This is a genomic window from Streptomyces spirodelae, from assembly GCF_017676385.1.
Classification (GTDB): domain Bacteria; phylum Actinomycetota; class Actinomycetes; order Streptomycetales; family Streptomycetaceae; genus Streptomyces; species Streptomyces spirodelae.
The window spans coordinates 1-97,393 of the sequence record NZ_JAFFZN010000032.1 but is presented as its reverse complement, the minus strand read 5'-3'; the positions used below and the strand labels follow the sequence as shown (position 1 = coordinate 97,393).

96 protein-coding genes and 3 pseudogenes are annotated in these 97,393 nt (G+C 68.6%); 46 read left to right on the top strand and 53 right to left on the bottom strand.

The genetic code is table 11. From position 1 onward, the window contains the following. Positions 1 to 696: 696 nt before the first annotated feature. The 3 genes from JW592_RS28010 (at position 697) to JW592_RS28000 (ending at position 2,776) form a co-directional block, all read left to right on the top strand. Positions 697 to 1,254, top strand: coding sequence for a helix-turn-helix domain-containing protein (locus JW592_RS28010; RefSeq protein ID WP_209268034.1), 558 nt, complete (start codon positions 697 to 699; stop codon positions 1,252 to 1,254). Continuing rightward, a complete protein-coding gene (locus tag JW592_RS28005; RefSeq protein ID WP_209268033.1) occupies positions 1,251 to 1,727 on the top strand; it encodes a helix-turn-helix transcriptional regulator in 477 nt (158 codons plus the stop codon). The genes JW592_RS28010 and JW592_RS28005 overlap by 4 nt, the downstream gene beginning before the upstream one ends. A gap of 212 nt (positions 1,728 to 1,939) precedes the next feature. Then, positions 1,940 to 2,776 carry a hypothetical protein gene (locus tag JW592_RS28000; RefSeq protein WP_209268032.1) on the top strand — a complete coding sequence of 279 codons (837 nt, stop codon included), beginning with the start codon at positions 1,940 to 1,942 and terminating at the stop codon, positions 2,774 to 2,776. A 94-nt stretch (positions 2,777 to 2,870) separates the two neighbouring features. Here JW592_RS28000 and JW592_RS27995 read toward each other — a convergent pair whose 3' ends face one another. After that, positions 2,871 to 3,035: a hypothetical protein gene (locus JW592_RS27995; protein WP_209268031.1), complete on the bottom strand. Its 165-nt coding sequence runs from the start codon at positions 3,033 to 3,035 to the stop codon at positions 2,871 to 2,873. Between the two features lie 258 nt (positions 3,036 to 3,293). Here JW592_RS27995 and JW592_RS27990 point away from each other — a divergent pair, with 258 nt between their 5' ends. Beyond that, the gene (locus tag JW592_RS27990; protein WP_209268030.1) at positions 3,294 to 3,803 is read left to right on the top strand and encodes a hypothetical protein; all 510 of its coding nucleotides are present in this window, start codon (positions 3,294 to 3,296) and stop codon (positions 3,801 to 3,803) included. Positions 3,804 to 3,897: 94 nt separating this feature from the next. Here the strand turns inward: JW592_RS27990 and JW592_RS27985 are convergent, their stop codons facing one another. Further along, on the bottom strand, positions 3,898 to 4,374 hold the full coding sequence (locus tag JW592_RS27985; RefSeq protein ID WP_209268029.1) for a GNAT family N-acetyltransferase: 477 nt from the start codon (positions 4,372 to 4,374) through the stop codon (positions 3,898 to 3,900). 722 nt (positions 4,375 to 5,096) lie between these two features. On the opposite strand from JW592_RS27985, the gene JW592_RS27980 reads away from it, so the two are divergent. After that, on the top strand, positions 5,097 to 5,543 hold the full coding sequence (locus JW592_RS27980; RefSeq protein ID WP_209268028.1) for a hypothetical protein: 447 nt from the start codon (positions 5,097 to 5,099) through the stop codon (positions 5,541 to 5,543). A gap of 421 nt (positions 5,544 to 5,964) precedes the next feature. On the opposite strand, the pseudogene JW592_RS27975 reads toward JW592_RS27980, so the two are convergent. Both JW592_RS27975 and JW592_RS27970 read right to left on the bottom strand, forming a co-directional pair. Next, positions 5,965 to 7,248 (bottom strand): annotated as a pseudogene (locus JW592_RS27975) (serine/threonine-protein kinase); the annotation flags it as partial. A 533-nt stretch (positions 7,249 to 7,781) separates the two neighbouring features. Then, positions 7,782 to 8,354 (bottom strand): putative phosphothreonine lyase domain-containing protein, encoded by a 573-nt coding sequence (locus JW592_RS27970; protein WP_209268027.1) that lies wholly within the window; start codon positions 8,352 to 8,354, stop codon positions 7,782 to 7,784. A gap of 50 nt (positions 8,355 to 8,404) precedes the next feature. Between JW592_RS27970 and JW592_RS27965 the strand changes: the two genes are divergently transcribed. The 5 genes from JW592_RS27965 (at position 8,405) to JW592_RS27945 (ending at position 19,058) form a co-directional block, all read left to right on the top strand. Further along, entirely contained in the window at positions 8,405 to 9,583 is a 1,179-nt protein-coding gene (locus JW592_RS27965; RefSeq protein WP_209268026.1) for a restriction endonuclease-related protein, read from the top strand. Then, complete coding sequence (locus tag JW592_RS27960; protein WP_209268025.1) at positions 9,565 to 12,873, top strand: hypothetical protein; 3,309 nt, start codon at positions 9,565 to 9,567, stop codon at positions 12,871 to 12,873. Before JW592_RS27965 ends, JW592_RS27960 begins: the two co-directional genes overlap by 19 nt. Continuing rightward, on the top strand, positions 12,873 to 15,644 hold the full coding sequence (locus JW592_RS27955) for an RNaseH domain-containing protein (protein ID WP_209268024.1): 2,772 nt from the start codon (positions 12,873 to 12,875) through the stop codon (positions 15,642 to 15,644). Before JW592_RS27960 ends, JW592_RS27955 begins: the two co-directional genes overlap by 1 nt. A gap of 499 nt (positions 15,645 to 16,143) precedes the next feature. Beyond that, entirely contained in the window at positions 16,144 to 18,069 is a 1,926-nt protein-coding gene (locus JW592_RS27950) for a DNA/RNA helicase domain-containing protein (protein WP_209268023.1), read from the top strand. Positions 18,070 to 18,323: 254 nt separating this feature from the next. Then, positions 18,324 to 19,058, top strand: a complete 735-nt coding sequence (locus tag JW592_RS27945) for a hypothetical protein (RefSeq protein ID WP_209268022.1) — start codon at positions 18,324 to 18,326, stop codon at positions 19,056 to 19,058. 161 nt (positions 19,059 to 19,219) lie between these two features. On the opposite strand, the gene JW592_RS27940 is transcribed toward JW592_RS27945, so the two are convergent. After that, the gene (locus JW592_RS27940) at positions 19,220 to 19,990 is read right to left on the bottom strand and encodes a transposase (protein WP_209268021.1); all 771 of its coding nucleotides are present in this window, start codon (positions 19,988 to 19,990) and stop codon (positions 19,220 to 19,222) included. Positions 19,991 to 20,297: 307 nt separating this feature from the next. On the opposite strand from JW592_RS27940, the gene JW592_RS27935 reads away from it, so the two are divergent. Together JW592_RS27935 and JW592_RS27930 are read left to right on the top strand one after the other, a co-directional pair. After that, positions 20,298 to 20,885 (top strand): hypothetical protein, encoded by a 588-nt coding sequence (locus tag JW592_RS27935; protein ID WP_209268020.1) that lies wholly within the window; start codon positions 20,298 to 20,300, stop codon positions 20,883 to 20,885. A 77-nt stretch (positions 20,886 to 20,962) separates the two neighbouring features. Further along, positions 20,963 to 21,367, top strand: coding sequence for a hypothetical protein (locus tag JW592_RS27930; protein ID WP_229376981.1), 405 nt, complete (start codon positions 20,963 to 20,965; stop codon positions 21,365 to 21,367). A 564-nt stretch (positions 21,368 to 21,931) separates the two neighbouring features. Here the strand turns inward: JW592_RS27930 and JW592_RS27925 are convergent. From JW592_RS27925 to JW592_RS33475, 6 genes and pseudogenes are all read right to left on the bottom strand, one after another. Next, positions 21,932 to 22,816: a nucleotidyl transferase AbiEii/AbiGii toxin family protein gene (locus tag JW592_RS27925; RefSeq protein WP_229376980.1), complete on the bottom strand. Its 885-nt coding sequence runs from the start codon at positions 22,814 to 22,816 to the stop codon at positions 21,932 to 21,934. Between the two features lie 146 nt (positions 22,817 to 22,962). Beyond that, the gene (locus tag JW592_RS27920; protein WP_209268017.1) at positions 22,963 to 24,186 is read right to left on the bottom strand and encodes a type IV toxin-antitoxin system AbiEi family antitoxin domain-containing protein; all 1,224 of its coding nucleotides are present in this window, start codon (positions 24,184 to 24,186) and stop codon (positions 22,963 to 22,965) included. 489 nt (positions 24,187 to 24,675) lie between these two features. Continuing rightward, positions 24,676 to 25,899 (bottom strand): helix-turn-helix domain-containing protein, encoded by a 1,224-nt coding sequence (locus tag JW592_RS33260; protein ID WP_209268016.1) that lies wholly within the window; start codon positions 25,897 to 25,899, stop codon positions 24,676 to 24,678. Between the two features lie 163 nt (positions 25,900 to 26,062). Beyond that, the gene (locus tag JW592_RS27910; protein ID WP_209268015.1) at positions 26,063 to 26,212 is read right to left on the bottom strand and encodes a hypothetical protein; all 150 of its coding nucleotides are present in this window, start codon (positions 26,210 to 26,212) and stop codon (positions 26,063 to 26,065) included. Between the two features lie 744 nt (positions 26,213 to 26,956). Beyond that, positions 26,957 to 27,619 carry an HNH endonuclease family protein gene (locus JW592_RS27905; RefSeq protein WP_209268038.1) on the bottom strand — a complete coding sequence of 221 codons (663 nt, stop codon included), beginning with the start codon at positions 27,617 to 27,619 and terminating at the stop codon, positions 26,957 to 26,959. A gap of 296 nt (positions 27,620 to 27,915) precedes the next feature. Beyond that, positions 27,916 to 28,137 (bottom strand): annotated as a pseudogene (locus JW592_RS33475) (peptidase inhibitor family I36 protein); the annotation flags it as partial. A 205-nt stretch (positions 28,138 to 28,342) separates the two neighbouring features. On the opposite strand from JW592_RS33475, the gene JW592_RS27895 reads away from it, so the two are divergent. Further along, entirely contained in the window at positions 28,343 to 28,711 is a 369-nt protein-coding gene (locus JW592_RS27895; protein ID WP_209268014.1) for a hypothetical protein, read from the top strand. A 1,503-nt stretch (positions 28,712 to 30,214) separates the two neighbouring features. On the opposite strand, the gene JW592_RS27890 is transcribed toward JW592_RS27895, so the two are convergent. Further along, positions 30,215 to 30,514: a hypothetical protein gene (locus JW592_RS27890; protein ID WP_209268013.1), complete on the bottom strand. Its 300-nt coding sequence runs from the start codon at positions 30,512 to 30,514 to the stop codon at positions 30,215 to 30,217. 907 nt (positions 30,515 to 31,421) lie between these two features. On the opposite strand from JW592_RS27890, the gene JW592_RS27885 reads away from it, so the two are divergent. Next, positions 31,422 to 32,183: a hypothetical protein gene (locus JW592_RS27885; RefSeq protein WP_209268012.1), complete on the top strand. Its 762-nt coding sequence runs from the start codon at positions 31,422 to 31,424 to the stop codon at positions 32,181 to 32,183. Next, on the top strand, positions 32,180 to 32,644 hold the full coding sequence (locus tag JW592_RS27880) for a hypothetical protein (protein WP_229376978.1): 465 nt from the start codon (positions 32,180 to 32,182) through the stop codon (positions 32,642 to 32,644). The genes JW592_RS27885 and JW592_RS27880 overlap by 4 nt, the downstream gene beginning before the upstream one ends. On the opposite strand, the gene JW592_RS27875 is transcribed toward JW592_RS27880, so the two are convergent. From JW592_RS27875 to JW592_RS27865, 3 genes are all read right to left on the bottom strand, one after another. After that, complete coding sequence (locus JW592_RS27875; protein ID WP_307805575.1) at positions 32,637 to 34,019, bottom strand: hypothetical protein; 1,383 nt, start codon at positions 34,017 to 34,019, stop codon at positions 32,637 to 32,639. The two genes, JW592_RS27880 and JW592_RS27875, sit on opposite strands and share 8 nt — an antisense overlap. Positions 34,020 to 35,524: 1,505 nt before the next feature. Next, a complete protein-coding gene (locus JW592_RS27870) occupies positions 35,525 to 36,274 on the bottom strand; it encodes a hypothetical protein (RefSeq protein ID WP_209268010.1) in 750 nt (249 codons plus the stop codon). Continuing rightward, on the bottom strand, positions 36,271 to 36,903 hold the full coding sequence (locus JW592_RS27865; RefSeq protein WP_209268009.1) for a 2'-5' RNA ligase family protein: 633 nt from the start codon (positions 36,901 to 36,903) through the stop codon (positions 36,271 to 36,273). The genes JW592_RS27870 and JW592_RS27865 overlap by 4 nt, the downstream gene beginning before the upstream one ends. Before the next feature lie 237 nt (positions 36,904 to 37,140). Between JW592_RS27865 and JW592_RS27860 the strand changes: the two genes are divergently transcribed. Together JW592_RS27860 and JW592_RS27855 are read left to right on the top strand one after the other, a co-directional pair. Further along, positions 37,141 to 38,427 carry a ParA family protein gene (locus JW592_RS27860; protein ID WP_209268008.1) on the top strand — a complete coding sequence of 429 codons (1,287 nt, stop codon included), beginning with the start codon at positions 37,141 to 37,143 and terminating at the stop codon, positions 38,425 to 38,427. Further along, on the top strand, positions 38,420 to 39,448 hold the full coding sequence (locus tag JW592_RS27855) for a ParB/RepB/Spo0J family partition protein (RefSeq protein ID WP_209268007.1): 1,029 nt from the start codon (positions 38,420 to 38,422) through the stop codon (positions 39,446 to 39,448). Before JW592_RS27860 ends, JW592_RS27855 begins: the two co-directional genes overlap by 8 nt. Before the next feature lie 11 nt (positions 39,449 to 39,459). Here the strand turns inward: JW592_RS27855 and JW592_RS33000 are convergent, their stop codons facing one another. The 3 genes from JW592_RS33000 to JW592_RS27845 all read right to left on the bottom strand — a co-directional run bounded on the left by JW592_RS33000 (position 39,460) and on the right by JW592_RS27845 (position 41,349). Next, positions 39,460 to 39,975, bottom strand: a complete 516-nt coding sequence (locus JW592_RS33000) for a WhiB family transcriptional regulator (RefSeq protein WP_307805574.1) — start codon at positions 39,973 to 39,975, stop codon at positions 39,460 to 39,462. A 372-nt stretch (positions 39,976 to 40,347) separates the two neighbouring features. Then, positions 40,348 to 40,485 carry a hypothetical protein gene (locus tag JW592_RS33705; protein WP_443742766.1) on the bottom strand — a complete coding sequence of 46 codons (138 nt, stop codon included), beginning with the start codon at positions 40,483 to 40,485 and terminating at the stop codon, positions 40,348 to 40,350. A gap of 186 nt (positions 40,486 to 40,671) precedes the next feature. Beyond that, positions 40,672 to 41,349, bottom strand: a complete 678-nt coding sequence (locus JW592_RS27845) for a GGDEF domain-containing protein (RefSeq protein ID WP_209268006.1) — start codon at positions 41,347 to 41,349, stop codon at positions 40,672 to 40,674. Between the two features lie 446 nt (positions 41,350 to 41,795). Here JW592_RS27845 and JW592_RS27840 point away from each other — a divergent pair, with 446 nt between their 5' ends. The 4 genes from JW592_RS27840 to JW592_RS27825 are packed head-to-tail and all read left to right on the top strand — an operon-like array spanning position 41,796 to position 44,688. After that, entirely contained in the window at positions 41,796 to 42,275 is a 480-nt protein-coding gene (locus JW592_RS27840; protein WP_209268005.1) for a cupredoxin domain-containing protein, read from the top strand. 15 nt (positions 42,276 to 42,290) lie between these two features. Then, positions 42,291 to 43,601: a hypothetical protein gene (locus tag JW592_RS27835; RefSeq protein WP_209268004.1), complete on the top strand. Its 1,311-nt coding sequence runs from the start codon at positions 42,291 to 42,293 to the stop codon at positions 43,599 to 43,601. A gap of 44 nt (positions 43,602 to 43,645) precedes the next feature. After that, entirely contained in the window at positions 43,646 to 44,125 is a 480-nt protein-coding gene (locus JW592_RS27830; RefSeq protein ID WP_307805573.1) for a hypothetical protein, read from the top strand. A 59-nt stretch (positions 44,126 to 44,184) separates the two neighbouring features. After that, complete coding sequence (locus JW592_RS27825) at positions 44,185 to 44,688, top strand: hypothetical protein (RefSeq protein WP_209268002.1); 504 nt, start codon at positions 44,185 to 44,187, stop codon at positions 44,686 to 44,688. A 1,482-nt stretch (positions 44,689 to 46,170) separates the two neighbouring features. Here JW592_RS27825 and JW592_RS27820 read toward each other — a convergent pair. From JW592_RS27820 to JW592_RS27765, 12 genes and pseudogenes are all read right to left on the bottom strand, one after another. Further along, entirely contained in the window at positions 46,171 to 46,761 is a 591-nt protein-coding gene (locus tag JW592_RS27820) for a hypothetical protein (RefSeq protein ID WP_229376977.1), read from the bottom strand. Then, positions 46,758 to 47,273, bottom strand: a complete 516-nt coding sequence (gene kilB / locus JW592_RS27815) for a plasmid transfer protein KilB (RefSeq protein WP_209268001.1) — start codon at positions 47,271 to 47,273, stop codon at positions 46,758 to 46,760. Before kilB ends, JW592_RS27820 begins: the two co-directional genes overlap by 4 nt. A 105-nt stretch (positions 47,274 to 47,378) precedes the next feature. Next, positions 47,379 to 47,792, bottom strand: coding sequence for an NUDIX domain-containing protein (locus JW592_RS27810; protein ID WP_209268000.1), 414 nt, complete (start codon positions 47,790 to 47,792; stop codon positions 47,379 to 47,381). A gap of 22 nt (positions 47,793 to 47,814) precedes the next feature. Next, positions 47,815 to 47,910 (bottom strand): annotated as a pseudogene (locus JW592_RS33725) (DUF8839 family protein); the annotation flags it as partial. Between the two features lie 80 nt (positions 47,911 to 47,990). Continuing rightward, complete coding sequence (locus JW592_RS27805; RefSeq protein WP_209267999.1) at positions 47,991 to 48,470, bottom strand: hypothetical protein; 480 nt, start codon at positions 48,468 to 48,470, stop codon at positions 47,991 to 47,993. After that, the gene (locus JW592_RS27800; protein WP_229376976.1) at positions 48,470 to 49,072 is read right to left on the bottom strand and encodes a hypothetical protein; all 603 of its coding nucleotides are present in this window, start codon (positions 49,070 to 49,072) and stop codon (positions 48,470 to 48,472) included. Before JW592_RS27800 ends, JW592_RS27805 begins: the two co-directional genes overlap by 1 nt. 442 nt (positions 49,073 to 49,514) lie before the next feature. Next, complete coding sequence (locus tag JW592_RS27795; protein ID WP_229376975.1) at positions 49,515 to 49,748, bottom strand: hypothetical protein; 234 nt, start codon at positions 49,746 to 49,748, stop codon at positions 49,515 to 49,517. A gap of 107 nt (positions 49,749 to 49,855) precedes the next feature. Next, positions 49,856 to 50,161 (bottom strand): hypothetical protein, encoded by a 306-nt coding sequence (locus JW592_RS27790; RefSeq protein WP_209267998.1) that lies wholly within the window; start codon positions 50,159 to 50,161, stop codon positions 49,856 to 49,858. Positions 50,162 to 50,175: 14 nt separating this feature from the next. Next, positions 50,176 to 51,339 carry an ATP-binding protein gene (locus JW592_RS27780; RefSeq protein ID WP_229376974.1) on the bottom strand — a complete coding sequence of 388 codons (1,164 nt, stop codon included), beginning with the start codon at positions 51,337 to 51,339 and terminating at the stop codon, positions 50,176 to 50,178. Positions 51,340 to 51,536: 197 nt separating this feature from the next. Next, entirely contained in the window at positions 51,537 to 52,298 is a 762-nt protein-coding gene (locus JW592_RS27775; RefSeq protein ID WP_209267996.1) for a HEPN domain-containing protein, read from the bottom strand. Positions 52,299 to 52,506: 208 nt separating this feature from the next. Continuing rightward, a complete protein-coding gene (locus JW592_RS27770; RefSeq protein WP_209267995.1) occupies positions 52,507 to 52,695 on the bottom strand; it encodes a hypothetical protein in 189 nt (62 codons plus the stop codon). Further along, positions 52,692 to 53,081: a hypothetical protein gene (locus JW592_RS27765; RefSeq protein ID WP_209267994.1), complete on the bottom strand. Its 390-nt coding sequence runs from the start codon at positions 53,079 to 53,081 to the stop codon at positions 52,692 to 52,694. Before JW592_RS27765 ends, JW592_RS27770 begins: the two co-directional genes overlap by 4 nt. A gap of 496 nt (positions 53,082 to 53,577) precedes the next feature. Here JW592_RS27765 and JW592_RS27760 point away from each other — a divergent pair, with 496 nt between their 5' ends. Continuing rightward, the gene (locus JW592_RS27760) at positions 53,578 to 54,441 is read left to right on the top strand and encodes an SGNH/GDSL hydrolase family protein (RefSeq protein ID WP_209267993.1); all 864 of its coding nucleotides are present in this window, start codon (positions 53,578 to 53,580) and stop codon (positions 54,439 to 54,441) included. A gap of 95 nt (positions 54,442 to 54,536) precedes the next feature. On the opposite strand, the gene JW592_RS27755 is transcribed toward JW592_RS27760, so the two are convergent. From JW592_RS27755 to JW592_RS27675, 17 genes are all read right to left on the bottom strand, one after another. Next, positions 54,537 to 55,244, bottom strand: a complete 708-nt coding sequence (locus JW592_RS27755) for a hypothetical protein (protein ID WP_209267992.1) — start codon at positions 55,242 to 55,244, stop codon at positions 54,537 to 54,539. 40 nt (positions 55,245 to 55,284) lie between these two features. Beyond that, the gene (locus JW592_RS27750) at positions 55,285 to 55,887 is read right to left on the bottom strand and encodes a hypothetical protein (protein WP_209267991.1); all 603 of its coding nucleotides are present in this window, start codon (positions 55,885 to 55,887) and stop codon (positions 55,285 to 55,287) included. An 85-nt stretch (positions 55,888 to 55,972) separates the two neighbouring features. Then, a complete protein-coding gene (locus JW592_RS27745) occupies positions 55,973 to 56,332 on the bottom strand; it encodes a hypothetical protein (protein WP_209267990.1) in 360 nt (119 codons plus the stop codon). A 130-nt stretch (positions 56,333 to 56,462) separates the two neighbouring features. Next, positions 56,463 to 56,891, bottom strand: coding sequence for an NUDIX domain-containing protein (locus JW592_RS32995; RefSeq protein ID WP_267878095.1), 429 nt, complete (start codon positions 56,889 to 56,891; stop codon positions 56,463 to 56,465). A gap of 246 nt (positions 56,892 to 57,137) precedes the next feature. Continuing rightward, on the bottom strand, positions 57,138 to 59,201 hold the full coding sequence (locus tag JW592_RS27735; protein ID WP_209267989.1) for a P-loop NTPase family protein: 2,064 nt from the start codon (positions 59,199 to 59,201) through the stop codon (positions 57,138 to 57,140). A gap of 169 nt (positions 59,202 to 59,370) precedes the next feature. Then, the gene (locus tag JW592_RS27730) at positions 59,371 to 60,219 is read right to left on the bottom strand and encodes a hypothetical protein (protein ID WP_209267988.1); all 849 of its coding nucleotides are present in this window, start codon (positions 60,217 to 60,219) and stop codon (positions 59,371 to 59,373) included. After that, entirely contained in the window at positions 60,216 to 61,490 is a 1,275-nt protein-coding gene (locus JW592_RS27725) for a hypothetical protein (protein ID WP_209267987.1), read from the bottom strand. The genes JW592_RS27730 and JW592_RS27725 overlap by 4 nt, the downstream gene beginning before the upstream one ends. Positions 61,491 to 61,507: 17 nt before the next feature. Next, positions 61,508 to 61,975 (bottom strand): hypothetical protein, encoded by a 468-nt coding sequence (locus JW592_RS27720; protein WP_209267986.1) that lies wholly within the window; start codon positions 61,973 to 61,975, stop codon positions 61,508 to 61,510. A gap of 169 nt (positions 61,976 to 62,144) precedes the next feature. Then, positions 62,145 to 62,414, bottom strand: coding sequence for a hypothetical protein (locus JW592_RS27715; RefSeq protein WP_209267985.1), 270 nt, complete (start codon positions 62,412 to 62,414; stop codon positions 62,145 to 62,147). A gap of 212 nt (positions 62,415 to 62,626) precedes the next feature. Further along, positions 62,627 to 63,904, bottom strand: coding sequence for a hypothetical protein (locus JW592_RS27710; RefSeq protein WP_209267984.1), 1,278 nt, complete (start codon positions 63,902 to 63,904; stop codon positions 62,627 to 62,629). 74 nt (positions 63,905 to 63,978) lie between these two features. Beyond that, entirely contained in the window at positions 63,979 to 64,278 is a 300-nt protein-coding gene (locus tag JW592_RS27705; protein WP_209267983.1) for a hypothetical protein, read from the bottom strand. A 241-nt stretch (positions 64,279 to 64,519) separates the two neighbouring features. Beyond that, positions 64,520 to 65,086 (bottom strand): DUF6197 family protein, encoded by a 567-nt coding sequence (locus JW592_RS27700; protein WP_209267982.1) that lies wholly within the window; start codon positions 65,084 to 65,086, stop codon positions 64,520 to 64,522. A gap of 110 nt (positions 65,087 to 65,196) precedes the next feature. Further along, a complete protein-coding gene (locus JW592_RS27695; protein ID WP_209267981.1) occupies positions 65,197 to 65,397 on the bottom strand; it encodes a hypothetical protein in 201 nt (66 codons plus the stop codon). Next, entirely contained in the window at positions 65,394 to 65,708 is a 315-nt protein-coding gene (locus JW592_RS27690; protein WP_209267980.1) for a hypothetical protein, read from the bottom strand. The genes JW592_RS27695 and JW592_RS27690 overlap by 4 nt, the downstream gene beginning before the upstream one ends. A gap of 376 nt (positions 65,709 to 66,084) precedes the next feature. After that, positions 66,085 to 66,375 (bottom strand): hypothetical protein, encoded by a 291-nt coding sequence (locus JW592_RS27685; RefSeq protein ID WP_209267979.1) that lies wholly within the window; start codon positions 66,373 to 66,375, stop codon positions 66,085 to 66,087. A 196-nt stretch (positions 66,376 to 66,571) separates the two neighbouring features. After that, positions 66,572 to 67,324 carry a hypothetical protein gene (locus JW592_RS27680; protein WP_209267978.1) on the bottom strand — a complete coding sequence of 251 codons (753 nt, stop codon included), beginning with the start codon at positions 67,322 to 67,324 and terminating at the stop codon, positions 66,572 to 66,574. A 182-nt stretch (positions 67,325 to 67,506) separates the two neighbouring features. Beyond that, on the bottom strand, positions 67,507 to 68,085 hold the full coding sequence (locus JW592_RS27675; protein WP_209267977.1) for a hypothetical protein: 579 nt from the start codon (positions 68,083 to 68,085) through the stop codon (positions 67,507 to 67,509). A gap of 324 nt (positions 68,086 to 68,409) precedes the next feature. Here JW592_RS27675 and JW592_RS27670 point away from each other — a divergent pair, with 324 nt between their 5' ends. The 4 genes from JW592_RS27670 (at position 68,410) to JW592_RS27655 (ending at position 72,751) form a co-directional block, all read left to right on the top strand. After that, positions 68,410 to 69,168 (top strand): GntR family transcriptional regulator, encoded by a 759-nt coding sequence (locus JW592_RS27670; protein WP_209267976.1) that lies wholly within the window; start codon positions 68,410 to 68,412, stop codon positions 69,166 to 69,168. Further along, a complete protein-coding gene (locus JW592_RS27665; protein ID WP_209267975.1) occupies positions 69,165 to 69,800 on the top strand; it encodes an ATP-binding protein in 636 nt (211 codons plus the stop codon). The genes JW592_RS27670 and JW592_RS27665 overlap by 4 nt, the downstream gene beginning before the upstream one ends. Before the next feature lie 818 nt (positions 69,801 to 70,618). Next, positions 70,619 to 72,130 carry a helix-turn-helix domain-containing protein gene (locus JW592_RS27660; protein WP_209267974.1) on the top strand — a complete coding sequence of 504 codons (1,512 nt, stop codon included), beginning with the start codon at positions 70,619 to 70,621 and terminating at the stop codon, positions 72,128 to 72,130. A 432-nt stretch (positions 72,131 to 72,562) separates the two neighbouring features. After that, the gene (locus JW592_RS27655; RefSeq protein ID WP_209267973.1) at positions 72,563 to 72,751 is read left to right on the top strand and encodes a hypothetical protein; all 189 of its coding nucleotides are present in this window, start codon (positions 72,563 to 72,565) and stop codon (positions 72,749 to 72,751) included. 158 nt (positions 72,752 to 72,909) lie between these two features. Here JW592_RS27655 and JW592_RS27650 read toward each other — a convergent pair whose 3' ends face one another. From JW592_RS27650 to JW592_RS33255, 3 genes are all read right to left on the bottom strand, one after another. Then, entirely contained in the window at positions 72,910 to 73,605 is a 696-nt protein-coding gene (locus tag JW592_RS27650) for a helix-turn-helix domain-containing protein (RefSeq protein ID WP_209267972.1), read from the bottom strand. A gap of 69 nt (positions 73,606 to 73,674) precedes the next feature. After that, positions 73,675 to 73,893 carry a hypothetical protein gene (locus JW592_RS27645; protein ID WP_209267971.1) on the bottom strand — a complete coding sequence of 73 codons (219 nt, stop codon included), beginning with the start codon at positions 73,891 to 73,893 and terminating at the stop codon, positions 73,675 to 73,677. 1,130 nt (positions 73,894 to 75,023) lie between these two features. Further along, positions 75,024 to 75,155, bottom strand: coding sequence for a hypothetical protein (locus tag JW592_RS33255; protein ID WP_267878094.1), 132 nt, complete (start codon positions 75,153 to 75,155; stop codon positions 75,024 to 75,026). A gap of 35 nt (positions 75,156 to 75,190) precedes the next feature. Here JW592_RS33255 and JW592_RS27640 point away from each other — a divergent pair, with 35 nt between their 5' ends. The 5 genes from JW592_RS27640 to JW592_RS27620 all read left to right on the top strand — a co-directional run bounded on the left by JW592_RS27640 (position 75,191) and on the right by JW592_RS27620 (position 78,007). Beyond that, the gene (locus JW592_RS27640) at positions 75,191 to 75,748 is read left to right on the top strand and encodes an RNA polymerase sigma factor (RefSeq protein WP_307805572.1); all 558 of its coding nucleotides are present in this window, start codon (positions 75,191 to 75,193) and stop codon (positions 75,746 to 75,748) included. Then, the gene (locus JW592_RS27635; RefSeq protein WP_209267970.1) at positions 75,745 to 76,461 is read left to right on the top strand and encodes a hypothetical protein; all 717 of its coding nucleotides are present in this window, start codon (positions 75,745 to 75,747) and stop codon (positions 76,459 to 76,461) included. Before JW592_RS27640 ends, JW592_RS27635 begins: the two co-directional genes overlap by 4 nt. A gap of 165 nt (positions 76,462 to 76,626) precedes the next feature. Then, positions 76,627 to 76,794: a hypothetical protein gene (locus JW592_RS27630; RefSeq protein ID WP_209267969.1), complete on the top strand. Its 168-nt coding sequence runs from the start codon at positions 76,627 to 76,629 to the stop codon at positions 76,792 to 76,794. 283 nt (positions 76,795 to 77,077) lie between these two features. Then, positions 77,078 to 77,230 carry a hypothetical protein gene (locus tag JW592_RS27625; protein WP_209267968.1) on the top strand — a complete coding sequence of 51 codons (153 nt, stop codon included), beginning with the start codon at positions 77,078 to 77,080 and terminating at the stop codon, positions 77,228 to 77,230. A 378-nt stretch (positions 77,231 to 77,608) separates the two neighbouring features. Continuing rightward, positions 77,609 to 78,007 (top strand): hypothetical protein, encoded by a 399-nt coding sequence (locus JW592_RS27620; RefSeq protein WP_209267967.1) that lies wholly within the window; start codon positions 77,609 to 77,611, stop codon positions 78,005 to 78,007. A gap of 35 nt (positions 78,008 to 78,042) precedes the next feature. Here JW592_RS27620 and JW592_RS27615 read toward each other — a convergent pair whose 3' ends face one another. Beyond that, positions 78,043 to 79,452 carry a pentapeptide repeat-containing protein gene (locus JW592_RS27615; RefSeq protein WP_209267966.1) on the bottom strand — a complete coding sequence of 470 codons (1,410 nt, stop codon included), beginning with the start codon at positions 79,450 to 79,452 and terminating at the stop codon, positions 78,043 to 78,045. Between the two features lie 682 nt (positions 79,453 to 80,134). Here JW592_RS27615 and JW592_RS27610 point away from each other — a divergent pair. From JW592_RS27610 to JW592_RS33655, 10 genes are all read left to right on the top strand, one after another. Beyond that, the gene (locus JW592_RS27610) at positions 80,135 to 80,356 is read left to right on the top strand and encodes a hypothetical protein (protein WP_209267965.1); all 222 of its coding nucleotides are present in this window, start codon (positions 80,135 to 80,137) and stop codon (positions 80,354 to 80,356) included. Between the two features lie 9 nt (positions 80,357 to 80,365). Next, positions 80,366 to 81,169: a helix-turn-helix domain-containing protein gene (locus JW592_RS27605; protein WP_209267964.1), complete on the top strand. Its 804-nt coding sequence runs from the start codon at positions 80,366 to 80,368 to the stop codon at positions 81,167 to 81,169. Between the two features lie 157 nt (positions 81,170 to 81,326). After that, positions 81,327 to 82,136, top strand: a complete 810-nt coding sequence (locus tag JW592_RS27600; protein WP_209267963.1) for a hypothetical protein — start codon at positions 81,327 to 81,329, stop codon at positions 82,134 to 82,136. A gap of 3 nt (positions 82,137 to 82,139) precedes the next feature. Next, positions 82,140 to 82,640 carry a hypothetical protein gene (locus JW592_RS27595; RefSeq protein WP_209267962.1) on the top strand — a complete coding sequence of 167 codons (501 nt, stop codon included), beginning with the start codon at positions 82,140 to 82,142 and terminating at the stop codon, positions 82,638 to 82,640. An 11-nt stretch (positions 82,641 to 82,651) separates the two neighbouring features. Beyond that, a complete protein-coding gene (locus JW592_RS27590) occupies positions 82,652 to 84,724 on the top strand; it encodes an ATP-binding protein (RefSeq protein ID WP_209267961.1) in 2,073 nt (690 codons plus the stop codon). A gap of 175 nt (positions 84,725 to 84,899) precedes the next feature. Further along, positions 84,900 to 85,214: a hypothetical protein gene (locus JW592_RS27585; protein ID WP_209267960.1), complete on the top strand. Its 315-nt coding sequence runs from the start codon at positions 84,900 to 84,902 to the stop codon at positions 85,212 to 85,214. A gap of 112 nt (positions 85,215 to 85,326) precedes the next feature. Further along, on the top strand, positions 85,327 to 86,487 hold the full coding sequence (locus JW592_RS27580; protein WP_209267959.1) for a hypothetical protein: 1,161 nt from the start codon (positions 85,327 to 85,329) through the stop codon (positions 86,485 to 86,487). Positions 86,488 to 87,112: 625 nt separating this feature from the next. Beyond that, the gene (locus tag JW592_RS27575) at positions 87,113 to 89,719 is read left to right on the top strand and encodes a hypothetical protein (RefSeq protein WP_209267958.1); all 2,607 of its coding nucleotides are present in this window, start codon (positions 87,113 to 87,115) and stop codon (positions 89,717 to 89,719) included. Then, positions 89,682 to 89,939, top strand: a complete 258-nt coding sequence (locus JW592_RS27570; RefSeq protein ID WP_209267957.1) for a hypothetical protein — start codon at positions 89,682 to 89,684, stop codon at positions 89,937 to 89,939. The genes JW592_RS27575 and JW592_RS27570 overlap by 38 nt, the downstream gene beginning before the upstream one ends. Before the next feature lie 654 nt (positions 89,940 to 90,593). Next, on the top strand, positions 90,594 to 91,190 hold the full coding sequence (locus JW592_RS33655; protein WP_209267956.1) for a helix-turn-helix domain-containing protein: 597 nt from the start codon (positions 90,594 to 90,596) through the stop codon (positions 91,188 to 91,190). On the opposite strand, the gene JW592_RS27560 is transcribed toward JW592_RS33655, so the two are convergent. Beyond that, positions 91,187 to 93,310 carry a type IV secretory system conjugative DNA transfer family protein gene (locus tag JW592_RS27560; RefSeq protein ID WP_209267955.1) on the bottom strand — a complete coding sequence of 708 codons (2,124 nt, stop codon included), beginning with the start codon at positions 93,308 to 93,310 and terminating at the stop codon, positions 91,187 to 91,189. The two genes, JW592_RS33655 and JW592_RS27560, sit on opposite strands and share 4 nt — an antisense overlap. A gap of 124 nt (positions 93,311 to 93,434) precedes the next feature. Here JW592_RS27560 and JW592_RS27555 point away from each other — a divergent pair, with 124 nt between their 5' ends. The 5 genes from JW592_RS27555 (at position 93,435) to JW592_RS27535 (ending at position 95,862) form a co-directional block, all read left to right on the top strand. Next, a complete protein-coding gene (locus JW592_RS27555) occupies positions 93,435 to 93,920 on the top strand; it encodes a DUF6233 domain-containing protein (RefSeq protein ID WP_229376973.1) in 486 nt (161 codons plus the stop codon). A gap of 38 nt (positions 93,921 to 93,958) precedes the next feature. Further along, entirely contained in the window at positions 93,959 to 94,141 is a 183-nt protein-coding gene (locus JW592_RS27550; RefSeq protein ID WP_209267954.1) for a hypothetical protein, read from the top strand. A 71-nt stretch (positions 94,142 to 94,212) separates the two neighbouring features. After that, positions 94,213 to 94,476 (top strand): hypothetical protein, encoded by a 264-nt coding sequence (locus JW592_RS27545; protein ID WP_209267953.1) that lies wholly within the window; start codon positions 94,213 to 94,215, stop codon positions 94,474 to 94,476. A 121-nt stretch (positions 94,477 to 94,597) separates the two neighbouring features. Then, the gene (locus JW592_RS27540; protein ID WP_209267952.1) at positions 94,598 to 95,290 is read left to right on the top strand and encodes a hypothetical protein; all 693 of its coding nucleotides are present in this window, start codon (positions 94,598 to 94,600) and stop codon (positions 95,288 to 95,290) included. 14 nt (positions 95,291 to 95,304) lie between these two features. Beyond that, positions 95,305 to 95,862: a class I SAM-dependent methyltransferase gene (locus JW592_RS27535; protein ID WP_209267951.1), complete on the top strand. Its 558-nt coding sequence runs from the start codon at positions 95,305 to 95,307 to the stop codon at positions 95,860 to 95,862. A 628-nt stretch (positions 95,863 to 96,490) separates the two neighbouring features. On the opposite strand, the gene JW592_RS27530 is transcribed toward JW592_RS27535, so the two are convergent. Continuing rightward, positions 96,491 to 96,925 carry a glycine-rich domain-containing protein gene (locus tag JW592_RS27530; protein WP_209267950.1) on the bottom strand — a complete coding sequence of 145 codons (435 nt, stop codon included), beginning with the start codon at positions 96,923 to 96,925 and terminating at the stop codon, positions 96,491 to 96,493. Between the last annotated feature and the right edge of the window lie 468 nt (positions 96,926 to 97,393).

Below are 97,393 nucleotides of genomic sequence, written 5' to 3'. Positions count from 1 at the left end.
CGGCAGGGCCCGGAGGGCCCTGCCGCACCGGCCGGAGGCCGGTGCCAATCGGCCCTGTGCCTTGCGGCTTTGCCTGTTTCCGGTCTGCGGCCCGTCCTGGGGCTGGTGTGGTGCGTGCCCCCTCCGGGGTCACGCACCGGCGGGCTACGAAGGGAGGGGGTGCGTGCTCGGATGACTCTCCCAGTATGCACCAGAGGGGCGGTTTTGGATTTCCCAACCACTACCTCGCACCCTTAGGCGACATTCCCTGACACCAGCTCAAGTATGCACGGCAGGGACGGAATTGGGACCACGGTCCACCGCCCTTGCGTGCCCGGAAATCATTGCTTCGGAGTCGGGGAAACCGCTGGGCGGGTGTTCTGATTTCCGCTGAGGAAATGCACTGTCAGTATCAGGGGTGTGGCGCCGAGTCCAGTGCCGACTCGGGAGGTTGGCCGGGCGGGGCCTGCAGGGGCGCGGTACTGGAACTTGGCGCGCGCCTCTAAAGAACAGATAGCAGCGGCGCGCTGACCTGCAAGAACGCGGAGGATGCATGCACTTCGGGTGCATAGATCGTGGTTGTGGGCGCTGGGATGTATGCACGTAGGTGACTAGATCGTTCCTGTCCAGGGACACGCCCGCTGTGTGCATAGATCGCCTGCATAACATTGCAGCTCTGCTATGTTACGGCTCCGAGCGATCATGAAGGAGAAGCCCGTGGCCCAGCCCTTGAGGCGCAGCGCGGAGGCGCCGGCGGAGGCGTCGCGGCTGGTTCCTGCGCCCCCGCCCTCGGATGCCGTCAATGGCATGGAATCCGCGCGGGACCTGCTGAAGCGGTTCGAGAAGCTTGCCAAACGGGGCGGTACCTTCAGCACGAATCGTGAGGTCAAGCCGTATGTCTTCTACGGCACTCAGCACTTGAGCATGGCTCAGGTGATCGAGGACAACCTGTGGAAGTTCGGCTTCACCACGATGTCGCGCAATGTCCTGGACCACATGAAGACGCATCACGATGACCAGGCGCTGGTGAAGATGACCCAGACCAGCCTGGCCAGGAAGTTCGGCTGCTCGCAGTCGAAGGTGTCGCGCGCGATCGGGCAGCTCAGCCGTCACAACTTCGCCTGGAAGGAGCGGCGCGGGGTGTACCGGGTGCACCCGCTCTACGCTTACCGGTGGGGCAGCGTGAAGCAGCGGCGGCTGGTGAAGTCGCTGGAGAAGACGCTGCTGGAGCACGAGATCGTCATCCCGACTGTGAGGAACGAGGCCACGCGATGAGCACCGCTCCTGTCCCTGGTTTCCACAACCCGGAGATCTTCGAGGTTCTGCCGAACGCGTGCCTGTCGCCGACGGCCCGCGACGTGTTCGACGTCCTGACCGCCCGCCAGGAGGCCGGCGGGCTGGTCCGCATCCGGCAGCAGGACATCGCCGAGCGCCTCGGGTTGACGCAGTCCGTGGTCTCCCGCGCGATCGGGCAGCTGCGGGACAAGGGCATCATCAGCGAGCGGCAGCGCAAGGGCACCGTGCTCATCCACCCGCTGCTGGCCGGCTACGAGTCGCTGGCCCACATGGCCAACCACCTGAAGGACCCGAGCACCTTCCTGTGGCCGCTGAACTTCCCCACCGGCGACATCCGGCCCCCGCGGGTCCGGGACGCCCGCACCGGCACCGACTTCGACCCCGACCCGGACGGCGGCGAGGACGCCCCCGCCCCTGATGAGGTCCGGCCCACGCTCCGGCTGGCCGGCTGAACCACCGCTGCCCCCTGCGTCGCCTGGAGCGCGGGCCTCCACCGTGATACCGCCCGTGGTGGCGGCCTGCCGCTGCCGGCTCTTGCGGCCCTGCGGCTGCCAGCGGCCCGTACCGTGTCGTCGGTCTTCGCGGGGGCGTGCCCTGGTACGAAACGTCACGCAGACCGACAAACGACCATGCGGCAGGCCGTCAGCGTTGGCATGCTGGGCGGATGGTTCGACGTGTGAGGTCCGGCGCGCTGGTCGCCTACCGGTACTGGTCGCAGCGCAGAGTCGAGGAGTTCGCCGGGGAGAACGGGATCGACCTCAGCCGGAAGAAGCGCGCCTACACCAGCCCCAAGGTCCCCTTCTTGGGGCAGTGGCAGATCACCACCGAGCGCACGGAGCGCACCCGGTACGAAGTCGCCCGGCGGATCACCGCGACGGTGGGGCACCTCGCGGACAAGGCGCTGGCCGAACCGCCGCCGGCGCGCGTCGCCTCGGGCAGGGGATGCGTGGAGTTCGCCCTCTACTCCGGCGCGGCACCCCGCCCAGAAGTGCTCCTCCACACCCGCGACCGCGACTCTGCCGGACGGCGTGTCGACGTCATCCTGTTCGGGAGCCTCGACAACACCGGCTACCGCCCGGGCGACGCGGAAGGCCCAGGCCGCACCCCGTCGTCGTGGTGGGCCGTGCGGGACCTTTTGGCCTCACGCGGGCGCGAGCACGGGTGGGGTGACGACGAGGAGATGGCCATGGAGGCCCTGCGGATCGCGCTCGATCCCGGGGAGTCAGGCCCCCGCCCCGCAAGAGAGCCACGGGAGTCCACCCTCGCCAGGATCGCCGACTGCCACTGGTGCGCGGAGGTCTACCTGGACATCGAGCTGGATCACGGCCGGTGGCACCTGGCCGGTGAACCTGGCATGGAGGATGCGCACCGCATCGTTGTCGGAGCGCCGTTGTGGGCCCGTGTCGGTGGCCAGGTGCCCCTCCGGTGGCCGCACCGATGGTGGACACGACGTCCCCGGCCCGCGGCCCGGGGAAATGGATTGGCCGGCGGGGTGCGGTGACCTGTCGTACCGGACCTCGGCGGCCGAGGGCGGGACCGCCGACCTGATCGGGCTGCGCAGCCGCAGCGGCCTACCTCAGGTGGGAGAGTCTGCCTCATACGGGTTCGGGGCCGGTGTCGATGCTGGCGGGGGTCACGGCCCGGGTGAAGTGCCGGGCCGCGGCGAGGCAGTGTTTGGCCACCTGGCTGGGGTCCGGGGTCTGGCTGGCTTCTTTCAGCGTTGAGGCAGGCGCCAGCCAGAACAGTCGCAAGGGCGTCATCGAGGACTTCCCCGCGGGCGAGCCCGTCCTGGCGCACCCGCTCCAGCGCCTCGAAGAGCCACTCGGGATCGTCCAGAGCTTCCAGGAGCTCCAGCCCGGCGTCGGCTGAGGCCCGCGGCCGCCATCAGCAGGGGGGAGGGCACCTGGACCGGGCTGCCGGGCGTCGTGTTGTCTGAGCCCAGGGCGGCATCCGGGACGACGGTCGTTGCAGCTGCCGCCCTCTTGCTGACCCTGACTCTGCAGATGGGATGCTTGATCATGTTCAATACTGGCCGCGGGCGGGTTGCCAAGCCGTCGAAGGTGCGCCGGAGGCTCGGCTACACGCCCGAGGTGCGCGCGGTGCGCCAGGCGGAGGACGAGGTCAACCGGATGTCGTCCAGGCTGGTGGATGCCATGGGCATCCCCGGCACCCCAAGTCACATCCCTGCCGCCGCCGTGCCTTGTTCCGGCATCGACCCGGACTTCACCACCTACTACAGAGTGGACCACCCCTGGGCGCTGTGGGAAGCGGACGCGGACGGCTTCGACACCGCCATGGACAACCTGCGCACCCGACTCCCCGAAATGGGGTGGCGTATCACCAAGGACGGGCCCATGAACAGCAGGGCCCGCAACCCGGAGATCACGGCAGTCCACACCACCTCCCGGCACCACATGGTGATTGAGGCGCTGAAGACACGCTCAGGCAACCTCAAGCCGCAGATCGACGTCACCCTCGTCTCGCCCTGCTACAGGGCCCCGGAAGGCACCGATCTCTCCCGCGCCTGACAAAAGCCGCCACGCCCATGACAGGCGCGTTGACGTCCCCCATCGACACCCACGACCTCGCCACAGTCCGCCGCAGGCCGGGCAGGCTTCGAAGTCAAAGCCGCTGATCCAGGCGCACGTTCATTGGGCTGAGGCCTGCAGCTTGGTAGAACGCACGAGCACCCTCGTTGAAGTACCAGACGTCCGTGACGAGGCGCCGGCAGCCTGCCGCGCGTCCCGCTTCACGTACGGCTTCGAGCAGTGCCGCGCCGACACCACTGCGGGCAGCATCGGGGACTACGGCGATTTGATCCAGAGACACGATGATGTCTGAGTGCTCCAGAGCAGTGCCGGGCCGGTTTCTGACACGGGCAAGGGCGTATCCGAGGGCTTCACCTTCCGCCCCCTCGGCGAGGAGCACGGTAACTGATGGATCGGCTATGTGAGTGCGGAAGAAGCCTTCGACGGCATCTAGCTCCGGGGAATCAAGGAACAGGTCGGGACGGTGCCGATTGTGCAGGTCATGGACGATTTGGTTGAGGGATGCCAGCAAGGCAACATCATCTGAAGAAGCGGTACGAATCTGGATCACATCGCCATGCTGGCCGGTTGGCCCTGCCCCTGTCACACGTTTTGAGGTCTGCTCCAGCGCACGTCATGCCGACTGAGAGGGGGCGCACGGAGGTGATCGACTACCGAAACTGAGCAGACCCCGTTCTCACCGACGAAGCCAGAGGGCCGGCCGGAGAGAATCGGCACCTCGCTCCCTTCGGGCGGGGCCTGGCTGATCGGGTCGTAGACGGCTGCGTCGGCCTGGGCACACTCGCCCACCAGCTGGTCGCGGTGGCGATCAGGTGGGCGTGGCGGCGGCGCAGGGCCGGGGCCGGGGCCTGCGGGGTACGGGTCACGTAGTTTCTCCCGGAAGGAAGAAGGCGGCGAGGAGAGTGGAATAGAGGCCGCCGGGAGGGACGAGAATTGCTGGTTAACAGTCAGCGACTCCTGCTGTGATGCAGCTTGAGATTTCTGCACTCGGTGGGGTCGGATTCGCTCCGTAATTGCGATTGAAATCTGCGTGGGCGTCGGTTCGCCCTCTCCGAGCACACAGCAGAGGTCTGTTGCGCCCTGCCGGGAGCGAGGCAACTCGATGAGCAACAGCACGAGTTGGTGGCTTCCTCTCCCCCGGTGAGGGCGCACGTCATCGCCCGCGGTGCAGGGCGGCGTACGGGTGCTGGTCAGGCATGCCCGGCCCCTCCGGCGCGGTGCGGCTGTGCAGGGGTCTGGACGCCGGCTCGCCGGGCCCAGCACGCTGAGAGGATGAGCGGCGAGAGCGAGGACGACGACGGGCTGGACCGGGTCGAGGCCGTGTCCCTGTACATGGAGGCGCTCAAGGCACGCATGGACCCAGGGCAGTATGAGCGGCTGGCGCGGCTCGTGCACGAGTCGGCGCACCTGCTGGCCGAGGGCCGGGAAGGCATCTTCGGTGACGAGGACGAACAGGCGGAACTCACACCCGAGATGCAGCGCGAGCTGGCGACCATCTTGGCCATGATGATCACCGGGGGCGCGGACCACCGGGTGGTGGAGATGCCCGGCCCGGACGGCAGCACCGGCTTCGCCATCGTCGAGGCATCCGCTGCCGACGATCCCGAAAAGCTGCGAGAGATCCGCGAGAGCCTCCACCGCTGGGCTGCCGAACGGGAAGCCATCGACGCCGAGCTGGACGGTATCGCCCGCGCCAGCGAACCGGACGAAACCGACTGAAGCCGCGCCCGTGCGCGTCAGGCACCCGGCGGCAAGCAGCGCCACGGAGCGCCGGGGCTCGGCTGGGCCGCGTATGCAGACGGCTTCGCTCGCTGGAATATCCGCCAGGCCGGAAGTCCCAGGAGGGGAGTCCCCTTTGGGGGTTCCGTGGCGTTGTATGGCGGGCTGCTGCTACGTCTGGCTCCCGGGTCATGTGGGCCGGTGACCCGGGTGCCACGACGGCACGGGAAGCCGTCCCAGCGCACGCGCGGACAATGGCCGCCAGGCCCGGGACACACTCGCCCGTGTCGAGAAGGCCAACGGCCGGCTCCGCCAGGTAGGACGCCGAGCTGGAACTCACCGCCGTCGTTCATGCCTTCAGACTCGGGGATCAGGGGAAGACTCCCGCGAGCAGCGGCAGGAGAACGAGCCAGAACCCAATCACGGCCACGACGACGGCCGCGATCGTCTTGCCGCGGTCCCACCTGCGGGGCGGCGGCAGTCGGCGCGGGTAGACCGGTCGGTATGGGCCGGTCGGGCCCGGCGGGTAGGGCTGGAAGTGCCCGGCCGGAGGGTACGCGCCTCCGGGCGGCGGCGTGGGGTGCTGCGGGCCCGCCGGCTGGGCCGCCATGGTGGGCGCTGCGGGGAACGGCGGTGGCGCCGGAGGCGGGGTCTGCGGTCCGGCCGGCCAGGGCGGCGGCGCCTGGGCCGCTGGCGGGGCCGATCCGCCGTCGACGTGCCCCGGGGGCCGGGCCGCGGTCTGGGTGTGACTCTGTGCGATGTCAGCCCTGGTCGGCGGCGGAGCCTGGGAGGGTGGGGGTGCGGCCGCGCGGTGGGCGATGTCCGCGTCGACGGCGGCCGGGAGCCAGTCGCCGGGCCGCCGCAGCTGGGTGTCCCCGGAGGCCGTCTGGCACATCCGCAGGATCTCATCGAGGCCGAGCCGGTCCTCCGGCTTCTTGGCCAGCGCGTGGCTGACCAGTTCCCGCAGCTCGTCCGGGAGACCGTCCAGGGCGGGCTCCGCGTGCACGATGCGGTAGAGCACACCGTGCGAGGTGCCCTCGCCGAAGGCCGGGCTGCCCAGCGCCGCGTACGCCGCGATCTGCCCCAGCGCGAACACATCGGTGGCCCCCGTGATGCGCTGCCCCTCGGCCTGCTCGGGAGCCATGAACGACGGCGTGCCCACGGTGACTCCGCTGCTGGTGAGCGAGGTGGCGTCGGCCGCGCGGGCGATACCGAAGTCGATGACACGCGGCCCGTCGTCGGCGAGCAGCACATTGGAGGGCTTCAGATCCCGGTGGACGATCCCCGCCTTGTGAATGACCTGGAGCGCTTCGGCGATGCCGGCAACCAGGAAGAGCACCGTGTCCACCGGCAGCCGCCCGTGCGCGGCGACCGCCTCGGCGACCGAGGGGCCGGGCACGTAGGCGGTGGCCAGCCAGGGCTGCGGGCCCTCGGTGTCGCTGTCGATCACCGGCGCGGTGTAGAGGCCCTGGACGCGCTCGGCGGCCCGTACCTCCTGCTGGAAGCGGCGCCGGAAGACCGGGTCCCCGGCGAAGTCGGGGCGGATCACCTTGATGGCGATCGGGCGGCCGCCCGGGGTGTAGGAGAGGTAGACCTTGCCCATACCGCCCGAGCCGAGCCGGGCTGCCAGCCGGTACCCGGCGACCGAGGTGGGATCATCCTCCGTGAGTGCGGTGAAGACCTCCGCTGACCCTCCGTCAGTCATGAAAGCCCCCGCCCCCCTGCCTTCCTCGTTCGCCACCTGACCTCCTGACAGTACCGGGCGCCTGATTGACCGGAGAGACCAGGGAGTGACCTCTCGATCACGCTTTCGCGGTCATACTGACGAACCCCGGCGACACCGGTGCGGGGGCTTTCTTCAAGGACCACTGTTTTGCGACACGCTGGGGCCATGAGCAGGAAGGGAATCGGGTACGCCGCCGCACGCCCGTACGCCGTCGTTGACTCACTCGCCGAGCTGCACGGCCCGACGAGCGGCGAAGTGTGCCTTCCCCACCGGCTGGACTGAGGGCCGCCCTACACCTACGACCTGGCGGACGCCGGCGAGGTGGCCGTGATGTACGAGACGGTGATCCGCGAAGCCCTCAGCCCCGCGGGCCTGGCCGCTTTCCTGGACGCCGATACTCTGCGGGCCCTGTGGCCGTCTCTCTTTCTGCCGACGCCCGCGCGGGCCCTGTGGGAAGCCCGGTTCCCCAGCTGCGACAGGCAGCCGCTGCGTAGTGAACGAGCGCGCTGTCTTCAGACGTGCTTCAGCGCTGGAGCCTTCCTGCGGACCGCTGCAGCCCTTCGAGCCTGGGCTCGCGCAGCATGATGGTGTTCGAGTGCTTCACGCGTGCGCTTGGGGATGACCAGTGTTGTCTTGGTGGCCGGTGCGATGTAGGTGCTGGCGCCGGCACCGTAGTGGCCCCGCAGGGTATCGCTGTCAGTCTTGTAGAGCAGGACGTCGACGATGCCGAGGGCCCGCAGGTTGGTCAGAACGCGTTGGACATCGTCGATGTCGTGCCAGTCCCGGGTGTAGACGCAGATGGGACGGCGGGTGTCGTCGCTCTTGGTGCGGGTGTTGATGAGCGTGCCTGCCTTGCTGCGGTAGCCGAGAAGGCCGTCTTCGGTTGCGGTGCGGATGGCGGCCCAGGAGCGGTCGAGGAGGCTGAGCGGGGTGAACCAGAGCCACTTGCCGCTCCATGGGTGAGCGTCTTCGGCCAGGGGGGTGTCCGGGGCGTCCGCCCACAGCCAGGGCTCGGCGGTCTCGCGTGAGGGGACGGTGCTGGTGGCGGACTCGTACTGAGCCGATAGGGCGGTTTTGGTTTCCATGATCGGCACCGTACGCGACATTCATCACCTCTTTCGTTTATCCACCCGTCATGGGTCTTGTGGAACGGAACACCCACCGATGGCGCCGCGACCTGGCGGTGACCGCGTGCTGCGCAGCCGCCGTGGCGGAGGCGGACCGCACAGGTGATCCGGGCCAGCGAGCAGCCCGGCTCATCGACTGCTTGGGAGTTCTCCGCTCGACACACGGCGCCGGGTCAGCGGCTGCCCTGGATATGCGCGCGCTGCGGCGCGGCTTGCGCCAGGGGCTCACGCCCCTCCTGCCCATCGAGGGAGAAGGCGAGGACCCGCTGGGCGAGGTGAGACTGGTGGACTCAGACGGCCTGCTGTGCGATGCCGTGGAGGACCTGGGCCGTGAGCACTTCGTGTCGCAGCAGGCGCTGATGGAGTACTGGCCCTGGGCGCGCTTGCGCGCCGAACAGGAGGAGCAGCAGCTGTACTCGGAGATCCGGCGCCTTCCCCCGGAGGACTACGCGAAGGTGCGTGAGCTGCTGGCGAGCCATCCGGTGGCGGAGCAGGGTGTCCTGTGGGAGAAGTGGGGCGGCCTGTGGGGCCGGTTCGGGTTCTTCGAGCCGGTCGCGTCCTGGCCGTGGTGCAACGCAGCGGGCTGGTGCTTCCCGTGCCCTGTGTGCGCCTGGCCGATGCGCGCGCAGCCTGCCGGGGGCGGGGTCTTCGCCGTCTCCTGCGACGCCCACCTGCTGGAAGGGGCGCAGTACACCTGCCGCCAGGATCGTGGCGGCAGCGGGCCTCCGGTCCTGGAGGGCGGAGGCTGCTCAGCCGGTCGAGTAGAAGGTTTCCCGGCCGCCGGCGACTACTTGGCGGTCTCCCGGACGGTGTGGCGGTATCTGACGCTGCCGGGACGCATGGAGTTCGCGATCCGGGACGCGCTGACAGACATCGCCGGCCTTGAGGTCTTCATGTACCCAGAGGGTGACCGCTACGACCTGCGCATCACGGCCACCGAGCCGCTGGTGGCCAGGGAGTGGCGGGTGGATGCGAAGGCGTGGCGGTCCTTCGACGCTCTGGCCGATGCGCTACTCGAGCGTCCCGTGCTGGGCGCAGCGGTTCCGCTGATCATCGTGGTCCCCCACCGGCGCCGGTCCGACCTTCCGCGGCTGCGGGAGCGCCTTGCCGGGCGGCCGGACCTTGAGGTGATGACCGACAAGGACTTCGTCACCACGGTGCTTCGCTGGTGCCGGGCAGAGCTGTGAGGGCCGGTGATGTCCGCGAGGCGTTGCAACGCTGCGCCATCGCAGCGTGTCTCGCCCTGTCCGAGCGCTACTTCGCCTTCGGCACCGTCGAGGGGCGGCGCGGCGTGCCGCTGGACTTCGCCCAGATGTTCGCTGCCCGGCGCACCGATGTGTGGGGCAAGTGGAGGTCACTGCCGCGCCCTGAATATGAGCTGGTGGGCCGGTTGTGGCAGGCGCTCAAGCAGGAGGGCGACCTGGCGCAGCCGGAGACGTTCCGCGAGGCGGCCCTGGAGTACGCCGTGGCCCCCGCGGCACTGTTCAAGATCCCAGAGACCTCGAACGCGGATGAGGCCCACTGGCTGGTGGCCTGCCATGCGCAAGAGCCCCTCACCTTGGCCGAGCACCTCGTTCAGGAGGCCGAGGGCTACCGGGCCAGTCTGGAGGCGCCGCTGCCGACGGCCGGCGAGGGCCTGTGGTCCTTCGGCCGCGATCGGCTGTACACGGTGGAGATCCCTGCCAGCGAGAAGAACGCCTTCGTGTCCCCGGTCCGGCTGCACACAGAGCCGTTCCTTAAGGAGGCCCATCTGCCCCGGAGAGCGGTAATGGAGCGCGTGGTGGGTCAGGCCGCGGCCTGGCCGGAGACGTTCGGATGGAAACCTGGTCTGCTTCAGGGGTTCTTCGACCGGCTCACCGATGCCTACGGCCGCACAGCGGCGGAGCTGAGGTTGCCAGCCGGGGCCATGACGCTGCTGAATGCGCCCACCGGTGTGGGCAAGAGCGTGCTGATGCGGGATGCGGCACACCTGCTGGCGGCCAGTGGCCAGGGCCCGGTTCTGATCGTGGTGGGCCGCATCCGTGAGGGGCTGAATACGGCCGAACAGCTGGCTGCTGACAATGGGATGGTCGAGGAGACGGCCTGCGCTGTGCAGGACGCTGCCGAGCGGGCCGGAAAGCCGCTGCGGGTGGTGCCGTGGGTGGCGTCCTCAAGCATCGACGACCAGGCCACGCTCGCGTTCGCCCAGGGCCGTGAGGGCAGGTTCGAGCGGTTCGCCAGCGGATGTGAGATGACCGGCTGGCAGGTGGACGGCCCACGGCTGGATCGCACGACGCTGCCCTGCACCCGGCTGGAGTGGGTCGATGGTCCCGTCGAGCCGGAGGGCGGTGGCAAGCACCTGTGTCCACGTATGGGCATCTGCCAGCGCTTCGAGCACATCCGGCAGGCTGCCGAGGCCGACATCATCGTCACCAACCACCTCAACCTGATCCGCGGTCGCTGCAAGGTGCCCGTCGAGGTGGACGGTGAGCGGGTCGTCAGCAACATGAGCGTTCTGGAGTTCGTGCTGCGCCGCTGCCGCGTCGTAATCATCGATGAGGTCGACGCCTTCCAGTCCACCTGGTGCACCTACGGCGCGCAGGAGTTCACCCTCATCAGCCGCGGCCGGGGACATGCGGGACGGCTCGAAGAGGTCGACCGGCACCGAGGCGGCCTGTCGGCGCTGGAGAACCTGCTGGTGACCGGCCCGCTGATGGAAGCGCGCCGGCTGAGCGAAACCTTCCTGGACAACATCCTGACCGGGCATCTGTATCTGGAGTCCGAACAAGAACGCCAGAACCGGCCCGGGTCCGGCTGGTACATGGTGGGCAAGAAGGACGCTGAATTGTGCCGCACCCTGACCGGCGCCAGTGCGGATGCTGAGGTCACCGAAGATGTCCACCAGGCATACCTGGCCCTCTTCCCCGGCGAGAGGACCAGCGCCGAGCTGCCGGAGGGCTGGCAGCCGCTCGCCGACCAGATCGGCCAGGCCCTGGCCGGCAAGATTCCAGGAACCCACCGCAGCAGAAAGCTGGCGGTCTTCAAGGACTCCATCGCGCACATCCTGGCCGAGGCTCCCTTCAACGTGCCCGCCTCCCAACGGGCCGCACTGGTCAACGACCTTCTCGTGCGAGCCTGGCTCGGAGCGCTCCACAACGAGCTCCACACCCTGAAGTGGTCGGTCCTCCCCCTGCTCGGGCAGCTGAATGCGGCCACCGACCTGGTCTCCACGATGGGGCTGATCACCCGCGACGAGCCCATCCCTTACGGACCGCTCGGGCAGAACCTGTACGGATTCAAACTCGACAAGAACGCCAGCGGCACCGGACGCCTGTCACTGCAGTCCCTGAGCGGCGACCCGCACACCTCCACCGTCCGCCTCGGCGACACCGTCGCACTGGCGACCGCCGGGGTACGGCGCAGCGTGCTCGGCCTTTCCGCCACCGCGTTCTTCCCCCGGGCTGCTCTCCAGCACGTGCACACCCTCCCCGCCTACGTGATGACGGATGCCACTGACGGGGCGGTCACCGCCCACGCCGGGAGTGTGTCGGCTACCGATGCCGGCTGGCAGCCCATCGCGATCGGCGGCGTTGAGGAGAGGCGCAAACCCTCCGAGCTGCGCACTCTCGCCGAGCGGCTCTGGCACACCCGCATGTCGTCACACCTGGAAAAGGTCGCCCGCCACGACCCGCGCCGGGAGCTGGCGCTGCTGGCCGGGAACTCCTACTTCCACGCAGAGGTCATGGCCGCCGGGATCGCTGCTGCGTGCGGCCGTCCCGAATGGGTCGCGGTCCTCGTCAGCAACAACCAGGGCTCCTCCACGCGGGCTGTGACTCTGCCCGAGGGCGTGGTGCGGGTGACCATCGACCAGCTCGAAGACCTCCCCGCCACACACCCGAGGGTGAAGGTGATCTGTGCACCGATCTCGGTGGTCTCCCGGGGCCTGAACATCCTCATCCCCCACACCGACCGCTCGGCGCTCGCCTCGGTGTGGGTCGGCGTTAGGCCCATCACGCACCTGCACGAGCCCGCGGTCATGTACGCGAGCATCAACGCCTGCGGCATCGCCGCGGGCACCCTCAGCCCAGACCCCGCCGCCATGCTCGCCTCCCAGCGCATCGCCGCCATCCGCCACCGGGAGCGGCTGCTGCGCACCGACCCGCGGTTCTCCCTCATGCCGAAGTTCCTCAAGACCGAGATCCTGGCCGGCATCCTCGTCGAACTCATCCAGCTGGCCGGGCGCGCGCGCCGCGGCGGCACCCCCGTCGAGCTCTACCTGGTCGACCACGCCTTCTTCAACCAGCAGCTGGGCTGCGACTTCCCCCGGCTGCTTCGCGCCTACTACGGACAACTCGACACCAGCGAGCAGGACCTCCTGCGCCGCGTCTACGGCTCCACGCTCACCGCCTGGCTCGACCTCGCCCACAGCGAGGACCTGCTGCCCAACCCCGTCACCCTCATCCCCGCCCCGAACGGGGACGACCAAGGACCTGAGTGATGCCCCAGAACACCACCCGCATGTCCCTGCTAGCCAGCCCTCTGACCCGCGAACTGATGGGCACAGCGTGGCTGTACCGCTTCCCGGACAAGATCGAACACGAGTGGAACAAACTGCGTGCCATCTACCGGGGAAAAACCGGTTCAAAGGCCAATCTGCCCTATGCCGCACTGTTGACGGTGCTCCGCGCCAGCGGCTCCACCAGCGCTTCCCTGTCCCCGACCAGCAAGAAGAACCCTCCCCAGTTCCTCGCCCTGTCCACAAGACTGCCGGCAGCGCACCTGCGCGCCGTGGTGGCCTTGTGGGAGCAGGCCCTGCTCCAGACTCCGGCGGACGAGATCTCCCTCGCCTACAGCAGCAGCCTGGCCGACCTGTTCGCCTCCGTGGAGCCCGAACAGGTAGCCATCTGGGACCACGTCAGCATCGGACAGCGCGCCGTGGACGCAGACGGCTGGGTGTGGGACGCGGCCAGCTGGAACCTCGCCTCCCTGGTCACCAAGACCGACCTGATGGTCGATGGCCGCACCATCCCGCTGCGCCCGGACACCGAGAACAACGTCATGGTCTGGGACACCGAGCACCTGTGGTCGAACAACTGGCTCGACGCCCGCCCCGCCAAGGAGAAGACCAACGACAGCGCCAAGAACGCGGCCGAAGAGATCTTGCAGCCGGAGGGGTGGAAGATCAGGCGGCACTATGCCGCCCTGCGGGTGGAGGTAGCGATGAAATCGCTGCACTCGCTGCCAAAGCCGCTGGTGGTCCTGACACCCCGCGTGTCCCGGCTGAGCAACACAATCAACGGTGCCCGCACCGCCTGGTGGGCGCCGCGCTCCCCCAGCCGCCCCCTGCTCTGCCTGAACCTGGGCGGCAAGGGCCAGTACACGCACCTGGAGCACACCAGCCGTCTGGCTCTGGACGCCTGGGTGCGGCTGATGGACGAGCCCGTCTTCCCCCGCAGCCCCCAGGACACCGAGTTCCTGCCCACAGGCGCCATGGATCTGTCCGGCGAGCCCGGCAACTTCCGCGCGCTCATCCCCTTCTCGACATCGTTCCCCATCGGCAAGGGCGTCGGCCTGCACACCGTCACCGCCCTGGCCGACCACCTGGCCACCGTCACCGGCCAGAACCTCGTCCACGGCACGCAGGTCGCCAAGGTCCTCTCGGTGGCCGCCCGGAAGACCGAGTACGGCCGGGATACCACGCTGCTCGACGACTCCGACCTCAAAGACATCATGGCCGCCGCAGGCTGCTCGAAGCTGCGCGTCCTGGCCCTGTACGAGCACCAGGAAATGCGCACCCGCATGCAGCGTCTGCTGGCTTACCACTTCAACCGGCCCGACCTCGCCGACGGCATGCCCGACGACGACATCGTTCCCCTGGGCTGCCATACCGAGGTGCTGCTGCACCGGGCCCCGGAACTGCTGGCCCACGGCCGCCACCATGACCGGCGCGGCGCACTCACCGACGCCCTGCCCGGCCTCGCAGCAGAGGGCACCGGAATCCTGGCCCTGGTCGAAACCGAATACGACGCCAAAGAATGGGGCCGCCAGCGCCGAGCGGCCCGCCGAGGGGAGGAAGGCGCCATCGACCCCTATGAACTGGACGCCAAGCCGGAGGTCTCCCGGCATCTCGCACGCCACGGCGTCATCGCTCAGTTCCTCACCCCCGAAACCAAGAAACGGCGCTCGAAGAAGAAAGCCCGCGAGGCTACCTCTCCGCTGGAGGCCCTCGGCATGGAGCTCGCTGCGGACTACCCCGGACACCACGCCATCGGCGACATGCTGCGCTCCGCCGGCCTGGTCCATCCCCGCCTGACCCGCACCATCTCCGTCAAAGGCGCCCTCCAAGACCGTGTCGCCCACCTCGGCCTCCACATGCGCGCCCAGCTCGGCGACAAGCACGTCAACCGCACCGAAGAACCCAAGCTCATGTGGACCCTCACCGCGTTCGTACCCGTCGGCGAACACTGGAAGGCCCTCGCATACCTGCCCGCCAGCCGAGACAGCAGCGGCGGCTGGTTCAACTACGCCCGCGCCCAGTCGCTGTCCCGCAGCCGCCCCATCCCCGAAGGCAGCCGCAGCGACGAAACTCTTCCCCGACGCATCGACCAGGCCCTGTACGAGCTGAGCCGACACCTTGAGAACGGCTACGTCCTCTACGTCTCCGGTGACTCCACCCGGCCCGTCTGGCCACTGCTGGCCAACAAGAACGCCGACCTGCACCCCGACGACGACGGCTGCGCCAACGGCAGGCCCGCACTCCCAGGCGCCACACTCGCACCCGAACACCGGCCACGCGCCGTCATCCGCACCACCTCCAGCGCCGACCCGAGCATCCCCCTGCCCGCGGTCTTCCACGAGATCGACGAAGAAGGCGAGGCCAGCGACGGCGACAAGACCAGCAACGCTCTCTTCCAGCTCAACAACACCGGCACCACATTCATCATGAGTCGCCGCCCCCCACAGATGGACGGCAAAACTCCCTCTGCCAAGTCAGGGCGCACACAGAGCCGTTGGACATGCGACGACAAAGAGCAGCAGGCCGAGACCTGGTACAACCTCACCGCCACGGAGATCGCCGTCATCCAGCACCCCGACGGGGAAGCAGCGCTCCCCTACGCCCTGACCGCAGCCCGGCTGTGCAACCACGCCTTGGCCTGGGAACACCGCACCCGCCACCCCCTGCCTGTCCACGCGGGTATCCAGATGGACAAAAACCATCCCGAATACCGCCGCACCATCGACTGGGACACCGACGAAACCACAGGCTGACTCACCGGAAGACGCCAGGCACCCTCGGACACATCGGCCAGTGGCCGGGCCGTAGGCAGGCACAGCCAGGCCCGGCTACCTGACCTACCAGGGGAGGCCCAGCCCCGGCGCGACGGCGGCTGCCGATAGTGCAGCGCCGCCAGCAGCGGCGCTCCGTACGGCGACTCGCCCGCCGCTACGACTGTCGGGTGAACGGTGTGTCGGGAGCTGGTCGGAGGCCAACGCCACTGGCAGGATTCGGGCGCTCGGGACCCTGCGGGCTGTTTGCAGTGCGGGGCGGGAAGCGAGTCGGTGAGTCGTGTTGGCTCGGTCGCGTGTCCCGCCCCGGACCGTGTTGACAACGTACCTGTGCGAGGCGGTGGGCTGCGGCGGATTGGTGATCGTTTGTCGCCGGTGTGAGACCGCTGGGATACTCATTCACTCATCGGCACGTACCTGAGATGTTGAGCATCTTGGCGTGCCTGCGTTCAGGCCGGCGGCGTTGGGGAGCGGGGAGTAGATGGCTGGCGGGGCATGGTCGGATCTGGAGGCGTTTTGGCCTGCCGAGGAGATAGTGCGGGACCGTGAACGCCTGATCCCCAAGATCGAGGCGTGTTATGAGGCCGCTCACCCCGCGGGGAAGAAGCCCTCCGATGGTGACAAGGATTCGTGGCGCGAGAGCGTCTACGAGGTGGCCACAGCGCTGAGCGACCGCGGGCTCGGACAGGTCTACGTCTTCGTGGAGTACCTGGTCCACCCGACGATGAGTCCGATCGATGTGGTCCTCGCCGGCCGCCACCGGGACGGTGGGTTGAGCTTTGCGGCCATCGAGTTGAAGCAGTGGTCCTCGGTCGAGCGTCCCGACCCTGCGAACGGAACAGCGGGACTGTGCGCGCAGTGCAAGGGGTCTGCCACCGGCGCTCTGTGCGATCAGTGTGCCCTGGAACGCGTCTACGCCCCCTTCTACGAGCGGCACAAGAAGCATCCCGCCATACAGGTGAGCGACAACCTGGAGGCGCTCAGGCGCCACCACAGTATGTTCGACGATCGCTATGTCCACCTCGTGGGTGCTGCGTACCTGCACAACCTCAAGGACCCGCAGGCTCAGTGGATCAGCCAGGTCATGCCGTGCCCCGGCGTGCGCACCTTCACCGCCCGCCAGCCCGCGAAGCTGCGGGACTTCCTCGAGGCCAGCTTCAGCCCGGCCGACGGTGCAGACGCCGCAGAGGCGCTGCTGGAGCGCCGGCGGTCGACGTCGCTTCTGACCTCGGAGACCGGGGCGATCGTGAACGGCTACACGCACTTCAGCCTGGTGGAGAACCAGCTCCAGGCGGTGAACGACATCATGGATTCGGTTCGCAAGCCGTCAATCGGCCTCAAGAAGGTCTACGTGGTCAAAGGCCGGGCGGGCACGGGAAAGTCCCTGGTCGCTCTCACACTGCTGGGTGAAGCCGTCAGGGGTGGCTACGAGGCCCGTTTCGTATCCGGTGGCGTGGCGTCGCGCGAGAACTTCAGGCGCGGCGCGAGGGGGCACGGCAAGAGGTTCATGACGCTGAACAAGGTCGCGGACGACTGGGGGCCTGATGACCTCGACCTCCTGCTGTGTGACGAGGCGCATCGGCTCACGGAACGCCCGCAGAAGGGCTCCTTCTGCATGCGGGACGGTGAGTCGTCCGTCGAGGTGGTCGTGTCGCGGGCCAAGGTGCCGGTGTTCTTCATCGACGGCGATCAGCGTCTGTTTGACGAGGAGGTCTGGTCTGAGGAGCTGCTCATCGAGGCGATTCAGAAGCTGCGCGCGGAGGTCGTGCCGATCAACTTCGACCGGTCTCTGCGTGCGGTTGGCAGCCCCACATTCGACACCTGGGTACATCGTCTGCTGCTCGGTGATCCCCTGCCGTGGCGGGCTGGCGGTACGGACTCGGAGCCGTTCGAGTTGTACTACACCGACAGGGCCGCGCGGATGGAGGACTTCTTGCGGTCCAAGCAGAAGGCGGGAGCCAGCGCTCGTATGACCGCGGGCCTGTGCTGGGAGTGGAGCGACACCTCCGGGACACAGCCGGATGTGGCCCCCGAGCCGGAATGGGCGCGGCCCTGGAACGCAGAGGACTCGCCCCAGGAACCGGGGGTGCCCAAGCGCCACTTCTGGGCGACCGATCCGGGCGGCTTCCACCAGATCGGCTGCGTACACACAGCTCAGGGCCTTGAGTACGAATGGGGAGGGGTGATCATGGGAGCCGACCTCACCTGGAGCGGGACCTCCTGGGCCTTGGACCGGAAGCATGTCCTCAGCAAGGCCAAGAGGATCCGGTCCGACGATGCGCTGCTGGAACGGATTCGGAACGCCTACAGAGTCCTCATGACACGTTCCATCCGCGGGACCGTGCTCTACTCCGTTGACCCCGCCACCCGGCAGCTCTTCGCTGATCTGGGCGTGCCGAAGATCTAACCGGAACGGAAGAGGCGGGCCGTAGAGCCACGCCTTGCAGGGGCCGTCGTGCTCTGGGCTGAGCCTGCCGCCGCGGATGGCGAACTCGGAGAGGAGACGCTCAGCGAATACCTCGCCCACGTCGTACCCAGCGGTGAGCACGTCCCCTGACGAAGTGCAGTTTCCTGTCTCTCAACTGTTCATTTCGTATGAAGGGGTCTGTGTTGTCCCTGGTTCCCGATCAGATGTCGCAGAGGCGTGTACGGCTGCTGGTCATGGCCCTGGTAGGGGTCATCCTTCTGCTCGTTGGCGTCTTGGTTGGTGTCCTGACCGGTGGCGGAAGCGACTCCGGTGCCAGGAAGGAGGACGACGCGGGCCCCTCCCATGGCCCCGCGGAGCCATCGGAGCCGGCGGGCAGCTCGGAGGGGGACCACACCCCTGAGTCCTGGGTGAATCTTCCCGAGGGCATGGCGGAGATGAACGGCCTGCCCGTCAAGTTCCCGCGCACTGACACCGGCGCTGTCGCTGCGGCAGTGGCCAGCAACCGGGCTGGCTGGAGCATGGATGAGGATGAGATCCGGCGGGGGATGGAGACCTACGGGGACCCCAGCGCCGAAAAGGAGGGCGATTCCCAGGAGACCAAAGCCGCGGCGGTTGCCTACCTCGCACAAAAGGCGCGCCAGATGGCGGGTGTGCCAGCCAAAGGCCCTGTGCCGGACGGCGTCAGCCTGAGCGGCGTACCCATCGGAGTGCAGTGGAAGACTCTCAGCGCTGACCGCGTCCGCGTGTTCGTCCTGACACGGGTCACCTCGAAGGCAGGTGAAGGAGAGAAGACCAGAACCCGGCTGATGGCGGTGCCGTCCGAGGCGATCTGGACAGCGGGAGACTGGAAGCTGACGAAACCGCAAGAAGAGATCGACCGCTCGGAGGTCCCAGACCCTGCAGACCTCGGAACCAAGAAGTTCTCGAGGGAGGGCTGGAAGGCACTCCAGGAAGCCAGCAGCCGATAAGGAACACCCACTTTGCCGTCTCAGGTGAAAGCCGCTCCTTGCACTGCGCCTGGCCCTCGGCGTCGTGTTGTTGGCAGGCTGGCTCGGCGCGTTGCCCGGGATCGCTAAGGGCTGTCCCGTAAATGATCTCTGTTGCGCCTGTTGGCCTGCTGGTTTCTGCCTCACCCGGCAAGGATGAGGTTGTGCAGGCGGGCGATGCCGAGCATGGCGTGGCGGACGCCGTCGCCCTTCAGTCGGCAGTCGCGAAGGATCTTCCAACTCTTCATCCGGGCGAAGACGTGCTCCACGCGGGCGCGGACTTTGCGGTGGGAGGCGTTGTGCTCCTCCTTCCAGTCCGGCAGTTCGCGCTGGCCTTTCTCGCGGCGGTGCGGGATGACCAGGCCGGTGCCGCGGTAGCCGCCGTCGGCGATGACCGTGGTCTTGCCGACGGCGGCTTTCGCGCCGGACAGCTCCCACGCCTTGCAGTCGTTGCGGTTGCCTGTGACTGGCCGGCCGACCGCGACGACGAGCCGGGTGTCGGCGTCGATGACGACCTGGTGGTTGGTGGAGTACCGGTAGTTCTTCGACTGCTCGGCGATGGTGTGATCGCGGGTGGGAACGAGGGTGCCGTCCACGATCAGCACGGTGTCCTTGCGGAACCGCTTGCGCTGCTGGAGCGCGAGGGCGGGCCCGAGGTGGTCGATGATGCGGTCGGCAGCCGACTTGGACACCCCGAACAGCGGGGCCAGCTGTCGCAGGGTCAGGTTCGTGCGCCAGTACGCGGCGACCAGGAGCACGCGGTCCTCCAGCGACAGGCTCCAGGGCCGGCCCTTGCGCACCGGATCCACACCCTCACGCCGGAGCGCGGTGATCAGCTTGCCGAACTGGCGCGGGCTCAGCCCGGTGAATGGGGCTATCCAGGAGGGCTCCGACGCCGTGATCACACCAGACACAGCAAGATCATCTCACCCGTGACCTGCAGTTACGGGACAGCCCTTAGAGGTAAGAGGTGAGGCCGAATTGGTTCATCAGGTCGGTGAAGACCTCCTGCGCTGTCTCCCGCAAGGCATCGTCAGTGTCGGCAGGAGCCGGTTCCGGCAAAGAATCCTGCCCGGACCCCTGTGACCCTGATCACACTGAGGACCATGCCAGGGAGGGGGCGCCCCGATGGCACGATCCCGCCGAGCGTTCCGATGCGAACGCCCGGTTCGACCACTACCGTTGACGGTCGGGTGCAGAGATCCGGAACTCGGGGAGGGGATGCACGTCATGGTCTTTGCGTGGCTCCGCGATGCCTTCTCCTCTCGGTTCCGCCGCAAGGCGTCCTCCAGCCTCGATACGTACGAGGCGGATACCTTCAGTCCAGGCGATGTGGCAAACGGCCCGACGATCGCTGACTGGCACGATGTCCCCTCAGTGCGGTTGGTCCGCCTCAAGCACGTTCATGACTGGATCGCCTCTCAGCCGCGATCGGCGGCTGTACGCGAATTCACCATTGATACGTCGGCCATCTGGAAGCACTTGTCGGCACGTGAGCCCTCATTGAGCAGCGACAACGAGCAGCGCTTGCGGCTCCTGTGGCTGATGTCGGCCTTCCTGGAACACTCCGACTCACAGGCCATCTTCAAGGCCGCACACACGTGGAACGAGGCACTCCTCGTCGCAGACGACGAGGAGGACCCCCTTCCTCAGATCAGCGAAAAGGAAGCTGCTGCTGTGGGCAGCGAGGCTGGGAAGTCACTTGAGTACGCACTCGCACGTCTGTTCCTGCGACTGGGGCCGCCTCCTGAGCCCACGGCTGTCGAGTATGCCCCTGCTTCCAGTGGTGGGGGAGGGACGCAGCAGTGACGGCAGAGGATGGGAGCTCGTCGCCTTCTTCTCTACCTGAAGAGGAACCCGTTCTGGCGGCTGGGCTGGAGGTTGCCATGAAGTGGGGCGCGGCGCTGGGTGGGCCTGACAAGCTCGATGTGGCGCTCAAGGCCCTTGAGCCGCAGATGAAGCGGGAGCATCAGCTGAAGCTGAGGCAGCTGGAGTTCCAGCGGGAGGTTGCTGAGCGCGCGGCTCGACTGGAGCAGGAGCGGCGCAGTCACACCCGGCACCTGGCGGGCCTGGCAGTCGGGGCGCTTTTGGCTGTCGCGATGCTCGGTGCAGGGGTCTACGTCGCCAAAGACGCCTGGTGGCTGTCGGCCCTGCTGTGCGGCCCCAGCCTCCTCGCGCTGGCCAAGATTTTCGTCTTGCGGCGCAGCGACCCCGAGGACATGCGGTTCGTGTCCAAGACAGCCCGCAACGCGACGAACGCGGCCTCGCAGGCCCAGCCTCCGGTCGTGTAGCCGTCGACTTCGCGTATCTGAGTGCCCTGCTTGGCTGTTCTGAACAACGCTGGCGGTCTCACCGGTCCGTCTGATGGCGGGAAGGTGGCCCTGGCTGCTTGGGAGCGGCGTAGCGTGGAGACACGTTGATCGTTTTGCCGGGGGTGGATTGTGGCGGGTGGGGATCTGCGGGCGCTGTTCCGCACGAACGATGCAGATTTGAGGGCGGCCGAGGCGTTCACGAACCGGCGGGGCCAGTGGGAGGCCGTTGCCGTTGCTCTGGAGGCTCACCTGCGGCAGATCGAAAGCCCCGGCTTCGATGTGGAAGACCTCGAGGCTCCCCGTGCGAATGTTCTGGTCTTCCACGGGATCGGGGGCATCGGCAAGACGACGCTCTCGCGCCGGCTCGAAGCCGCACTGGCTGATGACGGGCACCGGCCCGCGCAAGTGGGAGCGGCCCGTGCGCGGCGACGCGCGTCTGCTTCCCGTGCGGGACTCCGAACTGGGCTCGACCTGAGGGCACTGGAGCTTGCCCAGCGACCGCTGGCCCAACAACCGACGGCGGTGAGGGCTTCTTGGATCAGCTCAGATACTCGCCGAGTTGGTTGAGCGTGATGTCGGAGTGGGCCCAGACGTCGGCAGCCGCCAGGCTGCGTTTTCGGAATCCCAGTTTCCTGCGACGGTGCCGTCTAGGAGTGGATTGAGGAATGTCTCTGCCGCTCGGGTAGCTTCGGAGAAGGTGCGGCAGCCTTGCAGGCCGAGAACCAGGGCTGCCGCGTTGGGGTATTTATCGTGCCAGTCCGTCCCAGGTGCTTGGAAGGAGTCGGGCAGGGTGAGCTCAATGCCGCGTTGGCGGCGTTGTGCCGCTTCCTGGTGAAGGGCCTGGTATGCGGCCGCACCGTTGACGTCCTCCTGCTGGCTGATCAGCAGGATGTCGGCCAGATCGCGATACCGGCTGGATGTCCCCTCACCGTGGCGTTCATAGAGGGCACAGACCTTGTCAGCGACGTGATCGATTAGGGGGTAGAGGCGAACCGTGGGCCAGTCGACGGGCCAGGGAAGGTCGACAGCGGAGACCAAGGGAGTGGTCTCGGGGGCTCCGGAGAGGGTGCGGCGAACAGCAATGTCCACCTTGACGCCGTCAACACGAGTAAGGCCGAGGTAGACGTCGAAGTATTGGGAGCCGCCACGGTCAGGGTCAGAGGACGCGGTGTACTTACCAGGGGCAAAACGAAGGAAGTCGTTGAGATCGTAGGCCGCAGCCTTCAGGACCCGTGCGCGTGCTTCGTCCTGAGTCAGTCCGGGCTGGGCACTCTGCAAATCGATGTCGCCGCTAAGGCGGGCGGCGCCCCGGTAGCGAACGAGGAGGGCTTGGCCTCCCTTGATGAGCCATCCGTCCGGATCAAGGGTGAACACCCGGGCTGCGAGCCGATTGAAGTAGAAGATCCGCATCAGGTCAGAGACGTTCATACCCGTCTTCTTTGACATGCTTCTGGCAGAGCGGTTCAGAGCGGCCCTGAAGTCTGTTGGGGTTCGGTAGGTCTTGCCCATGAGTGCCCCCCTAGCATACTGGTGTGAATAAGCAGATTTTACGCACCAGTTGATCGCCGCACAGCCTATTCGGGCGGATCCGCAGGCTTTCCCGTTTCGTGGTTGCTGCCGTCAGCCGACTCTTGGGGATCTGCGTCAGCGGCAGCATCCTTGAAGCTTCGGAGAGCGGCAGACTCGATCAGCCCCGCCTGCTTGAGGGCAGCAGTGAGCCCCGTTGTGTTCTTGAATGCCTTCACAGTGGACGCAGCGGCGGCTTGCTGAATGGCGCGCATCAGGGCGGGGTCAGGCTGCGTCAACTTCCGGAGAGCCGCTGTCACGTCAGGATTGGGTCCTGCCAGGTTCTGCACTGCCCGTCTTAGCGAGACGTTGGGCTGGACCAGTTGCTGAATATCTCGCAATGTCTTTTGCAGGCCAGTGAGAGCCACAGGGTTCGGATAGTTGGTCAGAGTGCCTGGCAGCCTGGTGGACTGAGCTGCGAGGCGCTGCGCGGCGGTCGCACCCATTCCCTCGTGGATCATTCGGTGACGCCGTGCTGAACTGCGCAGAAGGAGATCGACAAGCTCTGGCCGCTCGGCCATGAGATGGACAGCCGCATCGAATCCTTCCCGGCTTGCCCGGTCGACTTCCTGGCTGCGCAGGCTTTCGTCGGCCTGCGCGACGAGGTGGTCGATCAGAGCGCGCCCAGTGGCATCGGCTGGCAGGCCATACTTTCGTGCGTAGGGCTGCACGCGGGCAGCCAGGCCGTCCAGACTGACCAGGTCGCGGCGGTCGGCTTCGGCGATGACACCCCCGATATGCCCGCCGTCGGCTTTTGCCTGGAGCAGGTCGACGATGGTGCGGTCGGCGGTGGTAACAGGCAGTCCGTCGATCACCGTGATCTCCGAGGTCTCCACTGGTGCGGTACGCAGGCGCACGAAGGGCTCGGTCGTCGTTCGGCGGCGCGGCACGCTGATCTCTACCTGGGGGGCGGGGAGGTCGCCCAGTTCGTGCAACTGACAGGCAGAAGCGTGAGAGACAACACCGGAGTCCGAGTGGCCGGCCGGGCGCTCCCAAGCGAACTGTGTGGGTTGCAGACGCAGCCAGGCCACCTTTACATCCAAGTGTTGGGGCATGCCGCTTGCGGCCAGCAAATAGACGCCACGCCCGACGCTCTCCAACAAGCCAGCCTCGGTCAACCGCAGCAGTTGCACGGCGTTGAGGCCCAGCACTTTGGCCTGCGCGGCCGTGACCAGGCCCCACTGATCCGCAGCGGCACCCGAGAGGGTAGCTAGCTGCTCAGCACGGTTCATGCAGAGATTATTACACAGCTTCGCAGATTTAGTTACACCTGAATGTAACTATCTCTGCACGCAGGTGCGCCAGGAGTGTAATTTTCTCTGCTTTCCTACCGGTATACCGTCAGCTACTCGCACACCTGTTCGCTGGAGAGCGCCAACCGTCATCAATCTCATGCAGGCTCCAGCCGATGACACCCAGCAGCGAGTCGGGGCCGCCGAATAGCTTGCTGTGGGCGTGATCGGGGTGGGCGTCGGGATGATCTCCGTGGTCGCTGTCGCAGGCCCGTCGACGCGGATCGCCCATGCACGTCAGCCTCACCCACCCGTCCCTTGTACGACACACGGTGCCGCTGCTGATCGGGCACGCGGGAATGACAGGCCGCACAGGTGGTAAGCGCAGCGAGCAAATGCAGGTCGGTGGTACGTGCTCCGGGCGCGGAGACGTGTCCGTGCCCGGAACAGGCGTTACCGGGCCTGGCCTGCGGGCAGGCTCGCTGCTGCTTACATGTGGCCGAAGGCGGGGGCTGGTGTGCTGAGGGTGGGGCCGAAGGCCGCGAAGAGGCTTTCGAGGCGGTTGTGGGGCGTGGCGCTGCAGGGGTGGTGGGGGGCGGGGGGTGGGGGTGGTAAGTAGGCGGCATCGGCTGCGGCGTGCTGCCACAGGGGGCGGAAGCTGTCGGGGTCGCCTTGGAGTGCGCGGACGAGGCGTTCGGTGCGGGGCCAGTCGGGCACGAAGGTGCCGGCGAGGGTGGCGGCGAGTTGGGCGGGGGTGAGGGTGTGGCCGATGACGGTGGCGATGGAGGTGAGGGTGGGGGATCCGCAGCGCTGGATCAGGGCGCGGAGGGCGGTGGTCAGGTCGGTGTGGGGGGTGGGGTGTCCGGAGCTGGGGCTGGTGCTGGCGGTGCGGCGGAGTTTGTGGGTGGTCATGCGTCGGTGTTCGGCGTCCCAGATTTGGCGCAGGGTGCACAGGTCGACGCCGAGGGTGCGGCCGAGGCGTTCGGTCAGTTCCCAGGAGGGGAAGCGTTCGCCGGCGAGGATGCGGCTGAGGTAGGAGGCGGAGACGCGGGTTCGTTCGCCCAGTTGCCGCAGGGGGATGCGGGCGTCCCGCTGGAGGCGGGAGAGGATGGGCGCGAGCTGGCTGCGGGCCGGGGAGTAGACGGCTTGGTCGTCTGGGGGTGAGTCCTCGGTCGGCGGTGGTGGGGTGTGCTTGTCGGTCATGGTGTGGCCCAGGGCGGCGAAGCGTCGGCGGACGGCCTGGTCGCGGTAGGTGCGGCGGGCTGTTTCGGGGCTGGTACCCAGCAGGTTGGCGATGGTCTCCCAGGGGGTGTCGTGGTGGCGTGCCCGCCACACGGTGCCGGCCAGGAGGGTCTCGACCTGTTCGAGGATCTTCGCGGCGGAGGTGACGGGGGCGCGGACGACGGTCCCGTGCGTGTGGGTGTGCTGCTGCGGGGTCAGCTCGCGGATGAGCTGGGTGAGTGCGCTGCGGGCTGTTTTGGCCAGTTCGAGGAGCGCCTGGTCCTCCGGGCTGGGCTCGGGTGGGCTTTGGGTGCGGGGGGAGAGCGGGAAGCCGTCTCGGGCGGTCTGGGCTTCTTCGCGGCGGCGCCGGTAGGCGGCCTGCCGGCAGGCGCGGCTGCAGTATTCGGCGGGGCGGCCGCGCCTGGAGCGTTGTGCCAGTGGTGCTTTGCAGATGCGGCACTCGCAAGGCGGTGGGTCGGTGAGCAAGTTCATGAGGGGCCTTTCCAATGGCCCGGCATGTGCCAGGAGGTCATGCGATGGGGTGACCAATTGCGTCTCGCCGGGCGGTTTCTTCTTGCCGTTTCGTCACCACAGAGAACCGGGGGCCAGTGACGGGGCGGCGGAAATGGTGGCCCGCCGCCCCGCCGAGCGCGGCTCAGCGCCTGGTACGGCTGCGGCGGGAAGTGCGCCCCGCCAGACGCTGGACGACCACCCCGGTCACCACGCAGCCCAGCGTCAGGGCTGTCAGGAGGGTGGCCTCGCGGAGGGACGGGGGCTGGATGTCGACGGACACGTCGACCGACAAAAGAGCTGGAGTAGCGAGGGGGCCTACCGTGAGGAGCACGATGTGAACCGGCCGTCCGTGACGTTGGGTGTTTTCGTCACGCCTGTTAACGTCATTATCAGGAGGAAGCCCCTCACGTGGGGGTTTTCCCTCCGGCGATGCAGGGGAGAGGACCATGCGTTGGCCTTTCTTCGTGTCGAGTCGCTGCGTGGGCCCTGTGATGGTTGGGAAGCCTTGGGCTCACGCAGCGGAACACTAATCACACCCTGGGTGGTGGCCAAGTTTTCGAGGTTTCCCCTAGGGGAAACCTCTTCTGGGTGGCAATTCCCCGATTTCATTACTGCGCGCTGCAGCACGTGATAGTGCCTGCACAACGCCCGCAGCGGGAAACGCCTGACTTACCGCCGGCGCACGCCGACCACCCGCCCACAAGGGCCCCGGCGCCGCCTGCGACCGCCCTGGTCTCCCCCAGTGCACCTGCTCCTGACCGCGCCCGAGGCGGTGCGAACCATCCGCAGCGGTACCAGCGCATTACCCGCATCCACCGGAGCAGCTACGTCGCCCCCGCGTCCCTGTCCGGCAGCCTGGTAACCCCGAACTCCGTCTCTCCGTCCACCGCGATCTCCTCTGTTGGACGTACCGAGCGAGCCCCACCAGTCCGCAGCGTGCGCCAATAAGTTCGAATCTGCTGACACGTGGGTTCGGCCCCCTGCGCTGAGGACGAGGGCGGAGTGCCGCCCCTGGCGGGGCGGCACTCCGCCGCGGCTAGCGGGCGATGTCGGTCTTGACCCGCGTGTTCGGGCATGCGGCGGCACGCTTGCCGAGGGCGTTCTTCTCCGCCTGGTCGAGGGCCAGCTGCCACCGGGTCTTCGTCGCCACCCAGTCCGAGAGGTACTGACACGACGCGGACGCCGCGGGCACCCACCAGCCGGCGGGGTCCTTGTCGGCCTTCTGCCGGTTCTCCCTCGCAGTCACCGCCACGAGCGACCGGGGCGAGTCGAGATCGTTGGCGTAGCGTTCCCGCTTCTTCGCGTCCCAGGCGGAGGCTCCAGAGTCCCAGGCCTCGGCGAGGGGCACCATGTGGTCGATGTCCAGCCCGCGCGGGTTGTCGGTGGTCTTGGCGTCGTAGTAGCTGAACCACTCGCCGTCCGTGAGCGAGCAGCCCGGCCCGACCCTCGGCTCCTCGGTGGCCTCCTCAATGAGGACTTCCTGCCTCGTATTGCAGCCGTCCCGGTCCGTATCGACCCAGTGCCTGAACTTGCTGCGCTTGTAGCCGGCGCGGCTCTCCTTCTCCACAGGCAGGGCCTCGATGGCCTGCACCACCGGAAGGTCGACAGCCTGCCGGCCCGATGCCGGTTCGGCCACCGCAGGAGCAGCGGCGGTGAGGAGGGGAAAGGCCAGTGCGGCGGCCGTCAGACCGCGAACCATGTTGATCACGACGGCATTGTTGGCGCAGCACGAGGCTGCGAGGCTTCTGTGTTGTGCCAAACCACCCGATGGAGCGGACAGCTCCGGGTCGCCGGGAAGCCCGCACCGGCTTCCGGAGATGCGGGTGCGGGTTGTGGCCGGGTCATCCGCAGTCGTTGCGGTTGATGCGCAGGGAGCGGGTCTGGTCGTTGAGGTTGTAGCCGCGCAGGTCGTGGATGGAGCCGCCGCTCTTGCCCACACACCCACCGTCCGGCGAAGCTGCGCTTCTGGTAGACGCGGGCGGTGCGGCCGGAGTTGTTGCGGATCGAACTGCCGCGGTCCCGGATCGCGGTGGGCAGGTCCTTCACGCTGCCGTCGACAGCGCGCCTCACCCACGGCTGGCCGCCGAAATTGATGTCCGGGTAGATGCACACATAGCCGTTCGGGCAGTCGATCACGGCTGAGGCGGGGGCCGCCGGTGCGGCAGCGGGCGCCGCGGCGGCCAGCAGGCCGCGGGAGATGTTGTTCACCCGCCGCATTCAAGCGGCGCAACCGCTCCGCTCACGGTGGCCCGAAGACCAAACCACCCGATCCGGGGTGCCCGGATGCCCGAACCCCCGAGGAGGTTCCCCCGCGCGGAAGGCCGCGCTCCTGGGAAGGGGACGACGGGCTGGGTGCCGGGCCTTATATGACCCGACGTAGTCTCCAGGAGCAAGGGCAGGGGCAGATGAAGAGGGGTTGGGTGTGGCCGAAGAGGCGGAGAGCGGCACAGAGGCACGGGGTGAGTCGGAAGCGTGGGAGGCCCCGGACCAGGTGAATTCCTGGTCCCGGTTCCTGGCCGGGCTGGCTCTGGCTGCGGTGGTCACCGTGGTCGTCATGGTGTGTGTTCCGCTCAAGGAGGAGGGAGCCCACGCACCCTGTGGGCCGACCATCGCTCCCGAAGACCCCTACCTCCACACCGTCGAGTGCAACACCCGGCACATCCGCCAACTCGGATACGCCGGCCTCCTCCTGGCCGGCGCACTCGGCTGCGGCACCGTCAGTTTCCTGCTGCGCATCGAGCGACGCCCACCAGAACGGTCCTGCGCCCACCACGAAGAGCCGGATACGTGACTGCACGTGCGCACCCTGCGGGACCAAGGTCTGCGACCGGGCAGAGAAGGCACAGCCCCTCCGAAGTCCAGCAGCTCGTCCTGAGGCACTGCTCGCCGTACACACTGGCGATTCACCTCGACGGTGGGGAACGCAGAGACGCGCGGTACCGACAGGCAGTTGCCGCCTACCAGGACCAGCTCGCCGAGAAGCGTCACCGCAAGGACGACGAAGAGCGACGGCAGGCCCTCAAAGCCGTGTCCTGACGCCGTAGGCCCGAGGCGGCGGTGTGGTTGCTGGGCTGTAGGTCACGTGAGGGCCGTGCCGGACATAGTCGGCACGGCCCCTCGGCCCCGTCTGACTGGTTCAGTCGCCGGTTCTTCGGGTGCGGTTGGCGGGTGGTCGAGCAGGGTGGAGTCGGGCGTGTGTTCGCCCTCCTTCACAACCGCCGTGGTCTCGTCTTCCATTTTCGCTTCGGGGAGCGTTGGGCTCTGGGGGCAAGAGCAGGATTGACATCGTGATGGCGCGTGGCCAGGGCAGGGCCGCAGCGGAGGGTGGGTGCCAGCTCGTCCCAGGGTCGCGTTACCTCGGCTCGGGCGGGAACCGGTATCCATCGCGAGTTTTGCCCAGGAGAGTGGTGGAGCAGCGGTCGCGCGGGCAGGCGCGTTTGCACGGGGCTGGTGAGGGTCTGCGCTGGCGGTACTGGCCTTTCTCCCCCGGCGGTGCGATACGGGGAGCGGGTCTTCAGCCTGGCGGCGGGCACTGTCCAGAACGCGCTGGTAGCGGACACCGACCGGTGGGAGCCTTCGGTGACGAATCCAGCTATGAGCATCGCGAATGTGAAGGTCTTGCCTCCGGGGACAGTCGGGACAAGGCGCGTTGTTCGCGCCTTGAGCGCTGGCAGAGGTGGGTTCCGACGGCGGTGGATCTCTTCGAGAGCCTCTGCCCAGGGGCCTGTGGCTGGAGGGGGCAACGTCGGCTGCGTGTCAGCGTACTCACGCCATCGGTACCTCGGCGGCCGCTGCGTTGGCTGAGGGGCCTTGCCCGATCCCCGACCGGTACCCGGCTTGCGGTTTGCGGCTTGCATGCGTTCGCGATGGGCGGCCACTTTGCAACGGTCCGAGCAGTACAGGCGTGTCCGGCCCCGGGCAGCTTGGGTGAACGGCGGCGCGGTGCAGCCGGCGCGTGCGCACCGGTGTACTGGCAGATTCTCGGCTGCCGCCCAGACCTCGGGCGAATGCCTGGGTCCATGCCGGTCCCGCAGTTCTTGGTGGAGCTGGTGCGCGCGCTTGGAGCGTCGCAGTCGGTCCAGCAGGTGGGAGAGCAACATCTCCGTCATGCTGGTGGACAGTCCGTGCTGACGGGCTAGCTGGGCGATGGGCGCGCCGTTCAGGCGGTCGAGCAGCAGCTGCCGTTCGCGGGGATTGAGTAACGCACGCAGCTCGCGTCCGAGCACATCCTCGCCGGCGTGACGCCCGACGGGGTCCATGTCCGGCCCGTAGAAGCCTCCTCGACGTTTCTGTCTCACTGGCCTGCTCCTTCGGCGCCCGGTACGGCATCCTGCCGCGCGGTGCCATCAGCTGAGGGGCGCTGGCTGGTGCCCTCGTTGGGTGTGCCGGGCAGCACCGTGCGCAGCCTCAGCCGTAGGGCGGTGAGCAGGTCCGTGAGGGTCCGACCACTGGTTTTCAGCATCTCGGGGACATCTTCCGGCAGGGCTCGGTTGAGGGCCTGCTCGGTGATGCGTTTGTAGCTCACGATGGCCAGGCAACAGACGCAGGCAAGGGCCGTGATCAGCACGGCCAGCAACAGCACGAGGTTCGACACCGGCAGCTCCTTCTCCGTAAACGCCGATGGCCCCCGACACCAGCGGTGTCGGGGGCCATCGGGACAACAAAAAACCCCGCCGAGAGCGGGGTGGTAGTCGGGTAGACGGGTCCCGACCGCTCCTCAATGTAGCGCCCTTCGCCCCTGGTTCGGAACGGAGATTGACGCTCCCTCGCGTTTCCGCAGGCCAGAGCCTTCTCTTTGAGCGGTGCTCCTGCGGACCTGAGAGAAGAATTTCGTTACAGGGCCCGTGGCCGGGTTCTGTGCAGACCTCCGTCGGTGTTGCTCAGCCGCCACATGAGCGCCCGGTCCCATGGGCCGTAGCCATGTCCCCCCACCGGCCGTAAGCGCCATTCCCGCCGCACCGAGCCGGGAATGTCACTGCTCACCGAGAGGTGGTGTCAACATGGGACAGGGCCGGGGCTGCTCGCCTGGCTTGGCTGCTCGCCGGGAGCGCCGGATGGGAGAAGCCGCACCGTCGCGCAGCTGGCCGTCCTCCCGAGCCTCTTGCGGGCTCACGCCACAGGGACCGAGAGCAGCACCAGCACGGCGAACCGCCACCCGCCGGACGCTGGATGGCAGCCGCTGCCCGTGGCTGTGAGCCGCACGACCAGGAGCGCCATACCAGGCCCCAAGCGGCATCCGGGCTGCAGCGGTGCCTCTTGGTGTGCAGCTTCTTTCGGCCAACCGTGCCCTTAGGGGTCCACGAGCGCAGTCCAGTGGGCACGGGCAGGGAGTGCCCCTCAACGCTGGCGCGCGTGCTTCTCGTCTCGGATCTGGGCCGGGTCGTGGTTGGGCCGAATGCGGGAACTGGCCGGAAAGCCCACGTCGCTGTCGCGTTGCGCGCGTTCCTCAAACGTGGAGCGCGCGGCCAAGGGGGCCGCTGTGGCTGGAGGAGATTCGTTTCGTGGGCAGGAAGAAGCAGGGCAGGCCGGGTCGTCGGCGTCAGGGGGTCTACACACTGCAACAGTTGCAGCCTCCCGGCTACGACGAGTGGATCAAGTTCGGCTCCCACACCACTCCTGGTGCTGCCGCCAGCGATCCTCGCCTCGGGGAGGAGGCAGTCGGCCTCATGCAGCGTCTCACACGCCTGCGTCCCCTCTACCGGGGCCCCATCCCCATGCAGGCCGTGCGGCTCGACATGGCCCTCGACACGGGCGCCCTCGCCGTCAGCTGCGACAGCGAGGGCAAGGACGCGGCGCTTGTTCCCATCGAGGAACTCGCGACCGGGATGGGCGTCGCTTCTGCCGACGGTGACGTCCGGGAGAGTGTCCACCGGCTCCACGCTGTTGGTGCCCTGCTGGTTGAGGACGCCGGTGACGATGTGCCGCTGGTCCGGATCGTCAGCCAGCCGCCGCGCAGGCCCGGCGATCGGTGGATCTTCCACGGAAGTCCGGAGGACATGCTCGTGCGGAAGACCTGCGTTCCCGCACAGCCCGACGATCTGGCACCCGACGAGTTCGCCGCGCTGGCCTTCATCAGGTGCCACATGTCCCGGGGCACCGAGGCCACCGCTGAGGACTTCGCTCAGCACGAGGGCATCGGCTCTGTCGAGAAGGCCCGCGAACTGTTCGCGGCCGTTGCCGAGCTGACCGAGGTGAAAGGCTGCTCAGCCTGCCCTTCCGCGCACCTGTGCACCCGCCCCACGACAGCCGGAGCGCCGCAGTGACCGGACAGCTTGTTGTGCTGCGTGGGCGTTTGTGGGTCAACGCCAGTGGTGACGCCCACTTCCGGCAGTGCGTCGCCCGCACTCGGAAGGGTGGCCGCTGCCAGAACCCGATCGAGTACGGGCAGGTTATGGGCTTCCGTGAATTCCAACTCGGTCCGGCTGGGTACGTCTATGCGTACGGCTGCTACGGGCCGCACGGGGCTGTTGATGACGACCGGTGGCTTGCCCAGCACTGCACGCTGCACGACACACCGGACGTCGTCGACTGCGAGACGCCCGAGCTCCGCCGGTTCGACATCATCCGCGACTCTTCCTTCATCAAGCCGTACCGCGTGGACGCCGCCTACGACGGCACGGCGGCAGTGGACTGCGACCCACCCGGCGTTGCTGCGAAGCCGCCAGCCGTGAGGCCGGTTGGCCCCGTTGGGGTCAACGGGGCCAACCGGCAGCCCATCAGGTGACCGGACCGGAAGGCAGGACGCGGTTCAGGTACTCCTCAAGAATCTCCTTGTCCAACTTGCCGTCCCAGACCAGGGCCCGGCGCAGGGCCTGGCCGGTGACGCTGGCGGGGATCTGCCACCGGTTGTGGGCCTCGCGCAGGATGTCGCCGATGGTGGCCTGGGCGTGGGCAGGGTGGTGGCGGATGAACCAGTCGAGCATCTTGGCGATGGGGGTGAGAAGGGGGAGATCGAAAGAGTCGATCCCCTCCTCGCCCTTCTGATTGCGGTGGCGTTCCACGCCGTCGGCGAACTCATCGAGCACGGCGTGCCGGATGGTAGCGCTGATCGGCTCGGTGGGCACGATGTCCTCCAGGCTGACGGCCACGTCCCGCGCGAGGACATCGGCGATCTCCTGCACCGACTCCTTGTTGCGGTGGCGCAGCACCCACCGCTTGCGCCAGTCCGGCCTCTCCCACAGGGCGTACGCGAAGTCCTTCGCGAAGCGCTCGCGCACCTGGGCAGCACCGGGCGACAGCTTCAGCGGGTCCCCGGCGGACATGGCGTCCTCCACCCCTTCCCACGAGCGGCGGCGCGCTTCCGCCCAGTCCCGGGCGACCGGCTTGGACCACTGCGCACGGCCGCTGACGGTGGCCTGGGGCAGTGGCACGCTGCTTTCTCCGCGGGAGATGTAGCCGCGCAGGGTGGAGGCGCCGATCTCGGCGAGCGCCGCCATCTCCGGCACCCCGATCAGCTGATCGCCTGCCAGTTCGGGACAGGAGAGGTTCACCACGCAGGCGTCCAGCGAGCGGGTGTCCTTGCGCTGCATCCGCTGCTGCGCCCACAGCGCAAGGTGATCGAGCCAGATGCCTGGTGCCGGCGCCTCCGGGTCGAAGGAGGCGACCTTCGCCACGTAGGCGCGGTCCAGGTCGACGCTTCCGTCGAGCAGGTCGGCCGCCGTGACTGTGACCGCGGCTTTGGCCGGACGGCGTTCGTAGTCCTCCGAGACGGGGTCCCAGATCTGCCCCGGCCGGTACCAGGTCTTCCCGTCCCACCAGTAGCCGCCGGCCCGGAAGAGCAGGGGGTCGCCCCACCAGGCCGTGTGCATGGGAGAGATGTCCTTGTCGTGCATCAGGAGCACGGTGCGGCCGTGCTCGGGGTGGTAGCGCACCACCCAGCCAAGGTCATGGTTGAGCGGGTCGGTGGTGAAGGCCCGCCAGCTCCCGTTGGAGCGGTCCTTGTCGAAGCGGCCCCACATGCCGTGGCCCACGTTCCGGCCCACGGCCTCGATCGCGGCAGGGCCGTCGTCCAGCGGGATATGGGAGTCGTCCGCGAACGGCAAGTCCGGCACCGGGTGGTCGGTTCGCAGGCCGTTCGCCACCGGACGGAGTCGGTACACCAAGCTGCTGCCCTCTTCCCCTCCTTGGCGCTGTGTTCTTCTACAACGCCTATGTATTCTCTTTTACAGCACTTGCACCCTGTCCGGTACAGCGTTTTCCAGCCAACCTGAGCCCACCTTGCTCCGGATGATGAGGGCCAGGCCGAGGTACATCGGAAGGCGACCTGCGCGAACGCGGCCGTAAGGGCGGGTTCGCAGGAAGCAAGGAAGGAAATTCCCTCCCTTCGGCACCGCCGTGTCGGCTTGGTCTACGGAACGCTGGGCCTACAGGGGCGGCGTGGCAATCAAGGGAAACAGCTGGTTCGACAGCAACAGCACCGCACAGTACGAGCGCCTCCGGGGAGTGACCGTTCTGCCCCCGCCAGGTACGGCGTGACGACTGGGCTGTGATCCATGGCCATGCCGTCGGCCTCTCTGTCGAGGGGCTGGGGCAGACCTGGTTCTTCTTCGAGGACCTGCCGCCCGCGGCCGCGTTCGGACCGCGCGACGCGCATGTCCGCGGGAATCAGCGGCTGGGGTGTCTACTCCGCCGCCAGTGAGGTCCGCTTCGACCACGTGAACTGTCGCGACGTACGCACTTTGCACATCCAGCCGGCTACCGAGCGCGCACGGCCTCACGACAGTGTCCTGTCCGAGTGGATCGCCGGGTGCAATCCCCGCTCAGCGTATTGGGATTCATCCCGCGCCGACAGGGCCCGCAGCATCACGCGCGCAGCGACGCCCGGCTCGGACGCGGTGCCTGGCTTATGGCCCCGCTGACCGAGCTGGTCCCTGAACCAACACGGGACGAGGGGATGCACCTTGCCGCGAGTACGCCTGACGCAGCCTGACAAAAGCACGAAGATGGTGACCGTCTTCAAAGTGTGGGCAGAGCACGAAGACGGAACTCGCTGCCCACGCACTGGCGCGCGGGAAAACACAAGCAGCGCCCGCTGGATCCAAAGTGCCCTGGCCGGTGGCGGTACGTGGCCAAGTGCCGCTCCTGCGGTTGGAAGACGGCGGGGCGAACCTATGCGCCGGTGAAGAACAACAGTCGGCTGCACGCCCAGTTTTGCGACGACCAGAAGCCACCTGTGCTCACCGCCCAGGAGTGGTGCCAACTGCTGCGCCGACACAAACCCGGCACCACCGATCGCCGAGAACCGGACAGTCCATGGTTCACCTGGCCGGAGGACTTCACGCCCCCATAGGCTCCCGGGCAGGCCAACGGAGGGAAGCTGATGACGAAGGCAGTGTGGGAGCGGGCGGCGGATCTCATTATCGACGGGTGAGGGTGGCGCGATGTCGCCCGCACCGGCGGCGGCGCCCTCAGTGAGCAGATCCGCGTCATTCACGAACCGGAGGGGCGCTGGCCGGGCATCACCGGCTCGCTCTTCCACGGCAGCGTCACGCTGTTTGCCGGCCGCATCAAGGACGACGGCTCGTACGGCGACCCAGAGGCCAGCAGCGAGCAGGTATACGGCCTCGATGGCGAGCAGCTGGTCGCCGCGGCTTCCGGGGAAAGGTCAGGGCTCCTCATCGCCCGGGGACGGCGAGCTCGAGGGCGAGGAAGACCACTCGGTGCGAGCGGGCCGCTCCAGCCGGACCCGGTGCGGCGTCCACGCCTCCACGACATCCAGCTCTAGCGGCGGGGGCGGCACCTCGCCCAGGACCCTGTCCCGGTCCGACAGCTCCTGCGCCCGGTCGGTCCACCACAATGCCCAGGCCCACAGGGCCGACGCGTACAGCTCCACGGGTCCCGCATCACGCGGCTCGGCGGCCTGCATGGTGACCGTGTAGCCGGCGCCCTCGTCACCCAGGCCCGGAGACCGGGTACGCAGACCCACCACCGCTGTACCGCGGTCGACGACCACTCCTACCGCGCGGGCGGCAGGGTGGGTGGCGAGCAGCGTGTCGACGCGCAGTTCGGGCGGTTCGGGCGGCTCCGCGCGGGAGGCCAGCACGCTGGCCGACTGCATGAACCGCAGCCGGTCACGGCCTGCGTCCTCCCATTCCTCGCGCAGCCCGCCGTGCCCTGTCTCGGGTTCTCCGCGCGGGGGGCGGGGTGCGTAGTGCCGCCACAGCCTCTCGTCCATCACCGCCAGGTGCAGCCGCAGCCCCGACGGCTCCTCCCACTCGGGCGGTATCCGGTCCAGGACCGGATACCGGGTCAGATGGACCGCCGGCACCTCGCCACCGTCAAGGACGTGGGCGTCAACCCGGGCCTGAGGCGGCGGAATGTGCGGGTAGGCGGCGAACAGCGGGTGCAGCGTCACGCCCCTGATTGTCCCAGCGGGACGGTCTCCAGCACCTCCCAGGTGATGCGCCGCCGGTCATGCGACTGCGCCACCAGCGTCAACGCACTGGCCCGCAGCACCACTTCCCCTCGCCCGTGGTCCGAGAGCCACGCCTTCATCTGGGCGCGGTCGGCGGCCGCGGCCCGCGCTGTGCCGTAGGCGAGGGTGACATGCGGGTGGTAGGTCTTCGGGATCAGCGGCCACCGGTCCCCTACCACCGCGCGTGTGGCCTGCCACGTCTCCTCCCACAAGCGCCGCGCCGGAGGCCCGGGCCGCCCCACGCACTCCACGGCCGTCGAGCCGATGGTGGGAAGCGCGAACGTGACGTCGAACGGCTCGATGTCGGCAGCCGCCTTCCGCACCCGCTCGGTGATACCGGCGAGTTCCTGGGCGGTCGCCTCCGTGTGGGGGCCGGAGTGCAGCACGGTCATGTGCACCCACTCCGGCTCCACCGGCTCAAGACCAGGACGGTGCGTCAGTCCTTCATACGACTCCGTCAGACACCGCCGCACCTCCTCGGTGTCGAACAGCGCGTGCCAGTGCAGATCAGCCCGTCCGGCCGGCCAGGCGTGCACGCGGCTCTCCACCGCGGCGAAGAAGTCCTCCACAGGCCCCCCAGTTGACTTCCGCTCCTCAGAGAAAGCCCAGTCTCACGCACCCCACCTGTCAGCCGCCCTGCTGGCTTCTCACCGGCAACGGACTTCCCGCTGAACCATCTCGTGAGCCGAGCCTGGGTGGGCGGGTGATTATCACGGCGTGATAATCACCCGCCCACAGCGTCAAAAGGGCTGTCTGAAGAGCGCGCCGTCTGCACCTCCACCGCGAGGAGTCAGTATGGTGACGCCATGCCCTCTCCTTACCCTGACGGGGACCGGGAAAAGGTAGCGTCCAAGCTGCCGCCGGCCCTCCAGCAAGAGCTGAAAGTTCGATGCGCCGAACTGAGCCTGGACATCCAGGACGCCGTTGAGGCCGCCGTGACGAACTGGCGAGCCCGGCCCACACCCGGCCCGGAGATCGAGACCGCAGGCTCGAAGTCGTTCTCCACATGGCTTCCGACCGGGCTCTATGACGACTTCAAGGCGACCTGTGGCGAGCGCGGCGTCTCCTACATCCAGGGCCTCGCTCAGAGCATAAGAGCCTGGCTTGAGGACAACCCCTCGCCGGCGGATGCCAATCGGTCGGCTGAGCCTCGCCGCATCGTCACCGCGAATCAGAAGGGCGGCGTCGGGAAGACCTCGGTCTCCTTGGGGATCGCCCAGTCCTACGCCGAGCACGACGAGGACGGCGCCGCTGCCCTTCGCCGGTTCATCGAGTCACTGTCGTTCGGGGACCTGAAGCGCGTCGAGAAGACGAAGGCGGGTCTGCTGAAGCAGCTCGAGAAGCTGACAGTCGGCGGGCAACGTGTGCTGGTCGTGGACTACGACCCTCAGAGTCACCTGAGTGACCAGCTCGGCATTCCGCAGATCCCACCGGGTCAGGAGAGCCTGGTCACCCACATGGTCGGTGACCCTGACGGTGACCTCCACGACCTGATCGTGACACTGGACGATCCTCGGTTCCACCGGCGCCTGGACGTCCTGCCCGGCGCGTACGACGGTTTCCTCCTCGACTCGAAGCTGGCTTTGACGGCGGCACAGTCGCGAGGCTTCCAGAAGGAAGTGGCCCTCGAACGCGCCCTGCGGCCCGCTGAGGGCGACTACGACGTAATCGTCATCGACTGCCCGCCCAGCCTGGGCCTGGCGATGGATGCCGGCCTCTACTACGCACGGCGCCGAAGGAACGAGAAGAAGGGCCGGTCGGGTGTGGTCATCCCGGTGCAGGCTGAGGACTCGTCGGCCACCGCGTACAGCATGCTCGTCAACCAGGTCGAGGATCTGTGCAAGGACCTCAGCCTGGAGATCGACTATCTGGGCCTGGTGGTCAACCAGTACGACTCGCGGCGCGGGTTCGTCGCGACGTCGTCGTTGGCGCAGTGGAACAGCCTCGGCGACCAGCAGGTCCTGGCGGTCCTGGACGACCTCAAGGAGCAGCGCGAAGCAGTCCGTCTCAAGCAGCCACTTCTGGCGTACGCGCCGGAGAGCAAGCAAGCCAACACCATGCGGATGATCGCGATGGGGGTAGTCAGTGAGTAAGGCAGACAAGCTGGGAGGCAGTGCCGCCTTCGGCAGCGCCGCTACCGCCCGCAGCTCTCGCCGTGGCCTGATCGACGAAACCATCCAGGGCAAGGCGGCGACCGCCGCGATCACTGATCTTCCCGTCACCGTGATCAGCGAGAACCCGGACAACCCTCGCAACCACCTGCGCAATCTCGAGGAGACCGTGGAGTCGGTCCGGGAGATTGGGGTGGTGGTGCCCATCGTGGTCGCCACTGCGGACGCCTATCTGCGGGAGAGGCCCGAGCGTAGCGGTGATCTCGATGAAGGCGCTCAGTATGTCGTGGTCGACGGGCACCGTCGTCTTGAGGCAGCGCGCCGGGCGGGTCTTGCCACTATCGCGGTGCGGGTGGACGACGGCCGGGTCAGCACGGACGAGGCGCTGCTGGAGGCCGCGTTCGTCGCGAACTACCACCGCGATGACATGACCGACATCGAGGAGGCCCACGCGCTCAAGCAACTGGTGGACTACTACGGGTCTCAGACCAAGGCAGCGAGACGCGTGGGGCTGCCACAAGCCACGATCTCCAGCAAGCTGTCCCTGTTGAAGCTCACCCCCGAGTTGCAGAAGGACCTGATGACCGGGACTCGGAGGGTCGAGCACGTTCGCAACCTCGGCAAGCTACCTCCCGACGAGCAGAAGGCGAGAGCTGATGAGCGGGCCGAGGCAGCGCGTCGTAAGGCCGGGGGGAGGAAGACGGCGGCCAGCGGCGGCGACGTCGAGAACACGGGCGAGAGCGGCTCGGCGAATTATCACGGCGTGATAATTGCGCAGTCGGAACCTTCACCAGCCGAGTCCGGCTCCGCGGCGTCACCTGAGCAGCAGGTGCCTCCGCCCCGTCGTGACGACGGTGGGGAACCTGTCGTGGTCTCTTGGGAGGACCCTCATGCGGTTCTCGGTGTACTGCTGTCCCGGATGCCACGTCCGAGTCGGCTGAAGCTGACAAGCCTGCTGCTGGAGGTCAACACCGAGGAATCCGAAGCTCAGAGCAGGGGGTAGCTGCTGCCCATTCACACGTCGGCGTCCCCGGCTATGGTCCTGATCTCGTGCCGAGGGAGAGAACGGCGGCCGCTCGTGGGAACAGACCCTCGTGCCAATAGACCTGTCGGCTGGACTTTCATCTGCATCAAGGCACAAAACACGTAAGGCCCGTGCTCCCCGGCGTGGCAGAGAGACACGGACCTTCGTGCTGTCTGGACGTGTGCGTCAGGCTGCGGCCGGGAGGCGGCCTGGCGGCGGTCCCGCTCGCGGTCTTGTTCGGCGACAATGCCGACCCAGCCGGGGCCGAGCCGCTCGATCAACTCGCGGCGCAGCTGGGTGCACTGGGTTCGGGTGGTGGCTGCCCATGCCCCGACGGGGGTGAGTTCGGGGTTGGCGAGCGGCCACTTCAGGCAGCCGTCCACGGGCGGGCAGGCGGAACAGGCGCGGCGGGCCTTGGCGAGGGCCTTTTTGCGCTCGCGGCTTGCGGTGATGTCTTCGGCGGCGAACAGGGCCGGTTCGGTCCGGCAGCGCGTGCGGGTGGGGATGTGGGGGCACGGGATGCGGGGATCTGCCTCGGGGAAAGGGGGCGTGTAGGTAGGGGCTCATGGAGGGGGTCCTCCTGAGATGTGAAGAGGCCCGCACAGCAGGGCAGGGGAGTGCCGTGGTGCGGGCAGGGGAGCAGGGGCGTCAGGCGCAGTCGCTGTGGGTGCGGTGGGGTCGGCCGGAGACGAACCGGACCACGCTGCGCTCCAGCGGCTCGGGCCGAGAGGGGTGCTGGCGGTGGCCGGTCACCGCTGCAGGTGGGGCAGTTGCTGGAGCATCTGGTCGACCAGGTGCCCGGTGGGCCGCCATGGTCCGAGCTGCCCGCGCGCCGGGATCGGCAGGGCGAGGGCCTGGACGTCGCTGATCTCCAGATGTCACGCCCTGGGCTGCGCCCACTCGGTGCAGGGTGGGGCACCGTCCGGGTCCTGATGGCAGCCGGTCAGCCGGGCGACGCCGATCACGGCGCCGGTCGTCAGCTCGCGGCCGCGAATCGTGCGGGCGTTCAGCGGCACGCGCAGGGCGGGCCGGTCGGTTTGCTGGCTCGCGTGCAGCAGCAGCCAGCCGCGTCACGACCATGCCTGGGGTCTGTTCTCGATCGTTCTCGATGGTCTTGGCTCCGGCGAGGAGGCAGGCGGCATGCGGCTGCTTGACGCTGATGCCGCGGATCCAGTCGCCCGCTGGCGGAAGGGGCGCGGTGCTCATGCCGCTCGCCCCCATCCGGCCGTGCCCGGCCTGCCCGCGCGGCGCCCGTTCACAGATGGCGTGGCGGCGTGTGCAGCGGTCGCCAGGACCGCGCGGCCGGAGTGCTTCCCGTGGTACAGGGCTGCGTCGGCCGCCCTGTGCAGGCGCGTCAGGTCGCGTGCGCCGATCCTGTCCGGGGACGCAGCTCCGACCGAGGCGGCGACGTTCACGGTGCGGCCATCGTCCAGGACGACCGGTGTGTGCAGCATCCGGACCAGGTGCTCCAGGCGCTGCTCGCGACGGTCGGCGGGCAGGTCCAGGGCCACGGCGAACTCATCGCCTCCGAGGCGGCCGGCCGCTGCGCGCGGGCCTGCCCAGGCCGTGAGCTGGACCGCGGTCGCCGCGAGGACGGCGTCCCCGGCCGGATGGCCCAGCATGTCGTTGACGGCCTTGAAGTCGTCCTGGTCGACCAGAACGACGGTGGTGTCGTTGCCGTGGCGGCGCAGGATCTGCCGGGCTCGGGCCGTGTAGGTATCGCGTCGCAGGAGACCGGTAAGCGGGTCGCGCTTGGCGGCGGCGAGGCGTCGGTGCAGGGCGAGAGCGTGCACTGTCCAGCCGATCAGCGGCACAGCGGCGGTGGTCAGTAAGAGGGTGTGCTGTCCGAGTCGGGCCTGCTGGCGCAGGAATGACGCCATACTGGGGTCCTCCGTTTCGTCTTGGACGGGATGGGTGGACCCGGGGCGGTCGACAGGGTTACCAGGCCGATGACGGCCGTCCCGGGGCGGAACACGGCGCGAGGGCGCTCTGGCTGCTCCAGTCGGCGAGAGCTCATGACAAGAGGCAGCCCGTTGAGGGGAACTTCGTTTGCGTGCGGGTCACGGAGCACGTGCTTCCGAGTTATCCGGCCCGCTGTCGGGGTCTGTTTTGAGTCCGGCCGAGCGCATGCCGGAAAGCTTGTTGTGAGAAACCACCTGTAGTGAGAAATCTGCAAGATTCTGGGACAGACTTACCGGCTCTTCCTCTGATTTCACCCCCCGTGGTTGACTGGTCGCTTCCAGCGATGCGTAGGGTGGCCGTCAGACTCGGCCTGGGTGCCACTCACCAGCGCGGTCGAGAAGCGCCAGTGTGAGGGGGGGTTGTAGTGAGTTCCGGAGATTCCGACGAGCAGATGCAGTTGGCCCGCGCGGAGCCCGCTCGTCCAGGCACACGACCGGGGACGCTGGCGAGTTCCGCACATGACAAGAAGCAGGCCGCCAAGTTCATGCGGGAGCACCTGTTGCCGGACACTCTGGCTGCCAGCCGCATGGCTGAAGGCGGAGGCAAGGTGGTGCCTAAATTTGTCACCCCCCAGGCCCCTGGTGTGGAGGCATTGGAACCGGATACGGGCCTGGAAGGGCTTTCAGGGTGGGGGACAGCAGCTGGGCTGTCGGAGGCCATGTCCGTATGGCAGTTGCAGGTGAAGCGGCTGAGGGCCCAGCTCGAGGGGGAGCTGCAGGCACTCGTGGGAACGAAGAAGCTCCTCACCGGTCAGGACCTCGCTCAAGGGCAGCGAATCTCCACCACGACGCAGGCTGGCCCCATGGACGTGAGGAGGCCGCCCAGCCAGCTCGACCAGTACTGACTTCCGGGGGGAACCATGCCGCTCACTTACCAGGACGTGATCACAGCTGACCTCTCACCCATAGTGGATGTGGCCAAAGCCTGGGAGGACATGGGAGAGCGCTTCGGTGAGCTGAAGGGCGACTACTCCAAGCGCGTCCCGCGCGCCTTGGCCAATGGCAACTGGCAGGGGGAGGCATTCGAGGCGCATCAACGCAACACTTCTGCAGCATCGCTGTTCGAGTTCTCCGCAGCCAAGACGGAAGCCTTGGCGATCGGCAGCCTTTTGCGGAAGGGGCACGCGGAGCTCGTTCGGCTACGGAAAGTGGTCAAGAACCTTGTCGACGACGCGGAGGAGAAGCACTACAAGGTCGACAGCTCGGGCAAAGTCACCTACGTAGGGGCTGACCAGCACGAGAAGCAAGCTCTTCGCAACGACCCTACCTACGCCGCCGCACAGCAAGAGGCGGAGCAGGATTGGACCAGGAAGATCGCCAAGGCTGTGCAGGCCGTCGACAAAGCCGACCAGAAGATCAAGCGTGCGCTGATCCGAGCGGTTGAGGATCTCTCCTTGGACGGCCGTGGCATTGGTGGTTTCAACGCTCATCCGGAGACCGACCTGGACAAAGCCGGGATGCCGGAAGAGACCTGCACAAGGACCGACGGGTGGGTCTCAAAGGGGAAGCACACCGTCACCGGCCCTGACATCGGCTTCTCTGCCACAGGCCCGGGCTACGGCAGAGAGGGCATGCTCAAGGGGTATGTCGACTTCGTGCACGCGACCAGTGAGGGGTCTCTGACGCGGGAAGAGACGAAGCTGTCCCACATTGCAGACGGTTATGCGGGAGTTCGCGGCACTGTGAGCGGCGGAATCACCGACCAGGGCCTGGATGCAAAGGGTGAGGTGTCCGGCGGAGGGCGGGGCTTGGCTGAGGGCCGCGTCGAGTCAGATGTCGCGGGTACCTACGGGCGCTTGCACGGATTCGCCGGCGGCGAAGCCGCGCTCAAGGGAGGAGCTGGTTTCGACGGGGTGAGCGCCAGCCGCGAGGCCTTCGCAGGGGTGAAAGGCGGTGGTGCTGCGGGCGTGGAAGCCGGGGGCATCAGTATCGGCGCGACGGGGGAAGCATGGGCAGGGGCTGGAGCAGAGGCCGATTTCGAGTGGGAAAGAAACGAGAACGGCAAGTTGCGCATCTACGCCAAGGGAGGCGCAGCCATACCCTTCGGTGGCGCTGCGGGCATGGAGATTACTATCGATCCAGGCAGAGTTGCTGACACTGCTGCGGACGCGGCCGACGCAGTGGGCGACACTGTCGGGTCACTCAAGAACACCGTCACCAGTCTGTTCTGAAGTGTGAGGAAGAGAGCGACTCCCAAGTGCCCTCAGAACTACCGGTGCCCCTCGAGTTCACCCTTCCGCACGGCTGGCAGCCAGCCGCCCCCGAACAGGTGGGCGCACCCGACGTGGCCTTCGTCGCCCTGCACCCTCAGCCTGATGCAGGCTTCACCGCGAACATCACCATCGATGGTGCATACCGGTCGGACACTGCCTCGCTGGCCGACCTCGCCGAAGCGTCGTACCACCGCATGCAGGAACTTGCCGAGACAGTGACAGTGACCAGCCGCAACGAGGTCGGCTCCGGTGAAGCGCCTGGTCTGACGCAGCAGCTCGTCTTCTCCGCCGTCACCGATGGCCGTCGGAGGCAGCTGGTCCAGACCCAGGTGTATTTGTCCATGCCGGATTCCGAAGATCTCCGCAAGCGCGCGGTGATTCAGCTGGCTGTCACCGCAACAGTCACACAGTATGAATCAGTTGCCGGTGATTTCGGCGCGCTCGTGCGTACTGTCCAGCCCAGCTCCGCCGCATCTTCGTAGATGCTGCAGCGTTCCAGCAGATTCTGTCCCTACCGCCAGGCAGTCAAGAGATAGAGGAAATGGGCTTTTTCGCAAGATTCACCGGCACGAAACGACCGGCCCGAGGAGTCCCCACGCAGTCACCCGAGGACCTGCGAGCCAGGCTCCTCGGCCTCAACGGGCCCGACATCCCCTACGTCGTACGCGATGGCTCTTCAGAAGCCGTCGACCTCATCGCTGAATGGCGGCTCATGGAGCCAGCCTGGCAGGGAGTCTTCAGAAAGCGCCAGCTGAGCCGCAACCTCGAGATCCGAATGCGCTTCGACCCGGACCGCCACGAAGTACGGGTCCTTGAACAACAGTGGGAAATCACCTGGGTCGATGACAGGCCCGTGGCAAAGAAGTACGGTCGCGGACCAGGAGAAACGTGGTCACGAGAGTGGATCATCGGGCGAAAGAAGACAGGCGGTTGGGAGATCACCGAAACGTTCCGCTTTGACAGCTCTGAGATGAAGAACCCACTGCAGAATACGGTGCTCGCAGCGGGGTGGGTCTGGCGGGGAGTGCCACTCGGCAAGCTGTGACTCCCTCCACCCACGGGAGACACGCCAGCAAGATAGGTGGTCAACGGATGAGACACCCAGCCTGAAGAGGTGCCGCTGCTAGCTGAGCTGCCAAGCTGCGATAACGCTACCGGGGGGAAATACTCTTCAGAGCCATTCGTCTACGCCATCGGCGGCCCTGACGGCCCGGGCGGCGCACCCCACTGCGGCGGGGGGACCATCCTGGCAGCAACGCGACTGCGATACCGACCACGTCGGACAGCAGTCACGACCGTGATGCCTACCCCTGCAGCAACCGCAGCGAAAATCAGGCCAATAGCCGCAAAAACCGCACCCACGGTGGCCCCCACCTGCGGCTTCTCACCTACGGCGAACTCCGCTTGTCTTTCCGAGGTGCACGTGAGCGTGAACTCCCCGCTGCTACCGGGCTTCACCTCAAAGACCCGCTCCCAGGTACGAGACCCAGAAGTAACCCGAAACGTGCTGTCCGGTTGGCTCAACGATCCAGACTCCATCTCCGGGATCCGACAGTCGACCCGCCCTTTCCCAGACTGGGAGACATAGATCGCCTTGGCCTCCCCGGCAGTGAACCTGACACTCTGAGAACCGCCGCTGGGGAAGCTTCGGTCGCTGTCGACCGAATTCACAGCGCCCTTGGCTGCCACGACGATGACGGTGACACCACTGCCCGCCAAAACAAGCGCGAGTACGGCAGCGACGACAAACCAGACCCGCCGGGGCCTCACGTCCTTCGCCGGGATGTTCGGCAGAGGCGGTAGCCCGCCGTACGGCGTTCCGCCGGAGGTCCCTGTAGTCACGATGCCGCATCCTATCGGGACGGCCTGTGACGCTGGAAGTGGGGCGAAACCTCGGTCTCGCCGTGGAAGCTTCGGGCCATGACCACTCACTTTGCGGCCGGCTGGGAGCGCGTAGGCCGAAGCCCAGGGCACGGAAGTCGCCGGGGCTGACCATCTCTCCGCGAGGTGTTGGTGCACCAGATGACCCGTACAGAACGGGTCGAGCTGACGAAGTTGCTGATCAACGTCAATACCGAGGAAAGCACAGATCACCAGGCATAGCGATCCTCGGCCTGCGCGCCTTGCTCCACCGGGGGAGCCAACGCACTCTGGGGGTGTTGTCCGCGGACAACACCCCCAGGCGCTCCTCGCAGTGTGAGTGTCCCGCATGACTGCAGCGGCTTGTGGAGCTGACCGAGCTGCATCCCCATTGGGGGAGTCGAGTGAAGCAGAGTGCCGGAGGGTGCGGAGTTGAAGCATCTGGGCCCAGAAACGCAAAAAGCCCCGCCACCGGAACGCGGCCGGAGCGGGGCTTCATGGTGGAGCAGGTGTCATGGCGCCCAAATCGCGGGTGCGCCCGTGTCGGGGCTGGGGGTGCTGGCAGCGGTCACGTGCTCACCTCCTCGACGGCGGCGGCCAGGAGCGCCACAACGTCAGCCTCGTACGGGTCAGCGAACAGCTGGTGGTCGCTGACGTCGAACGGCGCCTACCGCGCGGAGACGCGGTACCCGGGCACGAGGGTGGTCTCGCGTCCGTCCAGGGCGGCGGTGAGCCGGTCGTAGTCCTGCTGGGCGTGCCGGGTCTGGGTGTAGGGGCCGAGGCGCAGCATGGTGAAGCCGTCGAGGCTGTCGTCGCGTTTGCGGGCCTCGATGTAGAGGGCGTAGTGGGCGGGTTCCATGCCGATGTCGTCGGGCAGGGGGAGGTTCGCGGCGGCGTGGGTGAGCATCGCGTAGCCGGGCTGCCAGAGGCCGAGGATGGCGGTGGTCTCGCAGCGCAGCCAGCCGCGGTTGGTGTAGCCGAGCTGGCGGCCGTGGAGGTAGGCGCCGGCGTGCGGGGTGTCGGGGTGGACCAGGGCCACGGCGATCACGTCGGGGCCGTGGTCGTCGCCGGGGCGGGGGTACACGCGTTCCACGAACGGGCCGACCCGGACGGCCAGGTCCTGGCCGTGGCCGGGCGTCCAGGGCTTCGGTTCGCGCATGGCGGCGAGCATCGCACGGAACACGTCGACGACGGCCTGGTCCTCGGGGGTGATGGCGCCGGGAGCGAGGCCGCAGCGGCGGAAAGAGGGATGCCTCATCGGGTGGGCTCCTGTTCGGGGATTGCCGTCGAAAAGTCCGGACTCAGGTAGCGGGCAGCAATGTTCACGAAATCGTCGTGCGCTTCCTTCGCGGCTTCGCGGGCTGCGGTCAGGTCCTCGGTGGTGGCGTACGCGTCCCGGATCGCGTAGGTCAGCGTGATCATGCGGTCGGCGGCGGCGCGCACGGTCTGGTCCTCGATGAGGACGCGCAGGGCGACCAGCGGGCGGGTGACCGCGCTGCGGGTCATGTGGCTCTCGCCGCGCAGGGCCTCGATCCGCTCGGTGTCGGCGCCATTGAGGATGGCGTCGCCGCGCATCCACATAGCCGTGCGGTGGTCGCTGGCGGCGCAGGCCAGCGCGGTGACGGCCTCCAGACGGTCGCGGCGGATCGTCTCGCCGTGGCTGACGCGCACCGACCGTTCAGCGGCGCGCTCCTGGAAGCGGCCGCTGACGATCGAGCCGAGCAGGGTGCCGACGATGGCAAGGGCGGCGGTGACAAGGGTGGGTAACACGCAGGGGCTCCTCGGAGTGCTGGTGAAGGGCCGAGACCGAGGGAAGCGCCGCGCCCCCGGCCTGTCGGTCGGGGGCGCGGCGCTGTGGTGTCTCGGGCTGGTATGTCAGGAGGCCGTGGCCGCGCGGAGGATGTCGGCGTGGTCGAACGCCAGGCGCTCCGGCAGGTTGTCCAGGGGCCACCAGCGGGCGGTGCGGGCATCGTCCCCGGCGCTGATCCGGGTGTTGGCGGGGACGACGGCCGCGTAGGCGTCAGTGCTGTACCTGCCGCGCGGGTCGCGGCCGGGCTTGTTCCAGGTGCCGATCTCGCGCAGGTCGTCGGCGACCACGTGGACACCGGTTTCCTCAGCGAGTTCCCGGGCGGCAGCCTCGCGCCTCGACTCTCCCGGGTCGACGTGGCCACCCGGCAAAGCCCAGGCGCCCTCGTAGGGCGGCCAGTCGCGCTCGATCAGCAAGACCGTGCCGTCGGGGATCAGGGCCACCACGTCGGCGGTGTAGTGGATGGTCTCGGTCTCGGTCATGTGCACCTCTCGGTCGGGTGGGCTAGTAGGTGGTGTCGGTGACTACGAGGAACTGGCCGCTGCCGAGGTCCATGACGACCCGGGCGTCGGTGTCCTGGGCGCGCTGGGCAGCGGCGTATTCGTCGGCGGGTCAGGAGCCGCAGGAGTGGCCGGCGGGGGACCGTTCGAGGAGGGTGCGCTGTGCGGGGGCGGCGGTCGTCATCGCGGGCCGCCGTTCTCGAAGTCGTCGATCAGGGTGCCGATCGCGTCGGGGCTGGCGGCCTCGCCGACCCAGCGGCCGGACGCGGTGAACACCGGCACGGCGTCGTGGCCGGCGTTGAAGACGACGACGTAGATCCCGTACCGCTCCAGCACGAGGTCGTAGAGCACGGGGGCCGGGGCGGCCTCGAGGACCTCCAGGGCGTCGACGGTGAAGTGAGCCGGGGCGTCGGGGTCCTCGGGCCGGGTGACGGTGCCGGTGAGGCGGAGCAGGTCGCCGGGCTGGATCTCGCGTAGCAGCACATCGGCGATGCGGGGGTCTCCGGTGGTGCAGGCGTACACGGTGTCCGGGGCGTCGGGTGCGATCCGGTCCGCGTCGGCGGGGGAGTGGATGAGGTCGAAGACGGCGGTGCCCCATCCGATGCCGGGCGCGGGGATCGCGTCGACGTAGCCGTCTATGGCGAGGTGCTGGGTTTCCATCAGTTCGCCTCCGCCAGGGTGGTGGTGCGATGGGCGGCGTCGGTGGCGCGGCGTTCCGTCAGCTCGGTGAGGTCGCTGCGGACGCGGGCGGCCCGGTTGCGGATGCTGGCGGCGGGGTGGTGCTCCGCCCACGCGAGCAGGGCCTCGATCCCGTCGGCGTCCATCGTGTCGCCGGGCAGCACGGCGGCCGTCTCCGGGGTGCCGGTACTGTCGTCCGTGTCCTGGATCGGGGCGGTGGTGGCTGCGGGGAGGTCGGCGTGCTTCACGGCTTCGGCGAGTTCGCCCTCCGACAGTCCGAGCGTGCTGCGGACGTGCTCGGGGCTGTCGCCGTTCTTGAGCATGGAGGCGGCCGTGGCAGTGAAGGCGTTGACGGCGGTCATGGAATCTCCAGTGGGGGTGTCAGGGCTGGCCAGGTGCGGAAGTAGGCGCACGAGGTCGTCTTCGGCGCTGGGCAGTCCGAGGGCGCCCAGCAGGCCCGCGAGGTCGTCCTTGTCGCGGGCGTTCCGGGCGACCACCAGGGAGGCAGCGCTGCTCTGGTCGCTGCCGAACGGGGAGAGTTCGAGAGCCTCGGTTTCGAGGGCCTCTTTCATGTCGGTGAACATCGACTGGCCCTCCTACGCAGCGGTCGTGCGGCGCTTGCGCTGGGCGATGTCCAGCAGCTCGCGGTTGCGCCGCTGCTGTTCGGGCGTGAGCGGGCGGGCCTTTGCGCCGTGTCGGTGCCACAGCGGGGAAGCGGGCGGCTCGGGGTAGGCGAGGGATCCTTCCGGGTGGCGGCGAGCTGCTTGTGCAGCGCGACCGCGTGGACCGCCCAGCCGGTCAACGGCAGGGCGGCGGTGGTCAGTAAGAGTGCGCGATGCCCGATTCGGGCCTGCACGCGCAGGACGGAGTCCATACTGGGGATCTCCCTCTCGTCTCGTACGGGTTGGGTAGGCCCGGGACAGGCGGTCGGTTTCCACGCCTGGACGCCTGTCCCGGGGCAGAGCTACAGCTCGTAGGTCTTGGAGTTGAGCCAGCTGTACGGGCTCCTCCAAGGGCCGCGGCGGGTCAGTCGAGCTCCCAGCCGGGCCGGTAGCCGCAGGCGCCCCAGCCGTCCGGGCGCCCGTGGGGAATCTCGAGTCCGACCTCCGCCGCGTCGCGTGCCGCGTCGTAGACCTCGTGTGCGATCCGTACGGCAGCGCTTCGGCTGTCGGCGCGGCCGGTGAAGACGCGCACGCCGCTCCGGCCGGGCTGACCGGTGCGGTGTATCGGGACGTCGACCTCGAAGTAGGGCAGAGGCATGACGTCCACCTCCTCTCGCTTCCGTGGTTGAGGAGCCACTGCGACCGTCCCGAGCCCGGCAGATGCGGGTCCGGGGCGGTACAGAGTGCGCTCACGCGGGGTGAGAGTCAGCCGGCCGTTGCGATGCCGTCGCGCAGGTGGGTCCGCGCCCAGGCCAGGAGCGAAGCCTGGTCGCTGTCCGTGCTGGTCAGTGCGTCCGTGAGGTAGCCGACGGCGCGGTCCAGGTCCTCGCTGGCGTCCTGCCAGTTGCTGAGGCTGGAGGAGCCGAGGACGTCGCGGATCCTTTCGACCAGGTCGATGAAAGCGTTCGGGGTGACACCGCGCGGAGCCTCGTCGCCGATGAGGGCGGCGAGGTCGGTGGCGAAGCAGTTGCGGAGCGCGGTGAAGGTGTCGGTCCTGGTCTGGACGGCCATGGTGGGCCTCCTTGTCAGAAGTCGAGCTGGATCGTGATGGGGATGCGGCGGTCGCCGTAGTCGCGGCGAGGGTTGTGGACGGTGCGGCGGTGGGCGGCGAGCCCGGCGCTCCCGCCCTGGATGGGCAGGTGGCAGTCCGGGCAGCCGTGGAACCAGTCGTCGCCGTCGGGGAGTTCGGTCGGGGTGAGCGGGTGCGGGTGCGGCCCGTCGTCGGCGCGGCTCACGCGTGAACCGCGTCCGCGTACTGGCCCTCCAGGTCGGCGCGAACCTCGGACGTCGTCCTGGAGGTCGTTATCGTCGGCCTCCTGGTCGACGTCGTCGGCGCCGCCGTGGGTGGTGCAGCGCACGTCTGGGTCGTTCATCAGGTCGCCGGTCAGGGCGCGCAGGAGGTCGGTCACGTTGTAGGCCGGCGCCCACGCCTGGCCTTCGCATTCGTCGTCGGCCGGACAGCCCACCAGGACGTCGAAGCCGATGTCGCCCGCCCCATCGACGTCGTTGCGCTGAGCGAGGACGATGCGGTCGGCTCCGAGGCGGATCTCTGCGACGCGGTCGCCGTCGGTGAGCGGCGAGCCGTCGCGCCAGCGCCACAGCGGCAGGATCTCGGGGGCGAAGGAGCGGCGCACCAGAAGCAGGTCGCCCAGGCCCTCGCCGCCGTCCCAGCCCAGTTCCGCCCGCCGGGTGTCGCTGAGCGGCTTGAGCATCGCTTCCAGGCCGTAGAGGTTCTCCGCGACGACGACGTGGTCGAACCCTTTGGCGGGCAGGCCGGACCAGGCGGCGACCATGGCGGCGTGCTGCGCGCGCACGGTCTGCTCGGGAACGCGCCGGTTCGCGGGTCGGCCTTTCTGGCGTTCGACGCACACGGAAGCCGGGGTCGGGACGACCAGCGCGACCGTGGGTACGCCGTGGCGGTGGGCGGTTGCGATCAGGTCGGCCCTCACGGCGGCCTCGGTGTTCGTCGCGTCGACCACCGTCATTTTCCGGCGGGCGAGGCGCGCCTCGAGGACGGCGCGCTCGCCGCCGCAGGACTCGGGAGCCAGGATCGTCAGCCGTCCGGGGCCGTCCCACTGGTCAGCCAGGTACTCGATGGCGGTGGGGCGCCAGGAGGGGACGGTCCCGGATCGCGGGGTGGGGCCGGCGAGGAACACCGACGGTCGGGAGGGGAGAGGCTCGCGAGCCATGACGAGGTCGACGGTAGTCACGGGCTCCGTTCTGGGTGGCGTACTGCGGGGTCCAGGGCAGGGACAGGCCGTCGCCCTTCTGGCGGGGCACGATGTGGACGTGACGGTGTTCTTCGCGGTGGAGGTGTCTCATGAGGCATCGCAAAGCGGCCGTCGACTTCACCTGCGAGGGTGAGTCGACGGCTGCGGGGAGGGGGTCAGCGTTCTGAGTTGGTCTCCTGATCGAGTGCATCGACGATGGAGACGATCGTCGCGAGGTCAGCCTCGACCTCTTCGACTGTGATAGTGGCCCGCCCTCTTCCACTGCGATCGCCGGTGTGGGCGATGAGGTTGCGTCGCTTCACGATCCGGTCGAGTTCGGTGGTCGATTGGCCGGTTGGGACTTTGCGGCGCTTGTCGATTCTGGTCATGAGCTTCTTCTCGCCGACCAGGCTGAATAGCTGTCCGATCTGAGCTGGTGCGGGACTGGCGCGCTGCCGTATTTCCAGTTCAACAACCTGTCGGAGTCCCCACGATTTCCTCTTGTATCGGTCTTCGATCGTGAGGTAGTCGCCGACCGTCATCGACAGTTCCAGAAGCCCGCTGGGCGGTGGGCTTGACTTGATGGCCTTGGTGTATCGCTCCATGACACGGTCTGCGCAGAAGGTCTCGACGGCGGCGCAGGCCGCGACGAGTGCCTGCCTCAGCAGTGGTCGCAGGTTGGGCTCGTCGAGCTTCTCCCGCAAGGCCGCATGTCCGGGTTTGAAGGTCACGAAGACACGGTCGTTCTCCAGACACTCAAGGTCTTCGCGGTGCTTTTTCGGAACGGAGAGGGCCTCGCCGAGCCGCTCCCTCATCTCGCGCCTCATCCGGTAGCGGCGCTGGTTCACCAAGGTCTTGGCAAGGTCGACGAGGATCTCCGCGTCTTCAATGTTCGCGTCGAATGCGGCGCGCGCGCTGGGCTTGGGGGGTGCCCCCACGAGACCTCCAGATACTCAGTCAGAAGGAAGGTCAGCTTCTCGCTTGGCCCGTCTGCCGTCTATCAGTCTGCGCTGCCTGATCGCTCGAAGCGGTGAGCCGGCAGTAGCCCCGATCTCTTGTCGGAGGCACTCGTTGTCGTGGTGGAGGGCGGCGATGGCATCCCACCGTGGTTTTCGCCCGCAGGGTCATAGTCCCTCCCCCGCACGGTCAGGCCCGACGGGAGTGGCTGCGGCGTGTGTGCACGGTCTGTGCCAACTGTTCGCGGTTGCGGTCCTGCTCGGCAGGGCTGAGCGGGCGGCGGCCGGTGGGCTGCGGGCGCTTGCCCCACGCGGAGCAGGCCGGGGGTTCGGGGTAGGCCGTGACCGGGTCGCTGGTGCGGCGCCGGATGGAGGTCATACTGGTCCTCCTTCTCGTCTTGTACGGGTGGGTGGGCTCCGGGGCGGACGGTCTGGTTTGGACACCGTTGAGCGCCCGTCCCGGGGCGGGTGTGCGCTGGCCGTTCTCCGCCCGGTCCGCGCAGGGCGCGGGCCGGACAGGCAGCGGTCAGTTCGGGGAGGGGGCTGCTGCGGGCTGTACTGCTGGTAGGAGGCGGGTTCGGTCTTGGGCAGGTGGATCTCGGCGCGGACCTCGGGCGGGTGCGGGGCCTCGGTGTGCACCTGGATGAAGGCGGCGGGGGAGAGGCTCAGGCCACGCAGTGCGAGGACGGACAGGGCGGCCCAGGCCAGCAGTGCGATGCCGGCGGCGACCCGGCGGCCGGCCTCGGGCGTGCCTGCCCACACCATGGCGACGGTGGCCGCGCCCCAGGCGGTCCAGGGAGGCGGGCGCCGCCGCAGCGGGCGGTGCCCAGGAGGAACGAGAGGGCGCCGACGGCCTGCCAGGTGCTGTAGGCGGTGGTCGCGGTGATGGGCAGGGTCGCGGTGTGGGCAGCGAGGTAGGAGGCCACCTCACTCTGACGGGCGGCCTCCCGCACAGGCGACAAGCCCCACCCCAGAAGAGTGCGCCGACCGGGCTTCAACGCGCCAGGAAGAATGACACCTATTCAGGTCACTAGTGCGGTGACCCCCTCGCGGCGCGAACGGGCTGCTGTCCCGGACATGGCCCCGAGCCCGCGTTGACCAGGCAGGACATCGAGCTCTTGTCCGGGACACGGCGGAGCTGTGGTGGGGAGGGGCCGTCCCGTGCAGGGTGCGGATGCGTGAGCCGATGTGTTGCCCGTACGCACAACGCGGGGCCCGCACAAGGCTCGTCACATTCGTGTCGGCGTGGAGGGAACGATCAATGGTGCAGGTGAATCAGCGCTTCGTCAGGCGCTTGGGGGCCACGCTGGTGGCCGGAGGGATGGCTGCGGCCGTGCTTCCGGGGACGTCCGTGGCCGACAGTTCGGCCGCGGCTCCGCCGCTCAAGTACGTCGCGCTGGGGGATTCCGTCGCGGCGGGCATCGGCGCGGGGGCGCCGGACGCGAGGTCGCACAACTGCTGGATCGACAGGGCGGCGGGCAAGCGGGTGCCAAACTCGTCGCGGGCCTATCCGAGGCGGCTCGCCGCGGAGCTGGGGGCGGAGCTGAACTTCCAGGCGTACTGCGGCGCCACAGTCAGCCAGGTGCGTACGAAGCAGGCGAGGGCCCTGTCGAAGAAGACCCGCCTGGTGACGGTGCAGGTAGGGGCGAACGATTTCGGGTTCGCCGACGTCCTGATCAAGTGCGCGATCGGGGACGACGAGCCCTGCAACAACTCCCTCCGGTGGATACAGAAGCAGTACACCGACGTGCTGCCCGGACGTCTCGACGGTCTGTACCGGAAGATCAAGGACAAGACGTCGAAGACGAAGACCAAGGTCGTCGTGGTGGGCTACCCAAAACTCGTCAATCCCGAGAACACGCTCTGCGTCACCGACGGCCTGGGAGCCAGCAGCCTGCCCGTGATGAACGCCGCCGCGCACACCCTCAACGACGTGCTGCGCATCCAGGCGGCCAAGCACGGGTTCGCCTTCGCGGAGGCCGAACGTCCCTTCCTCGGCCACGCCATCTGCGACGACGAGGAGTGGATCAACGGGTTCAGCAACCCGCTCGTGCACTCGTTCCACCCCAACTCCCGGGGCCAGGCCGCGCTGGCCGACATCGTCCGGCCCCACGTGAAGCCGTAGCCACTGCCTTGGCCCGCCCCGGCACACCCCGGCACACCGTCACGCGGAGCAGGCAGGGGGTTCGGGGTAGGCCGTGGCCTGGTCGTCGGTGCGGGTCAATTCGGGGAGGGCGGCTGCTGCGTGGTGTACGGCCGGTAGGCGTGTTCGGTCTTGGGCAGGTGGATCTCGGCGCGGACCTCGGGCGGGTGCGGGGCCTGGTTGTGTACCTGGATGAAGGCGGTGGGGGAGAGGCTCAGGCCGCGCAGCGCGAGGAGGGACGGGGCGGCCCAGGCCAGGAGGGCGATACCGGCGGCGACTGGGCGGCCGGGCTCTGGTGTGCCTGCCCACACCATGGCGACGGTTGCCGCGCCCCACGCGGTCCAGGTCAGGCGTGCTCCGCCGAAGCGGGCGGTGCCCAGGAGGAACGAGACGACGCCGACGGCCTGCCAGGTGCTGTAGGCGGTGGCGGCGGTGATGGGCAGGGGCGCGGTGTGGGCGGCGAGGTAGTGGTGTACGGGCTGGTCGATGGTGGCGAGCAGCCCGGTGTGGTCCCGCGCGGTGGGGAGGGTCCAGGGCAGGGCGTGGGCCCAGCCGAGGAGGGTGGAGGCGAGCCAGCGCAGCGCGAAGAAGGCGGCCATCAGCCCTGCGGTGACGGTCACTGTTTTGATCCATGCGGCCGCGGGCCGCCAGCCGTGGGTGAGGGCGAAGTCGAGGTCGTCGATGCGCCGGCCGAACCAGCCCGGCCCGGTGGCTGCGGTGGTTGGCGCCTGAGTGGTCTGGTCGTCCTGCTGGCCGGAACGGGGCCGAGGGAGTGGGGTGGTCATGCTCGCTCCTGATCGAGGCGGAAGGGGAGGGGTGGTGGGGCTACTGCTTGTTGCGGTTGCGGTCGCCGACCTGGATGTTCACGTCGCCGCTTCGGCCCAGGAGGCGAGTGCCTCCGGTGTCGATCTGTGGGGCGAAGACGAGCGGCTGCGGCTGGGCCGGGCCGTGCGCGGAGGCGTCGGTGTGGTCGCCGCGGCCGAACAGGGTGCGGGCGACGAACGGGGCTCCGAAGAGCAGCACGAGCAGCACGAGGCCGACTTTCCAGGCGATTTCCAGGACGTCCACGAGCCCTTCCAGGGCGGGTGCGGCGATGCGCAGCGCGAGGGCGCTGCCCAGAGCGAGGGCGGTGAGGCTGCCGGCGACCATGCCGACGGCTTTGGCCCATGCGGGCGTCGGCTCGCGCGGGCTGGTGTCGACCGGGGTCGGGTCCAGGCGGTGCTCGACGGGGCGGCCCCAGGCGGTGCGGCCGTCGGGGAGCTGGACCTGGACGGCGTCGGGGACGGGCACCTGGTAGAGGGTCATCGCCGGGGCAGTGACCACCGGTTCCAGGGTGTGGTGCTGCGGCTGTGCGGGCTGCCAGACGGCGGCGGGCAGGGCCGGGGTGTGGGGGCCGACGCCTGGGTCGACCGTGTGCGTGCTGTCCATCGGGCGCTCCAAGGAGTCGGTCCGGACAGCCGAGACCGGCCCCTCTTCTTCAGGGGCCGGTCTCGGCTGCGGTGTGTGGGTGGGGCTATGTGCTGCGGCGGTCGGTGACGCCGTGGGAGAGGAGGCCGGGTGTGGTTGTGGCGTACTCGACGACCATGGCGTCGGGTGACAGCTCCAGCGGGTCGGGGTGCTCGGCCGTGTAGCGGGCGTCGTAGCGCAGGCACAGCCCGGAGGAGACCGGGGCGCCGGAGCCGAGGTAGAGGTGCTTGCCGCAGTAGTAGCGGCCGCAGCCGTATTCGTCGCCGCCCGGTGTGCTGCCGCACAGGTAGGCCAGGCCGCGGTCGATCTGCTCCTGGCAGCCGGTCTCCTCACACACGGCCTCGACGCCGTATCCGGCGTCGAGCCGCTCGCCGTCGCGGTAGATCTCGTAGTGCATGTTTCCCATCGGTGTGCCCTTCTGCCGATGAACCGGGGGCGGGTGGATAAAGCCCGCCCCCGGGTTGCGGGGTGGGTGAGCGTGCGTCAGGCCGGTCCCGGTGGACGGGACCGGCCTGACGGAGAAGACGGGCGTGCGGCTACTGGGGCCGGGAGGGGAGCGCGGCGAGGATTTCGGCGTGGTCGAACGCCAGCTCCGGCAGGTCCTGCAGGGGCCACCAGCGGGCGGTGCGTGCGTCGTCGCCGGCCACGATGGTTGTGTCGGCGGGGATGTGGGCGAGGTAGGCGGCGGTGACGTACCGGCCGCGCGGGTCGCGGCCGGGGGCGTCCCACAGGCCCAGCGCGGTCAGGTTGGCGGGGTCCACCTGCACGCCGGTCTCCTCGGCCAGTTCGCGGGCGGCGGCCGCGCGGCTGGTCTCGCCGGGGTCGACGTGGCCGCCGGGCAGCGCCCATTGGCCTTCGTAGGGAGGCCAGTCGCGCTCGATCAGCAGGACGTGTCCGTCGTCGGTGACGGCGACGACGTCGGAGGTGTAGCGGATGGTCTCGGCGTCCTCGTGGCCGCCGCCCAGCTCGGACTCGTCTTCGAGCGTGAGACGGACGTTGTTGGCCCGGCCGCGCCGCAGCACGTCCTGGAGCAGCTGCTCGACAGCGGGCGGCGCGTCGGCGAGCACGGTGTTGGCCTCGTCCAGATGGAGGTGGATGGCGGGCGCGGGGTCGAGAGGGGTCTGGGAGCGCTGGTTGATGACGTCCCGCGCGGCGGCCAGCATCGTCATTGCGCCGGTTGCGTCGTTCATGGGTTCTCCTTGGTGAGTGGATCAGGCGGCGGCCATGTAGTCGCTGGCGTGGTCCTCGTGGATCCAGGCGCCGTGGCCGATGTTGACGACCGGCACGGTGGGGTCGTCCTTCATGCGTTTGAGGGCTGTGCGTACCTGCGGGCCGGTCAGCTTCAGCGACTTGGCGATGATCGCCGGGGGTGCGGGCTTACCGTGCTTGTGCAGGAACGCGACGATCTTCCGTGCGGTGTCCGACAGGCTGGGGCCTTCCGGCTCCACGGCGGCGGGAACCTTCTCCATGGACGGCGCAGCCGCCTTGGCTGCCCTCGCCGGGGCCGGGGTGCCGGTGCCGGTGAAACGGCCGGGGTCGTAGGTGTACTGCTCGCCGGCGTTGCGCAGGCGCAGCATCAGGGCGTGCTCTTCGAGGACGTGGCGGAGGATGGGCAGGGCGTCGATGGTGGCCTGCTCGATGCCGGTGGTCTCGCCTTCGTGGGCGAGGCCGTAGGGGTCTTCGACGTAGGGGGCGCGCCACATGGCGGCGCGGTTGTCGGGTCCGGCGAGGTAGCCCAGGCCGCCGGTGCCTGTGCCGTCGTTGAATTCCTTGGGGATGGCGCCGGGGTCGATGTCGCCGAGGGCGGTGCCGGCGGCGCGTTTGCCGGTGGCGCGGGAGCCGGAGCGCAGGACGGCGTTGTTGCCGCCCTGGAGCAGGTCGCGGATGAGGGTCTCGCCGCCCAGCTCGGAGGCGTTGGGGGACTGGTTGGCCAAGCGGATTTTGATGCCGACCTTCCGGGCCTCCTTGACCAGGTCCCCGATGATTTTGACGGCTTCCTCGCCGTAGTCGGGGTCGGTGAGCAGGTCGTGAGCCTCGTCCAGGGTCAGCGAGAGGAGCGGGTCGGGCTCGCCGGGGACGAAGAAGGCGCGGCCCACGCGGGTGCGGCCTTTCTCGTCGGTCCACTTCATGCGGTTGTAGCGCTGCCCGCGCTCCTTCATGATCGCCTTGACGGCGCGCAGGGCGACGATGCCCAGCTCGTTGCCGGGGGCGAAGACAGCGACGCCGTCGGGCCAGTCCGGCAGCGACAGCCCGGCCTGCGGGTCGATGACGATCGAGCACACCAGCGGGGAGCGGCGCTCGATGCCCAGCAGTGCGTCCAGCAGCCGGGACTTGCCGGAGCCGGTGGTGCCGGTGACGAAGGAGTGCACGGCGCCGGACCCGGGCTGGAAGAACCGGTAGTGGGCGGGCTCCCCGTCGTAGTAGACGCCGATCGGCGCCAGCCCCGTCTCAGGGTCGAGGACGTGGCTGTCGCCGAAGAGGGTGCCCTTCTTCAGGGGGTTCTCGGTGAAGACGGTGATGCGGCCCTTGCGGGGAGCGGTCTTCTCCAGTGCGACCAGGTCGGGGTCGTCGATGCCGAGGGCGGAGAGCACATCGTCCAGCGCCTGGATCTTGAAGCTTTTGCCGCGGGGCACGTGGATCTCCGCCGACCAGCCGCCGTCGCGGTTGGCGATGGGGGAGACGAGCTTGCTCTTGGGGTAGGGGCCGTCGGCCACGGCGGCGTACTCGATCCAGTCGAGCATCTGCTGGGCCAGCTCCGGCGCCCGGGCCTCGGGGCGGCTGCCCCACCGCTTCCATGCCCAGGCGCCGTAGCCGAGGGACCAGGCCAGGGAGAAGCCCCACCAGGGGTTGTCGCCCCACTCGGGGCCGCCGACCGCGGCCATGGTGGCCAGCAGGCCGGAGCCGGTGACCGGCATGGACAGGCCGATGTACCGGTCGGCTTCGGACGGCAGGGTGCGGGCAGGACGCCACACGCCCTTGTACTTGACCAGGCCGGGTACCCAGCCCCAGCCGCCGGCGGCCGCGGCCGAGGCCGCGCCAAGGGTCAGGGCGGTCTTCCAGCCGTCGCCGGTGGCCGACAGCAGCTCTCCTGCCGGGCCCATGCTGGCGGCGGTCGCGGCGATGGTGAGCTTGCCGCGGTTGGCCCACGCCCACTGCTTGAGGGTGCGGGAGTTCTTCTTCCCGGCCGCGGCCTGGGCCAGGGCCGGATTGGTCTGGGCGGCGACGAACGCGGCCAGGTCGGTGTACTGGGGGGAGGGGTTCTTCGGGGCGCGCACGGCAGTGTCCCTTTCATGCTCGGGGTGGTGGAGGTACGGGGCGTGGGTCCGGTGCTCCCCACCACCCCCGGGCGCGATGCTCGCGCACCGGGCCGGGGGTGTCTGGGCAACAACGGGCCGGGCCCCGCCGGATCGGCGGGGCCCGGGGTGGCCGGTGCTGCGGGTGCGGCTACTCGGCGCTGTAGAAGGGGGCGTTGGCCATGGGCACGTCGGAGTCGTCGACGGCGTCCTGGATACGGCCGTGGTTGCGGTGCGCGGTACGCGCCGCGGTCTCGGCCTGGGTGACGGAGGTGTCGGTGGCGTTCTTGTACCGGTCGGCGGCCGCCGCCTGGCCGTCGATCAGGTCACCGAGCATCGCCATGTTGCCGACGGTGTAGCTGTCGACGTTGAGGGCCTGCAGCTCCTCGGCGATGCCCCTCATGCGCTCGGCCATCTCGCCGGACCAGGCGGCGAGGTTGTCGACGTCCTCCTGGCGGGACTCGACCTCCGCGCGGATGGAGTTGAGCGCATCCAGCAGGGCCCTGTGATTGATCACGTCGGGGATCTTGGTGATGGCCATCGTCGGTGATGTCCTCTCGTTGGCGGGTGCTCCTGTCCGGCGGCGCGCGGCCGCGTCCAGGAGGCGGATTGGGGGTGTGGGGCCGTCGGGCAGGCGGCAGAAGGTACGGCCGGTGCCGCCGTCGGCGGTGTGGAAGTGCACGACGCGCGCCCCGGAGCTGCCGCCGTACTCGGTGTGGGAGGCCCGGTAGTGGTAGCCGCCGATGGTGATCGCGACAGCGTCCTGCGGCCAGGTGTGCGGGAGCGGGGTGATGCTGGCGGCTCTCACGTGGGCGAGGCCCTGGCCGCTGTCCGGGTCCTCCAGCCGGAAGTACCGGCCGGGGGCCTCCTCGTCTGGGTCCTGGTCCTGGCAGCCGGGGCAGTCTCCGTGGCAGGCCAGCAGCGTGAACTCACGTCCGTGGAGCTGCTGGTGGGAGCCGTGGTAGCGCACCCGGCTGCCGATGGTGAGCGGGCCGGTCACTGGTTGTAGTAGCCCGCCTGGGCCGCCGAGTCGATCGGGGAGGACTGGACGGCCTCGGCGATACCGCCGTGCGACTTGTAGGCGGCGGCCGCCACGGCGACGGCGAAATCTCCGGCGTCCTTGGCAACAGTGCCGTACTGGGCGGCGGACTGGGACTGGGCGTGAATGGACTCGCGCAGGGCGTCGATCTCCCCGCGGGTTCCGTCATCGACCTCGAGGTCGCCCGACTCGGACTCGATCTGGTCGAGCCGGTTGGACAAGCTCAGGTCGTCGGCGGCGATGGCCTCGGCCTCCTCGGCGCGCATCGCGCACATCGCCTGCGTGAGGGTCAGGGCGTTCATCAGCCCATCCAGGGTGCGGATCTCCGGAATGACCGTGGACGGTGAGGACATGGGGTCTCCGTTCTGTGCGGGGGAGGGCACCACGCTCAGGTGGCGGCGCCCGGCATCGGGGAGCGTGTCGGCGGCCTTCTTCTCCGCCTCGGCGGCGCGCTTCTCGGCTGCGGCCGCCCGCTCTTTGGCCTCGCGTTCGGCTTTCTGCGCGGCCAGGACCTTCTCGGTGGCGGCGCGACGGACTTCCTCCTCTGCGGCCCGCCGCGCCGCTTCGGTCTTCCTCTCGGCTTCGGAGGCGCGGGCCTCGGCGGCCTCGGCCCGCTTCTCATCCGGGCTCGACGGACTGGGCGGTGCGGAGGCGGCCGTGTCCTCCCCGTCCTTGGGTTCCTTACCGTCCTTGTCCCCTCCGGCCGCAGTGGTGCCGGCGTCGGCGCTGTCGTCCTTGTCGGTCTCGGTGCCGGTGGTCTTGGGCGGTTCGGTGGGCGGGGGCGGGTAGGGAGGCGGGGGCCCGGCCTTGGCCGCAGCCTCCGCCTTCTTCTTCGCTGCGGCCGCTTCCTTGTCGGCCTTCCGCTTGGCCGCGCGGTCGGCCATCGCCTTGCGCCGCTCCTCGCGGATCTCAGGCCACCGCTCGCGGTAGCCCTCCAGCGTGGCCTTCCACATGGTGGCGCCGGTCTCGGTGATGACCGCGAGCGGCACCGCCGCCTTCCCGCCCAGCTGCGCGGAGCGGGGGGAGGCAGCGCTGAAGGTGCCGCCCGGCTCGGTGGGCCCGGGCGGCTTCTTCGCCGTGCGGCTGCCGCCGCTCGGGCCGCTGGCGGCGACCTTCGCGACGGTCTTCTCGGCGTCCTTGCTGGCGTGGCGCCGGTCGGCGGTGCCCGCCAGCGACTCCACACCGCGGGCTCCGGCGTAGGCGATGGCCGCGAGGACCAGGAGCTCGATCACGACTCGCTCCCTTCTGCTCAGGCCATGCCGAAGGCGCCGGCGACCAGCGTGCCGACGGTGGAGACCACCCAGCCCAGGACGCTTTGGATACCGGAGCCGACCGGGCCGGGGATGGTGGCGGCCAGCACCGGCAGGACCGCACCCAGGATCCGGGTGCGGTTCTCGACCTTCCTGGTGATCAGGTCGTTGGCGAACATCAGCGTCACGAACAGTGCCGGGACCCCGGTGATGGCCAGTCCGGTCCACTCGCCGACCAGGCCGATAGCCCAGTCGTTGAGGGCGTTGACCTTCTCGTTCCACCAGGCGCCCGCGGGGGTGGCGACCATCGCGGCCGACGCGGTGGCGATCAGCAGGGCCTGGGCCCGGTCGGTGTGCAGTTTGTTGGTGGCCTTCTTCAGGCCGGGCAGCTTCTCCGCGTAGTAGAGGAGCGCGGCGGAACCGGCGCAGGCGCCGCCCGCGGCGGCGCTGACCGTTGCTTCGATCATGAGAATTGGTGTCCTTCCCCAACAGGATTGTGTTGACGGAGAGTTATCGAGCGGCGTAGCCTCGCGCGCGCACGTACGCGCTTGCGCATGCGGGCACGGGTCGGACCGGTTCCGGCTGTCACAGCCCGCTGTCACAGGGCCTGTCACAGCTCCCGTCACAGCCAGGCGGTCACTCCGCGTGCGCCTCACGGACCGCGTCGAGGGCCTGCGCGAGAGCCGTGTAGGCGCGCTCGCGACGCTCGCCGTCCAGCCGGTCGAAGTCGCCGCGGACCCGGTCGAACGTGAGCGACGCGACCGCCTCCGGGCCGAGCTGGCGGGCCGCCTCCAGGCGCTTGCCCCAGTACTCGGCCCGCCGCGCCAGCCGCTCGGCCCGCTTGTGCGCCAGCTTCTTACGGCGCTCCGGCGCCTGCTCCCACGGGCTGGGCTTTCCCTCGTTCACCTGCGCTTTTCCTCCTCCAGGAGCGGTGTGGGTGGTCGGGCAGTGCTCGCCGGGTCTGCTCGCCGGATCTGCGGAACATGCCGCTCGCCGGGTCACGCACCGGGTCTGCGCTGCGGAAATCGACTGCATAGGTGCTGCTTCCGGCAGTCGCAGCAACGGCCAGCCCGCAGATCGCGGGCTGGCCGTCACTGATGTGTGCCGGACGCGGGCGGTCAGGGCCTGTGGGGCTCCTGCGCGTCGTCGTCCTGCTCGCTGTCCTCGTCCTCCTGGCCCTCGTCCCGCGTGTCGGCGGTGGCTTCCTCCTCCTCGGACATCAGCGCGCCCCACGTTTTGCGCAGCCGCTTCTCGCTGCCGACGAAGCCCTCGTCGCGGAAGCAGCCGACGGCCTGCCGGTAGGAGCGGGGCGGGTCCTCCCCGTGCCGCATGTGCCGCAGGACGACCGCCAGTTGCGTGTCGGACAGCTGCACGCCCGTCACGGGCGTGGGCACGCCCGCCACGGCGGCGAGCCCGGCGAGCGTCTCGGCACGCGCGCCGTGTGACGCTTCCTCGGGCGCGTCGGTGTTCGTGACGCACGAGCCCGTGCCGGGGGTGTGACCCTTCACGGGCAGCGTGCCGCCGGGTGCGACGGCTGCCGTGCCGCCAGGCCGGTTGACCTGCGTGACTCCCCACGCCGCGCCCGTGCCGCCTCCTGTGCCGGGGGCGTTCCGGTGTGCCGGGGCCGTCACGGTGGCCGTGTCGGCCCCGCGCTCCAGGGCTGCGGGTGTGACGCCTGCCGTGCCGTCGCCGTCACGGCAGGTGCCGGGCGGGAGGGCCGGTGTGCCGGGGGCCGTCACGGCGGGGGCGAACATGCTCTCCAGCGCCGTGTCGGCGCCCTGGGTCATCCGTGTCCGCTGGACCTCTACCAGGGTCGCGCCGAGGTCGGTGTCTCCGACGCCGACCTTCTTCGCGATGCGCCACACCTTCTTGCGGGCCTTCTTGCGGGCCCTCTCCTCCGGGTGGCCGGCGGCCAGGGCCCGCTGGACGGCCAGCTTCTGCACGGTGGCCGCGTTGCGGCGGCGGGCCTCCATGTCGACGCCGGTGGAGTAGATGACGATCCGGCGGGCCAGCAGCCCGAGCCCCTCGGCCGAGACGCACATCGCCATCGGGGTCATGGCGTAGACGACAGCCTCGGTGGCCGAGCGGGCGACAGCGACGCCGGTACCGGAGGCGACCATGGGCAGGGCCCACAGGCCGATGCGCACTGCGGCGGGTACGGACTGGCCGAGCATTGTCAGCCCGACCATCACCAGCGCCAGCACGAGGGTGGCGCCCTCACCGCCGGCCACCACACCGAGTGCGGTGGCGGACCGGTGGAAGACGGTGATGATGTTGCTGTAGGTGCCCGCGCCGCCCAGGACGCCGAAGGCGACCATGGGCACGGCGGCCGCCACCAGCACCCAAATCTGGCCCGTGGAGAGCTTCTTGGCTGCGGGCGGGTCGGTATCGGTCATGATGGTGGTACTCCCTTCGAGAGGGTGTGGAGGGCGCCCCGGCCGGGTTGAAGAGGTAGGCCGGGGCGCTCTCGTCAGTGGTGGTAGGGGTGCGCGCCCGCCTCTTCCTGATACCGGCGGTGTTCATCCGCGCCGCCGTTGATGAGGGTCACGCGGTGGTCGCAGGCCGGATCGGGGCAGCGGTAGGTGCGGGTGTGTACGACATCGGTGATCCGCTGCGCGGCCTCCATCAGCCCCAGGCTGCTGCTGATAGCCGTGACCACGAGCAGCCACGGCGGCAGGGGATAAGAGGACAACTGCCAGGCGACCGTCAGCGCCACGGCGGCGGCCACCAACTGGCCGACGAGGCGCCAGCGCTTCTGCGTCGGGGTCATGAATCTCCTCACGCAGGATCACCGCCGTTTCCGGCGGCGGGAGGTGGACTGTCCAGCTCCCCTCGCCCTGCCCGTCCCGGCCGGGCCGGGACGGGCAGGGGAGGCAGCCAGCAGGCCGTCGACGGCGTCCGGAGATCCAGCCGGGTCGTGGCCAGCATGGGGGCCGGTGCCGTGCGGTCGGCGGACCGCGGTCGGCGTCGGGTCGGTAGGGCCCTTGTGCTGGTGCGATCAGTGCCTGGAGTCAGGCAGCCGACGCTTCCTGGCAGGGCCCATAGGCGCGGGCGAACCGGGCGCCTGCGGTCAGCAGAGCAGTGATGTCCGCGTGGGTGCGGTGCTGCCGCTCCGACCACGGCGTGGCGCGGGCGGAGTCCGATCCGGTGTGGGCCTGGATCAGCCGGTCCAGGACGTAGCCCGCCACGCAGGCGGTGTCCGTGTCCCCGTGCTCCCCGTCCTCGCCGACGTGGCGCAGCGCGGTGGACAGGGTCCGCTGCGGGTCGTTGTCGCTCTCTTCGCGGACGAACCGCAGCAGCGCCCGGACCATCGCCTTGACCGTCATGGAGTCGTCGTCGGCGAGGTCCGCGCCGCTCGACCAGCGGTAGCTGTGGACGCGGATCCAGCCGTCCTTGTTGAGCAGGGCGTTGGTGGCCTCCAAGTGGCGGGCCACGGCTTCGCCGGAAGACTCCTCGCCGGACGGGCCGATCCACACCGGCAGGTAGGAGTTGGCGGTGATCTCCTGCGCCCTGTGCAGCGTGGCATCGGTGAACACGACAGCAGGGGTGGTCGCGGGGGTGGTTGTCGTTGTGGGCATGCGGGCCTCTCTTCAGGGTCGTTCGGGTCCGGGCTGTCCGGCTCCCCTCGGTCCCGCCCGTACCGGCCCCAGAGGGGGCGGGACGGGCGGGAGAGGCAGCTGGCAGGCCGTCAGCGGCGGTGTCCGGGGATCCATCCGGGGTAGTCGGCCGCTCTGGAGAGGCGCTCCGGGTGCTCGAGCAGCGCTTGGTCCAGGGCGTAGGCGATCCGGTCGGAGACGGAGTGGGTGCGGGCCCTGGCCTTTTTCAGCACGGCCCGGGCCTCCCGCAGCTCGCGGGGCCGGGGAGGAGAGGTCGGCGTCGTCCTGTTCACGCCGCCACCCCCAGCCGGGTCGTGGCCAGCATCGGGGCTGGCGCCGTGCGGCCGGCGGGCTGCGGGCGGTGGGTGCGGGCGCTGATGTGGTGGCGGGCGATGGCCTTGCGGGCCCGCTCCGCGAGCCAGTTGAACGCGTGCGGGTCGTCGGCGCGCGGCGGGTGCGGGGAGGAGTGCACCTCGCTCCACACTCGCTGGGTCACCTCGGTGGCCTGGCGGTAGTGGTCGCGCCCCAGGCGGGCGGTGACGAAAGCTGTCAGGCGGGTGGCGTAGCGCAGTCGGAGATCGGCAGCCGTGCTGGTGGTGTGCATGGGGTCGGGTCCTTCCGATCGGCGGGTGGGTGGAGGGCGGTGACGGGGTAGCCCGCCCTCCAGGCCGCCGCTGCCAGCAGTGCGGCGCTGTGCAGGAGGCGGCGGGTGTGGGCAGTGATCCCGTGGAAGTGCAGGGCCCGCGCCGCGTGGTGCTGTGCGGCGCTGGCCCTGCGTATGAGGTCATCGGTCACGTGCGGGCTACAGCTCCCAGTCGGGGGCCGGGTCCTCCAGGTCGCGGTTGAGGCGGCGGTCCTCGTCGGTCTCGCCCATCAGGCTTGTTCCGCCGTCTCTCGCAGGGCGTCAGCGGCCTCGTTCGCGCGCTGCAGGTCCTCGGCAGCCTGTCGGCGTGCCTCCTCCAACTCCTCGAACGTGGCCATCAGATCGCCTCCCTGTTCGCGAGGCGGGCGCGCATCTCCGCGACGGTGCGCGGCGAGCGCCGCTCGGCGGGGATGCGCTCGTCCTGGGCGCGGACGGCGTCCAGGAGGTGCTGGCCGAGACGACGGTGGGCGTCGACCGTCGGGGTGGGGGAGGCCGTGCCGGTCGCCGTCTGCGGGAGGCGGCGGGGGAGTTCCGGCATGGAGTCGGGGTTGCTGGTGTCGCGCTCGTGCTGGGGTTCGGGCTCGGTGTCGTCACCGGCCGCGACAGGGGTCGGCGGATGTGTCAGCATCGTGTGCAGCACAGGTGTCCTCCACGGATTTTCCTGTTGCGATGCGGCGCCCAGGAGGGGCTACTCCGGGGCGCCGCGCTTCATTTCCTGGCCAGACCGGCCGGGAGTTCGGCTGCTGCAACAGTTCGTACGAGCAGCCACGGCCGCCTCCACCCGGAGTGGTCCAGGTGGAGACGACCGTGGTCGTTCGTCGGAATCAGGCGCCGGCGGTTGCACCGGACAAGCGGCCCACCTTGGCGACGTGGGCGTCCTGCTGCTCGATGAGGCGACGGGCCTTCTCCTCCAGCGGCGCGTAGCAGTCCCGGTCGATGTAGGACTTGTTGCCGTATCGCTGGGTGTCCACGATGTGCCAGTCCTTGGCCTCCGGGTATCCGGCGGCCTTCAGCGCGGCGTCGTGGCTGAGGTCGGCGTAGAGGTGCTTGTCGTGGACCTCGGCGATCTCTTTCGCCCGCTTGTCGAAGGCGACCGCGGCCGCCTTGACGCGGTTCTGGGCGTCGACCAGGCGGGAGACCGCGGACGGCCACTCCGTGGCGGCGTCCGGGGTGCGGAGGTAGTCGTACGCCGCCTCCAGCGCCTTCATCTCGTGCTGGTAGGTCTTCCAGAGGCCGGGTGCGTCCTTGACCACGGCCTTCAGGTCGGCGATGTAGGCGGCGTCCTCCCACTCCTCACGTGCCTTCTCGTAAAGGTTGACGAGGACGACGCGGGCCTTCTCGCGGATCAGGTGTTCAGCCTCGTTCTCCGACTCCTGGACGTAGCTGAGCTTCGGATCGTCGTAGGTGGAGGGGGTGAACGGCTCTTTCTCCCGCCCGGTGAACGGCTTGAACTCGAAGCGGAGTCCGTACGGGTGGGCGTCGACCTTCTTCAGGTTCTTCGGGAGGTACGGCTGGAGGCGGGCGAAGATTTCGGCCAGCTCCTCCGGCGTGATCTCGAAGCTGTTGCCAAGCGGCATGGTGGTCTCCTTCTTCATTCGTGGTTGTCTGCGCTGGTCAGGGCGGAAGGCCGCTCGGGCACCAGGAGCGATGCACCTGGCGGGCCAAGGGGCTGCCGACTTGCTGCCGTAAGCAGCCACGGCCCCCGCCACCCCGGCTGATCGGGGGTGGCGGGGGCCGTGGTCGTACGGATGGGCCGAGGTCAGACTGTGATGCGGACCGGCTCCAGGGGGATCTGTGGGCCTTCCGTCGGCGTCTCCCCGGCGGGCAGCTGCGCGCGCCGGGTATCGGTGTCGCGAACCGCCGCCGAGGTCGACGCCCACCCCATCTCGCGGACCAGCCACATCGGGCGGCCGTCGTCGGGCTCGCTGCGCGTCTTCCGGGTGGCGATCTGAGCGACGGCTGGGGCCGGGGCTGTTCGCGGCTTGCGTGTGACGCGGCTCGGGCGCCGGTTCGCGGCCTCCCTGGCGGCATCGGCCCGGGCCTGCCACCACTCGGGAAGCGTCAGGTCGAAAACGATCTGCCGGTTGCTGCTGCGGCAGCGGATGCCCGGCTGCACATGAGCCTGGCCGGTGTGGTGGGGCACGAGTTTTTGGACGCTGCCGCCCTTCATGCCGGTGATGGGGCACTCAGTCCCGCAGTCCTCGCAGGTGATGACCGCGTTCGCCGGGTCCCGCAGGTCAATGGCCAACGGGGGGATCTTGGACAGCTTGAGTGGTGGGCGGTGGCTGACCTTCTTGGTGCGGGTCCGTGTCGGGCGTTTCTTCGCTTTGATCGGCATAGAGGGTCTCCTCGCAGGCAGCGGGACAGGAAGGTGGCGCGGTGCTCTCTCCGCCCGCCAGGCCGCTGGAAGGTCCGGCGTCCTGACGGACAGACAGCGCATAGCGCTGTGACGTGCAACAGAGAGTCGAGAACCCGGAGGATTTGGTGGTGCTATCAACCCCGGCCACCCCGAAGGGCGGACGACTTCCTGCGGTCTTGCAGTGGTGCTCACTCAGCGCTCCCGCAGGACCACTGAGCATTTACCTGCATCAGGTTGCATCAGGTACCCTCAGGTGTCAAGCGGTATAGTGAGGCAACCAGAGAACGAAGGAGGCGAAGACACATGGCTGGGCCGCCCCGAGCCGACAATCGGCCGCCGTACGCGCGCATCGCGGGCCACTACCGCGACCTGATCAGCTCCGGGGCACTCTCGCCGGGCGAGCTGCTGCCAAGCATCAAGTCGCTGGCCACCGAGTGGAACGTCAGCACGGCCACCGCGGACCGGGCGATGAAGTTGCTGCGCGGAGAGGGACTCGTGCAGGGCATCCCAGGCGTTGGCACCGAGGTGATGGCCCGCCCCGTCTCGCTGTCCTCCGGCTCGGAGCGCCACGACCGAAGCAGCAAGACGCAGTCGTCGTGGGGCACCGGCGAGAAGTCGTCCGGCCACACCGCCGGCATAGTCGAAGCTCCCGAGGACGTAGCCCACGTACTCGGCATTTCCCCTGGTGACGACGTGATCCGTCGGAGTCGTGTCTACCGGGATGCTCATGGCATCGTCTCCCACTCGACGTCCTGGATCCCTGCTGAATTCGCCCAGGTGCTGCCAGAGTTGACCCGGAGTGAGCGGCTCAAGGGCGGGCTGTCGCTGGACTTGATCGCTCAGACCACCGGTCGCCACGTCGTCAAGCGAGTGGACGAGGAGACGGCCCGCATCGCCACGGCGCACGATCTCAAGGTCCTGGAGTTGGAGTCCGACACCGTCGCGGCCATCCTCGTGCTGACCGCACGATTCCTGGACGCCGACGGCGAGCTGCTCGAGTACGGCGTGGACCTGGGTGCTCCTGGCCGCACCCGGCGGACCACCTCCGAGGTCCCACAATGACCAAGCGCGACACCGGCACCTTGACGCTGGAAGGACGATTCGAGATCAGCAGCTCCAAGGCCCTGACTGGCCAGCAGGGGCCAGCGCCGCGCACCATCCTCATGACCGGGATGCCGGGCGCTGGCAAAACGACCTTGGCGCGCGCCCTTGAGCGGGCTGGGATGGTGCGTCTCTGCCCTGATGAGGAGATGTTTCGCCGCTACGGCCACTACGGCAGAGACTTCCCTCGCGGACAGTTCCGTGTCCGGGAAGCACCTGTGCTCAAGGACATCGCCCTGGAGCTCCAAGAGCTTCAGGGAGCCGGAAGGGATGTCGTGGTGGACCACGGATTTTGGACTCCAGGCGAGCGCGCCCAGTGGGCGACGATCGTGCGAGAGGCGGGGGGCGTTCCCACACTGGTCTACCTGCCAGTTCCGCATGAGGTGCGATGGGAGCGGATACGCGAGCGCAATGCGAAATCGCTGGTCGACGCGAACTCGATCGAATTCAGCGAGGAAGATCTGCTCCGGTTCGCGGGTAGATTTCACCCCCCGACAGCTGAGGAGCCACATGTGGTTTACGACGGCCGTCCGGAAAGCGTGCTGGCCGTACTGCGTCATGCACGTCCTTCCAGGGGTGGCGACCCGCATTGACTCTCACCTCCCGCACACACAGGCCAGCACTCATTGACCATCACCGTGCTTGCGTCTGGCCGCTACGGAAAGTGACATCAGTCGGTGACATGCGGAACGCGGAGGCCCGGGTCACTCTCGGTGTCGTCGCGGCCCGTGAAGGCGACCTCGACACCGCGCTCACGTACGGGGAGAGAGCGCTGGCTGGGGATAGGAAGAGTTTGCCATCACTCGCGATGGTTCCGCCGACCTCGGAGAGGCTCTCCAATCCCACTATGCGACCGCTTCAGAAGCCCAATCGTTCATCGCCCACCTTCGCGACATTCGAGGTGGCCAATGACCTTTCTCACTGCTGGAGGGGCCTCCCAGCTTTGCGGGCGCGCCTTCTGCTCCACCGGCGTCGGCACCCCGACATCGCCCAGGGGGAGGCGGCCATGACCTAAGAAAAAAGCTTCGGCCGCCCCCGGGCCAACGGGGACGGCCGATCAAGCAACGACTCCGCCTGCAAGCATCTGAGTCGTGTCAGCGAGGTGACCTCGCCTGGTGCTCCCATACGGGGCCACCTGCGCAAGGATAAGCGGCAAGTCGGGAGAGGGCTAGCACGCCCCTCCCGATCTCACAATCCGTGGTCACACCATCGCTGTCGCGGCTCCCCATTCGAGGGGACCTCGCACCATGCGCACTACCGTTCGACACTCAGTTCACAAAGCGCCGTCCCCGCCCACGTGGCGCGTCCGGCTCGGCGCCATGGGGGCATCGGCCATCACCTCCGGGTCGGCCCCTGCTTCCACAGCGGACACTGGCACGCCGCGCCTGAAGGCCGGGCCGGGGGTGGCCCGGTGAGCCTCGAAGCGATGTGCTGGGTGATGAGCGGCGACGCCCCGGTCGCCGACGTCAACGAGTTCGCCGTACTGGGCACCATGGCAGACAAGGCCGACCCGGACGGGTGCGGCGCGTGGCTGTCGAAAGAGACGATCGCCGCTCGCGCCCACATCAGCGAAGAGACCGTCAAGCGCTGCTGGCGGAACATGAAGAAGCGCGGCCTGATCGCCCGGGGTGACCAGTCGCTCGTCAGACATTACCGAGCGGACAAGCGGCCCGTGGTCTGGGATCTTCTCATCCCCTACGCCTACTTCAGCAACGTAGAGCGGATCAATGCGGAGCGCGCACGGCTCGGACGCGACCCGCTGACTCCCGAGGACCGCCCGCCCATCGCCCCGCCACCCCCCAAGAAGGCACGAGCGGACAAGGGGAAGAAGCGCCCGAAGGACACCACGTCCCCGAAGGACCCCACGTCAGAGCAGCGGGGGAACTCACAGACCCCCCGCGACGGGGCACCCTCGGCACCGAGCGGGGGAACTACAAGTCGTCAGCGGGGGAACTACAAGTTGTCAGCGGGGGAACTCACAGACCCCCAATCCCGTAAGGGAAACCAGTCAGATACACGGGAAGAATCCCGTCCGTCCGTCCCTACAGCTGAGGTGGGCGCGCGCGAGCCGGGGACGGATGGAGGGACGGACGGGGGCGGCGCTGTCGAGGTCCAGGAAGAGTCATCGGCGTCGACCGGTGGCCGGGCCTCGGCTCCGGCGTCGTCTCCGGGGGTGGATCTACTGATGCAGGTCGGGACAGCGCATCCGGACCGGATGCTGGCTGGATACGGGACCGCATTGCGGGACGTGGGCCTGCTGGTGACAGGCCGTCTGGAAGAGGGCTGGAGCCGCGAGTCACTCTGGGCGCTGCTGACAGCCCCGCTCCCACAGCCGCTGACCCACACCCCGGCCGCGATCTTGGCCAAACGGCTGACGAGACTGCCCTCCACTCCGCCGACCGGCCCGGCCCCGCAGGTCCCCGCACAGCCGACCGGCCCGGCCCCGGCCGAGCAGCGCCCTGCGCCTGCTCCCCAGCAGCCCCCGCGCTGCGCCTGCGGCCAGCTGGCCGACGTACCCGGCCCCGAACCGCGGTGCGCGGGCTGCGCCGGCTGGCCCGAGTGCGAGGGCGGCTGCGGGAGGCGGATGCGGGAGAGCGGCACCTGCGCCGCCTGCGAGTACGCCTCGTGGCCCGAGTGCGAGGGCGGCTGCGGCCAGCACCTGCAAGACGGCGGCACCTGCGACAACTGCGTCTACGCTGCCGAGATGACCGTTCCGACCGCCCCTGATGGCACCTGTGCCGGACGGGGCCAGCACCGGGGCGAGTGCGGCTACCCCGTACGGGCCTACGGCATGTGCGGACGCTGCCTCGTGATCGCGCAGAACGAGCGCAGGCAAGACCTTGATGCCGATTGGGATGCGGCCGTAGCCGCTGCTGCCGAAGCCGTGACCACCGAGCAGCAGGCCGTGCAGCAGGCCGTCTAGCCCCCTGGGTGGCCGTCTGAGTGCCGATCGCCCTGCCCCGGTCTCTCCGGTTATCCGGGGTGGTGATCGGCGCTCAGATCGCCGCACAGGGGCTCGGGTTGGTCCAGTAGACGGTCCGTGGTTCGTCTCCCGGGCACCGGCGCCCGGGGGTTGCGTGGCTTACGCGTCGGCTGCCGGGGCTAGAGCCCCCTGGTGTGGGAGGAACGGGTCGGGCGCGAGGAGCGCGCCCACGTGCACATGTGTGCGGGCACACGGTTCGTGTGCCGATGCCTGAGCAGGACGAGCCCGTAAATGCCCTGGTCAGGACGGAGTTGCGGGGCTAACCCCTCGATCCGTGACTCTTACGCCGCTGTCCGGGCCGCTGCCCGCGACACAAGGGCTGGGGAACACCCACGCTCCCCCGTCCACTCAACGACTCGAGGGAATGTCCGCATGCTCACGCTTGTTCTGCTCGTTGCCCTGCTGCTGACTGTGGTCAGCGTCCTGGCCGTCGCCGTCCTGGGCTACACCGTGTACCGCCACCCCACGCTCGTGGCGCCGCTGACGGTCGCCCTGGCCGGGGCGGCCCTCCTGGCTACTCTCACCGGTCTCGCGGTCACCTCCGCAGCGGCGGCCCAATAACCCGGCGGCCTGGGCGCACCGGACGGAGACCGGCCCGCCCAGGCCGCCCCGCAAGCTGCTCGGGCGCCGCCCGGTGCCGAGTGCCGTTGGGGCGGGGGTGAACAGCGAAGCGGTCCGGCAGGCGAGCACCTGCCGGACCGCGACTGATTACGGGCTTTTCATTTCTTGGGTGAAGGGCCACCGCCCAAGCTCATGCGCATGTTGGGGGCTCCGGAGTCGGGGCGGGGACGTGGCCGGGGCGGCCGTATCCGTGTCAGGAGTTTGTTCGCGTGGATGGCCTGGTCTGGCCGTACTTGGGCGAGTTTGATGAGCCATTGGGCCAGGGTGGTGGGGTCAGCCAGCTGGCACGCCGACAGGACTCCCCTCAGGATGTGCACCGTCAACGGCCGGTCACCGCGCAGGGCCGCCCCGTAGGTGTGGTGGGAGTAGTAAGGGCTGTGCCGGGCGATGTCGCGCAGGCTCAGCCCGCGCGCCTGCCGGACGAGGTCCAGGTAGGCAGCCAGTTCCTTTTCACTGGCGACCACCTTGGGGGGAACTCTGTCCAAGGCAAGGTGACGGAAGTCCGGTTGGAAGTTCAGGCGGCGTGCGCACACCTGGGCTTGCATGTCTTCCCAGCGGGCGCGCCATTTCTGCACGTTCCCCCGGCACGCGGTCACATAGGCCCGTGTGATGTGCCAGGTCGGCGCGCGCTCCCCGCTGTGGGCCTGCGACAGCGACGACGTGCTCACTCCCGTGCGATGGGCCATGTCTTCGATGCGGGGCCGACCGGCCTGCTCATACAGGGCACGCAGCTCTTTCGCGAACGAGGCGGCCGGGGTGTCGGTTTCGGGCAGCTCTTTCATGGGGCGGGCCATCGTCTCTCCTTCCACGAGCCCGCGGCCCGGGAGCGCCATTGAGGGCGCTCCCGGGCCGGCTTGGCCGTGTCAGGACTGGGACAGCCGGCGCCGCAACTCGACCGTGACGAGCCCGGCCGCGCCCACGATGGTGAGCGCCTGCGGCAGCTCAACACCGACGGCCAGCAGGACGGTCAACGCGCCCAGGACCAGCGCCATCAGGGCGACGTCGATCCAGGACAGGCGGCGGGACGGCGTCTCGGTCGAGGCAGAGGCGCTGGCGGTGTCTTCCCCGAGAAGGAAAGCCAAAGGGTGATCTCCTTCGAGACGTGGCACCGGCCGTCTCCGGCCGGTGCCGGTGCTGTGGACGTCTTGAACCCGAAGGGCTCAAACCCCTTTCCGATGGCAGTCGGAATGAGGTAGTCGTAAACCGTACCGAGACCTGCCGACATAAGGGCGGGATGCCAACCGGGCGCTGTCACAGCACTGTTCTCTCTCCAGGAGATACGCGTTCTTGCGTGAGCTGGGGCAATGCAAGAGATGCGGCATTTGAGAGCTATGCGTCCGGCTGCATGTTTACGCAGGTCATGAGCGGTCCACGTGAAGTACACGGCACTCCGCCGAAACCGCGACAAGGACTAAACAACAGTCAGCCGTTCCGCGCCGGACGGTTATTCAAATTCTGTCGCGTCACTGTCTTGAACAATCGACGCGCTTGACAGGACACTCCGGGAAAAGCGCTGGTCAGCGCGGGATATTTTTCAATTCTTGTCGCGCTGGCGCATTGCCGCTTGCGGTTTCCTCCGTGCGTAGGCCAGGATCTAGCGCATTAGTCCGCGAAGCGGGCTAGGAGCCTGGGTGACCCGATGCTGTGGACGCACTAGGCGGGGGACCCCCTCCGTGGCAGCGGAGACCCCCACACCACGCCCGACCGAGACGGCGACCACCGTCATACGGTCCGAACCCCGGAGGCAGAGCCGACGACGTCGTTGAGACGTTGTCCGACGCTGCCCGGAACACGCGTGATGGAACACGAGGGCCGGCACCGCGACGGTGTCGGCCCTCCGTGCTGCAACGAGCGCTTCGCTGGCAGCACGGATCCTCTGCTCTGTTCGCACGGCTCGCAGCTCCGCTGCGGGTCTCCGGGTGACGCCTCCTGCGTCTCAGGCGCCATCGGCGACAGTCGGGGCTCCGATCACCTCATGGCCTTGGTGCCACGTGTCCCGACCTCGTTGACACCGCGGGGTAGTTCGGCGGCTGGGGAGCAACAGCGCAGGTCAGCGAGCGGAACGTGATCGGAGTGGCACGCTCCGCATTATTTTCGGGTTATCCGTTGCACATATGGGCGGTGGCGTACGCCTTATGAGGCAGAGAGTGCGCAGTGCACCTCCGAGGACCAGGGGGGCGGTCTTCGCCACACGACGGAGGGGATTTCCGAGTCAGTGACTCTTCAACTTGCCGCCGATCTTCTGGCCGTGGCCGTCGGCCTGCGTGTCTTCGGACGCGATGCCGTCGTGCTGCTGCGCCGTGCCGCAGCTGCCGGTGTACGGGCCGGAGTCAGCGAACTCCACCGTGAGGGTGTGGACCGGATCCCGGGGGGCCAGCCGTGACCCGAGACCGCCGCCTCCCGGCCGACGTGCTGCCGATGGTCGATCTGCCTGCCGACTTCCGGGCCTTCCACCAGCTCAAGCGCGCCCCCTACGTGCACTGGGCTGAGCTGTACCTGGGCAACCGGGCGGATGCCGAGGACGCTGTCGATGAAGCGTTCGAGCAGCTGTACTTCGGCTGGCACCGCGTCCTCACCCACGAGAACCCCAACGCGTACGCCTGGCGCGTGGTCAAGAACCGCACCATCGACCACGCCCGCGCCCGGGGCCGCCGGCCGGTGGTGACCGACTACGCGGCCTTCGAGTCGATCGCCCTGTCCGATACCGAGGACGCGATCGGCATTCTGGAGGAGAACCTGGCGGTCTACGAGGCCGTCCGTGAGCTGCCCGAGCGGCAGCACGACGCCTTCGTGCTCCGCTACGTCCTGGGCTACAGCGTCCGCGAAATCGCCGATCTGCTGGGCATCTCCGAAGCGGGGGTCTACTCCACCACCCGCTACGCACGACACCGGCTTCGGAAGAGCCTCGATCTGGGACAAGAAGAGGAAACACGATGACCCGTCTCCAGCGCGCACTGGCCAACGCCCGCATCGAGCGGCGCCCTTACCTGGACGCCGACATGACCCGGGCGGAAGCACGGCTGTCTTACAAGATCGCCTCCAGCACCTGGCACGGTGCCCTCAGCTTCGACGACCAGATGAAGCCTGTCAGGGACGCCGCCGCGCGAACCCAAGAAGGGCACCGGCGCGAGTACAGCGCGTCTCAGAACGCCTTTCTGCGGCACCTCACCGTGCTCTCCGAGACAGTGGTCGCCCAGGATATCCACCAGCTCCAGGGCTTCCTGGCCTACCGGATCCTGGAGCCGGAAGGAGCGCTCGTTCTCGGCTGCGTCCTGCATCTGGCCGCGCGCGAGGACAGCGCCCGCTTCTGGTGGCAGTTCGCCGCGGGCGCCGGCGCCCGCGGCGGCGCCTGCTGCCTCTACCTCCAGCACATGGGTCACGGAGAACGCGACGAGGCCGAGCTGTGGCGCGCGCAGGCCGAATTGGGGGCCCCCGCACCCATGCTGCCGGACTTCGTCACCCGTGAGGACCTGCTGACGACCTTGCGCATCCTGGCCTTCCTGCGCGAGGGCAAGCGGCACTTCACCCCTGCCGTCACGGCCGTCCTCGCCTATGTGCCGGACGCCGTCGATGAGGTCGACGGCCTGGAGCTCCCTCTGCCTGAACCGGACTTCCCCGACCGCATCGAAGAGCTCACCGCACGCGGATGACCAGCCACAGATTCTCGCGGAAACTTGCGCAGCCGCGTGACCTGCGCAAATGAGAGTCTCCAACGGGTTTTCGCGGGAGTTGCGGGGCTAACCTTCGCTTCCCGCATTCTCTCCTTCGGCTCCGGAGCCGCGTCCGATCAACTGCTGATCCCTTGGAGAGAATGCATGTACATCAGTTCCGGTCTGGCAGCGCTGGCACTCGACGTTCTCCTGCTCGGCGCGGCTGCGGGATACGTCACCTATCGCCGCCCCGCAGTCAGCCAGCCCGTTTTGGTAGCCCTTGGCGTCATGGCTGTGGCAGTAGCGGTTGCGGGGGTGGCCATCGGTTCCTGACCGGCCGCGGCCCGGGGCAGCAGAGCCCCGGGCCTTCCACGCGGGCTGTCCGGGTGATGTCCTGAACGGACCCCTGCTCGGTACCTGCCCAACCAGGCAGAGCGCCGTTGTCCCGGAGATGACCGGCTCGAACAGCCGCAATACGGACTTCCGGTGAGGCGATATGCTGAGCGTGCTCCACCTAAGTTCCCTTTGGATTCTCCGGAATCACACGCGAGTGCGAATCCGGTAGCCGCCCGGTTGTGTCCGGGCGGGTCCGTCCCAATGGGAACAGGAGGAGTCCATGGACGAAGAGCACGAAGCGGGCGAGCCGCCGCCCAACGACGGACGGTGGTGGTGTGTCGGGGGCTTAGCGGTCCTCGGCGCAGTCGGCCACCTCGCCGACATCGCGCAGGTTGTTGAGTTCGTCAACATGGGGTGGCAGTACCTGCGGTGACATGGCATCGCCAGAGCACCGGCTGGGATGAGGTTGGGATCGCTGAATAGGCAGCGAGCCCGACCGCCTTCTGCTCGGCCGGGCTCGTGCAACTGTCGCGGAAGGCCCTCCGGTCTGCACCCGGGGGGTCTTTTCGCGTCCGCCAGCGGAGGATGTTCCTACTTGCAACCCCTTGGCTGACTCTTAAGACTCTACACCGGCTTCGTTGCAACGCACGTTTTCAGAGTACTTCGACCGAGCACCGGAGTTGGCAGGTCAAGGGGCACCCAGCCGCCTCAAGTGAGGCGGCTGGGAGGAACGGGACTGGGTGGTGTGCTGCTCCTCGTGGCGGTAAGCGGACCGCCCAGCGAGGGCGGTGCCCACCGATACCCTCAATCCATGGGGATGGGGACCGAAGACAACTCGCTGGCGGTGATGGCGCACCAGGTCGACGAGAGCGACGGGGTGTGTGTCGAGGTCGTGCTGATGGTGGGAGGGGCACAGCTGCGGGGGCGGCTGGTCAGTGAGGTGCGCTACCGGGAGCTGATGGCCGACACGGTGCGCCGCGGCAACGCTGCCCCGGCCGCCGCCTCGTTCGATCTGCTGACCAAGGAAGCTGAGGAGCGGCGCGCGGATCGCCAGCATCTGCGCGAGACCCGGCCGGACGCCCCGCTGGAGGCTCCCCGGTTCCTCTACCTGGTCGAAGACCCGGACTGGGCGCGCGCCTGGTGCGTACCGTTGTCGTCTGTCGATGCCTGGTCCATGACTGCGCTCACCGTCGACCTGCCAGATGCGTAGCGGAGGTGGCTTCTGGGATCTCCGGGCGCCGGGGGTCATTGTGGCGGTGATTGCCATGTGGGAGGGAGACACACCCCGGGCGGGGGAGGCTGCTCGTTAGAAAAGCTCAAGTGGGTGCCCGAGAAGACTGTGTCTTTGAAGGTGACCCGGACGCCGCCGAACTGTGCCTGATCGAAGCCGATTTTGCCGGACTGCAGCTCGGCTCGGTCGAAGGAGACGGTGCCTCGGGAAAGATCTGTGTTCTCGAAGCTGATCTCTGCTCCTAGAAGGTGTGAGCGGGTGAAGGTCACCCGGCCGCCGTCGATGAGTGCTCCGGAGAAGTCAATCCTTCCGGCGGACAACGTCGAGGACAGCACTACGAGCCGTCCCCCAGTGATTAAGAAATCTGCGAAGGAGATCTCGGCCCCTGCGAGCTTGGCATGGTTGATTCTCACGGCGCCTCCGAGAAGTTCCGCGCTGTCGAAACTGAGACCGCCGCTGGTGAAGCGTGCCCGGTTGAAGGAGATCTTCGAACTGGTGAAGCGTGCCCGGTCGAAGAAGATCGCCGAGCCGCTGAAGGTCGCGCCGACGAAGTCCACCGTGCCGCCCGAAAAAAGACCATGGTTGAAGGAAACCCGCCCGCCTGAGAAGGTCGCGTGATCGAAGGTCACCAGCCCGTCGGAGAAGTCGGTGTGGTCGAAGGAGACGATGGCCCCGCAGAAGGAAGCGCCGCCGAATGTCACAAAACCGCGAGCGAACACCGCGTTGTCGAAGGAGACTCGGCCCTGGGGGAAGACGGCGCCGGAGAAGTCACCTCCGTCAAAGACCACAGATGTGAAGTCCAGGTCGTGACCCTGCCACGAGTGAGGGTGCTCTTGCGGCAGGCGCAACCGGTCTCGGATCACGCGGATCACGGTGTGTCTCACCTCCCGGTTGGCAACGTAGTTGTGTCGGGCTGCTTGGTCTCCCTGGGGAAGGTGTTCTTTCTGCGTGTAGGGCAGACGCAGGTACGCGCACAGCACATCGATGCAGGTCTGGCGCAGGTCGCGGGTGGGGGCGTCGTCGGCCAGGCCGGCCAGGGCGTGCACGCCGCCCAGTCGTATGGCGGGTGATCCTTCACCGAGTTGGGAGACGGCAGTGCTGAACCGCTCCGTATGCAGGCGCGTTGCCTCCCGCAGCGCTGCGTCTTCATCAAGGCGCTGGCGCCGGTATGCCACCACCAAGGCCACGAGTGCGCCCGCGCCGGCGACTACTCCGAACGACAGCTTCACCAGCTCGAACAGCGTCTTCGAAGTGACCTGGCGTTCCGGTTTGAGGGACTGGGCATCCAGCAGACCCCATCCGGTGAAGAAAACTGCCGAGACCACCGTCAGTGCTGCTGCGAAAGCAAGAGCCAGGACCGTGCCCACAGGCCACAGCCGCAGACCACGCTTCTCTGAGCTCCCCCAGACGTATTTCATGCGCATGTCCACAGTGACCGGTCAGCGGTCAGCTTGGTTGCACCCGTTCTTCTCTGGTGGAGCATCCGGACTGGGTGCGGGGTGGTGCAGTCTCGCTCGCTGCTGTGGTGGCGTGGTCCGTGAAGGCGCTGAGCGTCGATCTCCCGGACGGAGTGGGTAGCGGGCGGGGTAAGCAGAGTCGAGGGCCGGCACCGCTCGGGTGTCGGCCCTCGTCCTGCTTTTGGGGTTCACGCGGCAACGTGAGGGGCCCCGGTCTCCCTGTGTGCTGAGGTGGAGTCCATAGCTGTTCAGGGGGAGGACCGACTCCGGAACCTACTCCGGAGTCCGTACGAAGTGATGGTCACAGCCGGCGAAGTACAGTCGCAACTTTTATCGGGACAGCGGTGCACCAAAGCGGCTTACCATGCCGGACCGACAGATCGAATGGTCGTGTTTGTGCAGGTCAGGGCTTCGCAGGCATGAGGTGCCGGCTGTGGCCGGCTCCCTGGGGAGCTGCCGGCGGGACGCCCGTGCACTAACGCCAGCGGTGATTTTCGCACGGTGTCAAGGAAGTGCCATCCTGCTGGTCACCGTCTCGGGTGTCGGCAAACATCCGCGGAATGGTGAACAGCAAGTGGAGTCCATAGCTGCCGGGTTGACGATGCGATCTGTCGGGTCGTCAACCCGGCCCGATCCCTCAGGGGGTTTCATGACAAGCACCGTGGAGTGTTCCGCAGCCGAGCCGGGGCGCAACCGGCCCCGTCGTCTCACGGGCGGCGAAATCATCCTCGTCATCGTGCTGACCGTGATCGCGGCGGCTCTGACGGCGAGCGGGATGACGGCCTTGACGGCGTTGGAGGTGGTGACCGGGTGCAGTCTGGCCGGGGTACACCTCGTCCGCCGAGCGCCCGTGGCCCCGGCCACGGTTTGAGGCGGCGTCATGGGTCGCCCCGAGAAGCCGGTCTCGACACCGAACAGGTCGCTGGCGCGGCTCGCTGAATGGCTGCGGTCCGCGCGCAAGGACGCCGGCCTCACGTACGCCGAGATGGCTGAGCGCACCGTGGTCGCCCGCTGGACTCTCCAGCGGGCGACCACCGGGGAGCGCATTCCTCGCTTGCCTGTGGTTGAGGCGTACGCGCGGGCCTGCGGTGCCTCCGTTTCGATGGCGCAGCGGCTGTGGCGGGCCGCCCGGTTCGAGGAGCGCCGTCGGACCGGGCAGTCCCGTATCAGCGAGGTGCCCGCCCCTGAACTGGTGAGAGAGCCGGCCGATCTTGTGGCTGCGCTGCAGCACCTGTACTACAAGTCGGGTGCGCTGCCGTTCGCGGAGATGGAGCGGCGCGCGGGCGGGCACGGGCGCCTGCCGCACAGCGCTGTCTTCCGGATGGTCAAGGGCCTCGGCATGCTGCAGCAGGATCAGTTGATCCCGTATCTGCAGGTGTGCGGGGTCCCCGAGTCTGAGCACGCGCGATGGATGGGGGCATGGACGAGGGCCTGGCGGGTCCGGCAGCTCCAACGTGAACGCTGGGGCGAGACCACCTACAAGAAGGTCGCTGTTGCGCAGCCCCTCTACTACGTGGGTCCGGAGGGGGAGCTCCGCTACCGCAAGCCCTTCGCCCACTACACTCCCGACGTCTCCGAGCCAACGTCCATTTTTGCTGACACACCGGAACAGAAGCGATTGACCGTTCACGTCGACATGCCGCACCAGGCGTTGAAGTGGCTGGAGCAGGAGTCCACAGGGTGAGTTGGGCTGGTAGCAGCGTCTTGCTGCTACCAGCCTCCTCGCAGGGCAGTGGGTCTCCCGGTGTATGCCCTGGCGCTCTGGTGCCGTGGGGGAGATAGATTGCCGCATGTGATCGAGTAGCGCGGCACGCGCCCAGGGGTGGGGCGGGGGAGTAGATATGGCGGACGCAGACGACGACGCACGCGAGCCGGCGGTCCGGCAGCCGCTGCCGCCTGAGGTGCCCGCCCCCGCCCCGCATCCGGATCCGGGCCCGCCCGCGCCTGAGGCGGGCGAGGAGGAAGCGGGCCGGGAGTGGTGGCGCGCGCCGACTGCGCCGCCCGATGCAGGGACTCCTGGGGTGCCGCCCCCGCCCGAAGAGCCTCCCCACGCCGCCCCCACCGCCCCGCCAGGCCCGGACGCCGGCACCGGGGCGGGGCCGGATTGGTGGCAGGGCGGTCAGGTGCGCGGTGAGCTGCGGGACGCGTGGGCCACGCAGGGCCAGGACGGCGTCGCGGCCGCGCATGAGATCGGTGCGCACATCGGTGAGGCGATCTCCTCCCGCCTGCCCGACCCGCATGCGGCCGCGGCCCAGCGCGGGCTGGACATCCGGTGGATGCGCCTCAAGTACAACCTGCCCGCGATCTTCCTGGCGCTGATGGTGACCTGGGGCGGCAAGTCCGCCACCGACCGCATGGTCGACTCGGTCGCCGCGGGCGGCATCTTCGCGCCGCTCGGCTGGGTGCTGATCTTCGGCCTGCTGCTGCTGGCAGTGATGTTCCTGCCGATCGGCGGCATCCTCGGCGCCGTTTTCAGCAACCTGGTCGGATGGCTGACTCGGGCCGGCGTCGCCTTCGTCGGCTGGGGATGGCACAAGCCCTACATCGGCTACGTGCTCCGCCTGGTGCTCGCCGTCGCCGTCTGGGCGTTCATCTTCGCCGTGGCCGCCCAGGTGTGGCGCGGTGCGGTTCATCTGCTGACAGGAGCGTGACCCATGAATACGACCGGCGCTGCGGCCGGGGGGATCGGCGCCGTCGCCCTCGGCCTGATCGTGCTCTTCTACCAGATCGGCCAGTGGCGGGGAGGCGACCCCACTCCCAAGGTGCACTTCTTCTCTGGTCTTGCCCTGGCTGCCTTGCTGTTTCTGGGCGGGGGCATTCTCGGCGCGATGGGCGGTGCCGCCGCCGCGCTGGGTGATGGAGTCGGCCGTTTCGCGCTCGAGAGCGCGGCCGGCGCCACGACGGGGGCGGGAGACCGGCCGCCGCTGACCGGCGGGGAGAAGGTGGGGGTCTCCGGTGCCATCGCCGGGCTGGCGCTGCTGGCCTTCTACATCGGGCTGATCAAGAGCGGCCGGCCCGATCTGAAGGCACCCGTCATCCGGGGCAGCCTCGTCGGGATCTGGCTCGGGGCGTCGGCCGGGCTCATCGGCATGGCCATGGGCGCCATCCGCACGTCCGGGAACACCGTCGGCGATCTGCTGCTCCACAGCATCTGACGGGGGACGTTGTGGCCGGAACCATCGGTGCGGGGGCGCGGCATCTGCGGCACGAGTGGGGCCGCTGGTGGAGGACGGACGACCAGACCGACACGCATATCGCGCATCGCATCCTGAATGATCAATACCGGCTGTGGCAGCGCATCCACCAGCGCACAAAGGCCGAAGTGCAGCAGAACATCGGCTTGCTGAAGCAGCAGCAGAAGCAGGCCACCTATATGCAGATGCAGCGGCTCCAGATGCAAAAGCAGATGCGCGGCCGCGGCTACGGCGGATACGGCATGTTCGGCATGATGGGCGGCTCCTCCCCGTTCATCTCCTACCGGATGATGCAGTGGGCCCAGCTCCAGGTGAAGATCAATCAGGAGGAGTTCGAGTTCGCGGAGATCACCCCCGGCATGCTGGCGGTCGGGCGCGGCCAGCTGCGGGCGCGCCGTCACCGGGCGGCCGCCGGCACCCTACTGGGCATCATGGCCGTGTGGGGGCTGATCCTGTGGGCCTCCCTGGCGGTCGGCGTAGCCCTCCTGGCGCTCCTCGCCGCCGTGTTCACCGGCATGGCGGCCGCCGCAGGCCGTCGCCCTGTGCCGCGCCGCCCACCGGTCCCGAAGCTGCTGTTCGTGCCAAAGAAGGTCCCCGAGCACACCGAGCTGGCGGAAGAGCCGGAACCCCAGCCGTTCCCGATCCGGGAAGCAGGGCGTGACCCACGCCGAGCCCGCGAATGTGTCGAGATCGCGCTGCGCAAGGACGGAGCCAAGGTCGCCGAGGTACAGGTCCCGGAGGAAACCCACTGGGGCTGGCGGCAGCCGATCGTGCTGTCGGACGGCACCCTGGGCGACCTGGTCCGCACCCTGCCGAAGCTGGCCACCACGCTGCGCGTGGGTGAGAACCGGCTGACTGCGTCCCGTACCAGCCCGGAGGACAGCGCTGCGGTCACGCTGCGCATCCTCACTTCCGATCCGTTCGCGGATCCGATGCCCTACCCGGAGCGGCCGCCCCTTTCCTGTTCCATCACCCGGCCGGTCAGCATCGGTTTGTCGCTCGAAGGTGAGACGACGCCGGTGGTGCTGGCAGGTCAGCACGTGATCATCGTGGCCGACACGGGCGGCGGAAAAACGGCGATGGTGCAGGCCCTTGCCGAGTACGTCACCGCCTGCCGGGACGCGGTCGCCGTCGACATCGACCCGGCAAAACGCGGGCTGAAAGCCCTCTCCCAGGCGGCGGTCCGTATCGCACGCACGCCGGAGGAAGCCGAGCGGGAGCTGGAGCAGCTCCTCGAGCGGGCCAGGACGCGCATCGCGTCCATGCCGCCTACCCAGGACATGTGGGAGCCGGGCCCGGACGCCCCGGCGGTTGTGGCGTTCCTGGACGAGTTCCCGCAGATGAGCAAGCGCGGTAAGCAGTTGGCAGTCGACCTGCTCCGTGTGGGCCGTGAGGCGATGATCACGCTGGTGATGTGCACGCAGGACGCCAGCTCCGACGTGCTCTCCGACGCCATCGCCGACGTGCCCGGCGTGCGCATCATGATGCCGTGCCGCCAGGCTGACGTGCCGCTCGTGGTCGGACAGTCCGACGCCATCTCCAGGGGCTGGCTGCCGCACCTGCTGGTGCCCTCCCCCGAACCCGACTTCCCCGCCGACGCGGGACGCTTCTACTGCATCACGCCGCGGCACCGAACTCCGATCATGCGCTATGTCTCCCCGCTCCCCCCGGCGGAGGCCGACCGCCGCGCCCGGGAGCGGGTGCAGGCCGGACTGCCGCGCCTCGATCCGGCGCCTGCCTCCACCGCCGTGCCGGACCATGTCCCGGAGATCGCACGGCTTCTGCTGCAGATTTTCGCGGCGGAAAGTGATCCGGAGTGGCTGTCGGTCGCACAGCTTGCTGACCACTTGGCGAAGGCGGACCGGCAGGAGTGGGGGCGCTGGGACGGGAAGCACAACCGCCTCGTCATGGTCGGCCGCACCTTGCGCAGCCACCTGAAGCAGGCCGGGCTGGACGTGACACCCAGCCGCATCGAAACCCACCCTGACCGTCCCACCGTCTACTACCTGGCCGACATCAAAGACGCCGTCGCCCGGCTGTCGTGACGAGGTCCGCCGTGGGGAAGAACCTGGTGAACCTGCCCTGCCGCATCGCGGGTTCGATGTGGTGCACCGGCGCGGGGTTATGGGGCCGGACGTGGTGGCAGGGGGCGCCCGCCCCGCGCTGGCGCCGCGTGTGACCTGCGACGACACGTTAACCGCACGATGAGGGGTGGGGCTGGTGGCCGCGCAGAATCCCAACAAGCACGCGCGGGTAGCTGCCGACGCGCTCTGCCGTCTCGTCCAGGACGTGAGGAGCGGGCGCGCCGCCTGGGAGCACCTCCAGACCTTGCGTCAGGGGGTCGACGACCTGATCCGCGCGGCGGACGCGCTGGCTGCTGCCGCGCAGCAGATGACCGTTGCACGGGCCGGCATGACCAGCACAGTGCCTGTTCCGCACGGTCCTGATGCCGCCGACCGTGCGCTGCACCAGGTCGGGCAGGCGGCTGCCACCGCCGCGGCGCAGCTGCGGCAGGCGCGCCGCGCGCTGCGCTGACTGCCCTTCGGCGCAACCGTGGCCAGAGGTTGGCCGGTTGGCCGCAGCGGCAGGCAGCCGGGCCTGAGACGATGAGGGATGAGAACGCCGGAAAGGGTGAGGGGGATTCGCTATGAGGCTCGCTGACGACCCGTGTGATCACGCGGTAGGAGCGGTCAAGGCCGCCTGCGAGAGCGAGCAGAACGGCGATGGGGGCGGCGCCGCTGTCGACCCCGGCGGCCCCCCGGAGTCCCTTGACCCTCTGCAGCAGTTCGCGCATGAGACGGCCAAGGCTGCGGCCTGGACTGCCAACCAACTGGGCAAGCTCGTCGCGGACAGAGAGACGATCGACCTGACGAACACCGCGTTCCTGCGCCAGTACGCGATCGTCTTTGCCGCCTCCACGATCCTCGTCTTGGTCGTGTGGTTGTTGGCCGTCGCCAAGCGCGCGGTGCGGGGTGTCCCCTTCACCCAGGCGTTCGGTGAGGCGATCGGCTTGCTGTGGCTCGCGGTCGGCGCGACGGCTTTCACCCCGCTGATCTTGTACACCGTCATCGGTGCCACCGACGCGGTGACCGATGCCATCGTGGCCGGCACGGGGTCAAAGCCCGGCGGGCTGTTCAACAGCCTCGGTGAGGCGCTCAAGGAAGACAAGATCGGCGGCGGTCCTCTCATCCTGGCCGTCACCAGCATGGCCACCATCGCGCTGTGCGGAGCCCTCTGGCTGCTGCTGGTGCTGCGCGCGCTGGGGCTGTATGTGGGTGCGGTGCTGGGCACGGTCGTCTACGCCGGGCTGGTCGACAGGGACCTGTGGGGGCACGTGCGCCGCTGGGCGGGAGTGATGATCGCCCTGATTCTGATGGAGCCGATCATCGTCGTTGTGCTCGGTCTGGCAGCGGTCCTGCAGTCCGATGGAGATGTCGTGACCGGCCTGGGCGTCACAGTGGTGGCCCTGGGCGTCGCGATCTACGTCATCATGAAGGCCCCTGGGGCAGGAGATGCCATCCGGGTGGCGCGCGCCACCGCCCGCGGTGCCGACAAAGCCGCGGGGGTCGTGATGGGTGCCGGCGGAGCCACTGCCGGAGTGCTGCACGGCATCCACACGCACGGTGGGCGGAGCGGCGAGAGCGCGCCCAGTTCGACGTCCACCACCAAGGGGAGCGGCGGGGGCACCTCGGGCGGTGTCTCCAGCGGGATGGCGGCTCACGGCGGCCGCGGCGAGGGATCGTCCCGCCGCCGGGGCGGCGATGCCCAGCCGAAGAACTCGCCGCCGAAGAAGAGCGACGAAACGTAGCCCCACGTAAGAAGACGGCCCCCAAACCGACCGGTCTGGGGGCCGTCTTCTTACGTGGGGCTGACGTGGTGGTGATGTGGGGCGCTGGCGCGGTGACGTGGTGCTGGCGGTGTGCGAAGCGCTGCGGCATGGGGTTGAGGGGCGGTACGCGGGTGGGGTGATGCGGTGGCGTGGGGACCAGCCCCACGTCGTCCCCCACGTGTGACCTGCACTGACGCATCAACCACATCATTTTTTGACCCGGGGGGTAGGGGTGCTGCGGCAGCGCGCGCCCCTATAAGTGGGGGGAAATTCGCTGCCGCGCCCGCCTCATCGCGTTGACCGCGAGGCGCTGCTCTCTCCCCCGCTCCTCCCTCCAGAGGCCCGGCTGGCTGGTCACTTCCTCCTGCTCTCGCGCGTGCACGTCGGGCGGGCGTGCACAGGTGGGTGCCGAGGACTCGCAGCCGGCGACGGGCCTTCGCCGCGGTTCTCTGTGCTGGCAACTGGCGGTCGGGACGCTGGTGTCCGTCGACTCCACACGCAGACAGGTGAGCGGTCAACATGCAGTACAACTTGCAGTTGGACTTGCAGTGCGACTGCAAGTTGGTCTACTGTGAGGCTCTCACGACACACAGGGAGGCACCTCGTGCAGATGCTCACGACCCCCGCTCGGAACGCCATCAACGGCAACGACCTGTCGTCGGCCGTGATGGTGACGGTCAGCCAGCGGCGAGCGATCGCGTACACCGTTCATCACGCCGCATCGGACCGCTACAGCGTCGTCACACTCGACGGCCGTTGGGTGATCCCGGGCAAGGATGGATACAAGGCGCGTGGTGCAGCCACGCGGTACGTGCGCACGCACGCGGACGAACTGGTCCCGTCCCTCCCGTACGTGGAGCCGACAACAGAACGGGACGAGTCGGTGTCCGTCGGGTACAGCCTGCACGTCGACGCGAATGAGGGACTGTCGGGGCGCCCCGGCTGGGGCAGGGGCGGTATTGCTTCCCGCGCGGGGAAGCTGCGCGGTCATGTCACAGCCGACGACGCGCGGGAGGCTGTTGCGCGTTTCCCGCAGTGCACCGAGATCCACGGGCGCGGCACGGACTCCGACAAGGGCCGGCCGTCGGCCGACATGCACTGCGCTGGAGTGACTCTTGACCTCGATCGCCTCCAGGGAGTGCGGCCCGGTCCGTACCAGGGTGCTTTGCCGGACGGTACCCCGGTGGTCGGTTCCTGGGGGGAGGTCGGGCGCGCGTTGCAGGCTTGGCTGATCACCAACCGGCCGGAGCACGTGTGCGCGTCCGCCGAGTCCCGCGCGTACGCCGCTGCCATCTTCGCCAAGCGTGATGCGGAGGCACGCGCGGACACCGCGAGGGGTGCGGCTGCTGTGCAGCGTGTCCGTACGGCACTGGCACGCGTCCAGGCAGTCGTGAATGCTCTCGCGCCCGTGCGAGACCAACTGTCGGACGAGCTGGACGACGCCGTATACGCGACGGTCGGCAGGGCACGTACCGCCGCAGCGCGTGTCGAGTCGGCCAACCGTGCGCGGGGATTCGAATGGGGCGCCCGTGCCGCTCTCGACGCGGATGACGCGGAAGGCGCGGCAGAGGATCTGTGGTCATTCGCGAAGCGCAGCGGACTGAATCTGCCGCACGTGCGTCCGGCTGCGCCTCTGGTGCCTGCGGACGTCGTCTCGGACCCGGGGGCGGTCGACGCGTGGGAGTCGGACGGAGGCGCATGCCCTGGAGTGGAGGCACCCCGGGCGCCGGAGTCCGGATGCCAACCCGCGCCCAACAGCACCGGCCCTGCCCCGGACGATGCCAGCGCATGTGTTCCAGCGACAGCTGAGGTAGTCGATTACCGCTCCGGCGGAGTGCTGCTTCGTCTGGCGTGCGCGTGCGGCACAGTTCACGGCGGACACGTGCCCGTGCGTGCCCGTGGCTGCAAGGGACAGCCTGCCCCGTACATGTCCGTGGTTACAGACTGGGACATCCAAGATGCCCTCAACGCTGCGGGAGTGCGTGCGACGGCCGATCGGCGGACGTGGCAGCGGAGCGTGCTCGTGTCCTCCCACCAGTCCCCCATGCAGGGATTCGCCACGGTCGTACCGGTGGCTCCGGCTCCCCTGCTGGCAGAGCCTGCCCCGGCGGAGCCGACAGCGGTTGAACCGGCCGCCCAACCGGAGCCGATTGCGGTCAAGCTGCCTCCCCGCGATCCGGCGCGCGTGGTGCTGTGCTGGGCAGAGGAACGCTGGAGCATGGATCGCGCGGACTGGACGGTGACCGCGTCCTGGCGCGGCCATACCTTCTACGTCGCGTACCTGCGGGACGAGTGGTTCATCACGCGCGAGCCGATGCATCCGTCGGATCGCCTGGGAACGAATCCCCGCAAGTGGCGGAAGACCGAACAGATCCGTCACACCGACCGACGCCCGATTCGGTCCCGTGCGGAGGCGGAAGAGCTCATGATCGCCCGCATCGAGGAGCGGCAGACGCTGGAGGCGGGGGTACGCGACACCATCGAGGCTGCGGGGCGGGGCCCGGCCCCGCAGTGGAAGCCGGCCCGCAGCATCATCCGACCGCACAAGGCTCCGCCCACCGACCTGACTCCGGCCGATGTTGTGGCCAAGTGGGGGGACGAAGTGACCGTCGAGGAGCTTCCTGACTCGGAGCAGGAAGAGCCCCGGCACGCATTTGACATGACTCAGTCAAAAGGAGGGGCGTCCCCGGCGGCTCCGCAAACACTGGCGGCCGTCCGGCAGGCCCGGGAGCGCCCTGCCGCTGCCGAGAAACGTGCGGAGGAACTGCGGGAGCGGGCTGAACGCATCCAGCGTGCGGCGTCGGTGTACTACGAACGGTTCGCGGGTGGGCAGCCGTCTCGGGGCGCACCGCCTGCCACCGTCCGAGAGGTCCCGGAACCGCTGCACAGCGGTCGTTGTGGCAGCTGTGCGGCAGGCGCCGACGAGCGTGTGCCCCCGGACAGCGAAAGGTCGGCCTGTGCGGCGAGCGAGAGTGGCGGCTGCCTGCCATCACGTGGCCGCCAAGGAGGCAGGCGGGGGGTGATCATTACTGCTGGACAGGCGCCGTCACGCGCCGGTGCGGGTGGGCAGCGGGAGCGAACAGCGGGGGAGCGGGCACCGCCCTGGTTCACGCACGGCCCGCACGGTTGCAGTGCGACTTGCAGCTTCACTGCAACCGTGTCAGGGTCGGAGCATGAGCGAATCCCTTGCCGAACTGCGCGCGAGAGCTGAGGCATCCGAGAAGAGAGCCAACGCGGACAAGGAGACTCTGCTGAAGGCAGCCGTGGCGAAGGCCATCACCTCGCACGCCTACGGCCACCTCTCCGCCGTGGCGCGCGAAGCCGGCATCAACGGCCAGTACCTGCGAGACTTGGTCGAAAAGCACCACCCCGGCTGGTTGGACGAGGCGGCCCGGAAACGGGAGGCCGAGAAGCGCGCGCGGAAGAGCTGACGGGAGACAGCCTGCTGGGCGGTTTCCGGAGTCAGCTGCTGAGCACAACACGACGAGGGCCGCACCCACTGGGTGCGGCCCTCGTCGTGGGCAGGCCCATGCGCCAACACGGCCGAACCCTCAAGCCCCGGTGTGGAATCCGCAGCGCCACGGGGAGAAGCGCCGTCAAGCGAACTTTGGGACAGCCGCGCAATGAACTCCCCCTCATACACGGTGTGACCAGCGGAATCGCCGAATCTGGAGAGTGCGCATCTGCTGCGGAGAGCGCGCATCTGCTGCATCGCTGGGACGGATATGCACTGAACCACCTGCGCGGGCATCAGCCGACTGGGTTCCCCGCCGCAGGCCCTGTCAGGATCAGCTTCACCGCCGGTGATCCCAATCACCGGCCAGCAAGGCGAACTTGTGGAATCCGCAGCCCCTAGGAGGCTTCATGCAGTGCGACCCGGCGATGTGCGGAGCTGATGTACCTGCACCCGGCAACCAGGCCAGCCCCGCCCAGGTCACCATCGTTGTCGTCATCCTGCTCCTCGCAGTCCTCGCAGCCGCTCATGGTCAGCCAGTGCCTGCTGCTGTCGTCGAAGTCGCGACCGCAGTGGGCGTTGCTGCCGCCGGCCCGCGAGCAGCGGCCGCTCGTCGCTGAGGGGAGCGCCCATGGGACGCAGCGACGGCCCGCTCTGCACGGAAAACGACTCAGTTGCCGATCTCGCTCGGTGGTTGCGAGAACAGCGCCAACGAGCCCAACTGAGCTACGAGGAGATGGCCGCCCTCACCCCGTTCTCTGCGAGCACGCTTTCCCGAGCAGCCAAAGGCCACGGTGTACCCAGGCAGGCGGTTGTGGAGGCGTATGCGAGGGCGTGTGACGCAGACGTGAGACGCGCACGTAACCTCTGGCGGATGGCTCGTCGGGAGGTTCTGCAAGAAGGCCCTCCAGCGTTCAGGGCGTTCCGACCGGAAATCGTCAGCACCTTCGCGGACCTGCACACAGCCATGCTCGCGCTGCGACAATGGTCCGGAAGCCCTTCCCTGAAGGAACTGGAGGTCCGCGCCGGCGACAACGGGGAACTTCCGCACAGCACACTGCACCGAGTGCTCCGGGGGGAGTCCTTGCCGCACCGTCATCACGTGCTGGCCTTCGTCCGCGCATGTGGTGAGAGTGGAGCGGCGGCCCAGCAATGGGCCGCCGCCTGGGACCGGGCGCAAAGGGACACCCGAAGAGAGACCTTCTGGTGGCCTGGGCGATTGGACTAGCCGTTGAGGTTAGTGAGGACCGGCGGGGTCCGCTCTCCACGGACCGTGGTCATGGAGAGCACTGCGTGTCCTGGCGGCAGCTCATTGGCCAGCTCGGAGGCGGACCAGCGCTGGCGCTGCTCCTGCCGCACGGTGACGCTCTCGGCGGACACGTACCGCCCGGTCGCCATCTTCCGCAACCCGTGCAGGACCTTGGTCATCGGCTCGTCCGAGACCAGCTGCCGGTTGGTGACCGTGCGAGTCTCCACCCACTCAGTGCCCCACGCCTCTGCGAACCTCTCCGCGTCCCAGGGAGAAACGCCTGCGCACACCGCACGGCAGCCGACCGCACCCAGAAGAGAGCTGCGCAGGTGCTCAGGGACCTCGTCCAGGCCCCGGAGCGTGAGCAGCACGCCCGCGTGAGCCGAACGCAGCTGCTGCAATCCGCGCAGCGCGTTCGGGGTGACGGTCTGGGAAGCGTCGTCCAGGACGAGGGCGGCGAACAGCGACCGGTCCGGACGGGCGGCCGCGCACGCGCTGAACTGGGCCAGCAACAGTCTCGCCAGGATGCGCGAGGCTTCAGCGTGACCACGCTCAGGCAGGTCGATCCGCGCCCGTACGGGCCTGTCCAGTGCCCGGACGGAGAACGGCCGACGGCGAGCCGGCGGTGACCCGGGCGCGGTGAAGAAGTCCTCGAAGATGGGCCGGTCCAACAGCGCAATCCGGTCCTCCAGGACGGAGTCCAGAGTGCCGGAGCGAGCCTGGCGCCGGTAGGCGTCCAGCTCCCGTACCCACGTGCTGCCGCGCCGTCCCTTGCTCTCCAGTGCGCTGCGCAGCTCGCCGACAGCCGCATCGTCGTGCAGGAGCTCCCGCAGCTCGGGAACGTCCGGGAAACGTGCGTGCACGGCCTGGTACGGCCCGATGAGCTGCGCCAGCAGCGTCGCTGCGCGCCGGCTGTCGCCACCGGCTGGCGACGTCGTGAGGTCGCCGACCAGGGCCTCGGCGAGCAGGGTGGCGGCCTCATCCGGATCGGTCACCCCACCGTACAAATCCAGGCCATACACCGAATCCGGGTCACCGACGCCCACCACCACGTCGAACGCGTCGTCGGCGGGTGCTGTGCGGTTGACGCTGCCCGTGGTCACGTAGATGACCGCCGCCTGCCCGGAAAGCGCCTGCAGACACAGCGATTCGACCACCGGGCGCACCACCCGGGCGGTTTTCCCCGAGCCCGCGGGACCCACCACCAGAGCCGAGGTGCCCAGCACACCAGGATCGAGCGCAATCCCTGCACCCCGGTATTGGTACGGGTTGCGGTCGGAGTCGGTGGCCTGCCCGATCCTCACCTGCCGCAGCACCAGGTCGTGCAGCGCCACACGTGCCGACACATCCCGCTGCCGCGACCCGTGCGGGCACGCGGCCGCCCCCTTGCTGACGACCTCCCGGACGAACGCCTCGACATTCTGCTGACTGCGAGCCACCTGCCACGCCCGCTCCAGCCGCGCCTGGTCCACGTCGCTCAGCGCGCCAGCGAGCAGCTCGTCGCGCAGCCGGTCTGCAGCCTGCTCGGCTCCCGCAGCCCGCAGATGGGGCCAGTGCACCGGGTCCTGTTCCGGCGGGGGAGTCGGATGGTGGCGGGGAGGAGGCGGCGCACCCGTCGGCTGGGGAGCCTGCTGGGCCCGCTGAAGAGCGCGGCGTCCCAGCTCGGGCAGGCGGCCCAGGCGCGCGAAGAAGATCACGATGCCGAAGGTGATGCCGAGGGCGTAGACCCATGAGCCGATCACCCAGATCATGTCGCCCCGCGTGGAGTCCGGCATGATCGCCACGTAGGGCCAGACCCAGTAGTCGCCCAGATATCCGTCCCACAGCAGAGAGATGAGTGCCCAGCAGAGGAACGCTGACGCCAGCGCGCCGACCACGAGCCGTCGCGTCGGAGTCTGGTCCAGATCCTTCGGCGAGCGCGGCTCATACCCGCACCGCCAGATCCCCGGCCCGGCCTCCGGCCGCGGTGTACGCAGCCAGGCCGCCAGCGGCGGCAGCGCTGTCGGCGGCGCCTTTGTGGGCGGTGGCGGCACCGACGGTGGCGTCAGTGCTCTACTGCTGCTCTCGTTGCTCCCCGATGTCCAGGGCTCCCCGGCCATCTCCACCCCCTCGACAAGCTGCGATCTTCAACACTCAATCTAGTCGCGGCCTGCCCACCCGAAGGCCCCTCGAACATCCCTGCCCGAAGTTCTCCACTCACCATATTCGAATACGATTTCGAATATGGTGAGTGGAGACGGCTGGCGCGACCGCGCGGGACCGTGGGCACGGGCCCGGATGCCCGACGGCCAGGAGCTCGACGTCCTCGTCACAGCTCGAACCCGCACCCGGGACGGCAACTGGTGGTACGAGTGCGACGTCATCCTCCCCACCCGCCGAGACCTCCCCGACGGCCGCGCCGAGCCAACAGCAGCCCCTGTCACGGTCAGCGTCGCTGCCGAGCACATCACCCCCATTCCCGGCGAGTCCTACACCACAGTGCCGACGACCGGCGCGGCTGCCGGCCGCCAATGGCTCGCCGTGCGAACCCGTGGCGCCCGCGGGGAGGGCCCATGGTGGGACGTTCACCGGCGCGACTGCTGGCAGGCCCGCGGCGGATGGCACCGCCAGCTCGTCACCGCCGACGAAGCCCGCACCCTGCTGTCCGAGGCCGGCGCGTCTCGTGTGTGCGAGGTCTGCCGCCCCGACCGTGCACTGCGCACCCAGTAGGCCGGTGCCCTCTCTCGAGAGGCGGGAGACTGCTCACCATGACGACCACACGTCGCCCACTGGGCACCGGCCCCGCCCCTGCTGCTCCACAGCAGCACGACCGTCCCGCCGAGCGCCGGTTACCCGCCGAGCGAGCCGTCGACGCCGAACGCCAGAAGCCGCGCGAGCAGCTGCACAGCGGCACCTCTCGACGCCGGCAGATGGGCGATGGAAGGCCGTAGCAAGCTCCGGGCCAGAGCCTGTTGCCGAATCCGGAACGGCAGTGTCAGTGTCGGGTGGGAGGCTGGCGGGCATGAGTGAGCCGCGCCGGCGGGTCTACGGAAGCGACCACGACGACCCCCACCCCTACGCCCACCCAGGCCACGACTACCGCGAGCTGGTCGGTGGCCCTCTGGACGGCCTGCTGCTCGATGTCACCGGCTGGAGCACTGAGGAACTGGCTGAAGGCGCCGCCCTGATTACCGAGATCGGCCAGTTCGGCCCCGGCGGCCGCGCCCTCTACGGCCCCCGCCCTGGCAATCCCCTGCTGTGGGACTGGGAAGGCGACTCACCCTGACGCCGGACGATCTGAGGCGATGGACCTCGTGACTCTGACGCGGTATCTTATTTGTTTCTGGTGGAGAGCCCGCCGAAGGCACTCAGGCTCCGGGGTGAGCCGCGCCTATCAGGAGTGACGAATGATCCATCCGGAGCGCCAACACCTCGTTCGGACCAGGGAGCTCCTGGCCCGCGATATGGGCATGTCCATGGGTACCTTCCGCAATAAGAAGCCCTACACCGCAGAAGGCTTCCCCGCGCCGATCAGCTCGCCTCAATCCCGGGTTCTGCTTTGGGATGGCGAGCAGACCGCGGCCTACCTCGCCGACGCACCCGTCCCCGACCTGCCGCCCGCCGGCGGGGACCAGGACCTACTCGACCGGCACGAAGCCGCCGCCGAGATCGGCGTGAAGACCCGCAGCTGGGACTCCTACAAAACCGATCCCCTCCTGGCCCACCACATGGTGGTCGTGTGCGGTATCGAGCACTGGCCCCGCGGCACCGTGCAGACCTTCCAGCACACCCGCCCGGGGAAGAGCGGCGCAACTGGTCGGCCCAAGGGCAAGGGCAACGCAGTCCGGCGGGATCAGCTGCACGCAAGAGTGGCTGCGCTGCTGGACGCCGAGCCGACTATCACGATCTCCCAGGTCTGCGACGCCCTTGGAGTCGCACCGGCCACGGCACAGCGCGCCCTGGCCAACCTGCGTCGTGAACGCATCGCCCAGGTCGCCGGCCAATCCTCGCTCAGCTACGCCGAGGCCGCCGAGCGGCTCGGCTTCCCGCCCGCAGTGCGCAGAGCGGCGCTCAAGAGTCTCCAGAGCGTCCACGAGTAGGAAGAGGAACGACCATGCCGGTCACAGCCGACACCTGGGATGCGCGTTACGCGGCAGGCCGAAGATACCGCCCGGTCTCTCCGGAGGAGGAAGATCTCTTCCAGCGGACTGTTGGTCCTGGCGCCGGCCGACACGCACTGGACATCGGTTGCGGGACCGGAGGGTTCGCCGGGTTCCTGCACACGCTGGGATACGCGGTCACAGGGACAGACTTTGCACCGACGGCTGTCTCCCTCGCGAGGGGCGAGCACCGGGAACCGGGCATCAGTTTCGTCTGCATGGACGCTGAAGGAGAATGGCATGAACTCAATTCCCACCGCTTCAATGTGATTTCCTGTCGGCTGAGTTACGCCTTCATCCAGGATAAGAAAAACTTCCTCGACCTGGTCCGCGAGCACCTGCACCCGGAAGGGGTTTTCCACGTGATGACTCCCCATGCAGACCGCGTTCCGGAGACAAGAAAGGGCACGGGGCTGACCGCTTCCGAACTCACAGAACTTCGCGAAGGCTGGTCACAAATCGTGGAACACGACCTGGACAGCGAGCACAAATGGCTCGCCCTAACCGTCTGACCTGATCCGGCAGGAGGCAGGGCACAATAGAGAAGAAGCGTCCGACCACAGGCCGGGTGTTGCCTCGTGGGGCCGGACGCTGCGATGCCGGCGGGATCCGCTAACCCCCTCCGCCCCCTGCGGGCGGGCCGGGCATCGTATTGCCGCCTGGCGGGTCCTGAGCATGTGTTCAGCAAAGCTGCACGCTGCTCCAAGACCCGCCAGGCGGCGCGCTGTGCGACACCGCTTCCAGCCGCAGGGACCCGTGTGGCACGAATCGTGTGGCACGAGCGGGGAGCAGCGGTGGTGTTGTGGGGCCGGGCGCGGCGCGTGGCCGCGCCCCGGGGTCGTGGGGCTCCGCTGCGCTCCGCCCCACGACCCCTCGCCCCGCGTGTCAGCCCCTCGCTCCGCGATGGGCTGAGCGGGCGCTCCGCGCCCTCACGCGCTGCGGGCTGCGGCAGGCGGTATAAGGGCCGCTCCGCGCCCCCTATACCTCGCTCCGCGCTGCCTCAGCCCTTGCCTGCCGCTCCGCGTCAGGGGGCTTTGGGGCACGGCCACGCGCCGCGCCCGGCCCCACAACACGAGTGCCCGCCGGGCCGCCACTTACCGTGACGGCCCGGCGGGTTTTCAGCCGGTCAGGGAGTGGGGGTCAGTGGCCGTCCTCCCCGGGGCGGCAGGGGGTGCAATCGGGGTCGTCTGCCCCCCACAGCGGCCAGTCCACCAGGAAGCCGCCCGCTTCGATGATGTGGGCGGTCCGGGAGACGGAGCCGTCGCCCTTGCGCTCCACCTCGGGGACGTGGTCGAGGAAGCCGCCGTCCATGTGGGTGGCGCAGAACTCCCGGTAGTTCACGGTGTCCAGGATGAAAGTGTGAACACCCAGGTCCACCAGCTTGCCGGGCCCCATGCCGAGGCGCTTGCCCCGGTTCTCCATGGAGGTGATCAGGTAGGCGACAGCCTGCCCGAAAACACGCTCCGCCATGATGAGGTCGAACGGGTAGTCGCGCATGAGAAGGGCGATTTCCTTCTCCCACACGTCGGGCTTGACGTACGACCGGGGGTCGCGCGTCTCGACAATGGTCTCCATAAGGAGTCCTTTCCTTGGGTGTTTTCCGTGGTTGTCGGTGCCGCTAACCACCGACATGAATAAGATACCGCATTAGAGTCACGATGGCTATGGGGTATCAGCATCCGGTTCTGCTTAGTTCCTGATGCGGCATCAGGAACAGAGTCAAGGGCAGGCTGCAGGGTGGTGTACCGTGGCCCCAATTCCGGACCCATCGTGCATACTTGAGCTGGCGTCAGGGAATGGCATCTGAGGGTGCGGGGCAGTGGTTGGAAAATCCAAAAGCGACCCAGTGATGCATACTGGGGAGAGTCAGCCGGAGCACCGCACCCCCTCCCTTCGTAGCCCGCCGGTGCGTGACCCCGGAGGGGGCACGCACCACACCAGCCCCAGGACGGGCCGCAGACCGGAAACAGGCAAAGCCGCAAGGCACAGGGCCGGTTGGCACCGGCCGGAGGCCGGTGCGGCAGGGCCCTCCGGGCCCTGCCG

Coding starts and splice junctions, on each gene's coding strand:
- JW592_RS33655 (WP_209267956.1), top strand. CDS start 90,594: ATGGGACGCAGCGACGGCCCGCTCTGCACGGAAAACGACTCAGTTGCC.
- JW592_RS27620 (WP_209267967.1), top strand. CDS start 77,609: ATGGGGATGGGGACCGAAGACAACTCGCTGGCGGTGATGGCGCACCAG.
- JW592_RS27535 (WP_209267951.1), top strand. CDS start 95,305: ATGCCGGTCACAGCCGACACCTGGGATGCGCGTTACGCGGCAGGCCGA.
- JW592_RS27625 (WP_209267968.1), top strand. CDS start 77,078: ATGGACGAAGAGCACGAAGCGGGCGAGCCGCCGCCCAACGACGGACGG.
- JW592_RS27780 (WP_229376974.1), bottom strand. CDS start 51,339: ATGGCTCGCGAGCCTCTCCCCTCCCGACCGTCGGTGTTCCTCGCCGGC.
- JW592_RS27805 (WP_209267999.1), bottom strand. CDS start 48,470: ATGGAAACCCAGCACCTCGCCATAGACGGCTACGTCGACGCGATCCCC.
- JW592_RS27580 (WP_209267959.1), top strand. CDS start 85,327: ATGAGGCTCGCTGACGACCCGTGTGATCACGCGGTAGGAGCGGTCAAG.
- JW592_RS27920 (WP_209268017.1), bottom strand. CDS start 24,186: ATGAACCGTGCTGAGCAGCTAGCTACCCTCTCGGGTGCCGCTGCGGAT.
- JW592_RS33260 (WP_209268016.1), bottom strand. CDS start 25,899: ATGAACTTGCTCACCGACCCACCGCCTTGCGAGTGCCGCATCTGCAAA.
- JW592_RS27605 (WP_209267964.1), top strand. CDS start 80,366: ATGGGTCGCCCCGAGAAGCCGGTCTCGACACCGAACAGGTCGCTGGCG.
- JW592_RS27560 (WP_209267955.1), bottom strand. CDS start 93,310: ATGGCCGGGGAGCCCTGGACATCGGGGAGCAACGAGAGCAGCAGTAGA.
- JW592_RS27935 (WP_209268020.1), top strand. CDS start 20,298: ATGCACGTCATGGTCTTTGCGTGGCTCCGCGATGCCTTCTCCTCTCGG.
- JW592_RS27690 (WP_209267980.1), bottom strand. CDS start 65,708: ATGCACACCACCAGCACGGCTGCCGATCTCCGACTGCGCTACGCCACC.
- JW592_RS27825 (WP_209268002.1), top strand. CDS start 44,185: ATGGGCTTTTTCGCAAGATTCACCGGCACGAAACGACCGGCCCGAGGA.
- JW592_RS27595 (WP_209267962.1), top strand. CDS start 82,140: ATGAATACGACCGGCGCTGCGGCCGGGGGGATCGGCGCCGTCGCCCTC.
- JW592_RS28005 (WP_209268033.1), top strand. CDS start 1,251: ATGAGCACCGCTCCTGTCCCTGGTTTCCACAACCCGGAGATCTTCGAG.
- JW592_RS27955 (WP_209268024.1), top strand. CDS start 12,873: ATGCCCCAGAACACCACCCGCATGTCCCTGCTAGCCAGCCCTCTGACC.
- JW592_RS27540 (WP_209267952.1), top strand. CDS start 94,598: ATGATCCATCCGGAGCGCCAACACCTCGTTCGGACCAGGGAGCTCCTG.
- JW592_RS27550 (WP_209267954.1), top strand. CDS start 93,959: ATGACGACCACACGTCGCCCACTGGGCACCGGCCCCGCCCCTGCTGCT.
- JW592_RS27700 (WP_209267982.1), bottom strand. CDS start 65,086: ATGCCCACAACGACAACCACCCCCGCGACCACCCCTGCTGTCGTGTTC.
- JW592_RS27570 (WP_209267957.1), top strand. CDS start 89,682: ATGAGCGAATCCCTTGCCGAACTGCGCGCGAGAGCTGAGGCATCCGAG.
- JW592_RS27670 (WP_209267976.1), top strand. CDS start 68,410: ATGGCTGGGCCGCCCCGAGCCGACAATCGGCCGCCGTACGCGCGCATC.
- JW592_RS27650 (WP_209267972.1), bottom strand. CDS start 73,605: ATGGCCCGCCCCATGAAAGAGCTGCCCGAAACCGACACCCCGGCCGCC.
- JW592_RS27655 (WP_209267973.1), top strand. CDS start 72,563: ATGCTCACGCTTGTTCTGCTCGTTGCCCTGCTGCTGACTGTGGTCAGC.
- JW592_RS27635 (WP_209267970.1), top strand. CDS start 75,745: ATGACCCGTCTCCAGCGCGCACTGGCCAACGCCCGCATCGAGCGGCGC.
- JW592_RS27600 (WP_209267963.1), top strand. CDS start 81,327: ATGGCGGACGCAGACGACGACGCACGCGAGCCGGCGGTCCGGCAGCCG.
- JW592_RS27615 (WP_209267966.1), bottom strand. CDS start 79,452: ATGCGCATGAAATACGTCTGGGGGAGCTCAGAGAAGCGTGGTCTGCGG.
- JW592_RS27930 (WP_229376981.1), top strand. CDS start 20,963: ATGAAGTGGGGCGCGGCGCTGGGTGGGCCTGACAAGCTCGATGTGGCG.
- JW592_RS27705 (WP_209267983.1), bottom strand. CDS start 64,278: ATGACCCCGACGCAGAAGCGCTGGCGCCTCGTCGGCCAGTTGGTGGCC.
- JW592_RS27905 (WP_209268038.1), bottom strand. CDS start 27,619: ATGGTTCGCGGTCTGACGGCCGCCGCACTGGCCTTTCCCCTCCTCACC.
- JW592_RS27630 (WP_209267969.1), top strand. CDS start 76,627: ATGTACATCAGTTCCGGTCTGGCAGCGCTGGCACTCGACGTTCTCCTG.
- JW592_RS27835 (WP_209268004.1), top strand. CDS start 42,291: ATGCCGCTCACTTACCAGGACGTGATCACAGCTGACCTCTCACCCATA.
- JW592_RS28000 (WP_209268032.1), top strand. CDS start 1,940: ATGGTTCGACGTGTGAGGTCCGGCGCGCTGGTCGCCTACCGGTACTGG.
- JW592_RS27845 (WP_209268006.1), bottom strand. CDS start 41,349: ATGGCGTCATTCCTGCGCCAGCAGGCCCGACTCGGACAGCACACCCTC.
- JW592_RS27800 (WP_229376976.1), bottom strand. CDS start 49,072: ATGTTCACCGACATGAAAGAGGCCCTCGAAACCGAGGCTCTCGAACTC.
- JW592_RS27610 (WP_209267965.1), top strand. CDS start 80,135: ATGACAAGCACCGTGGAGTGTTCCGCAGCCGAGCCGGGGCGCAACCGG.
- JW592_RS27760 (WP_209267993.1), top strand. CDS start 53,578: ATGGTGCAGGTGAATCAGCGCTTCGTCAGGCGCTTGGGGGCCACGCTG.
- JW592_RS27810 (WP_209268000.1), bottom strand. CDS start 47,792: ATGACCGAGACCGAGACCATCCACTACACCGCCGACGTGGTGGCCCTG.
- JW592_RS27965 (WP_209268026.1), top strand. CDS start 8,405: ATGGGTCTTGTGGAACGGAACACCCACCGATGGCGCCGCGACCTGGCG.
- JW592_RS27945 (WP_209268022.1), top strand. CDS start 18,324: ATGGCCCTGGTAGGGGTCATCCTTCTGCTCGTTGGCGTCTTGGTTGGT.
- JW592_RS27685 (WP_209267979.1), bottom strand. CDS start 66,375: ATGCTGACACATCCGCCGACCCCTGTCGCGGCCGGTGACGACACCGAG.
- JW592_RS27680 (WP_209267978.1), bottom strand. CDS start 67,324: ATGCCGCTTGGCAACAGCTTCGAGATCACGCCGGAGGAGCTGGCCGAA.
- JW592_RS27765 (WP_209267994.1), bottom strand. CDS start 53,081: ATGGTGTGGGCAGGCACGCCCGAGGCCGGCCGCCGGGTCGCCGCCGGC.
- JW592_RS27755 (WP_209267992.1), bottom strand. CDS start 55,244: ATGACCACCCCACTCCCTCGGCCCCGTTCCGGCCAGCAGGACGACCAG.
- JW592_RS27710 (WP_209267984.1), bottom strand. CDS start 63,904: ATGACCGATACCGACCCGCCCGCAGCCAAGAAGCTCTCCACGGGCCAG.
- JW592_RS27745 (WP_209267990.1), bottom strand. CDS start 56,332: ATGGGAAACATGCACTACGAGATCTACCGCGACGGCGAGCGGCTCGAC.
- JW592_RS27750 (WP_209267991.1), bottom strand. CDS start 55,887: ATGGACAGCACGCACACGGTCGACCCAGGCGTCGGCCCCCACACCCCG.
- JW592_RS27530 (WP_209267950.1), bottom strand. CDS start 96,925: ATGGAGACCATTGTCGAGACGCGCGACCCCCGGTCGTACGTCAAGCCC.
- JW592_RS27860 (WP_209268008.1), top strand. CDS start 37,141: ATGCCCTCTCCTTACCCTGACGGGGACCGGGAAAAGGTAGCGTCCAAG.
- JW592_RS27545 (WP_209267953.1), top strand. CDS start 94,213: ATGAGTGAGCCGCGCCGGCGGGTCTACGGAAGCGACCACGACGACCCC.
- JW592_RS27925 (WP_229376980.1), bottom strand. CDS start 22,816: ATGAACGTCTCTGACCTGATGCGGATCTTCTACTTCAATCGGCTCGCA.
- JW592_RS27665 (WP_209267975.1), top strand. CDS start 69,165: ATGACCAAGCGCGACACCGGCACCTTGACGCTGGAAGGACGATTCGAG.
- JW592_RS27555 (WP_229376973.1), top strand. CDS start 93,435: ATGGTGAGTGGAGACGGCTGGCGCGACCGCGCGGGACCGTGGGCACGG.
- JW592_RS27820 (WP_229376977.1), bottom strand. CDS start 46,761: ATGAGGCATCCCTCTTTCCGCCGCTGCGGCCTCGCTCCCGGCGCCATC.
- JW592_RS27790 (WP_209267998.1), bottom strand. CDS start 50,161: ATGGCCGTCCAGACCAGGACCGACACCTTCACCGCGCTCCGCAACTGC.
- JW592_RS27770 (WP_209267995.1), bottom strand. CDS start 52,695: ATGACCTCCATCCGGCGCCGCACCAGCGACCCGGTCACGGCCTACCCC.
- JW592_RS27795 (WP_229376975.1), bottom strand. CDS start 49,748: ATGCCTCTGCCCTACTTCGAGGTCGACGTCCCGATACACCGCACCGGT.
- JW592_RS27950 (WP_209268023.1), top strand. CDS start 16,144: ATGGCTGGCGGGGCATGGTCGGATCTGGAGGCGTTTTGGCCTGCCGAG.
- JW592_RS27970 (WP_209268027.1), bottom strand. CDS start 8,354: ATGGAAACCAAAACCGCCCTATCGGCTCAGTACGAGTCCGCCACCAGC.
- JW592_RS27995 (WP_209268031.1), bottom strand. CDS start 3,035: ATGACGCCCTTGCGACTGTTCTGGCTGGCGCCTGCCTCAACGCTGAAA.
- JW592_RS27720 (WP_209267986.1), bottom strand. CDS start 61,975: ATGATCGAAGCAACGGTCAGCGCCGCCGCGGGCGGCGCCTGCGCCGGT.
- JW592_RS27990 (WP_209268030.1), top strand. CDS start 3,294: ATGTTCAATACTGGCCGCGGGCGGGTTGCCAAGCCGTCGAAGGTGCGC.
- JW592_RS27675 (WP_209267977.1), bottom strand. CDS start 68,085: ATGCCGATCAAAGCGAAGAAACGCCCGACACGGACCCGCACCAAGAAG.
- JW592_RS27980 (WP_209268028.1), top strand. CDS start 5,097: ATGAGCGGCGAGAGCGAGGACGACGACGGGCTGGACCGGGTCGAGGCC.